118 protein-coding genes and 1 tRNA gene (2 of these 119 cut by a window edge) are annotated in these 111,897 nt (G+C 59.9%); 76 read left to right on the plus strand and 43 right to left on the minus strand.

Annotated elements, in window-relative coordinates; genetic code table 11:
• A protein-coding gene (locus I6E73_RS08395) for a COX15/CtaA family protein (RefSeq protein ID WP_307784258.1) crosses the window boundary here: on the minus strand, positions 1-347 show its start. It extends 529 nt beyond the left edge of the window; 347 of the gene's 876 nt are visible here — the first part of the coding sequence; the start codon lies at positions 345-347; the stop codon falls past the left edge of the window.
• A gap of 305 nt (positions 348-652) precedes the next feature.
• Between I6E73_RS08395 and sufB the strand changes: the two genes are divergently transcribed.
• From sufB to I6E73_RS08420, 5 genes are read left to right on the plus strand one after another with little or no spacing between them, the layout of a single operon-like run.
• On the plus strand, positions 653-2,071 hold the full coding sequence (gene sufB / locus I6E73_RS08400; RefSeq protein WP_197105638.1) for a Fe-S cluster assembly protein SufB: 1,419 nt from the start codon (positions 653-655) through the stop codon (positions 2,069-2,071).
• A complete protein-coding gene (gene sufD / locus I6E73_RS08405; RefSeq protein ID WP_197124544.1) occupies positions 2,072-3,259 on the plus strand; it encodes a Fe-S cluster assembly protein SufD in 1,188 nt (395 codons plus the stop codon).
• On the plus strand, positions 3,256-3,591 hold the full coding sequence (locus tag I6E73_RS08410; RefSeq protein WP_197124546.1) for a non-heme iron oxygenase ferredoxin subunit: 336 nt from the start codon (positions 3,256-3,258) through the stop codon (positions 3,589-3,591). Before sufD ends, I6E73_RS08410 begins: the two co-directional genes overlap by 4 nt.
• A gap of 35 nt (positions 3,592-3,626) precedes the next feature.
• The gene (sufC, locus tag I6E73_RS08415) at positions 3,627-4,391 is read left to right on the plus strand and encodes a Fe-S cluster assembly ATPase SufC (protein WP_197124548.1); all 765 of its coding nucleotides are present in this window, start codon (positions 3,627-3,629) and stop codon (positions 4,389-4,391) included.
• 4 nt (positions 4,392-4,395) lie between these two features.
• A complete protein-coding gene (locus I6E73_RS08420) occupies positions 4,396-4,725 on the plus strand; it encodes a metal-sulfur cluster assembly factor (RefSeq protein WP_100388990.1) in 330 nt (109 codons plus the stop codon).
• A gap of 35 nt (positions 4,726-4,760) precedes the next feature.
• Here I6E73_RS08420 and I6E73_RS08425 read toward each other — a convergent pair whose 3' ends face one another.
• A complete protein-coding gene (locus tag I6E73_RS08425) occupies positions 4,761-5,381 on the minus strand; it encodes a biotin transporter BioY (protein WP_197124550.1) in 621 nt (206 codons plus the stop codon).
• Between the two features lie 121 nt (positions 5,382-5,502).
• Between I6E73_RS08425 and I6E73_RS08430 the strand changes: the two genes are divergently transcribed.
• A complete protein-coding gene (locus I6E73_RS08430; protein ID WP_197105633.1) occupies positions 5,503-7,101 on the plus strand; it encodes an ABC-F family ATP-binding cassette domain-containing protein in 1,599 nt (532 codons plus the stop codon).
• 65 nt (positions 7,102-7,166) lie between these two features.
• Here I6E73_RS08430 and I6E73_RS08435 read toward each other — a convergent pair whose 3' ends face one another.
• Positions 7,167-8,003 (minus strand): SURF1 family protein, encoded by an 837-nt coding sequence (locus I6E73_RS08435; RefSeq protein WP_197124551.1) that lies wholly within the window; start codon positions 8,001-8,003, stop codon positions 7,167-7,169.
• Positions 8,004-8,238: 235 nt separating this feature from the next.
• Entirely contained in the window at positions 8,239-8,538 is a 300-nt protein-coding gene (locus I6E73_RS08440; RefSeq protein WP_197124553.1) for a DUF3099 domain-containing protein, read from the minus strand.
• Positions 8,539-8,610: 72 nt separating this feature from the next.
• Here I6E73_RS08440 and I6E73_RS08445 point away from each other — a divergent pair, with 72 nt between their 5' ends.
• The gene (locus tag I6E73_RS08445) at positions 8,611-9,333 is read left to right on the plus strand and encodes a beta-ketoacyl-ACP reductase (RefSeq protein WP_197105630.1); all 723 of its coding nucleotides are present in this window, start codon (positions 8,611-8,613) and stop codon (positions 9,331-9,333) included.
• A 21-nt stretch (positions 9,334-9,354) separates the two neighbouring features.
• On the opposite strand, the gene serB is transcribed toward I6E73_RS08445, so the two are convergent.
• Positions 9,355-9,993, minus strand: a complete 639-nt coding sequence (gene serB, locus I6E73_RS08450) for a phosphoserine phosphatase SerB (RefSeq protein ID WP_197124555.1) — start codon at positions 9,991-9,993, stop codon at positions 9,355-9,357.
• Between the two features lie 130 nt (positions 9,994-10,123).
• Between serB and I6E73_RS08455 the strand changes: the two genes are divergently transcribed.
• Together I6E73_RS08455 and I6E73_RS08460 are read left to right on the plus strand one after the other, a co-directional pair.
• Positions 10,124-10,906, plus strand: coding sequence for an ABC transporter ATP-binding protein (locus I6E73_RS08455; protein WP_197105628.1), 783 nt, complete (start codon positions 10,124-10,126; stop codon positions 10,904-10,906).
• A 75-nt stretch (positions 10,907-10,981) separates the two neighbouring features.
• A complete protein-coding gene (locus I6E73_RS08460; RefSeq protein ID WP_197105627.1) occupies positions 10,982-11,233 on the plus strand; it encodes a type B 50S ribosomal protein L31 in 252 nt (83 codons plus the stop codon).
• 177 nt (positions 11,234-11,410) lie between these two features.
• Here I6E73_RS08460 and I6E73_RS08465 read toward each other — a convergent pair whose 3' ends face one another.
• Positions 11,411-12,109 (minus strand): exonuclease domain-containing protein, encoded by a 699-nt coding sequence (locus I6E73_RS08465; RefSeq protein WP_197125216.1) that lies wholly within the window; start codon positions 12,107-12,109, stop codon positions 11,411-11,413.
• A 130-nt stretch (positions 12,110-12,239) separates the two neighbouring features.
• Between I6E73_RS08465 and I6E73_RS08470 the strand changes: the two genes are divergently transcribed.
• A complete protein-coding gene (locus I6E73_RS08470; protein ID WP_197124557.1) occupies positions 12,240-13,151 on the plus strand; it encodes an alpha/beta fold hydrolase in 912 nt (303 codons plus the stop codon).
• Complete coding sequence (locus I6E73_RS08475; protein ID WP_197124559.1) at positions 13,148-14,233, plus strand: glycosyltransferase family 1 protein; 1,086 nt, start codon at positions 13,148-13,150, stop codon at positions 14,231-14,233. The genes I6E73_RS08470 and I6E73_RS08475 overlap by 4 nt, the downstream gene beginning before the upstream one ends.
• Before the next feature lie 7 nt (positions 14,234-14,240).
• On the opposite strand, the gene I6E73_RS08480 is transcribed toward I6E73_RS08475, so the two are convergent.
• Together I6E73_RS08480 and I6E73_RS08485 are read right to left on the minus strand one after the other, a co-directional pair.
• The gene (locus I6E73_RS08480) at positions 14,241-14,870 is read right to left on the minus strand and encodes a histidine phosphatase family protein (protein WP_197105623.1); all 630 of its coding nucleotides are present in this window, start codon (positions 14,868-14,870) and stop codon (positions 14,241-14,243) included.
• A 55-nt stretch (positions 14,871-14,925) separates the two neighbouring features.
• Positions 14,926-15,756 (minus strand): Sir2 family NAD-dependent protein deacetylase, encoded by an 831-nt coding sequence (locus tag I6E73_RS08485; protein WP_197124560.1) that lies wholly within the window; start codon positions 15,754-15,756, stop codon positions 14,926-14,928.
• A 52-nt stretch (positions 15,757-15,808) separates the two neighbouring features.
• Between I6E73_RS08485 and I6E73_RS08490 the strand changes: the two genes are divergently transcribed.
• From I6E73_RS08490 to I6E73_RS08500, 3 genes are all read left to right on the plus strand, one after another.
• Positions 15,809-16,642: an RNA methyltransferase gene (locus I6E73_RS08490; RefSeq protein ID WP_231600599.1), complete on the plus strand. Its 834-nt coding sequence runs from the start codon at positions 15,809-15,811 to the stop codon at positions 16,640-16,642.
• Positions 16,643-16,676: 34 nt separating this feature from the next.
• Positions 16,677-17,903 (plus strand): D-alanyl-D-alanine carboxypeptidase, encoded by a 1,227-nt coding sequence (locus I6E73_RS08495; protein WP_307784259.1) that lies wholly within the window; start codon positions 16,677-16,679, stop codon positions 17,901-17,903.
• Positions 17,904-18,013: 110 nt separating this feature from the next.
• Entirely contained in the window at positions 18,014-19,120 is a 1,107-nt protein-coding gene (locus I6E73_RS08500; protein ID WP_197105620.1) for an acyl-CoA desaturase, read from the plus strand.
• Positions 19,121-19,278: 158 nt separating this feature from the next.
• Here the strand turns inward: I6E73_RS08500 and I6E73_RS08505 are convergent, their stop codons facing one another.
• Entirely contained in the window at positions 19,279-20,040 is a 762-nt protein-coding gene (locus I6E73_RS08505; protein WP_197124562.1) for an SGNH/GDSL hydrolase family protein, read from the minus strand.
• A gap of 154 nt (positions 20,041-20,194) precedes the next feature.
• On the opposite strand from I6E73_RS08505, the gene I6E73_RS08510 reads away from it, so the two are divergent.
• From I6E73_RS08510 to I6E73_RS08520, 3 genes are all read left to right on the plus strand, one after another.
• Complete coding sequence (locus I6E73_RS08510) at positions 20,195-20,458, plus strand: GlsB/YeaQ/YmgE family stress response membrane protein (protein ID WP_197105618.1); 264 nt, start codon at positions 20,195-20,197, stop codon at positions 20,456-20,458.
• 125 nt (positions 20,459-20,583) lie between these two features.
• Positions 20,584-21,831: a DNA polymerase IV gene (gene dinB / locus I6E73_RS08515; protein ID WP_197109948.1), complete on the plus strand. Its 1,248-nt coding sequence runs from the start codon at positions 20,584-20,586 to the stop codon at positions 21,829-21,831.
• A gap of 84 nt (positions 21,832-21,915) precedes the next feature.
• On the plus strand, positions 21,916-23,682 hold the full coding sequence (locus I6E73_RS08520) for a DEAD/DEAH box helicase (RefSeq protein WP_197124564.1): 1,767 nt from the start codon (positions 21,916-21,918) through the stop codon (positions 23,680-23,682).
• Positions 23,683-23,844: 162 nt separating this feature from the next.
• Here I6E73_RS08520 and I6E73_RS08525 read toward each other — a convergent pair whose 3' ends face one another.
• The 4 genes from I6E73_RS08525 to I6E73_RS08540 form a co-directional block, all read right to left on the minus strand.
• Positions 23,845-24,048 carry a cold-shock protein gene (locus I6E73_RS08525; protein ID WP_100389010.1) on the minus strand — a complete coding sequence of 68 codons (204 nt, stop codon included), beginning with the start codon at positions 24,046-24,048 and terminating at the stop codon, positions 23,845-23,847.
• Positions 24,049-24,203: 155 nt separating this feature from the next.
• Complete coding sequence (locus I6E73_RS08530; RefSeq protein WP_197124566.1) at positions 24,204-27,650, minus strand: error-prone DNA polymerase; 3,447 nt, start codon at positions 27,648-27,650, stop codon at positions 24,204-24,206.
• Positions 27,650-29,239: a DNA polymerase Y family protein gene (locus I6E73_RS08535; RefSeq protein WP_197124568.1), complete on the minus strand. Its 1,590-nt coding sequence runs from the start codon at positions 29,237-29,239 to the stop codon at positions 27,650-27,652. Before I6E73_RS08535 ends, I6E73_RS08530 begins: the two co-directional genes overlap by 1 nt.
• Complete coding sequence (locus tag I6E73_RS08540; protein WP_231600600.1) at positions 29,236-30,021, minus strand: hypothetical protein; 786 nt, start codon at positions 30,019-30,021, stop codon at positions 29,236-29,238. Before I6E73_RS08540 ends, I6E73_RS08535 begins: the two co-directional genes overlap by 4 nt.
• Before the next feature lie 78 nt (positions 30,022-30,099).
• Between I6E73_RS08540 and I6E73_RS08545 the strand changes: the two genes are divergently transcribed.
• The 3 genes from I6E73_RS08545 (at position 30,100) to I6E73_RS08555 (ending at position 32,817) form a co-directional block, all read left to right on the plus strand.
• Complete coding sequence (locus tag I6E73_RS08545) at positions 30,100-31,110, plus strand: ATP-binding cassette domain-containing protein (RefSeq protein ID WP_197124580.1); 1,011 nt, start codon at positions 30,100-30,102, stop codon at positions 31,108-31,110.
• The gene (locus tag I6E73_RS08550) at positions 31,107-31,952 is read left to right on the plus strand and encodes an ABC transporter permease (protein WP_197109952.1); all 846 of its coding nucleotides are present in this window, start codon (positions 31,107-31,109) and stop codon (positions 31,950-31,952) included. Before I6E73_RS08545 ends, I6E73_RS08550 begins: the two co-directional genes overlap by 4 nt.
• Before the next feature lie 151 nt (positions 31,953-32,103).
• Positions 32,104-32,817, plus strand: coding sequence for a GDSL-type esterase/lipase family protein (locus I6E73_RS08555; RefSeq protein ID WP_197105610.1), 714 nt, complete (start codon positions 32,104-32,106; stop codon positions 32,815-32,817).
• Between the two features lie 18 nt (positions 32,818-32,835).
• On the opposite strand, the gene I6E73_RS08560 is transcribed toward I6E73_RS08555, so the two are convergent.
• A complete protein-coding gene (locus I6E73_RS08560) occupies positions 32,836-33,561 on the minus strand; it encodes a LysR family transcriptional regulator substrate-binding protein (protein ID WP_197109953.1) in 726 nt (241 codons plus the stop codon).
• Positions 33,562-33,598: 37 nt separating this feature from the next.
• On the opposite strand from I6E73_RS08560, the gene I6E73_RS08565 reads away from it, so the two are divergent.
• The 5 genes from I6E73_RS08565 (at position 33,599) to I6E73_RS08585 (ending at position 38,744) form a co-directional block, all read left to right on the plus strand.
• On the plus strand, positions 33,599-33,961 hold the full coding sequence (locus tag I6E73_RS08565; RefSeq protein ID WP_197107118.1) for a DUF5997 family protein: 363 nt from the start codon (positions 33,599-33,601) through the stop codon (positions 33,959-33,961).
• A 122-nt stretch (positions 33,962-34,083) separates the two neighbouring features.
• Complete coding sequence (locus tag I6E73_RS08570) at positions 34,084-35,247, plus strand: GAF domain-containing protein (protein ID WP_231600601.1); 1,164 nt, start codon at positions 34,084-34,086, stop codon at positions 35,245-35,247.
• A 51-nt stretch (positions 35,248-35,298) separates the two neighbouring features.
• Positions 35,299-36,048 carry a DarT ssDNA thymidine ADP-ribosyltransferase family protein gene (locus I6E73_RS08575; protein WP_231599698.1) on the plus strand — a complete coding sequence of 250 codons (750 nt, stop codon included), beginning with the start codon at positions 35,299-35,301 and terminating at the stop codon, positions 36,046-36,048.
• A 21-nt stretch (positions 36,049-36,069) separates the two neighbouring features.
• The gene (locus tag I6E73_RS08580; protein WP_197124582.1) at positions 36,070-37,389 is read left to right on the plus strand and encodes a GNAT family N-acetyltransferase; all 1,320 of its coding nucleotides are present in this window, start codon (positions 36,070-36,072) and stop codon (positions 37,387-37,389) included.
• A 56-nt stretch (positions 37,390-37,445) separates the two neighbouring features.
• Positions 37,446-38,744, plus strand: coding sequence for a M18 family aminopeptidase (locus tag I6E73_RS08585; protein ID WP_197124584.1), 1,299 nt, complete (start codon positions 37,446-37,448; stop codon positions 38,742-38,744).
• A 91-nt stretch (positions 38,745-38,835) separates the two neighbouring features.
• On the opposite strand, the gene I6E73_RS08590 is transcribed toward I6E73_RS08585, so the two are convergent.
• Positions 38,836-39,357, minus strand: coding sequence for an RNase H family protein (locus tag I6E73_RS08590; protein WP_197124587.1), 522 nt, complete (start codon positions 39,355-39,357; stop codon positions 38,836-38,838).
• Between the two features lie 126 nt (positions 39,358-39,483).
• Here I6E73_RS08590 and I6E73_RS08595 point away from each other — a divergent pair, with 126 nt between their 5' ends.
• On the plus strand, positions 39,484-40,257 hold the full coding sequence (locus tag I6E73_RS08595) for an ABC transporter ATP-binding protein (protein WP_197124589.1): 774 nt from the start codon (positions 39,484-39,486) through the stop codon (positions 40,255-40,257).
• Complete coding sequence (locus I6E73_RS08600) at positions 40,239-41,810, plus strand: transporter (protein WP_197124591.1); 1,572 nt, start codon at positions 40,239-40,241, stop codon at positions 41,808-41,810. The genes I6E73_RS08595 and I6E73_RS08600 overlap by 19 nt, the downstream gene beginning before the upstream one ends.
• A gap of 82 nt (positions 41,811-41,892) precedes the next feature.
• Here I6E73_RS08600 and I6E73_RS08605 read toward each other — a convergent pair whose 3' ends face one another.
• Both I6E73_RS08605 and I6E73_RS08610 read right to left on the minus strand, forming a co-directional pair.
• Positions 41,893-42,177: a GNAT family N-acetyltransferase gene (locus I6E73_RS08605; RefSeq protein WP_197124593.1), complete on the minus strand. Its 285-nt coding sequence runs from the start codon at positions 42,175-42,177 to the stop codon at positions 41,893-41,895.
• A gap of 11 nt (positions 42,178-42,188) precedes the next feature.
• Positions 42,189-42,674 carry a glutathione peroxidase gene (locus I6E73_RS08610; RefSeq protein WP_307784261.1) on the minus strand — a complete coding sequence of 162 codons (486 nt, stop codon included), beginning with the start codon at positions 42,672-42,674 and terminating at the stop codon, positions 42,189-42,191.
• A 122-nt stretch (positions 42,675-42,796) separates the two neighbouring features.
• Between I6E73_RS08610 and I6E73_RS08615 the strand changes: the two genes are divergently transcribed.
• The 3 genes from I6E73_RS08615 to I6E73_RS08625 all read left to right on the plus strand — a co-directional run bounded on the left by I6E73_RS08615 (position 42,797) and on the right by I6E73_RS08625 (position 45,859).
• On the plus strand, positions 42,797-43,735 hold the full coding sequence (locus tag I6E73_RS08615) for a DnaJ domain-containing protein (RefSeq protein WP_197124601.1): 939 nt from the start codon (positions 42,797-42,799) through the stop codon (positions 43,733-43,735).
• A gap of 100 nt (positions 43,736-43,835) precedes the next feature.
• Positions 43,836-45,104, plus strand: a complete 1,269-nt coding sequence (locus I6E73_RS08620; protein ID WP_197124603.1) for an APC family permease — start codon at positions 43,836-43,838, stop codon at positions 45,102-45,104.
• A 38-nt stretch (positions 45,105-45,142) separates the two neighbouring features.
• Positions 45,143-45,859 carry an endonuclease/exonuclease/phosphatase family protein gene (locus I6E73_RS08625; protein ID WP_197107114.1) on the plus strand — a complete coding sequence of 239 codons (717 nt, stop codon included), beginning with the start codon at positions 45,143-45,145 and terminating at the stop codon, positions 45,857-45,859.
• 128 nt (positions 45,860-45,987) lie between these two features.
• Here the strand turns inward: I6E73_RS08625 and I6E73_RS08630 are convergent, their stop codons facing one another.
• The 3 genes from I6E73_RS08630 to I6E73_RS08640 all read right to left on the minus strand — a co-directional run bounded on the left by I6E73_RS08630 (position 45,988) and on the right by I6E73_RS08640 (position 50,029).
• Positions 45,988-47,451 (minus strand): SulP family inorganic anion transporter, encoded by a 1,464-nt coding sequence (locus I6E73_RS08630; RefSeq protein WP_197124605.1) that lies wholly within the window; start codon positions 47,449-47,451, stop codon positions 45,988-45,990.
• A 273-nt stretch (positions 47,452-47,724) separates the two neighbouring features.
• Positions 47,725-49,425 (minus strand): AarF/ABC1/UbiB kinase family protein, encoded by a 1,701-nt coding sequence (locus I6E73_RS08635; RefSeq protein ID WP_197124608.1) that lies wholly within the window; start codon positions 49,423-49,425, stop codon positions 47,725-47,727.
• Between the two features lie 37 nt (positions 49,426-49,462).
• Complete coding sequence (locus I6E73_RS08640) at positions 49,463-50,029, minus strand: PadR family transcriptional regulator (protein ID WP_197105598.1); 567 nt, start codon at positions 50,027-50,029, stop codon at positions 49,463-49,465.
• Positions 50,030-50,203: 174 nt separating this feature from the next.
• Between I6E73_RS08640 and I6E73_RS08645 the strand changes: the two genes are divergently transcribed.
• Positions 50,204-51,964, plus strand: coding sequence for a pyruvate dehydrogenase (locus tag I6E73_RS08645; RefSeq protein ID WP_197124610.1), 1,761 nt, complete (start codon positions 50,204-50,206; stop codon positions 51,962-51,964).
• A gap of 144 nt (positions 51,965-52,108) precedes the next feature.
• On the opposite strand, the gene I6E73_RS08650 is transcribed toward I6E73_RS08645, so the two are convergent.
• Positions 52,109-52,192 (minus strand) — tRNA-Leu (locus I6E73_RS08650).
• A gap of 152 nt (positions 52,193-52,344) precedes the next feature.
• Between I6E73_RS08650 and I6E73_RS08655 the strand changes: the two genes are divergently transcribed.
• Together I6E73_RS08655 and I6E73_RS08660 are read left to right on the plus strand one after the other, a co-directional pair.
• Positions 52,345-53,676 (plus strand): M20/M25/M40 family metallo-hydrolase, encoded by a 1,332-nt coding sequence (locus tag I6E73_RS08655; RefSeq protein ID WP_197105596.1) that lies wholly within the window; start codon positions 52,345-52,347, stop codon positions 53,674-53,676.
• A 24-nt stretch (positions 53,677-53,700) separates the two neighbouring features.
• Positions 53,701-54,552: an undecaprenyl-diphosphate phosphatase gene (locus I6E73_RS08660; RefSeq protein ID WP_197124612.1), complete on the plus strand. Its 852-nt coding sequence runs from the start codon at positions 53,701-53,703 to the stop codon at positions 54,550-54,552.
• Between the two features lie 76 nt (positions 54,553-54,628).
• Here I6E73_RS08660 and I6E73_RS08665 read toward each other — a convergent pair whose 3' ends face one another.
• Complete coding sequence (locus tag I6E73_RS08665) at positions 54,629-55,564, minus strand: proteasome assembly chaperone family protein (protein ID WP_197105594.1); 936 nt, start codon at positions 55,562-55,564, stop codon at positions 54,629-54,631.
• A 64-nt stretch (positions 55,565-55,628) separates the two neighbouring features.
• Here I6E73_RS08665 and I6E73_RS08670 point away from each other — a divergent pair, with 64 nt between their 5' ends.
• The 12 genes from I6E73_RS08670 to I6E73_RS08725 all read left to right on the plus strand — a co-directional run bounded on the left by I6E73_RS08670 (position 55,629) and on the right by I6E73_RS08725 (position 66,888).
• Positions 55,629-56,300, plus strand: a complete 672-nt coding sequence (locus I6E73_RS08670) for an HAD family phosphatase (RefSeq protein WP_307784263.1) — start codon at positions 55,629-55,631, stop codon at positions 56,298-56,300.
• The gene (locus I6E73_RS08675) at positions 56,297-57,283 is read left to right on the plus strand and encodes a tRNA (adenine-N1)-methyltransferase (RefSeq protein ID WP_197105593.1); all 987 of its coding nucleotides are present in this window, start codon (positions 56,297-56,299) and stop codon (positions 57,281-57,283) included. Before I6E73_RS08670 ends, I6E73_RS08675 begins: the two co-directional genes overlap by 4 nt.
• A 10-nt stretch (positions 57,284-57,293) precedes the next feature.
• A complete protein-coding gene (locus tag I6E73_RS08680) occupies positions 57,294-58,295 on the plus strand; it encodes an FKBP-type peptidyl-prolyl cis-trans isomerase (protein WP_231600602.1) in 1,002 nt (333 codons plus the stop codon).
• A gap of 47 nt (positions 58,296-58,342) precedes the next feature.
• Positions 58,343-59,326 (plus strand): YafY family protein, encoded by a 984-nt coding sequence (locus I6E73_RS08685; RefSeq protein WP_197109964.1) that lies wholly within the window; start codon positions 58,343-58,345, stop codon positions 59,324-59,326.
• Entirely contained in the window at positions 59,319-60,302 is a 984-nt protein-coding gene (locus I6E73_RS08690) for a YafY family protein (protein ID WP_197105591.1), read from the plus strand. The genes I6E73_RS08685 and I6E73_RS08690 overlap by 8 nt, the downstream gene beginning before the upstream one ends.
• Before the next feature lie 8 nt (positions 60,303-60,310).
• Positions 60,311-60,658, plus strand: coding sequence for a hypothetical protein (locus tag I6E73_RS08695; RefSeq protein WP_197124614.1), 348 nt, complete (start codon positions 60,311-60,313; stop codon positions 60,656-60,658).
• On the plus strand, positions 60,659-61,030 hold the full coding sequence (locus I6E73_RS08700; RefSeq protein WP_197124616.1) for a hypothetical protein: 372 nt from the start codon (positions 60,659-60,661) through the stop codon (positions 61,028-61,030).
• Positions 61,031-61,108: 78 nt separating this feature from the next.
• Positions 61,109-61,324, plus strand: coding sequence for a Sec-independent protein translocase subunit TatA (gene tatA / locus I6E73_RS08705; RefSeq protein ID WP_197105588.1), 216 nt, complete (start codon positions 61,109-61,111; stop codon positions 61,322-61,324).
• A gap of 50 nt (positions 61,325-61,374) precedes the next feature.
• Entirely contained in the window at positions 61,375-62,133 is a 759-nt protein-coding gene (gene tatC / locus I6E73_RS08710; protein WP_197105587.1) for a twin-arginine translocase subunit TatC, read from the plus strand.
• Positions 62,134-62,158: 25 nt separating this feature from the next.
• Positions 62,159-64,591, plus strand: a complete 2,433-nt coding sequence (locus I6E73_RS08715) for an RNA helicase (RefSeq protein ID WP_197124618.1) — start codon at positions 62,159-62,161, stop codon at positions 64,589-64,591.
• A 13-nt stretch (positions 64,592-64,604) separates the two neighbouring features.
• Positions 64,605-66,170: an apolipoprotein N-acyltransferase gene (gene lnt, locus I6E73_RS08720; protein WP_197124620.1), complete on the plus strand. Its 1,566-nt coding sequence runs from the start codon at positions 64,605-64,607 to the stop codon at positions 66,168-66,170.
• Positions 66,163-66,888, plus strand: a complete 726-nt coding sequence (locus I6E73_RS08725; RefSeq protein ID WP_197109967.1) for a polyprenol monophosphomannose synthase — start codon at positions 66,163-66,165, stop codon at positions 66,886-66,888. Before lnt ends, I6E73_RS08725 begins: the two co-directional genes overlap by 8 nt.
• On the opposite strand, the gene I6E73_RS08730 is transcribed toward I6E73_RS08725, so the two are convergent.
• From I6E73_RS08730 to I6E73_RS08745, 4 genes are all read right to left on the minus strand, one after another.
• Positions 66,889-67,254 (minus strand): RNA polymerase-binding protein RbpA, encoded by a 366-nt coding sequence (locus I6E73_RS08730; protein ID WP_197105583.1) that lies wholly within the window; start codon positions 67,252-67,254, stop codon positions 66,889-66,891.
• 144 nt (positions 67,255-67,398) lie between these two features.
• Positions 67,399-68,181 (minus strand): glycerophosphodiester phosphodiesterase family protein, encoded by a 783-nt coding sequence (locus tag I6E73_RS08735; RefSeq protein ID WP_197124623.1) that lies wholly within the window; start codon positions 68,179-68,181, stop codon positions 67,399-67,401.
• Positions 68,156-69,070 carry an SPFH domain-containing protein gene (locus I6E73_RS08740; RefSeq protein ID WP_197124625.1) on the minus strand — a complete coding sequence of 305 codons (915 nt, stop codon included), beginning with the start codon at positions 69,068-69,070 and terminating at the stop codon, positions 68,156-68,158. Before I6E73_RS08740 ends, I6E73_RS08735 begins: the two co-directional genes overlap by 26 nt.
• Entirely contained in the window at positions 69,067-69,591 is a 525-nt protein-coding gene (locus tag I6E73_RS08745) for an NfeD family protein (protein ID WP_231600605.1), read from the minus strand. Before I6E73_RS08745 ends, I6E73_RS08740 begins: the two co-directional genes overlap by 4 nt.
• A gap of 102 nt (positions 69,592-69,693) precedes the next feature.
• Here I6E73_RS08745 and I6E73_RS08750 point away from each other — a divergent pair, with 102 nt between their 5' ends.
• From I6E73_RS08750 to I6E73_RS08770, 5 genes are all read left to right on the plus strand, one after another.
• The gene (locus tag I6E73_RS08750) at positions 69,694-70,470 is read left to right on the plus strand and encodes an SDR family oxidoreductase (protein ID WP_197109969.1); all 777 of its coding nucleotides are present in this window, start codon (positions 69,694-69,696) and stop codon (positions 70,468-70,470) included.
• A gap of 10 nt (positions 70,471-70,480) precedes the next feature.
• Positions 70,481-70,936: an NUDIX hydrolase gene (locus tag I6E73_RS08755; protein WP_197124627.1), complete on the plus strand. Its 456-nt coding sequence runs from the start codon at positions 70,481-70,483 to the stop codon at positions 70,934-70,936.
• A complete protein-coding gene (locus I6E73_RS08760) occupies positions 70,933-71,418 on the plus strand; it encodes a heme-binding protein (RefSeq protein WP_197124629.1) in 486 nt (161 codons plus the stop codon). The genes I6E73_RS08755 and I6E73_RS08760 overlap by 4 nt, the downstream gene beginning before the upstream one ends.
• A gap of 158 nt (positions 71,419-71,576) precedes the next feature.
• Positions 71,577-72,056, plus strand: a complete 480-nt coding sequence (locus tag I6E73_RS08765) for a hypothetical protein (protein WP_197124631.1) — start codon at positions 71,577-71,579, stop codon at positions 72,054-72,056.
• A 122-nt stretch (positions 72,057-72,178) separates the two neighbouring features.
• The gene (locus I6E73_RS08770) at positions 72,179-72,316 is read left to right on the plus strand and encodes a hypothetical protein (protein WP_197124633.1); all 138 of its coding nucleotides are present in this window, start codon (positions 72,179-72,181) and stop codon (positions 72,314-72,316) included.
• 101 nt (positions 72,317-72,417) lie between these two features.
• Here I6E73_RS08770 and I6E73_RS08775 read toward each other — a convergent pair whose 3' ends face one another.
• On the minus strand, positions 72,418-73,200 hold the full coding sequence (locus I6E73_RS08775) for a glucose 1-dehydrogenase (RefSeq protein WP_197124635.1): 783 nt from the start codon (positions 73,198-73,200) through the stop codon (positions 72,418-72,420).
• A gap of 460 nt (positions 73,201-73,660) precedes the next feature.
• Between I6E73_RS08775 and I6E73_RS08780 the strand changes: the two genes are divergently transcribed.
• On the plus strand, positions 73,661-74,650 hold the full coding sequence (locus I6E73_RS08780) for a YHYH protein (RefSeq protein ID WP_197124637.1): 990 nt from the start codon (positions 73,661-73,663) through the stop codon (positions 74,648-74,650).
• 29 nt (positions 74,651-74,679) lie between these two features.
• On the opposite strand, the gene I6E73_RS08785 is transcribed toward I6E73_RS08780, so the two are convergent.
• Together I6E73_RS08785 and I6E73_RS08790 are read right to left on the minus strand one after the other, a co-directional pair.
• Positions 74,680-75,006 (minus strand): GntR family transcriptional regulator, encoded by a 327-nt coding sequence (locus I6E73_RS08785; protein ID WP_307784267.1) that lies wholly within the window; start codon positions 75,004-75,006, stop codon positions 74,680-74,682.
• Entirely contained in the window at positions 75,003-75,989 is a 987-nt protein-coding gene (locus tag I6E73_RS08790; RefSeq protein WP_197124639.1) for a hypothetical protein, read from the minus strand. Before I6E73_RS08790 ends, I6E73_RS08785 begins: the two co-directional genes overlap by 4 nt.
• 121 nt (positions 75,990-76,110) lie before the next feature.
• Here I6E73_RS08790 and I6E73_RS08795 point away from each other — a divergent pair, with 121 nt between their 5' ends.
• The 4 genes from I6E73_RS08795 (at position 76,111) to I6E73_RS08810 (ending at position 78,808) form a co-directional block, all read left to right on the plus strand.
• Complete coding sequence (locus I6E73_RS08795) at positions 76,111-77,010, plus strand: hypothetical protein (RefSeq protein WP_197124641.1); 900 nt, start codon at positions 76,111-76,113, stop codon at positions 77,008-77,010.
• Positions 77,007-77,306 (plus strand): transcriptional regulator, encoded by a 300-nt coding sequence (locus I6E73_RS08800; RefSeq protein ID WP_197124642.1) that lies wholly within the window; start codon positions 77,007-77,009, stop codon positions 77,304-77,306. The genes I6E73_RS08795 and I6E73_RS08800 overlap by 4 nt, the downstream gene beginning before the upstream one ends.
• Before the next feature lie 156 nt (positions 77,307-77,462).
• Complete coding sequence (locus I6E73_RS08805) at positions 77,463-78,152, plus strand: DUF3105 domain-containing protein (protein WP_197124644.1); 690 nt, start codon at positions 77,463-77,465, stop codon at positions 78,150-78,152.
• Complete coding sequence (locus I6E73_RS08810) at positions 78,149-78,808, plus strand: DUF305 domain-containing protein (RefSeq protein WP_197124646.1); 660 nt, start codon at positions 78,149-78,151, stop codon at positions 78,806-78,808. The genes I6E73_RS08805 and I6E73_RS08810 overlap by 4 nt, the downstream gene beginning before the upstream one ends.
• Positions 78,809-78,811: 3 nt before the next feature.
• Here the strand turns inward: I6E73_RS08810 and I6E73_RS08815 are convergent, their stop codons facing one another.
• Positions 78,812-80,443 carry a hypothetical protein gene (locus tag I6E73_RS08815; RefSeq protein ID WP_197124647.1) on the minus strand — a complete coding sequence of 544 codons (1,632 nt, stop codon included), beginning with the start codon at positions 80,441-80,443 and terminating at the stop codon, positions 78,812-78,814.
• 116 nt (positions 80,444-80,559) lie between these two features.
• The gene (locus I6E73_RS08820) at positions 80,560-81,468 is read right to left on the minus strand and encodes an ATP-binding cassette domain-containing protein (RefSeq protein ID WP_197124648.1); all 909 of its coding nucleotides are present in this window, start codon (positions 81,466-81,468) and stop codon (positions 80,560-80,562) included.
• A gap of 159 nt (positions 81,469-81,627) precedes the next feature.
• Here I6E73_RS08820 and I6E73_RS08825 point away from each other — a divergent pair, with 159 nt between their 5' ends.
• Positions 81,628-84,018, plus strand: a complete 2,391-nt coding sequence (locus I6E73_RS08825; RefSeq protein WP_197124649.1) for an excinuclease ABC subunit UvrA — start codon at positions 81,628-81,630, stop codon at positions 84,016-84,018.
• Positions 84,019-84,051: 33 nt separating this feature from the next.
• Here I6E73_RS08825 and I6E73_RS08830 read toward each other — a convergent pair whose 3' ends face one another.
• Positions 84,052-84,456, minus strand: coding sequence for a VOC family protein (locus I6E73_RS08830; RefSeq protein WP_197105561.1), 405 nt, complete (start codon positions 84,454-84,456; stop codon positions 84,052-84,054).
• A gap of 225 nt (positions 84,457-84,681) precedes the next feature.
• Here I6E73_RS08830 and I6E73_RS08835 point away from each other — a divergent pair, with 225 nt between their 5' ends.
• The 13 genes from I6E73_RS08835 (at position 84,682) to glpK (ending at position 95,495) form a co-directional block, all read left to right on the plus strand.
• On the plus strand, positions 84,682-85,083 hold the full coding sequence (locus tag I6E73_RS08835) for a DUF805 domain-containing protein (protein WP_197105560.1): 402 nt from the start codon (positions 84,682-84,684) through the stop codon (positions 85,081-85,083).
• Between the two features lie 53 nt (positions 85,084-85,136).
• A complete protein-coding gene (locus I6E73_RS08840) occupies positions 85,137-86,060 on the plus strand; it encodes a YHYH protein (protein ID WP_197124650.1) in 924 nt (307 codons plus the stop codon).
• Positions 86,057-86,698 carry a DUF305 domain-containing protein gene (locus I6E73_RS08845; protein ID WP_307784268.1) on the plus strand — a complete coding sequence of 214 codons (642 nt, stop codon included), beginning with the start codon at positions 86,057-86,059 and terminating at the stop codon, positions 86,696-86,698. Before I6E73_RS08840 ends, I6E73_RS08845 begins: the two co-directional genes overlap by 4 nt.
• A gap of 126 nt (positions 86,699-86,824) precedes the next feature.
• Entirely contained in the window at positions 86,825-87,442 is a 618-nt protein-coding gene (locus I6E73_RS08850) for a GAF and ANTAR domain-containing protein (protein ID WP_197124651.1), read from the plus strand.
• A 29-nt stretch (positions 87,443-87,471) separates the two neighbouring features.
• Positions 87,472-88,212: a GAF and ANTAR domain-containing protein gene (locus I6E73_RS08855; RefSeq protein WP_197124652.1), complete on the plus strand. Its 741-nt coding sequence runs from the start codon at positions 87,472-87,474 to the stop codon at positions 88,210-88,212.
• 107 nt (positions 88,213-88,319) lie between these two features.
• Entirely contained in the window at positions 88,320-89,516 is a 1,197-nt protein-coding gene (locus I6E73_RS08860) for an NAD(P)(+) transhydrogenase (Re/Si-specific) subunit alpha (protein WP_197124653.1), read from the plus strand.
• Positions 89,513-89,842: an NAD(P) transhydrogenase subunit alpha gene (locus tag I6E73_RS08865; RefSeq protein ID WP_197107109.1), complete on the plus strand. Its 330-nt coding sequence runs from the start codon at positions 89,513-89,515 to the stop codon at positions 89,840-89,842. Before I6E73_RS08860 ends, I6E73_RS08865 begins: the two co-directional genes overlap by 4 nt.
• The gene (locus I6E73_RS08870; protein ID WP_197124654.1) at positions 89,839-91,260 is read left to right on the plus strand and encodes an NAD(P)(+) transhydrogenase (Re/Si-specific) subunit beta; all 1,422 of its coding nucleotides are present in this window, start codon (positions 89,839-89,841) and stop codon (positions 91,258-91,260) included. Before I6E73_RS08865 ends, I6E73_RS08870 begins: the two co-directional genes overlap by 4 nt.
• Before the next feature lie 54 nt (positions 91,261-91,314).
• Positions 91,315-91,899: a DoxX family protein gene (locus I6E73_RS08875; RefSeq protein ID WP_231600608.1), complete on the plus strand. Its 585-nt coding sequence runs from the start codon at positions 91,315-91,317 to the stop codon at positions 91,897-91,899.
• A 58-nt stretch (positions 91,900-91,957) separates the two neighbouring features.
• Positions 91,958-93,031, plus strand: a complete 1,074-nt coding sequence (locus I6E73_RS08880) for a 2,3-butanediol dehydrogenase (protein WP_197124655.1) — start codon at positions 91,958-91,960, stop codon at positions 93,029-93,031.
• Positions 93,021-93,467: a pyridoxamine 5'-phosphate oxidase family protein gene (locus tag I6E73_RS08885; protein ID WP_197105552.1), complete on the plus strand. Its 447-nt coding sequence runs from the start codon at positions 93,021-93,023 to the stop codon at positions 93,465-93,467. The genes I6E73_RS08880 and I6E73_RS08885 overlap by 11 nt, the downstream gene beginning before the upstream one ends.
• Positions 93,468-93,591: 124 nt before the next feature.
• On the plus strand, positions 93,592-93,963 hold the full coding sequence (locus I6E73_RS08890; protein ID WP_197124656.1) for a YchJ family protein: 372 nt from the start codon (positions 93,592-93,594) through the stop codon (positions 93,961-93,963).
• Entirely contained in the window at positions 93,963-95,495 is a 1,533-nt protein-coding gene (glpK, locus tag I6E73_RS08895) for a glycerol kinase GlpK (protein ID WP_197105550.1), read from the plus strand. The genes I6E73_RS08890 and glpK overlap by 1 nt, the downstream gene beginning before the upstream one ends.
• A gap of 6 nt (positions 95,496-95,501) precedes the next feature.
• On the opposite strand, the gene trpD is transcribed toward glpK, so the two are convergent.
• Entirely contained in the window at positions 95,502-96,557 is a 1,056-nt protein-coding gene (gene trpD / locus I6E73_RS08900; RefSeq protein ID WP_197124657.1) for an anthranilate phosphoribosyltransferase, read from the minus strand.
• A 78-nt stretch (positions 96,558-96,635) separates the two neighbouring features.
• Between trpD and I6E73_RS08905 the strand changes: the two genes are divergently transcribed.
• From I6E73_RS08905 to I6E73_RS08925, 5 genes are read left to right on the plus strand one after another with little or no spacing between them, the layout of a single operon-like run.
• On the plus strand, positions 96,636-97,271 hold the full coding sequence (locus I6E73_RS08905) for a heme-copper oxidase subunit III (RefSeq protein ID WP_197124659.1): 636 nt from the start codon (positions 96,636-96,638) through the stop codon (positions 97,269-97,271).
• Positions 97,272-97,287: 16 nt separating this feature from the next.
• The gene (locus tag I6E73_RS08910; protein ID WP_197124661.1) at positions 97,288-98,100 is read left to right on the plus strand and encodes a c-type cytochrome; all 813 of its coding nucleotides are present in this window, start codon (positions 97,288-97,290) and stop codon (positions 98,098-98,100) included.
• A 39-nt stretch (positions 98,101-98,139) separates the two neighbouring features.
• Positions 98,140-99,216: a ubiquinol-cytochrome c reductase iron-sulfur subunit gene (locus tag I6E73_RS08915; RefSeq protein WP_197124663.1), complete on the plus strand. Its 1,077-nt coding sequence runs from the start codon at positions 98,140-98,142 to the stop codon at positions 99,214-99,216.
• On the plus strand, positions 99,213-100,829 hold the full coding sequence (locus I6E73_RS08920) for a ubiquinol-cytochrome c reductase cytochrome b subunit (RefSeq protein WP_197124665.1): 1,617 nt from the start codon (positions 99,213-99,215) through the stop codon (positions 100,827-100,829). Before I6E73_RS08915 ends, I6E73_RS08920 begins: the two co-directional genes overlap by 4 nt.
• On the plus strand, positions 100,816-101,112 hold the full coding sequence (locus tag I6E73_RS08925) for a hypothetical protein (protein ID WP_197124667.1): 297 nt from the start codon (positions 100,816-100,818) through the stop codon (positions 101,110-101,112). The genes I6E73_RS08920 and I6E73_RS08925 overlap by 14 nt, the downstream gene beginning before the upstream one ends.
• A 539-nt stretch (positions 101,113-101,651) precedes the next feature.
• Here the strand turns inward: I6E73_RS08925 and I6E73_RS08930 are convergent.
• The 6 genes from I6E73_RS08930 to I6E73_RS08955 all read right to left on the minus strand — a co-directional run bounded on the left by I6E73_RS08930 (position 101,652) and on the right by I6E73_RS08955 (position 106,969).
• Positions 101,652-102,110 carry a GNAT family N-acetyltransferase gene (locus tag I6E73_RS08930; RefSeq protein ID WP_231600610.1) on the minus strand — a complete coding sequence of 153 codons (459 nt, stop codon included), beginning with the start codon at positions 102,108-102,110 and terminating at the stop codon, positions 101,652-101,654.
• Complete coding sequence (locus tag I6E73_RS08935; protein WP_197124669.1) at positions 102,079-102,501, minus strand: cytochrome c oxidase subunit 4; 423 nt, start codon at positions 102,499-102,501, stop codon at positions 102,079-102,081. Before I6E73_RS08935 ends, I6E73_RS08930 begins: the two co-directional genes overlap by 32 nt.
• 3 nt (positions 102,502-102,504) lie before the next feature.
• Positions 102,505-104,184, minus strand: coding sequence for a cytochrome c oxidase subunit I (gene ctaD / locus I6E73_RS08940; RefSeq protein WP_197105541.1), 1,680 nt, complete (start codon positions 104,182-104,184; stop codon positions 102,505-102,507).
• A 5-nt stretch (positions 104,185-104,189) separates the two neighbouring features.
• Positions 104,190-105,068, minus strand: a complete 879-nt coding sequence (gene coxB, locus I6E73_RS08945) for a cytochrome c oxidase subunit II (RefSeq protein ID WP_197105540.1) — start codon at positions 105,066-105,068, stop codon at positions 104,190-104,192.
• A gap of 116 nt (positions 105,069-105,184) precedes the next feature.
• On the minus strand, positions 105,185-105,541 hold the full coding sequence (locus tag I6E73_RS08950; RefSeq protein WP_197124671.1) for an iron-sulfur cluster assembly accessory protein: 357 nt from the start codon (positions 105,539-105,541) through the stop codon (positions 105,185-105,187).
• Positions 105,542-105,550: 9 nt separating this feature from the next.
• The gene (locus I6E73_RS08955; RefSeq protein ID WP_197124673.1) at positions 105,551-106,969 is read right to left on the minus strand and encodes a dipeptidase; all 1,419 of its coding nucleotides are present in this window, start codon (positions 106,967-106,969) and stop codon (positions 105,551-105,553) included.
• A gap of 38 nt (positions 106,970-107,007) precedes the next feature.
• On the opposite strand from I6E73_RS08955, the gene I6E73_RS08960 reads away from it, so the two are divergent.
• Positions 107,008-107,589, plus strand: coding sequence for a DUF3043 domain-containing protein (locus tag I6E73_RS08960; protein ID WP_197105537.1), 582 nt, complete (start codon positions 107,008-107,010; stop codon positions 107,587-107,589).
• 32 nt (positions 107,590-107,621) lie between these two features.
• Here I6E73_RS08960 and I6E73_RS08965 read toward each other — a convergent pair whose 3' ends face one another.
• Genes I6E73_RS08965 through hisD form a run of 3 tightly spaced genes read right to left on the minus strand, consistent with a single transcriptional unit; the run spans position 107,622 to position 110,505 of the window.
• Positions 107,622-108,656, minus strand: a complete 1,035-nt coding sequence (locus tag I6E73_RS08965) for a quinone-dependent dihydroorotate dehydrogenase (protein WP_197124675.1) — start codon at positions 108,654-108,656, stop codon at positions 107,622-107,624.
• A 56-nt stretch (positions 108,657-108,712) separates the two neighbouring features.
• Positions 108,713-109,171, minus strand: a complete 459-nt coding sequence (nrdR, locus tag I6E73_RS08970) for a transcriptional regulator NrdR (protein ID WP_197124677.1) — start codon at positions 109,169-109,171, stop codon at positions 108,713-108,715.
• Positions 109,172-109,191: 20 nt separating this feature from the next.
• Positions 109,192-110,505, minus strand: a complete 1,314-nt coding sequence (gene hisD / locus I6E73_RS08975; protein ID WP_197105534.1) for a histidinol dehydrogenase — start codon at positions 110,503-110,505, stop codon at positions 109,192-109,194.
• A 67-nt stretch (positions 110,506-110,572) separates the two neighbouring features.
• On the opposite strand from hisD, the gene I6E73_RS08980 reads away from it, so the two are divergent.
• Positions 110,573-111,088, plus strand: coding sequence for a flavin reductase family protein (locus I6E73_RS08980; RefSeq protein ID WP_197105533.1), 516 nt, complete (start codon positions 110,573-110,575; stop codon positions 111,086-111,088).
• A 16-nt stretch (positions 111,089-111,104) separates the two neighbouring features.
• Here the strand turns inward: I6E73_RS08980 and dnaE are convergent, their stop codons facing one another.
• Positions 111,105-111,897 carry the 3' end of a DNA polymerase III subunit alpha gene (gene dnaE / locus I6E73_RS08985; RefSeq protein WP_197125244.1) on the minus strand. Its footprint extends 2,726 nt past the window's final position, so the window shows 793 of its 3,519 coding nt (coding positions 2,727-3,519); the start codon falls outside the window, past its right edge; the stop codon is at positions 111,105-111,107.

A 111,897-nucleotide genomic window follows, 5' to 3' on the forward strand; every position in this document is an offset into this window, starting at 1 on the left:
TAGTGGACGCCTACGATGCTGGGGTCGAGCTGAACGCGCACGGAAAGCCCACCGATGAGTCCCTGGAGAACGGTGCCGCCGAGGATCAGAAGAGCGAGCGACATCAGGTCGCGACGTTCACGGCGGATTCGCAGGACCATAAGAACCATCAGGATGGCGACGAACCCCACGATGATCGATAGCAGTCGATTGCCGAATTCGATAGCGCCGTGCAGCCCCATCTCCGGGGTTGCCACGAGAGATGCGTCGGTGCACAGCGGCCAAGTAGGGCAACCGAGGCCAGAACCAGTCAATCGAACGGCCCCGCCCGTCGCCACAATCAGTATTTGGATGACTAGCGTCGCCACTGCAAAAATTCTCACTCGAGCGTCTACAGATTGGGGCAATCGTGCGATGACGGCGTTCACGGCCGTACCTCCTGTTATTTCGGGCTTCTGCCTGTAGAATGGATTGCGTTCAGGAACACAGCCCACGCCGGGAAGTCAATGTTGACAGCGAGAGAATCTTTCGCTCGTCCTGTTTCAGTCTAAGTTCGCCCGCGCAGTGTTGTGACACAGCGCATGCGGCCCCACTAAATATTCCCGGCAAAGTGCTGTGCGAAGGAATGCCAACGCAGCCACCTTGGTTGATAGGGGCAGGAAAAGAGGTACCAATGTCCGACGTGCTGATCGATCGTCCGGAACTCAATGGCATGGGCCAGTATGAGTTTGGCTGGGCTGACTCCGACGTTGCGGGAGCCTCTGCGCGACGGGGCATCAACGAAGAGGTCGTTCGCGACATCTCTACGCTTAAAAACGAGCCTGAATCTATGCTCAAATTGCGGCTCAAGGGCCTTGAGCTCTTCGGTCGCAAACCGATGCCGAAGTGGGGCGCCGACTTGTCGGGCATCGACTTCGACAACATCAAATACTTTGTGCGCTCCACTGAAAAGCAGGCGCAGACGTGGGAGGACCTCCCCGCAGATATTCGCGATACTTACGAGAAGCTGGGTATTCCGGAGGCAGAGCGCAACCGTCTGGTTTCGGGAGTTGCTGCACAGTATGAGTCCGAGGTTGTTTTCCACTCGATCAACGCCGAGCTTGAAGCCAAGGGCGTCATCTTCATGGACACTGACACGGCGCTGCGCGAGCACCCCGAGTTCTTTGACGAGTACTTCGGCACGGTAATCCCCGCCGGCGACAACAAGTTCGCTGCGCTGAACACCGCCGTGTGGTCGGGTGGTTCCTTCGTTTACGTGCCCAAGGGCGTCCACGTTGAGATCCCGCTTCAGGCCTACTTCCGTATCAACACGGAGAACATGGGCCAGTTCGAGCGCACGCTGATCATCGCTGATGAAGGTTCGTACGTTCACTATATTGAGGGCTGCACGGCTCCGATCTACAAGTCGGACTCGCTTCACTCGGCCGTCGTTGAGATCATCGTGAAGAAGGACGCTCGCGTTCGTTACACGACGATTCAAAACTGGTCAAACAACGTGTACAACCTCGTCACCAAGCGCGCTATCGCTCACGAAGGCGCAACCATGGAGTGGATCGATGGCAACATCGGTTCCAAGGTCACGATGAAGTACCCATCGATCTACCTGGTGGGGGAGCACGCCAAGGGCGAAACCCTTTCGGTTGCCTTCGCCGGCCCCGGTCAGCACCAAGACGCCGGAGCCAAAATGATCCACATGGCGCCGTACACGACCTCCTCGATCGTCTCGAAGTCTGTGGCGCGTGGTGGCGGTCGTGCCGGTTATCGCGGTGAAGTCCGCGTTGACGAAAAGGCTCATCACTCGGCAAACACCGTTCGCTGCGATGCCCTATTGGTCGACACTATTTCGCGCTCCGATACCTATCCGTCGATTGACATCCGAGTGGATGACGTTCAGCTTGGCCACGAAGCAACCGTTTCGAAAGTCAGCGCCGAACAGCTCTTCTATCTCCAGTCGCGCGGCATGGAAGAAGATGAGGCGATGGCGATGATCGTGCGTGGCTTCATCGAACCCATCGCGCGCGAACTGCCCATGGAGTACGCCTTCGAACTCAATAAGCTCATTGAACTGAGCATGGAAGGATCCGTCGGCTAAATGACCGTCGTTACACCAGAACAGCACGGACTCACGGCTCACAGCGACGGTGGATGGGACGCAAGCGAAAAAGGCTTCGTTCCCGTTCAGACTCGCTCAGCACGCCCTCAGTCTTTCGAACACACCGATTTCGCTCCCGTCAACGGGCTAGAAGCGGAGTGGAAGCTCACGCCAGTGAAGCTCATCAAACCGCTCCTTGACGACGCACTTGACGGCGCTCCCTACGCGATCGACACCGAGGCCCCTGAGGGCATCAGTGTCGAGTGGGTAGCGCGTGACGACTCGCGCATTGCTTCGGCAGGCGCGCCAGAAGAGCGTGCCTCCGCCAATGCGTGGACCAACTTCGAGCAGGCCCTCGCCATCACCATTACGGGCGAAGAGCACTCAACCGTGCGAATCTCTCGCGCAGAGTTGGGCAGCACTGCACGCGCCGGCCACATCGTGATTACCGCGCGCCCACACAGCAACGGCACCGTCATTGTGGAGTCCACTGGCTCCGCACTTCTCAGCGAGAACGTTGAGGTCGTTGTTGAAGAAGGCGCAACGCTGAACTTTGTCAGTGTTCAGGACTGGGCAGACGACGCCATCCATCTCGCGAGTCATTTCGTACAGGTCGGACGCTCAGCCACGCTCAAGCACACGATCGTGTCGCTTGGTGGCAAGGTCGTTCGCGTCAACCCGTCGGTGCACTTGTCAGGCGAAGGCGCCGACGGCGAACTCTACGGTCTCTATTTTGCGGATGCGGGACAGCATCTAGAACAGCGTGTATACCTTCACCATGAAGCGGCCCAGACTCGCGGCCGCGTCAGCTACAAGGGTGCACTTCAGGGCACTGGAGCACGCACCGTGTGGGTCGGAGACGTCCTCATCGGCCCTCACGCTGCCGGCACCGATAGCTACGAACAGAACCGCAACCTCGTTTTGACCGAGGGAACGCGCGCCGACTCGATCCCGAACCTTGAGATTGAGACTGGCGACATCCAGGGTGCCGGCCACGCTAGCGCAACCGGCCGTTTCGACGATGAGCAGTTGTTCTACCTGCAGGCTCGCGGTATCTCCGAGTCAGAAGCACGACGTCTGGTAGTGATCGGCTTCCTCTCTGAGATCGTTCAGAAGGTCGGCGATGAGCAGCTCGAAGCCCGCCTTCACACCGCCATTGAGGCGGAGCTGGAAGGAACCATCTCGTGACCGCTCAGCGCGTGTGTGGCGTCGACGAACTCGAACCCAACAAGGCCTACCGCGTAGAGCTTGAGGGCACACCAATCTGTGTCGTAAAAGACTCTGCCGGCAAGGTCCATGCCATTGGCGATACGTGCACTCACGGCGACATTTCGCTTGCGGAAGGTTTCGTCGAAGACGGAGCCATCGAGTGCTGGGCCCACGGCTCACTCTTTTCGCTCGACACCGGTAAGCCGTTGAGCTTGCCCGCCTATGAACCTGTACCGGTCTTTGTAGTGAAGATCGACGACGACGGAGGGGTCCACATCGACCCCGAGGACACCGTCGCCATCGAGAGCTAATAGCTCTCCATACGAGACCATTAAGGAAAGAAATAATGTCAGTACTGTCAGTCAAAGACCTGCACGTCAGCGTCGAAACCGAGCAGGGCACGAAGCAGATCCTCAAGGGCGTCAATCTTGAGATCAAGCAGGGCGAAACTCACGCCATCATGGGTCCTAACGGTTCGGGCAAGTCCACGCTTGCCTACACAATTGCGGGTCACCCCAAGTACCACGTCGAAAGCGGTTCCATCACGCTCGATGGTGTTGAGGTGCTCGACATGAGCATCGACGAGCGCGCTCGCGCGGGTCTCTTCCTCGCGATGCAGTACCCGGTTGAGATTCCCGGTGTCAAGGTCGCTGACTTCTTGCGCACGGCGAAGACCGCTCTTGCTGGCGAAGCTCCGGCGCTTCGCCCGTGGATCAAGGAAGTCAACGGTGCGATGAAGGCACTGCGTATGGACAAGGCGTTCTCCGACCGTAATGTCAACGAAGGCTTCTCCGGTGGCGAGAAGAAGCGCAACGAAATCCTCCAGCTTGAACTGCTCAAGCCAGGCTTCGCGATTCTCGACGAGACAGACTCCGGCCTTGACGTCGACGCCCTCAAGATTGTGTCCGAGGGTGTCAACCGCGCGCAGGAAGCAACAGGTCTCGGGCTGCTGCTGATCACTCACTACACGCGCATTCTTCGGTACATCAAGCCCGACTTCGTTCACGTCTTTGTTGATGGTCGTGTTGCTGAACAGGGCGGACCCGAGCTTGCAGATCGCCTTGAAAACGAAGGTTATGATCGATTTTTGACCGACACGAGCGTAGCGTAGGCGTATGTCTACTGTTTTGGCGCCCGCCCTTTTCGACGAGGTTGAAGAGGCTCTCAAAGATGTTGTAGACCCTGAGCTTGGGGTCAACATTGTTGACCTCGGACTCATCTACGACCTCAGCTGGGATCCCGAGAACAACGCACTGATCATCAGCATGACGCTTACGTCCGCGGGTTGCCCGTTGACCGACGTTATCGAAGAGCAGATTGCGCAGTCGCTCGACAATGTCGTAGAGGCATTTCGGATCAACTGGGTCTGGATGCCCCCGTGGGGTCCAGAGAAGATTACTGACGATGGTCGCGACATGATGCGGGCTCTCGGCTTCTCGATCTAACGTAGGTTTCTGCGCCTCGCAGATCCCGGAGCTTGTTAGTTGGGCTCTGCAGCACGGTCATCGTGCTGCAGGGCTTTTCTCCACGCGTAGGAGAGCACCGTCGCAGCGAGGATCACTTTGATTGCTGCGCCAACCAGAAACGGTGTGATGCCGACATCGAAGAGGTCCAGCACGGTGTACTCGCGGCCTAGACCGGTCAACGCCCGTGCCAATCCCAGCAGTCCCATTGCGTAAATGGCCGCCGTTCCCAGAGTTGCGGCTGCTGTTGTCTTCCAGAACGTTCGATCCCAGCGCCGCTCGGCAAGCGCGCCCATCAGCCAGGCGCCAACGATGTAACCAATGATGTAGCCGCCTCCGGTGCCCGTCAGTACGTCAAGCCCTCCGCCAGCGTCACTAAAAACCGGGAGCCCCAGCGCGCCAAGCACGGCGTAGAGCACCATCGCCAGGGCTGCCCGAGTTGCCCCCAATGAGAGTCCTACGATCATGACGGCGAGTGTCTGACCGGTAATCGGAACTGGGTACAGAGGAATCACGAACTGCGCAGCCAGCGCAGTGAGCCCCGCTCCAGCCACAACGTAGATGACGCTCGCCGCCCAATTCGGCCCGAAGATGAGATCAACAATAGTTGGCTTGAACAATCGAGTAGCGATGCTCACGATGGCAGCCTCTTGCCTCTCTAATCTCCGAACTGCACTGCGCAGTGGATGGTAGGAAGTAGACTAGTTGGTTGGTGCTGTCGCCCACTAACCCCAACCCCCAAGATTTGGACGTTTTGCCGTGCTTGCTGTGCATGATCTCGAGTTGCGCGTTGGCGCACGCATGCTGATGCAGGGCGTCAACTTCCGTGTCGATCGCGGAGACAAAATTGGGCTGGTTGGCCGCAACGGCGCTGGCAAGACCACGCTCACTAAGACGCTCGCCGGGGAACTCGAATCCACAGGCGGCAAGATTGAGCGCACCGGCGAGATCGGATATCTCCCACAAGACCCCCGTTCCGGAAATCCGGAAGACCTCGCCCGCACCCGTATTCTTGATGCTCGCGGCCTCGGCAGCATCGTATTGAAGATGCGCCAGGCGCAGGACGAGATGGGCAGCAGCGATGCAGCGGTGAGCACCGCTGCGATGGATCGTTACGGCAAGCTCGACGATCAGTTCATGGCCTTGGGCGGATATGCCGCCGAGGCTGAGGCGGCGTCCATCGCGAGCAATCTGAGCCTTCCCGACCGCATTCTCGACCAGCAGCTCTCGACGCTCTCGGGCGGTCAACGCCGCCGCATCGAACTTGCTCGAATCTTGTTCTCGGGCGCAGACACTATGCTCCTCGATGAACCCACAAACCACCTCGACGCCGACTCTGTTGTCTGGCTGCGCGAGTTTCTCAAGAATTTCAGCGGCGGTCTGATCGTGATTAGCCACGATGTTGAGCTTGTCGAAGACACTGTCAACAAGGTCTTCTACCTTGACGCGAACCGCCAGCTGATCGATCAGTACAACATGGGTTGGAAGCACTACTTGCGCCAGCGCCAGTCGGATGAGGAACGCCGCAAGAAGGAACGTGCCAACGCCGAGAAGAAGGCATCGACCCTTCAGGCTCAAGCTGCTCGCTTCGGGGCCAAGGCCTCCAAGGCGGCGTCTGCTCACCAGATGGTTGCTCGCGCCGAGAAACTGCTTGCCGGTCTCGACGATGTTCGGACCGCTGATCGCGTTGCCGCTCTGCGCTTCCCCGATCCTGCTCCCTGTGGTCGTACGCCGCTCATGGGCCACAACCTCAGCAAGAGCTATGGCTCGCTCGAAATCTTTGCGTCCGTCGACCTTGCGATCGATCGCGGTTCGAAGGTAGTCATCCTCGGCTTCAACGGTGCAGGAAAGACAACCCTGCTTCGGATGCTGGCCGGCGTCGACGAGCCAGACACCGGTGAAGTCGAAGCTGGTCACGGCCTGCGCATTGGCTACTACGCTCAAGAGCACGAAACCATTGACGTCAAGCGCTCTGTTCTCGAAAACATGGTGTCGTCGTCGCCGAACATCACTGAGATGGAAGCGCGTCGAGTTCTCGGCTCCTTCCTGTTCAGTGGGGATGACGCCACGAAGCAAGCCGGCGTGCTGTCTGGTGGAGAGAAGACCCGTCTCGCTCTCGCAATGATCGTCGTCAGTGGTGCCAACGTGCTCCTCCTCGATGAGCCCACTAACAACCTTGACCCGGCGAGCCGTGAAGAGATTCTCGGTGCTCTTGCGAGCTACACGGGCGCTGTTGTACTTGTAAGCCACGACGAGGGCGCTGTCGAAGCCTTGAATCCTGAGCGCGTTCTGATCTTGCCTGACGGCATCGAGGACCACTGGAACAAGGATTACGCCGACCTCATCAGCCTCGCCTAGCTAGGGGACCGCGGCGGCGACGCCGCACGCTGAGTTCTTTCGCGAGCAGAAGCGTCGGGTGCTGTTTAGGCGTCGAGGATCGCGTCTTCGATTTCCGCATCAGTAGGACCGCGTTTCACTGCCTTGTCGCGACGCTTCTTAGCGCGCTCCCGTTCAGCGGGATCCTGTTCGTTGACGAGACGATACTCCTGACGAACAGCCCAGGCGAGCCCAATGAAAGCAAGCACGCCAAAAGCGACCCACTGGAAGGCGTAGGAGAGATGCGCGCCCTCATCGAGGAGAGGTTTCGGGTAGGCCAGTGGCATATCGGCCACCGCGGGAGACTCAGACGCCAACAGGCCGTACCCGCCGACATAGGTTGGTTCACCCACTAGTTCCGCAACGGTCGGCAAGTGAATGGTCGCGATCTGCCCCTCGGGCGCTGAGCGGTTGTAGACCGTTGGTTCGCTCGGCTTGAGTCGGAGAACAAGATCAACCTGTCCTGTGGGGGCAGCGGGCACAAAATCGGGTTCGTCTTGGCTGTTTCCCGACGGAACCCATCCGCGGTCGACAGCAATAATTTCGCCGCTGACGAGCTTGAAAGGTACGAGCACTTCGAATCCCGGCTGGCCACCATACGGTCGCCCGCGCACAAGAAGTTGTTCAGCAATCAGGTATTCCCCAGTGACTGCCACCGACATCCACTTGTTGTCGACATCGAACTCATCGAGCTCGGGCATCACGCTCGCGAGATCCTGGGGCGTTGCGTCCCAGTTGTCACTGACGCGCGCAACTTCAGCGGCCGCTTCCTCCCGCCGGTCAAACTGCCAGTGTGAGAGAAAAACGCAGCCGATAGCGAAGGCGATGACCAAGGCTAGGTACCCAAACCACCGGCGAGAAAAAGCAAAGCGCCACCGATTCATGCGCCGCTCCCATCAGGAACCACAGAAACGGCCTCAGCGAGATCGCTCACTACGACAGGAAAATTGCGGGTTGTTAGATATTCACTGAGGTAGGCGACGTGGTCATTGCACGCAAGCCACACCTTCACCCGATCCAAGCCGTGGATGCGCGGATTTCGCCAGTTAACATTCCACTGCGCGGGCGCTGTGCACCCTGCGCGCGAACACTGTTGTGTGCTCGGGCCGCTCTCACCGATCACCGAGCGGCCTCATCCGTTCCTTGTGCGCTGAAGGAGTCACCTGAGGTCAACGCGAATTGGCCTGGCGTAGTGACAGTGTCTCCACGCCGGGAACCGACGTTGGCCATCACAACGGCAACGTACGGGAGAACGACAGCGCCAAGCACGGGCAGCACAAGCCACCACCCCCGCACGAAGACGCACAGCAGGACGCACACGATGCGGATCCCCATAGCTATGGAGTAGTTGATGACACGGCGACGCCGTTCATCATCGGGCCGCTCAGGGAGCGACGTGATCGACTCAGGAGTGTTCATGGGCTTTCTTAGGTTGCCGAGGTGACTGCACCCTAAGCCTACGCCGCTGCTGGCGACTATATGCTGGGAACCATGAGCACCACAGCAACTGAATCACGAATCGTTCTCGTCACCGGTGGCAACCGCGGTATTGGCCGAGCAATTGCCGAAGAGTTTGTGGCTCAGGGCTACCGCGTGGCCGTCACCGCCCGCTCGGGCACGGGCCCAGAGGGCACTCTGACGGTGACCGCAGACGTCACGGATGCCGCAAGCATCGATGCTGCCTTCAGCGAGGTTGAGTCCAAGCTCGGCCCCGTCGAGATCGTTGTAGCGAATGCCGGAATCACCCGCGACATGCTGCTCATGCGCATGAGTGATGACGACTTCACCGATGTCATCGACACCAACCTCTCTGGAGCTTTCCGCGTCGTGAAGCGTGCGTCCAAAGGCATGATGAAGGCCCGCTTTGGCCGCGTCATCCTCGTCTCGAGTGTTGTCGGCCTGCTCGGCTCTGCCGGCCAGGTCAACTATTCCGCCTCCAAGAGCGGACTAATTGGACTCGCTCGGTCTCTCACCCGTGAGCTCGGCAGCCGGGGGATCACCGCCAACGTTGTTGCTCCCGGCTTTATCGAGACCGACATGACCGCGGCGTTGCCTGCCGAACAACAGGATGCCTACCTCAAGCAGATTCCCGCGAACCGTTTTGCACAGGCCGCTGAAGTCGCAAAGGCGATCACGTGGCTTGCCAGCGACGATGCCGGCTACATCTCAGGCGCGGTCATCCCCGTCGATGGCGGACTAGGAATGGGCCACTAGCGAGATTTCTTTCTCGAGTCTCTAGCCACGGAGGCCCAATAGCGGTAGGACCGCGCTGAGGTCGCGCGTGTCAATGTGCACGTCAGCATTCGCTCGCACAATCGGCTTAGCCGTGATGCCGATGGAAAGAGCGGCAGCGGCCATCATCAATAGATCGTTGGCGCCGTCACCGACCGCAATGGTGCGAGACAGGGGAGTGTCGGAGTCGGCCGCCCACTCTCGCAGCGAGTCTGCTTTGGCCTGAGCGTCGATCACGGGGCCGAGGACAGCGCCCGTGACCAGACCGTTCTTCACTTCGAGGCGGTTAGCGCGGGCGTAGTCCAGACCGAGACGCGCGGCAAGAGGATCAAGAAGCTCATGGAAACCGCCAGAAACTGCTGCAACACGGCCGCCGGCCGCTTTGACGCCAGCTATGAGCTCCTCAGCGCCGTTCGTGACGCGGATGTCGCGAGCACACTCGGCAATCACTGACTCGGGCAGCCCAGCCAGGGTCGCTACTCGCGCTCGAAGGCTCTCTTCGAAGTCAAGTTCCCCGTTCATCGCCCGCGTAGTGATCTCTGTCACCTCTGGCTCGGACCCTGCCCGCGCAGCGAGTAACTCGATTACTTCGTTCTCGATTAACGTGGAGTCGACGTCAAAAACTACGAGAAATTGTGCCAAGGCGAGGACCCTTCAATCGACGGTTCATGTCGTGGGTTTCGAGAACCGCACGACTTCACTCGTCAGACTATCGGGATCGCCCTCGTTGCCTCGCCCATGGGAGCCAGCAAAGCAATAGGATGAACACATCATGGCTAGCGTTCTCACCTTCTCCGACGTCACCGTCACTCGTAGTGGCAACACGATCCTCGACTCTGTTTCTTGGAGTGTAGAAGCTTCCGATCGGTGGGTGATTCTCGGTCCCAACGGGGCAGGCAAGACCACGCTGTTGCAGTTGGCCGCCGCTCAGATTCATCCAAGTTCGGGAGAGGTCACGGTGCTCGACAGCACTCTTGGCGCCTCCGACGTATTTGATGTGCGTCCGCGCATTGGTTTCGCCTCGACCGCTCTTGCCCGCCGCGTTCCCGGCAACGAGAGTGTTCTCGATGTTGTCTTGACCGCGGCATACTCGGTGACGGGTCGCTGGAACGAGCAGTACGAGAATGTCGACGTGCGTCGTGCACGTCGCGTGCTCGCCGAGTGGAGTCTCTCGCACTTGGAAGAACGTCGCTTCGGCGATCTGAGCGATGGCGAACAGAAGCGGGTGCAGATTGCACGCTCCGTGATGACCGACCCAGAACTGCTCTTGCTCGATGAGCCGGCAGCAAGCCTCGACCTCGGCTCGCGTGAAGAACTAGTTCAACTCCTGAGCGGTTACGCTCAGGCAGATACCGCGCCAGCAATCGTGATGGTGACGCACCACGTGGAAGAGATTCCGCGAGGATTTACCCACGCGCTGGTTTTGTCCAAGGGTTCCGTGCACAGCGCGGGTAAGATCGATGACGTTGTTACGTCAGAGAACTTGAGTGCCGCTTTCGGTCTCGAACTCATCATCACAAAAGACTCCGGCCGCTACACCGCGCGTGCTGCCTAATCCTCTGATAGGCTTGTGTGTCGGTCCGCGTGACCGCCTACGTCTTTTATTTATTCAAGAACCCAGGGAAATCCAATGAAGTCCGAGACCCACCCCACATACATGCCCATCGTCTTTCGCGACCTCGCGTCTGGCTCCACGTTCCTCACTCGTTCAACTGTGACGAGCGAGAAGACGATCGAGTGGGAAGACGGAAACACCTACCCGGTCATCGACGTCGAAATCTCCTCCGAGTCGCACCCGTTCTACACGGGTAAGCAGCGCATCATGGACTCCGCAGGACGCGTTGAGAAGTTCAAGAACCGTTACAAGGGCTTCGGCAACTAGTAACACCCAGTTTTTTCCTGAAGGCGATCGGTTATCCGGTCGCCTTCAGTCGTTAACGGCACGACCTCATTCGTGCACCGTCACCGTGCGGCAGCAACTGCAGCTGCAACTGCAACCACAGAAAATGCGCAACGTTCCACGGAATGTTGCGCATTGCTGAATAAGGCTGGGGGAGCGCTACTGCGGGAACGAGCGTATTGGCCACTCCAGGTTCGCCACGAAGCTCTCGTCGCCCTTGGACCTGCGGATGAACTCCTGAAAGCTTGCCGACTGCTCGGCGTACCAGCGCTGTTGCAGCGCGTGCAATTCGCCAAATGGAATGCTGAGCTGCTCCGTGTACTTCAGGAGCAAGGCCTGAGCAACGCGGGCGGCAGCGATCGCATCGGCGCCTGCGTCGTGGGCATCGTCCAAAGTGACACCGTACAGCGCCGAGGTCGCTTCGAGAGTGCGCTTGCCCCGGCGGTAACGATCAACGCCTTTGTCGATAACCAAGGGATCGATGACGATATACGGCTCCGCAAGGCCCTCGATTGAATGCCGGCGACATTCGCGATCAAGCAGCGAGAGGTCGTATGGCGCGTTATAGACGACCAAGGGAATGCCCTGTGCGCACGTGTCTTTCAACGTGTTCACAATCTCAGCGACGACAGTGGCCGCGTCTCGACCCTCAGCTCGTGCTCGTTCAGTAGTAATTCCGTGAATCGCGGCAGCGCCATCCGGAATCTCAATGCCCGGGTCGGCGAGCCAATCCCACCGAGACGTCACCACGCCCACCTCATCGACGAGGGCGATACAGGCGGAGACGATGCGACTGGTCTCCACGTCGACGCCAGTGGTTTCAAGATCGAAGGTGGCTAGGGTGCCGGAGTTGCTCATGAACTCAGCGTAAGGCGAGACACTGACACCGGGAACTCGGCTCGCGGAGTTCCCGGTGTCGAACTCGCCGGGCAACGCATTCGAAGCCAGGATGTCAGCAACCACCGGCACACTGCATAAGATTGTTCGAATGAGACCAGCATCGCCGTACGGAGCACTGCTCGACGCCACCCCGGCGAGGCACTCCGTTGTTGAAGTGCTCGGCTCATCAACGCACTACTGGGAGTACGGCCCGAAAGATGCCGACACCGTTCTGGTTCTGGTGCATGGTTTTCGGGGCGACCACCACGGCCTCGAGGCAGTCTGTGCTCACATTCGCGGCATCCGCATCATCAGTCCCGACATTCCGGGTTTCGGTGCGTCCGAGCCGCTCAGCGGTCGGGCACACGACATCGAGGGGTATGCGCTCTGGCTTCAGAGCTTCGTCGAAGGACTCGACCTCAACGGGAGCGCCATTATTCTCGGGCATTCCTTCGGATCGATTGTGGTCTCTGCCGCACTTGCCCGTGGCCTTGTCACGCCACGGCTCATTCTCGTCAATCCCATCGCAGCGCCGGCACTCTCGGGGCCCAACGGCGTGCTCAGCAAGATAACGCTCTGGTTTTATCAACTTGCGCGTGCTCTGCCGCACGCGATCGGCGCGCCGATGCTCAGCAACTGGATCGTCGTGCGCGTGATGAGTCTTGCCATGGTGAAGACTCACGACCCAGAACTTCGACGCTGGGTCCATCGCCAGCACCACGCGCACTTCAGCAGTTATGCCAATCGCGACAGCCTGCTTGAAGCATTCGAGGCATCCATCGGATCGGATGTCAGCATGTTTGCCTCGGAGATCACCGTTCCCACGCTCTTGATCGGGGCTCGCAATGACCCCATCAGTCCCGTTCCTGCTCAGGAGCGACTGCACACGCTCTTCGCTGACTCACAGCTCGAAATTTTCGACAACGTTGGCCACCTCATCCACTACGAACGGCCGCGCGAAGCCGCCGAACTGATCGTTAGGTTCCTGAATGCGGGAACAGTTGCGGAGCCAACCTCATGAAAATCATTTTTGATTGCCGCTACACGCGCATCGGCCGCCACGACGGCATCAGCCGCTATGGGGCGCGCCTCGTCGAGGAATTGAGCAAGCTGCACCCCGTGACGATGTTGGTTTCCGACAAGCGCCAACTTGAGCTGCTGCCTGACTTGCCCTGGGAACTGGCGTCATCACCCACGGGCATCCTAGAACCGCTCGTTGCCCTGCAGGTCAATAAGCTGAAGCCGGATGTCGTGTTCACCCCCATGCAGACGATGGGCCCGTTCGGTCGCAACTACACTCTCGTCACGACAGTGCACGACCTCATCTACTACAAGCACCCCACTCCGCCTCACAACCTGCCGTGGGCAGTGCGTGTGATGTGGCGTGCGTATCATCTGACCTGGGCTTTTCAACGGGCACTTTTGAACAGAGCAGATGCCCATGTCTCCGATTCCCAGACGACACGTGACCAGATGCTGGAGCATAACCTCACGCGCAACCCCATTGCCGTCGTGACTCTTGGCACCGATAGTCCAGCCGAATACGTTCCCCGGGTGGCACCGACGACTCGCGAACTCGTCTACATGGGCTCCTATATGCCGTACAAGAACGTGGGGCTGATTGCTCGTGCACTCCACGATCTGCCCGGCTACACCCTGCACCTGATGAGCCGCGTAGACGAGACGACGAAGGCAGAGTTGACGGCACTCGCGCCGGAGTCGAGCCTCATCTTCCACAACGGAGCAAGCGACGAGGTCTACTCGGAGACACTCTCGCGGGCGACCGCTCTTGTGACAGCATCTCGCGATGAAGGCTTTGGCCTTCCACAGGTTGAGGCGATGGTTCTTGGTACGCCGGTGGTCGTCAGCGATACGGCGATCTTCCGCGAAGTTTCAGGCCCCGCCGGCGGATTCTTCAACCCAGACAAACCTTCAGAACTAGCACGGGAAGTCAAAGCCCTTGAGGATCCCGCTACCTGGCAAGCGCGTTCAACCGCCGCTCGGCAACGTTCTGCAGAGTTCACCTGGCAAAAGGGTGCCGCAACGCTTTACGAAGTCCTTCAGGATGCCGTAGCTGCCCGCGAGGCGAAAAAGAACGGTTAGAGAGAAGCTACCCGTCACCTTCGCGTCGAGCTAGGGCGTTCTGTGCTGCGAAGTCGTCGCCGCCCTGGCGTTCTGATTCCTCTTCGATGGGGTCATCGAAATCGATGAGTGTCAGTGTGCCTTCGTCGTGGCGGAAGCTATGCACTGAGCCGTTGGCGATTCGTCCGTGGGGGTGCCCCGGAGCGACCGTGGCGAGCACCGTCGCGATGACTCCGCCGTGAGCTACCACGATGATTGACTCGCCGTGATGGTGCTCGGCCAAGCGAACGAGAGCGGGAACAACACGCTTCGCTACATCCTCGCGTGGCTCTCGGCCAGGAACTTCAACGTCGGTCGGATAACGGGCATCGATTTCACTATCGGTGCAGCCTTCGGCAACTCCATAGTTGCGTTCGACAATCGCGGCTACGGGTTGGGGAGCAGGAAGCCCGACGATGCCCGCAATAATCTCTGCGGTTTCCATCGCCCGTGAGAGCGGACTCGCGAAGATACCGTCCCACTGACGGCGAGCAAGAAGTTGCCCAGTTGTGCGTGCCTGCTCGCGACCCGTGTCGTTGAGAGGAATGTCGGTACTGCCCTGAATGCGACGCTCGAGATTCCAGTCGGTCTCTCCATGGCGCACGAGATAAATGAACACAACGCTCCGTTCACAACACAATGACCAGCGCAGAATACTCGGGCGATCTGCGCTGCTAGGCAGCTAAGCGCTCCACAAGTTCGCCAAGAACTGCGGAAGCGCCACCATCGATCTTAACGTCGGCGCGCTTATCGGCTTTGGTCGCTCCACGATTGATGATGACAAGGGGGATCTTCTTGCGCATAGCTCGCTCAACAAGGCGGATGCCGGAATTGACGACGAGAGATGACCCCGCGACGATCATGGCATCCGACTGGTCCACGAGCGAGGCACCCAGCTGGAATTTTCGCGTGGGAACGAACTCGCCAAAGAACACGACATCCGGCTTCAGAACCCCGCCGCAGACGGTGCACTCGGGGATCACGAAGTCGTCAACGTTGTGCACGTCAGCATCGCCGTCTGGATTAAGCGTGTGGGAGTCATCTTCTTCGAGCCACGGGTTCAGTTCAGAGATGCGGGCCGCTAGGGGAGTGCGGGCAAAATACTGTCCGCATCGCAAGCACCGAGCACGATCGATGCTGCCATGCACATCAACAACACGGTTGGAGCCAGCGCGTAAGTGCAAACCATCGACGTTCTGAGTCACGATGCCGTTGCTGATCCCTCGGCGTTCAAACTCGGCAAGGGCATCGTGGCCCTCATTCGGCGTCGAAGAAGCAAAACGTTTCCAGCCAAGGTGGCTACCAGCCCAATAGCGTTTGCGAAAATCAGGCGAGCTCTGAAACTGTTGAAAAGTCATCGGATTGCGCACTGCGGCGCCTTCACCGCGATAATCGGGTATGCCCGAATCGGTGCTAATACCAGCGCCGGTGAGTACGCTAATGACCTTGCCCTGAAGCAGCTCTGCAGCACGATCGATTTCGTTGCTGATCGGGAGTGTGTTCACTCTCCAAGCGTAAGCACTTCGGGCTCATCCACTGCCATTTCAGATTCACCTGATGGCGAAACCGCACAGTTGGGAACACACCGTGAACGTCATCCGGGTCACCGATCTCACCGATCCCCGCCTTAGCGACTTCGCCAACCTCACGGATGTTGCTCTGCGTCGCCGCACAGAACCGGCTGGCGGTCTCTACATTGCCGAGTCGTCCAAAGTGATTGCGCGTGCACTTCGGGCCGGTCATGTGCCACGCGCGGTACTCGTTCTCGAACAGTGGCTCGACGACGTGGCCGAGTTGCTCGGAGATTCTCCGGTTCCGGTGTACGTGGGGGAGTCGCAGCTGCTTGAACAGCTCACGGGCTTCAACCTGCACCGCGGCGCCCTGGCATCCATTCACCGTCCTGCCCTTCCCAGCGTTGCCGATCTGGTGGCGGATGCGCGCCGCATCGTCATTCTGGAGGACATCGTTGATCACACCAACGTCGGCGCAATTTTCCGCTCTGCCGCTGCGCTTGGGGCAGACGCGGTGCTCATTACGCCACGGTGCGCCGATCCGCTTTACCGGCGGAGCGTGCGGGTCAGCATGGGAACGGTTCTTCAAGTGCCATGGACTCGCCTCCAGAACTGGCCTGCTGACGCGGCCGATCTCAAGGCCGCGGGCTTTCATCTCGCAGCGCTCGCCCTCAACGATGACTCGGTCGACCTTGACACTTTCGCCGCTGACGCCCCAGAGAAGGTTGCGCTGATCTTGGGGACAGAGGGCGACGGTCTTTCTCTGAGCACGATCGAAGCGGCCGATACCGTCGTCAAGATTCCCATGATGCACGGCGTCGATTCGCTCAATGTCGCCGCCGCCAGCGCAGTGGGTATGTACATGCTTCGAGCACGCTAACCACCGCCATAGCTTCACCTGTTAGCGTTATCCGGTGCCGCTGACTCAACGCCAAATTTTCCGTCGTCGTCGTATTGTCGTATTTTCTGTTGTTGGCGCCGTTCTGGTGACAGCGTTCTATCTGCCGCTGACGCTTCTCGCGCCGCTCGACGAGGTTTCGGCCCACGTTCTCCCCCTTGATGCACCGGTGCCAACGGAGCCCGAACTCACCCTTCCCAGCTATGGCGCCTCGGCGATCGGTGCCCTCGACCGCCCCGGCGTGCTCGCGCAAGCGGGCAGCACTGATGCGGTTCCTATCGCATCCATCACGAAAATTATTACCTCTCTTGTAGTGCTCGACGCTAAACCACTTGAGGTGGATGAAGCGGGCCCGACCATTACGTTCGGGCCAACCGACCTCGAGTACTACTACGAACAGCTCGCGCTATACGGGTCTGTTTCACCGGTCTATGACGGCCAGCAGCTGTCTCAACGCGACGTCATGACTGTTGTTTTGCTCCCCTCAGCCAATAACTATGCTCAATCACTCGCGCACTGGGCATTCGGCTCTGAGGAAGCGTTCGTCGCCGCGGCGACAACCTGGCTGGCTGACAATGGCCTCGAGAACACGACGCTTACAGAAGCATCCGGAATTCAGGAGACGAATCGAAGCACGGCGGGCGACCTCACTGAAATCGCGCGCTTGGCGATCGAGAATCCGGTCATCGCGCAGATCGTCTCGACCTCATCCGCAGACATTCCGGGTATAGGTGCAGTTCACAACAGCAACCAACTCCTCGGCATCGACGGCGTCGACGGGATTAAGACGGGAACTCTCGACGCGGGGTGGTCCTGCCTTCTGTTCTCCGCAGACGTGACCGTTGGTGATGAAGTCATCACTCTGGTTGGCGCGGTCGTCGGCGGGCCAAACCACCCCACGATCAATGCGGCGATTCGCGAGCTCATTGCGGATGCCACTGCCGGGTTCTCCGAAGTTGAAGTTGCGACAGATGGGGAAGAGTTCGCGGACTATGACACGCCGTGGGGCGATGAGTCTGCTGCAATCGCTGCGTCGACCGTCACTGCGGTGGTGTGGGGCGACGATGAGATCTCCGTAACAGTGGAAGCTGCCCCTGTTCGCCTTGCTGAGGCCGGGGAAAACGCGGGCACGCTTCACGTGCAGGTCGGCACGGAAACCTTCGAGATCCCACTGGTGTTTAGCAACGAAATCGATGATCCGGGGGTCTGGTGGAGACTCACAAACCCACAAAGCTTGTTTTAGTTATGGAATAAACACGGCACTCACAGGAGGTCGCGATAAGGTGGAGTGCATCTGGAGCACTTGCTCGATTGACAAATGGCTGGGAAGTCATTCAAAACATCTGAGGTCACGTGAGTAGTTCTCTCTCAGCCGATCCCACACGAATCATCAAGACTGGGCCCCGCGGAGTCGGTAGCCCGATGAGCGAATTCGCATCATTGTTGCGCACCGTTCGCGAAGCAGGTCTGTTGCGTCGCAACAGACGCTTCTACATCATCACTTTTGCCGTGATTACCGTCGCTATGGCAGCCGCTTGGGTTGGTTTCGCGATGCTTGCCGGCACGTGGTACATCTTGTTGATCGCCGCGGCGATGGGCATCATTTTTACGCAATACGCATTTTTGACACACGAACTGGCGCATCGCCAAGTTTTTCAGTCCAGCAAGCTCAATGACACTCTGGGGCGGCTTATGTCCGACCTCGTCGTGGGTATTAGCTACGCCTGGTGGATGAACAAGCACTCGCGTCACCACGCGAACCCCAACACGGTCGATAAAGACCCTGATATCGAGACTGACTTCATTATTTTCCAGAAGGAAAAGACTGTCGGCCTCAAGGGTATGACTAAGTTCATGGCTAAGCGCCAGGGCTACCTGTTCTTCCCAGCGCTCTTGCTTGAGGGCTTCAACCTTCATTCACACGCTTTCCAAGAGGTCTTCAACTTCAAGAAGAAGGTCGACAAGCGCTGGCTCGAGATCAGCCTCTTGCTCGTGCGCAACATCGGTTACCTTGCCGTCGTGTTCAGCTTCCTTCCGCTCGGCATGGCATTTGCCTTCTTGGGCGTTCAAATGGGAATCTTCGGGCTTTACATGGGCGCATCGTTCGCTCCCAACCACAAGGGAATGCCGATCTTGCCCAAGGGGTCGAAGGTTGACTTCCTGCGTCGTCAAGTTCTGACGAGCCGCAACATCCGTAGTGGTGTGTTCATGAACCACTTCATGGGTGGACTCAACTTCCAGATCGAGCACCACCTTTTCCCCACGATGCCGCGTCCGCATTTGCCTCTCGCCGCTGAAATGGTTAAGGAGTACTGCAAGACCAAGGACATCAAGTACACCGAGGTCGGGCTCGTCACGTCGTACGGCATAGTGATTCGCCACCTCAACGAAGTCGGCCTGAGCGCCGACGGTGATCCCTTCGACTGCCCCGCAGCCGGTCGCACCGGTTACACCGGGTAGCCCGCTAAGAAACATAAGAAAAGAGGGCCCCTGCCGCATTGGCAGGGGCCCTCTTTTCGTCTCCATCCGCTCACTAGCGGTGCGCTGACCACCGTGGGTACTGTGGCGCGCGTTGCTGCCCTCACGGGCCTCCTAGGGCCCGTGAGGGGCTCTTACGTTTAGAAACCCGGTCGTTTCGCTGTGACGTTGTCGCCCGACGATTGGTGACGGATCCGACGCAATACCCACGGCACGAGGTGTTCACGAGCCCAGCCGATGTCTTCGACGCGCGCTTCGCGCCAGAGACGCGGAGGAAGCGGCTCTGGCCGGAAAGGCTCAAGTTCGTTGGCAACATTGAGGGAGTCGAGCACCATGCGAGCGACCGTGTGATGGCCAACGGGGGAGAAATGGAGGCGATCCGGCGACCACATACGCGGGTCCGCGAGTTCGCGCAGCGCCCACATGTCCGCGACGACGGCGTCGTGGCGTTGGGCTACAGCGCGAATGTTTTCGTTGTAGATGGCAACTTTGCCGCGCATGCGATTGAGGACGGGAGTCATCCCGATATCAGGGCCGGTAAAAAGCACGACTGTAGCGCCATCCCGGCGAAGCTGCTCAACGAGAGTATCTACGCGCTGAGCGACCTCATCGGCATCCGAGCCTGGGCGGATGATGTCATTGCCGCCAGCAGAGACGGTGATGAGGTCAGGCTTGAGCTCCATCGCCGGCTCGAGCTGTTCAGCGGCAACCTGATTGAGTAGCCGACCGCGAATCGCCAAGTTGGCATACGCGAAGTCTGGTTTGTGGGCGCCGAGCACTTCCGCAACGCGGTCAGCCCACCCACGGTTACCGCCGGGGGAGTTGGCTTCGGGGTCGCCGATGCCCTCCGTAAAGGAATCTCCGATGGCAACATATCTGCTCCACGGGTGTTGTTCTTGCATACGTCTAGCCTGTCTCAAAATCTGCCTGTGCGCTACCCGGGTGGTTCCTGTGAACAGCCTGTATTGCTTTGACCCCCGGATAGGGCACGTGGTTATCTCTTCTCTGTTGGTTTTCATACCGAAGACCACTTAACAACCGTTTGGAGAACACACAATGGGAATCATCGGCTGGATCGTACTGGGACTCATCGCCGGAGCTATCGCTAAGGCAATCTTGCCCGGACGCCAGGGCGGCGGTTGGCTCGCAACACTCCTTCTGGGTGTCGTTGGAGCACTCGTCGGAGGATTCGTGGGAGGCGCCATCTTTGGCATTGGCCTCGAAGAGTTCTTCTCCATCGAAACGTGGCTCGTAGCCATCGGCGGCTCAGTGCTCGTGCTCTTCCTCTATGGACTGATCACGCGCGGCTCACGTCGCTAAACACTCTTGGGTAAAAGGGGCGGTGCACTTCGGTGCACCGCCCCTTTTCTGTGGTTGCCGCGATTCTCCAGCGAAGGTGTCCGAGCCTTGTCCTCACCGTCAGAGGCACCTGCGACAATGGCGCTATGGGTAAGCAAGACGGTCGCACGCGCCATGTAACCGCGCCGGGAGTTGACGACAGCACTGCCACCATCCTGCACGTCGACATGGACGCGTTTTTCGCCTCCGTCGAGCTGCTCGATCACCCCGAGCTCATCGGCAAGCCCGTCATTGTGGGGCACAACTCAGTTCGCTCAGTGGTCACTGCTGCGACCTACGAAGCTCGCAAGTACGGCGTCAATTCTGCGATGCCCATGGCCCTTGCCCTGCGCCGGTGCCCGAATGCAATCGTCCTAGAGCCACATTTCGAGCGCTATCAACATTTCTCTTCCGTCGTCTTCGATATCTGCGACCAGCTCACGCCCAAGGTGGAACGTCTGGGCATCGACGAAGCATTCCTGGATGTCGCGGGCGCACGTGCCATCTACGGCTCACCCATCGAGGTAGCCACACTGCTGCGCCGGCGGGTATTTGCAGAGACCGGCCTCGTCTGTTCGGTAGGGGCCGCCGCATCGAAGTACGTGGCGAAGGTCGCGTCGGGGTTGTCTAAGCCCGATGGACTGCTGGTTATTCCTGCCGACCAGACGATCGAATTCTTGCATCCGCTGCCCATCACCGCCCTGTGGGGCGTCGGCGGCAAGACTGCCGAGTCGCTGCAGCAGCGTGGTTTCAGCACAATCGCAGACATCGCCCATGCAGACCGAGAAACTCTGACGCGCGCGGTCGGTGAAGCTGGCGCAGTGAAGCTCCACAACCTCGCCTGGGGCAACGATCCCCGCAGCGTTGTTGAGCGTGCCGCAGAGAAGAGCATCGGGCACGAGACGACCTTTGAGTACAACGTGTTAGATGCCGATGAGATCCGCCGAGAATTGCTCCGGCTCTCCGGGAAGGTTGCCGCGCGGTTGCGAGGCGCTGGAATGGAGGCGAGCACCGTGGTGTTGAAGCTTCGGTTCGAAGACTTCAGCACAATCACCCGGTCGAAGAAATTGCCCGACCCCACCGATCTCGGCCGCACCATTTACGAGACCGTGAGAGACGTGTATGCCGACTTCGCTCGCGAGGGTCGCCCCGTGCGTCTCGTCGGCGTCCGCGGCGAACAACTCGTTGAGCCCGGTGGAGGCCAGCTCAGCCTGTGGGACACCACCGACGGGTGGCGCGACGCCGAAGAGGCCATGGAAGCGGCATCTGCTCGCTTCGGAACTGGTGCCATTGGACCAGCGCGTCTTCTGGGCTCGCAACGTTCAGAACGGCCGCGCCTAGGTCAACGCGACTAATCGCTCGCGCTTTTCACGCCCCGAGGCCCGAAACACTCCGAACACGAACTCGGTTGTCAGTAGAGAACGGTAAAGTCTTATCAAGTGAGCACTCCATTGCCTGGCCCCACCGTGGGCACCTTCGCGGCGGAACACCTCTCACCGTCGTACCCCGAGCGCGCCGCCCGAGGCACCGCATCCAAATTGCGAGCGTGGCAGGCAGAAGCCCTCGATCTCTATTTTGAGAAAGAGCCCCGCGACTTTCTTGCCGCCGCAACTCCGGGTGCAGGAAAGACCACATTCGCACTCCGCCTGGCCGTTGAACTCTTCGCCAGACGGGAAATCGATCGTGTGACCGTCGTGGCGCCGACCGATCACCTCAAACGCCAATGGGCCGACGCCGCCAACCGCGTCGGAATCCGCCTCAATCCCTCGTTCTCCAATGGAGACGCGTGGGGTGGTCGCCGTTTTCACGGTGTCGCCGTCACCTATGCCCAAGTCGCCATGAAGGCGTCGCTGCATCAGGAAATCACAGACTCGGCCCGCACCCTCGTGATTCTCGATGAAGTGCATCACGGCGGAGACGCCCTCAGCTGGGGCGATGCCATCCGTGAATCGTTTGGCCGTGCCACCCGGCGGCTCTCGCTCACCGGCACCCCGTTCCGCAGCGACACCGCCCCGATTCCCTTCGTGACCTATGCGCCCAATCATGAGGGCATCCGCACCTCGGTCACTGATTACAACTACGGTTACGGTCGCGCGCTCGAAGACGGTGTTGTTCGTCCGGTCATCTTCATGGCCTACGCCGGCAAAATGCGCTGGCGTACCCGCATGGGCGACGAGATGGAAGCCCGCCTCGGCGAAGGCGATACCAAAGACGTCACCGCGCAGGCGTGGCGCACAGCTCTTGACCCCAAGGGCGAGTGGATGCCGGCGGTGCTGCGGGCAGCAGATCGTCGCCTCAGCGAAGTGCGGCATTCGGTCCCCGATGCCGGAGGGCTCGTCATTGCGACCGACCAGCTCACCGCTCGCGCCTACGCCACACTCATCAAGGACATCACGGGGGAGTCCGCCACGATCGTGCTCTCCGACGAGAAAGAGTCATCGTCGCGCATCGAGAAGTTTGCCGAAAGCGATAGTCGCTGGATGGTGGCCGTGCGCATGGTGTCTGAAGGTGTCGACGTTCCGCGACTTGCCGTCGGCGTGTATGCGACCTCGGCATCTACCCCGTTGTATTTCGCTCAAGCTGTTGGTCGTTTTGTGCGCACCCGTCGCCGCGGTGAGACAGCATCCATCTTTTTACCGAGCGTTCCGAACCTGATGAATCTCGCCGGCAAGCTCGAGAAAGAGCGCGACCACGCTCTCGATCGCAAAGAGTCGCCCGATGACCTGCTCGATGACAGCCTTCTCGATGCAGAGAACCGTGAAGAGAAGACGAGCGATGAACTCGCCGACGAGTTCACCTGGGAGGCCATTGAGTCCGAAGCAAACTTTGACCGGGTGCTCTTCGACGGCGCCGAGTTTGGTTTTGCCGCCGAACCGGGCAGCGACGAAGAGCTCGACTTCATTGGGCTTCCCGGCATTTTGGAGCCGGAGCAAGTGCGCGAACTTTTGCTGCAGCGCCAGAAGCGCCAGTCGAAACGCGCCGAGAGTCGCCCCAAGGAAGAACAGCCGCCGCCCCTGTACCGCACGCTCAAAGAGCAGCGAACCCTATTGAACAACCTCGTGGGCCGCAGAGCGAAGCTTTCTAACGAACCGCACGGATTGATCCACGCGGAACTCCGTCGCGTCTGTGGCGGTCCTGCGGTTGCTCAGGCGACGGTGACGCAATTGCAGACCCGCATTGATTACCTGCGTAAGGGCATGCACTAGTCACTAGCAGCGAGGCCTCACAGGTGTCGCGTTGTGCGTTTCGCCGGGCGAGACGCGAAGACCGCCGGGTGCTGCGCGTGTGGTTAGTCGTGCATCCGTCTGTTAACAAGAAAACGCCCCCGGTATAGGACCGGGGGCGTTCTCATTACTGAACTATCAAGATCAGAGGGGGCGGATGTTCTCCGCCTGGGGACCCTTGGGTCCCTGTGTGATGTCAAACTCAACCTTTTGGTTCTCGTCGAGCGACTTGTAGCCATTTGTTGCGATGGCCGAGTAGTGGGCGAACACATCAGGACTTCCGTCCTCGGGGGCGATGAAGCCAAAGCCCTTTTCTGCGTTGAACCACTTGACGGTACCTAGTGCCATTTAAAACTCCTCCAGGAGCGTTCCTCAGGCCCCGACAGTCGAGGCCTCATTCATGCCTTTGTCTAGAACATGAACGATGGCCTAAGGCTATATCAGGAAAGCCCTGCATGTGTCATCTATTTCGAAAAAGTCACATAACGGTAATGAAGTCGTCATCAGTGGAAATCTCGTGATCGGGTGTGGGGGAGCCCCGAAAGCGGTTCAAAACGGTCTGCGACAACATTAATCACACCGTCAACGGAGCGTTCAAGAACGCCACGAACGATGAGCGCTGCGCTGTCACGAGCCACTCGACGGTAGCGCCCCCAGACTCCAACACTGCAAATAACATTGATCAGGCCGGTCTCATCTTCGATGTTCATGAACGTGATTCCGCTGGCCGTTGCGGGACGTTGGCGATGAGTGACAACACCGCCAATTTCGATACGACGCCCGGATTCAGCGGTCATCAGGTCGGTTGCGCTCAGGATTCCTCGCGCGCTCAGGGCCGACCTCAGATGGGCAACCGGATGGCTTGCCGGCGAAATCCCCGTAGACCAGAGGTCGGCCATCAGATCATCCACCGGGCTCGACATCGAAAAAAGTGGCGGCTGAACGGTGACCATGCTGTGGGGAAGATACTCCTCGCGATCCTGTGCCGCGCTACCCGCATTCCACATTGCTTCACGACGAGTGAGCTCGAGAGAGTCGAAAGCTCCCGCCGCTGCCAAGGCCTCCAATTGTTTCGTCGTGAGACCAACCCGCCGCACCAGATCATTCATCGACACAAACTCGCCGGACTCCCGTGCGGCCACAATTTTCTCCGCAATCGCCGTTCCGACACCCTTTACTTCGTCAAATCCCAGACGGACCGCAAATGCTCCGTCACGGCGGTGGTCGTCGGTATCGAAGGGCGCTGAACGGTCGAATGGTCCAACGGGAGGTTGTTCTGCATCGAGGCAGCGGTCGCTTCCTGTCGCCTCGACCCCGTCACCCAACGCTTCCAATCCGGCAAAAACACCCGAGCGCTGGAGGTCAGGGCCCAACACGACCACACCGTGACGGCGGGCATCCGCCACCAAAGATTGCGGCGAATAGAAACCCATTGGTTGCGCCCGCAGCAGAGCAGCCAAGAACGCAGCGGGGTAGTGGAGCCGCACCCAGGCACTCGCGTACACGAGAAGCCCAAAGCTCAAAGCGTGGCTCTCGGCAAAGCCAAACCCGGCAAAGGCCTGGATGCTTTCGTAGATACGGTCGGCATCCGCGTCGATGATGCCGTTGCTTGCCATTCCCGCATAGAGCTTGGTGCGCAGCTTGTCGATGCGTTCAATCCCACGTTTCGACCCCATTGCCCGCCGGAGCAGATCGGCATCGTCAGCCGAGCATCCGCCAACTGCGACCGCAATTTGCATCAGCTGCTCTTGAAAAATCGGAACGCCAAGAGTGCGTTCGAGCGGCTCTTTCAAGTTGGGGTGCAGGTAGGTGATCGGTTCGGCGCCCATCTTGCGACGAACATAGGGATGCACAGCACCACCCTGAATCGGGCCGGGGCGCACGAGCGCAATCTCGACAACAAGATGGTAAAACTCGCGCGGTTGAAGACGCGGCAGCAGCCCCATCTGAGCGCGGCTCTCGACCTGGAAGACACCAATGGCATCCGCTCGACACAGTTGGTCGTAAACGCCCTGCTCTTCAGCGGGGATAGTCGCAAGATCCCATCGTTCGCCCAGCGCCTCGTCAACGAGATCGAAACTGTATTGCATCGCCGACAGGATGCCGAGACCCAGCAGGTCGAACTTGACCAGCCCCATCCACGCACAGTCGTCTTTGTCCCACTGCACCACGGTGCGTTTATCTTTGCGCGCGTGCTCAATCGGCACGACCTCGCCGACCGGCCGCTGCGTGAGCACCATGCCGCCCGAGTGGATGCCGAGGTGCCGGGGAAACTTCATCACCTGCTGGGCAAGCTCCAACACCGAATCGGGGATGTCATGGTCAACTCCCGAAACGTCGGAGCCCCAGCGCTCCATCTGCTTCGACCACGCATCTTGCTGCCCTGGGCTGTGCCCGAGGGCTTTCGCCATATCGCGCACCGCAAACCGGGGACGGTACTGAATCACGTTCGCGACCTGCGCCGCATTCTCGCGCCCATACCGTTCGAACACGTACTGGATCACTTCTTCACGACGCTCGGAGTCGAAGTCGACATCGATGTCTGGTTCCTCTTCTCGCATCGCTGAAATGAAGCGCTCGAACGGGAGCTTGTAGCGCAAAGGATCAACCGCCGTGATCTTGAGCAGATAACAGACCACAGAGCTGGCGGCCGAACCGCGCCCCTGGCACAGGATGCCGCGCCCGCGCGCAAAGGCGACAATGTCGTGCACGATCAGAAAATAGCCGGCGAAGTTTTTCTCTTCGATGACATCAAGTTCCCGCTGAATGCGTGCCCGGTTAGCTTCCGACAATTCAATAGAGCGGTCTTTTACTCCGGCCCACGTCAACTCGCGCAACCAGCTCGCGGGCGTGTGCCCTTCGGGCACTTCCTGGTCGGGAAGTGCCGGCTTCGCCTGCCGAAGTTCGAATGCTGCCTCGTCTGCGATCTCCACTGTCGTCGCTACTGCTCCGGGATAACGTGCAAAAAGAGCAGCCATCTCAGCTCCCGACCTCAGATGGGCTGTGCCTGCAGCCGGAAGCCAGCCATCCATTTCGTCGAGACTGCGACGAGCCCGCACTGCCGAGATTGCCGAGTGCAAGTGATGCTGGCGAGGAGTCGCGTAGTGAGCGTTTGACGTTGCAACGACCCTCAAGCCGCGTTCGGCCGCGAGCACGACAAGAGCATCGTTGAGAGCGGAGTCGAGCGGGTAACCGTGGTCGAAGAGTTCAACGATCACCGCCGCCGGCCCGAATAGCTCACTCAGCCGATCAAGCTCCGCTCCTGCCGCGAGCATGGATGCCGTCGTAGGAGCGCCATTACCCTCGGGGCCGCTGAGCGCACGACGAACCGCTCCCTTGCGACATCCCGTGAGCACAAACCAATGCCCGGATGCCAGCTCGGCGAGTTCGTCGAGATCATAGCGAGGTCGCCCCTTTTCGCCGCCGGCCAATTGAGCTCGCGTAATGGCCAAGGCAAGACGGTGGTAGCCCTCTTCTTTTCGGGCAAGCACGAGAAGATGATCGCCTTCGGGATCAGCTACACCGTTTTGGGGCCCGCTGAGCCCGAGCGAGAGCTCGGCGCCAAACAGAGTGCGCAACCCCAATTCAGCGGCAGCCTCGGCCATGCGCACAATTCCATAGAGCCCATCGTGGTCGGTGAGAGCCAGAGCACTCAGCCCTAGCCGCGCTGCTTCTTCTGCGAGCTTCTCGGGCATACTCGCGCCATCGAGAAAGCTGAAACTTGAGTGGGCATGCAACTCTGCATACGGCACGGTGGTGGCGTCCGGGCTCGCCGCGGCTGCCTCGTCGGTGGTCGGCGGCGCGCTGGGAGCGATGTAGGGAGCGCGTTTGCTGGAGACCAGCGACATAGCGCGACCATCACCGGCTTCACCAATCGGCGTGACGGTGCCAAAACCGGACAGCGTGCGTTCAAGCTGCCGCCACGGTATGGGTGGATTAGACCATGCCATCAGTCATACCTCGCTTCAGCCCACCAACCGCCGTCATCGAGCACAAGCAGCCACGCACAGCCGGTGTCGTCAACAGCTTGAAAACGCCACGAACGACCAGGAGAATCAGCCTCCCACCAGCGCTCAGCGAGCGGCCACGGCCCCGCCCACGCCGTGAGGGTGCGGGAACGCGAATCGCTGGTGGCAAATTGGGCGGGCGGTGCAGCAACGTGGCCACGCTCATCCACCGACACGGTGGTGCCATCTTCGGCAAACACGTGCACGGCATGACGGGTGGAGAAGACTGTTCCCGGCAGTGGAGCAGGTAAGACGCCGGGCCACGGTCGTTGTGGTGATCGTTCGGTGACGCTGCGGTCGCCCCACGCGGTGAGCCGTTGACGCGATTGCAGAGTGCGCCCACCCTCAATCGTGGGCACAAGAACACCACCGTGACCGAGCATGCTCTGCACTCGAGAAAGTCCGTGATGGATGCGCGGCTCTAGCCCCGACCCCCACAGCCCCGTCTCATGATTGCCGATCTCATCCACTGTTTCGGGCACGATGCGCACCCGGCTAATGCCCGAGCTGAGCCCGGCTTCGATGAGATTGGACCCTTGCACTTGCCAGCGCACACGGTCAACAACATCGCTGGCGCTGAACGACCGCGGATGCAACCACACCCGCTCGGCGACCTCACCCGACTCTGAATCAAGTTCGATTCGAATCGCGGTCGCCACCAGTCGAGCCCGGACAAGGCCCGCTACAAAATCGTCGGCGCGACTGCGAATACCGAAGGCGACCTGATCTACGCGATCAAGGGCAGGTTCAAAGTCGATCACGACGTCAAGGTCGAGTGGGGGAGTACGTGCGATAAAAGCCTGCGGATCCCGGCCGCTGGCAAGAGCGTGCAGTCGACCGCCGAGTTCCCCAAAACGAGAGCGAACGTCGAAGCGATCGAGGTTCGCAAACTCACCCAGTGTTGAGATGCCGAGTTTCATCAACAGCGTCACGATGGGTGGCTCTTCTAATACCGCAATCGGGAGTGGCGCCAAAAATTCGGCAGAGCCGCCAGCGGGCACCAAACGCACTCGCCCTCCTCGCGAACGCGGGTCTGCGGTAATGGTGCTGCGCGCAGCGTGAACCGCAGTAAAAAGGGCGTCAGCGATGCCTACCCGTGCATCGGATACCGCAATCTCATTTACCCGATCGACAACAGTCAACGCCGCGGCTTTCTCTCCGCCGTAATACTGGGCAGCACCCCGCACGCGAACGGCACACATGCCTGGTCGCAACACCTGCACTCCCGGAATCAGCTCTTCGACCCCGGCAAGCACTGGTTCGAACGCTCGACTGTCGAGAGCCGGATCGTAGGGGCGGTCGATGATTCCCGGAAACCGCGACTGGGCTTCTCGCAGCCGCAACCCGCGAGTGATGCCCTCGGCGCGAGCAGATGCTGCCGCCGCAAAGACAAGCCCATTCTCGATGAGGACGAGCGGGGCATCCGCTGGCAACTTCTCCTGTTGTCGCGCAGCAACCACGGGCCAATCCGGAGCCCAGAGGACCAGAACTCGGGGGAGTGGCTCAGGCAACGCCCCAGACCCGGCATTCATGCCGAGACCTGCTGCGGCAAAAGCGTCAGCGGCGCAGGAGCCATCTCCGGCGCACCATAAGCACGAATTTGTTCCGAAGCATCAGGTAGCCAGATGCGTGCGCTGCGTGGTCGCCCCGCATTCTTGCTCGTCACCGTGACCGTCACTTCACGCGCAGCCAAATGCCCATGACCGTTGCCAATACCGTGCCACTGGCTCTCGCCCAATGACACCATCGCCTCACTCTGCGGCCACGACCCCACCATGAGCAGCGTTGATTTGCGTTGCCTGAGCCGCGAAGCCAACCTGGCCACCGCAGAATCGGATGCCCGTGCCGGCGGGCGCGCGACGACGACCTCCACAACGTCAGCAATCGCTGCTGTCACCGCCAGCCACTGGTCACCCGGATGCGGCACCAGTACGAGTCGTTCAAGATCGACCCCGAATCGTTGAGCAGCTTCGATCCCGAACTCGGGAATCCCCACGACAGCACACCACGACCCTGCTGCGGAGGGAGCGGCTAAGAGTGTCATGATGAGCATCGCCGAACTATCGACCGAGTAGACGCTGCCCCGCTGCAAACCGCCGCCAGGTAGTAACGACGCAATAGCGGGATGCGTGGGAATGAGCGTTGAGCTCAGCGTGCGGGACTGCATCTGGCTGATGCGGGACTGCAATTCAGCGACGCGTTCCGCCGCCGTGAGTGTGCTCCCGACACGGGCTTCTCGCCCAGCCGAAAACTCTTCAGCGGTCGCTGAAGTGGCGGAGACGGATACAGGGGACACCTGTTCATATTCGAACATATGTTCGAGTCTGTCAATTGCGTACGACATCCATCGGCGTGTCTTTGCGATGTCGCCGGCATGTTCTAGCGTTACCCCGTGAGTTATATCGAAGCAGTAGATCTCAAGAAGACGTATACGCCTAAGGGCGCAGCCCCGGTGCATGCCCTCGACGGCCTCAACTTGGAGGTTCCTCAGGGCACGGTAACGGCTCTGCTTGGTCCGAATGGTGCGGGCAAGACGACCACCGTGAAAGTGCTGACGACACTCATCCGCCCCGATTCAGGTTCAGCGACCATCGACGGTGTCGATGTCATCGCTTCCCCCGAGCGCATCCGCCCCATGATTGGCGTCTCCGGCCAATATGCCGCCGTCGATGAGAACCTCACTGGCTTCGAGAATCTCGACATGGTCGGCCGGCTTTACCACCTCGGCGCTAAGCAATCTCGCGAGCGAGCACGCGAACTTATTAACCTCTTCGACCTCACCGAAGCCCAAAACCGTCCCGTCAAAGGGTTCTCCGGCGGCATGCGTCGCCGCATTGACCTCGCCGGTGCCCTTGTTATGCGCCCACCGGTCCTCTTTCTCGACGAGCCAACCACCGGTCTCGACCCGCGCAGCCGCATTGGCATGTGGGACGTCATTACAACGCTCGTGGGGGAGGGCACCACTGTGCTCCTCACCACCCAATACCTTGAAGAAGCAGACCAACTCGCCGACAGCATTTCTGTCATCGACGACGGCAAGGTCATTGCCCAGGGCACCTCAGATGAGCTCAAAGCATCCATCGGCGGTCAGCGAGTTGAAGTGAGCCTCGTGTCGCGGGATGACGCGACCGCCGCCCACGAGATCCTCACTCGTTTCGGCAGCACCGAACCTGCCGTGAGTCTCGACGGCCGCGGCCTGACCGTCAACGCGGAAGATGCTCCCGCCGCGCTGCAGTTGATTCTCACGGAGTTCGCGAGCCGCGGCATCCAGCTCTACGACGCAGGAATGCGTCGCCCCACTCTCGACGATGTGTTCCTCAAGCTCACCGGACACACGGCAAGCGCCGACGAAACCGACGCTGATACGACGGATGCAGCACCAGCACAGAAGGCACAGAAATGACCGCCACAGCACCCACGACAGCACCGAGCCCGACCGCCACGTCATCGGTCATGAACTGGCTGAATGACGGGTGGATCACCACCCGTCGCAACCTCATCAAGATCAAGCGTGTGCCCGACATTCTGGTCTTCACCACGTTGCAACCCATTATGTTCGTGCTGCTCTTCACCTACGTCTACGCCGGCGTGATCGATATTCCCGGCAGCACGTACACCGAGTTCATCATGGCCGGCATCTTCGCTCAGACAGTGGTGTTCGGGTCAACCTATTCGGGGTCGGCGATGGCCCAGGACCTCAAAGACGGCATCATCGATCGCTTCCGCACTTTGCCCATGAGTCCCTCCGCGGTATTGGTCGGTCGAACCAACGGTGACCTTCTCATCAACTCGATATCGATGATCGTCATGATGGCCACGGGTTTGATTGTCGGATGGCGCATCAACTCGAGCCCGTTCGAAGCGATCGCTGCGATCGCACTGCTCTTGCTCTTTGCTTACGCGCTCTCGTGGGTGATGGCGTTTATCGGAATGAGCGTGCGCAGTCCCGAGGTCATCAACAACGTCTCGTTCTTGGTGCTCTTTCCGCTGACCTTCATCTCCAACGCCTTTGTTCCCGCCGAGACCCTCCCGGGACCGCTACGCACATTCGCTGAGTTAAACCCTGTCTCAGCTCTCGTTCAGGCAGCCCGCGAGTTGTTCGGAAACACCCCGGCCGGGGCGGTGCAGTCCGATGTGTGGTCACAACAGCACCCCGTCCTTACGGTGCTGATTGGCATCGTCGTGATGCTCGCAATTTTCGTTCCGCTCGCGATCCGCAAGTTCGCGAGCATCAGCACGCGCTAAGCGTGAGAGCGCGACCACTCCTTGAAGAATCTAGGCAGTGGACTCCAACGGTGCTAAGGTGCGGATACTTAGAGACGCCCCACCCACCGGGGTAATTGCGCCACGATAAACCTCCGGGCGCACTCCGACACCGCCCGAAACGGAGTTCGAGATGTTCGCCACCCTTGGACACGTCGTCATGAAACTCTTCATGCTCGCCTGGGTCCACACATCTCCTCATTCGTGGCGCGGACTCCCCAAACCGGAGGCTGGCCCACCCGTCCTCGCCGACGGACCCCACGTCCAGAAGGTTCTGCTGTGCGGCTCCGGAATCGTTGTGGGATACGGGGTTGCGTCTCACGAACTTGCCCTCGGGGGATCGCTCGCTCGCTCGCTCGCCGCTCTGACGGGTCAGGGCATCGAGGTTGCGACCGTCACGAGTGCTCGGCTGACAACACGCGAGGCGCAAGCAAAGGTCGCAGTAAGCGACCTCACCGACGTGAAAGCGGTCGTCTTGTCCTTCGGCGTCTTCGAGTCACTCACTTTCACCCCGGCCCGCACATGGGGACGCGACATGGCACGGCTCGTCGATTTTCTACTAGAGAACTCCACACCCGATGTCGGAGTCTTCATTTTGGGATGCGTGCCGCCCAAGATGTCACGCTTTCCCGATAGCTATCAACGCCGCATCCACCTGATGACCGAGCGCTACAACACAGAAATTGAGCGGTTGGTGGCACACCGCGAGCATGCCCACTATGTGCACTTCTCGCCACCCATCGAAGACCCCGAGGCAATCGACGGCCGTCAAAGTTATCGGGCGTGGGCCGACGCCATGGCCCCCGATGTCGCAGAATTCATTCTGAGCGGCTCGGTCAGCGAATAGTCGTTGGACCTTGTGCGGTTAGCCCTTGCGCGGTTGGGGACGGAAGCTCTTTGCGCGCGCGGGGCGCTTCGACGCACCCTTACCGTTGTGGGTGCGTCCCGATGATCGAGCTCCGGTGCCCTTTTTATTTCCACTTCCCGACTTCTGAGCCGCTCGGCTCGGGGGAGCGTCCTCGGCAGCATCGTTGGCGGTTCCGGTCCCGCGCGAGCTGCGCGCCGTGCGACCACGCACGATGCCGATGAACTCTTCCACGAGCGGGTCGACTGAACCATCGCGCCAGACCACGGCAACCTGCCACTCGGGGCCGTCGTCGAGCATTCGGGCAACAACGTCTTTTCGTGTCAACGCTCGAGCAACTGCTTGGGGCAGAACAGCAACCCCCACGTTGGCAGCGACGAGCTCGACCGCATCGCGCCAGTCGCCACGAATAACGTTCTCGGCTTCCAGCTCAGCGAGAGCAAGCGAATCAAGCGCTTCGATGGCATGCCCCTTGGGAACAACAACGACGGCGCGCTCCGTATAGAGCGGAATAGCGGCGAGCGGCCGATCACTGTTCTCAGCACGGTCCACCGGAAGGCGCAGCAATGCGACGTCAGCTGTGCCCGCCCGCAGCATGTCGAGCGCAGCCTCTTGTTCTGCTGCGACAAGATCGAGAGTCGTCTCTGGCAGGCGTTCATTCCAGACGCGAGCCCACTTACCGGGAGTCGCTCCGAGCACAAATGCGACCGTGAATGGTGAAGACATGTCTTCAGGTTAGTCTTGGGGGGTGCCAGTCCAGACCATGAAGCCCGCAACCGTCGCCAAAAAGCTGGGGATTTACCTCCCCGCCGCTCCGGAAGAGTTCCGCGATTCCGAGATCAGTCGCGAACAGTTCGCAGAATTGCTCGCCACTCCGCCCGAGTGGCTCACGCAGTTGCGTGCAGAAGGACCGCACCCACGGCAGGTTGTCGCCCAAAAGCTCGGCGTTTCCACGTCGGGGCTCGCCCGCGCCGGAGCACCCGACGTCATGACTTCGGATGAAATCAAGGCACTTCTCGTCGAAATGCCTGCGTGGCTCGTCGAGGAGCGCGCAGTTCACGCCGCCGTCAACAATGAGAACGCGCGAATCAAGACAGAGCGCGCCGCCAAAGCAGAACGCAAATAATTTCAGTTTTCCTCATTCTCGCTGGTTCTGAATAGTTTTCAGCTCTATACTCGTTACCTTGAGGGTGCCCGTGTCTGGGCGTTCGGGTGGGGAATTGATTGCTACGTAGCTATGCTGCGCTATTGGCGTGGCCAATAGTCAAACTGTGGCTTGCGGTGAAGCCACAACGGTGGCGCGCGCTCACTCTTCCCGCTGATGACCCCCGCGTCGAAGCGATTGGGCCCGATCCTGACCGCGTACTCCTTCTCGGTCCTGGAAAGTCATCGGGCTATGGCGTGCACACGCATCAACTCGGACTCGGCGGTCATCTCGCTCGAGAACTGTCATCCCTGACCCAGCGCGGCTGCAGCGTCGACATTGTCTCCGACCCCTCGATGTCTGCCGCTGATACCGGTGTCGTCATCCGATGGGCAAACCTTGAACGATTTGACGCCCTTGTGCTCACGCTCGGCGGGGGAGATGCCCTGCGTTTCCGATCCCTTTTCGCTTGGCGAAGGGATGTCACTGACCTGTTGAACACGATCGAAGAGTGCGGCGGCGGCGCAATGCATACGTTCATCGTTGGCGTAGCTCCGCTCGATGACTTCGTGTCGCTTCCCGCACCGTTGCTGCGCATCGTTAACCACAACGTCGCCAATCTCAACGCGATTAGTCAGCAGTTGTGCTCTACTCGCCCGAGCGCGACCTTCGTTCCCGCCACGGCATCTGCGGGAAACACTCGGGTGTCGCTCGATAGCCCCACCTACGAGCACTGGGCCCGCGCACTTGCGCCCGCCGTTGCGCGTTCTCTCACTGCCGTGGCTGTGCCTCCCACTGAACGCCCCGGTTCGGTTGTCACTCCGCCACCATTCGAGAGTTCAGTACTCACCCGCAAGACGGTGTCGACATCGTTGGCAACAATCATGAATTCGGCGCGCGAGCTCTTCGGCACCGCCGGCGCCGCCATCACCTTCCATGATCAAGACGCCCACTGGTTCACGTCGATATCGGGCGTTGGCTCGATGCATCGTGATGAAGCTGGCGCGTTCTGCAGCGCAGCGTTCACGGATCGTGGTCTTGTCGTTTTGGAAGACACCCTGAACGATGAACGGTTTGCCGATCATCCGTGGGTCATCGAAGGCCCGCGCATCAGGTTTTATGCTGGCTACCCGGTAGCAGCCCCCAACGGCGACATCGTGGGGGCCGTGTGTATCTTCGATACGGGGCCGCGCCGCTTCGATCCCAGCCACGAAACATTGCTGCGCGAGCTCGCTCATCGTGCAGAGACGGCGATACGCAGTCGATAATTGCCGTACCTTGGATACGGAGGTCATTTCTGAACTCCGAGAAAGGCTCCAATGTCTGGCACTGAGTGCATCCACGGCTTCGAAAACGGTCTCTGCGATTCCTGCTTTCCGAAGGCTGTCCCTGTCAAGCCGGTAACGCGTGCCACGACCTCTTCTCGCACCAAGCGAGTTCCCGGAACTCCTCGCGCGTCGAGCGCGAAGGTCCCGTCGCTGTCGGACCAGCGTGTGTATCACGTCACGCACATCAGCAACTTGGAGAGCATCCTTCGGGAGGGTCAGCTCGTCGCGGCCGCCTCAATTGAGGATGCAATCCTCGACATCAGTTCGCCCCTCACTCGCGAGCTCCGCGGCGCAGCATCGCTCAGCACCGGCGAGCCTGTTGACCGCTACGTTCCGTTCAGCTTGGTCCCGGAATCCGCCGCGTGGCGCGAGCTCCGTGCCGGCGCCTCAGAACCGCGCTGGTCAGATGCCGCTCGCACTGCAACTCCCACAGATTTCGTGTTCTTGGTCAGCACTGTTCGCGCTCTCGGCGAGGATGCCGTTCTGGCAGATGGCGACGCCGCAGCAAGCTTGACGCGCTTCGCAACTGATGAAAAGGCCATCACCCGGATGCTCGGCAACCTGCGTGCCGATGAGCTCACCGACGACGCTGAAGTTCTCATTCATGGCTCCTTCGCTTTCGACGATGTGCAACTCGTCGGAGTTGCCAGTGACAAGGCTCGCGAGCGTGTGAAGTCGCTTCTTGATGGCGCCTCGTTTAAGACGAAGGTGGCGGTTTATCCGCCATGGTTCATTCTGTAAAGTTCGCGGTACCGTTGGTACATGGCCAACGACTTTTCGCACCACCCTGTTGATCCCACGTCGGCTGCTGCCCTCGCTGCAAGCGGATTGCGTTACGACCTAGTCGATACGTCTAATCGGGCTGCGTTCGAGGCGTGGTTTCAAGCCGATTCCCGTGGATTTCACGGCCCGGCGATGTCGAAAGAACAGGTCGATTCAAGTTTTGCCGGCGTAACGTATCGCCGCACGATCGGTGTTTGGGATGACCGCTTGGTCGCCCCGGAGGTTCCGGTCGCAACCACCAGTTCGTGGACCGAGCAGTTGACGGTTCCTGGCGGTACGAGCATTGCTGCGTGGGCTATCAGCTCGGTCACGGTGTCGCCGACGCATCGTCGTCGCGGAATCGCTCGTTCGCTTCTCGAAGGCGAACTGCGCTCGGCCGCTGCGATGGGTCTGCCGATGGCGATGCTCACCGTGTCGGAGTCGACGATCTATGGCCGCTTCGGATTCGGTCAAGCCGTCTTCGCTGCTGATCTCACGATCGATACGACTCGGGCTTCGCTCGTGGCTCACGAGCGCCGTGGCACTCTGCAGCACGTGGCACCCTCCGTCTTCGTCAGCGAAGCGCCTGCGGTGTTTGAACGTGTCCGTCTGGCCACTCCGGGACAAATCGCCGTGTGGCCGCTGCGCTGGGAGCAGATCGCCGGCACTTCGCCCGGCGATGAGGAATACACGAAGAACACCCGTGTGGTGCGATTCGACGACGAGAGCGGAACGCCCCGAGGCTTCGTGGTGTATCGCGTGAAGGGCGGCGGAGCCGACTTCACCCACCACAAGCTCACGGTCGATTATTTGCTGGCTGAGACTCCGGAGGCCTATGAGGCGCTGTGGCGCTTTGTGTTGGAGGTCGACCTGGTGCGTGAGGTGAAAGCAGAACTTCGCTCTATCGATGAACCGTTGCTGTGGCTGCTGTCCGACATGCGTGCCGCCCGAGTGTCCCCAATTGACCACTTGTGGTTGCGCATCCTCGATGTGCCCGCCTCGCTCAACGCTCGCACGTACTCGGCGTCCGCCCAGCTCGGATTCGATGTCAGCGATGACCTCGGCTTCGCGCACGGCCGCTTTGTGCTCTCGACAGATGACGCCGGGATGCCGCAGGTGCGTCAGGTAGACGATCTTCCCTCCGATATTGCCTCGGTGTCCCTCTCGGTCAATGAACTCAGCTCGCTGTATCTCGGCGGAGTCACGGCATCAGCGCTGGTTGCTGCCGGCCGCGTTCATGAGCTGACTGAGGGTGCTGCGGCGGTGGTGGAGCGTGTGTTCCACGCACCGACGACGCCGTGGTTGAGCATCTGGTTCTAGCCGTCACTCGTGCGCTGCTGGGCGTTGCTCACGGCGAACAGTGCGAGAATGAGTCCATGACTGCTGCCCTGAATCATGTCCACGATCTTGCCTCTTTTGTCTCCGCATCACCGTCGTCTTTTCACGCCGTAGCGGAGGCTGCGCGCCGCTTGCGTGACGCCGGTTTCAGCGAATTGCACGAGGCTGATGACTGGAATGGCGCGCGCACTCGCAAGGCAGCGAAGTACTTCGTGATCCGCGACGGTGCGATTGCGGCATGGATTCAGCCGACGAAGGCTACCGGCACGACGCCGTTCCGCATCCTCGGCGCCCACACTGATTCACCAAGCTTCAAGCTCAAGCCAAAGCCCACCACAGGCTCGGAGGGGATTCTTCAGGCCGGAGTTGAGATCTATGGTGGCCCGCTGCTTAACTCGTGGCTTGACCGCGAGCTTGAGTTTGCTGGCCGGGTTACGTTCCGCGATGGCAGCACTGAGCTTGTACGCACCGGTCCGTTGCTGCGTTTTCCGCAGCTCGCCATTCACCTCGATCGTGGCGTCAATGACAAGCTCACGCTCAAGCGCCAAGCTCACATGAACCCCATGTTCGGTTTGGGCGAGCGCGACGACGCCGACGTGCTCGGTCATCTCGCCTCAATCCTGTCGTCGAAGGCAAAGAATCGTTCTGCCGAGGACATCGACGGCTACGACATTGTGGTTGCGGACACCGCGGCTCCCGCCGTCTTTGGTCTCGATGGTGCGCTCTTCGCCTCCGGTCGTCTCGACAACCTGTCGTCAGTGCACGCCGGTCTCGTCGCTCTGCTCGGTCTCGACACCAAACTCGATCACATTCCGCTGTTCGTCGCGTTTGACCATGAAGAAATTGGTTCGGCATCACGCTCAGGTGCTGGCGGGCCGTTCCTCGCCGACCTCATTGCCCGCATCAGTGCTGGTTTGGGCGGTTCCGAAACGGATCGGATGCGTGCCGTCGCTGACTCCTGGTGCCTGTCGTCGGATGCCGGCCACGCCGCGCACCCGAACTACCCCGAGCGTCACGATCCCGCCAACCGTCCGCGTCTTGGTGGGGGACCGCTGCTCAAGATCAACGCGAACCAGCGCTACGCCACCGATGCGCTCGGCGCTGCGGAGTGGGCTCGCGCGTGCCGTCAGGCTGGCGTTGAGTACCAAGAGTTCGTGTCGAACAACGACATGCCCTGTGGCTCCACCATCGGGCCCATTACGGCAACCCGGTTGGGCATCCGAACGATTGATGTGGGGCTGCCGTTGCTCTCGATGCATTCAGCACGCGAATTGTGCGGCGTTGCTGACCCGCTGGCGCTCAGTTCAGCGATCGCCGCGTTCTTCTCGCCTGAGTAAGGCGAGCGCTCGGCGCCCCAAGCCCGGCTGTACCGACAGCGCGCTCATGCGGTACCGCCGCTGATCGCCACGCTGTCACAGCCGCGACGGATTAGAACAGGGGAGCGATCTCGTCGGTTGCGCCGGGCAAGCTAGCGTCACTCGCGGTGGCTCCGGGGTAACCGGGGCCTGCGGGGCACACTGAGCGACGCTGGAACGCTTCGGCAGCACCGCGCGCTCTGACATCCGCAGCCTCGTTGAGCGGATGCCCTACGTGCCCTCGGACCCATTCGAAGCGGTAGCGGCGGCCGGTGATGGCGTCGTCAATCTGCTTGATGAGGTCGACGTTCATAACGGGCTTGCCATCACCTTTGCGCCAGCCCTTTTTCTTCCAGCCGGGCATCCATTTGGTGATCGAGTTGATGACGTACTGGCTGTCACACAAGATCAGCAGATCATCGTCAACATGCGCCGTTGCCCGGAACAACTGCAGCACCGCCATGAGCTCACCCTGGTTGTTGGTGGCGTGATCCCAGCCGCCAGCTGCCCAGGTGTTGTCGTCGACGTACCACGCCCATCCGGCTGGCCCGGGGTTGCCGAGCGCCGATCCGTCAGCAGCAGCAGTAATCGTCATAACAACCTTTCGAAGAACTCGCGGAGTGAGAGAACTGCCGCGTCCTATCGACTCTAGTAGCTGGTTATCACCACAGATTGTGCGGCACACACCTCTCTGAGGACGAATCGGTTTTAGGGTAGTACCGTGCCCGAAAACCCCACTCTCGTTCCTGCGCTTGAAATCAGCGGACTTACCAAACGTTTTGGTGAGAAACTCGCCGTCAACGCTGTAGACCTCACGGTTCCCCGTGGATCTTTTTTCGGCCTCGTTGGTCCCAACGGTGCTGGCAAGACCACGACGCTCTCGATGGCCACGGGCCTTCTCCGGCCCGATGCCGGCACTGTTTCCGTGCACGGTCTTGATGTGTGGAGCAATCTGGTCAAGGCAAAGAGGCGCATCGGCGTGCTGAGCGATGGTGTTCGGCTCTTTGACCGCTTGACAGGCCTTCAACTCGTGACCTACGCGGGCCTCTTGAGCGGGATGGACCGTGCCGTCGTCGCCGAACGCGCTGCTGATCTTCTCGAGTTGTTCGACCTCGATGCCGTGAGTGGCACTCTCGTCGTCGATTACTCCGCCGGCATGACGAAAAAGATAGCGCTCGCCTGTGCTCTGATTCACGCCCCGCAGTTGCTGGTGCTCGATGAGCCGTTTGAATCCGTTGATCCGGTGTCTGGCGCCAATATCCGTGACATCCTCCACGGGTTCGTTGAGTCCGGCGGCACCGTCATCGTGTCCAGCCACGCCATGGATCTCGTTCAGCGCATGTGCGACCATGTTGCCGTAATCGCCGATGGTCGAGTGCTGGCATCCGGAACCACGGATGAAGTACGCGGCTCATCCACCCTCGAGGACCGCTTTGTGGAACTCGTCGGCGGGCGCCGTCACGGAAAGGGCCCCGAGTGGTTGCGCATCTCGTAAGGCTGCGCTTCAGGCTCCTTGCCAATTCGCTCACTCGTAGTCCGTGGCAGGCGGTTGCCGTGGTGCTCGGCACTGTCTACGGCATGTTCATGCTGTTCCTCGTGGTCGTGGGCCTCCTCTTCCTCAGTACGGCCCCCGAAAGCCTCGGGCGCACCGTCAGCGTTGTTGGCGGTGCCATTCTGGTGCTGGGATGGACCTTCCTACCGCTGCTGAGTTCGGGCATCGACGAAACGGTAGACCCGGCACGGCTCGCAACCTTCCCCATTCCCATCAACACGTTGCTGCTGGCCCTCGCCGTGAGCGGAGTTCTTGGGGTCCCCGGAATCATCACCACTCTGGCCGCGCTTGCAACGAGTCTGGTGTGGTGGCAAACGCCACTCATCGCGATCGTCGCTCTGCTCTGTGCGGCAATCGGTGCCCTCACGAGCGTCGTAGGGTCACGGATGCTCGCTGCCCTCACTGTGCGCATCTCGTCGGGGCGTCGAGCTCGTGAAGCAAAGACAGTGCTCGTGTTGATTCCGCTCTTGCTGCTCGGCCCGGCGGTGCTCGCGCTATCCACACTGTTTCGTGAGCTTCGAACCGTGCTTCCGATCATCGCCGACGTGGTGGCCTGGACGCCGTTCGGGGCTATTTGGGCTGTTCCTGGTGATCTGGCTCTCGGGCGGCCGGGCGCAGCAGCTCTGCACGCCCTCATCGGCATCGGCACGCTCATCGCAGCGACCGCGGTGTGGCGCTGGGCACTGGATCGCGCGCTCGAGCGCCCGGCGACCTCCACATCCCACAGCAGCGCTCAACGCGGACTCGGCTGGTTCGCTGTTTTCTCCGGCACTCCCACGGGCGCCGTGGCAGCTCGGGCACTCACCTATTGGGCGCGCGACCCGCGCTACGCACAGTCGCTCATCAGCGTGCCGCTCGTGCCCGCGATCGTATTCTTCTATAGCGGAGCAAGCGGCGATTTGAGCGGTCTGCTCTTCGTCGGCCCCATCGTCGCGGTGCTTCTGGGCATGTCGATCTACACGGATGTGTCGTACGACAACACCGCTTTCAGCCTCCACTTGCAGTCCGGGGTGAGCGGCCGCGCCGATCGATGGGGAAGGGTGATCGCCGTGAGCGTCTTTGCCGTCCCTACGACGATCATCCTCACGGTTGCGAGCGTCTGGGTCAGTGATAGCTGGGAGAGACTGGCCGGGATGCTCGGCATCTCCCTTGGCCTCTTCATCACCGGTCTGGCACTGTCGTCGCTTGTTTCCGGGCGATTCGCGTTCGCTGTGCCAGCTCCCGGAGACAATCCATTCAAGTCCCGCCCCGGCGGGGGATTCACCCTCATGCTCTCGATGTTTGCATCGTGGACCGCATTGGCGCTCTTGGCTCTTCCCGAAATGGTGCTCGCCATTATCGGCTTCGCAACGTTCAACCAGTCACTCGGCTGGGTCTCTCTTGCCGTCGCACTCGTGCTGGGAAGCACGCTGCTGATCATTGGGGTGCGCTGGGGCGGAAAGCTGCTCGATGACAACGGGCCAGAGATGCTGGTGCAACTTCAACGCCAGAAGTAGCAGACCGTCGCTCTGAGCGTCAACACCTCACAACGGCCGGCACCTCACCCGCGTCGGCACCTCACAAGAATTGCCGAGCAGGCTAACGCGTGAGCAGCTCCGCCCGCTGAGGGTTAGCTTCGAACCAATCGGAAACGTACCAGCACATGGGCAGCACGCGCAGCACCGAATTCACTTCGACATCATCAACCGCAAACTTCACAAGCTGGGCCGCGTAACCCTTGCCGCGGTGAGCGGGCTGGGTATACGTGTGGTTGAAAGAGATAGACGATCCGTTAGTGCGATAGTCCGCAACGGCAACTAGCACGCCATCAACTTTCATGATGTACCGCGCAGCATCTTCCTCATGCACAAACTCTGTAGCCATAACTCTCTACCCTAGGCCGGAAGTGCCTCTTCGATGGCACCAACGATGGCCGGGTCATCCGGAACCACCGTCGGGCGAAAACGAGTGACGTCATCACCTGGCGTCACGAGGAACTTTTCGAAGTTCCACGCGACTCGACCAGCTTTGCCTGAACCATCCGCCGTCTTCTTGAGCTCGGCGTACAACGGGTGGGCTGACTTGCCGTTGAGCTTGACCTTCTCAAACATGGGGAACGTGACGCCCCAGGTCGTGGAGCAGTATTCCGCAATCGCTTCTTCCGTGCTCAGTTCCTGCAAGAACTGATTACTGGGGAAGCCCAAGACAGTGAAACCGCGATCACCATACGTCTTCTGCAGTTGCTCCAACTGCTCGTACTGGGGCGAAAGGCCACACCGTGATGCCACATTGACGATGAGCACCACCTTGTCTTGATAATCCGCCAGCGTCGTCTGGTTGCCGTCAATAGTGGTGAGGGGAATGTTTCTCAGTTCGGTCACGTTTCAAAACTACGCCCGCAGTCTGTACGCGCGCCGACGACATTCCGAATGTTGCCAGCGAGGGTCGGTAGCATGGGAGTTTCCCCACTTCCGCATTCGTGCGGTTCACCGAAAGTGAGTTCATGCCCGATAGCCCCCTGTCAGCAAGCGCGTACGAGGTGCTTGGTGTTGAGGCGTCGGCATCGGAGTCTGAACTGAAGAAGGCATTTCGGCGGGCGCTCCGGGAGACTCATCCCGATACTGGGGGAGACCCCACACGGTTCGCAGCCGTTCAGGATGCGTGGGAACGTGTCGGAACGCCCGAGAAGCGACGTCACTACGACGCCGGGGCAGGCTCACACGCTCGCTCCGCCTCCGGTAGTTCTTCGTCATTCTCGTCACGCGGGTCAGCGCCACCGCGGGAGGATTCCCGACCCCGCGCTCGAACCCACGGTCACCCTGGAGGATGGCGCCGAGAACGATTCCTCGCCAGTATGCGGGAATGGGCGGGCCGCGGTGTCTCGCTCGACAACCCTTACGACCCAGCGCTAGTTCGGAGCGCTCCGCGCGAAATTCGCCGAACCCTCGCCGACGCCCTCGCCGAAGAAGCAACCGCCCGCACCGTGAGTGCTCTCGGCATTGGGTTCACCATTTGGCACGACGTCTCCACCGGCCCCCCTGAGCGCAAAATCGATCACGTGGTACTTGGTCCGACAGGCCTCTACGCGATGCTCTCAGAAGACTTTGGTGGGCCCGTGAAGGTGCGCCGCGGCGAACTCATTGGGCCTGACGTTCAGCCCGAGAAGCCCATGCACGAACTTGCCTCGCGCGCCAAAAGTCTTAGTCGGCAGCTGAAAGTCAATTTCACCTGCTTCGTCATCGTCGTGCCAGACGATGCGCTCGCCCAGCCCCAAGAATCACTCGGCACCGTCAAAGGTCAACCTGCCGTTGCTGTGCGTCAGAGCGTTCTGGCGCATCTGCTGCGCACAGGCCCAGAGTCGAGCCACGGGCGCCAGCTGGGCGGCAACGAACTCTTTGATGTTCGCACTCGACTCTCGAACGGCATCCGCTTCGTCGAATAGCGAGGTGCCGGTCGCTGTTTCACGCGGCGACACTGAGCGTTCATCTGCGAGAAACGCTTGGTGCAGCTGACGGTGTTGATCGCGGGAGTAGGGTGAACCCGTGAACACCAACGCCACGCTTGCTCGGCGATTGACCACAACTGATGCGACGGTCATCGGTGTGGGATCAATGATCGGTGCCGGAGTCTTTGCGGCGTTTGTTCCCGCGGCTCAGGCAGCAGGCGCCGGACTTCTAATCGGCCTAGGCATCGCAGCGATAGTCGCGTGGTGCAACGCGGCAGCAAGCGCCCAGCTGGCTGCGGTGTATCCGGTCGCGGGTGGCACCTATGTCTACGGTCGAGAGCGTTTGGGCCCCTGGTGGGGCTATTTCGCGGGGTGGTCCTTTATCGTCGGCAAGACGGCCAGCTGTGCCGCCATGGCTCTCGTTTTCGCGGCGTACGTAGCGCCGGACGGATGGGAAAAGCCCGTCGCTGTGCTTGGCGTGGTGGCTCTCACGATCGTGAACCTTCTCGGGGTCACACGCACTGCAGCAGCCACAAAGGTGATCGTCGTCTTCGTACTCGTAGTGCTTGTCGGTGTGTTGATAACCGTTGCGGCGTCGCCCCTCGTGGAACCCGAACCGATCTCTCTCTCGGGGCCCATCGATGCGTACGGCGTGCTTCAATCAGCCGGCATTCTCTTCTTTGCATTCGCTGGCTACGCTCGGATCGCGACACTCGGCGAAGAAGTGTCCAATCCACACCGCGCCATCCCTCAGGCGATCATGATGGCTTTGGCCATCACGGCCGGGCTCTATCTGGTGCTTGCAATCACGATGTTGTCAGTCCTCGGCCCTGAAACCCTCGCTGCCTCTCAAGCGCCGATTGCTGACCTACTTGTCGCCGCTGGCTGGGGTTGGGCCACGGGCCTGATCTCGCTTACCGCTGGCGTAGCTGCGTTGGGCGCACTGCTGGCATTGATGGCGGGGATTGGTCGCACCGCCCTCGCAATGGCTCGAAACTCTGACCTACCGCGCTGGCTAAATGCCGTGCATCCTCGTTTCAGGGTTCCTCACCGCGCAGAATTGGTGCTCTCCGGGGTTGTAATCGCCGTCGTGCTTGTGTCGGACCTTCGCGGCGCAATCGCGTTTTCGTCCTTCGGCGTTCTGCTGTATTACTTTGTTGCCAACATCGCAGCCTTTACTCAACCTGCGACGCAACGCCGCATTCCCCGAGTCATCAATGTCATTGGGGCACTCGCGTGCCTCGTTCTCGTCGTCACGGTTCCGGTAGTGGGACTCGCGGTTGGAGCAGTAGTCCTTATGATGGGGATTCCTGTACGTTTGCTCTCCAATCGCCAATCTCGCAAACTTTCTGACCATGACGCATAGGCTGGTTCTCTCTTAAGAAAGAGGTAAATAGGTTCGTGATTCGCGTAATTAGCTACAACCTTCGCAAGCACAAGGCCGCCATCGAACTTGATGCGCTCGCCCAGACTCCTGATCTCGATGTTCTCTGTCTTCAAGAAGTCATTTCGTCTCAATTGCCCGACGAAATTGGGGGATTGCACTTGGCAGATTCGACCAAGAACAATCGGCTTGGCCTTGCCGTCTACTACCGCCGTGACCGCTACGAGCATCGCGCTAGCCAGTCGTTCGAGCTAAAAAAGTCTCTGCATGACCGCATTTTCACCCCGACCACTGAGCGCTTGGTCGGCACCCATCTTGTCGATCGCGCCACTGATGAGGACATGATCGTCGCATCGTTCCACGCGGCACCGCTCACCGCACTCAATTCGCTTCGCCGCAACCAAATCAAGGCCGCGCACGAGATGCTTCACACCCTCGGGTCAGGTTCGCCTATCTTGATGGTCGGGGATTACAACTACCCTCTCTTCAAAGATGGCCTGACGCAGCGCGTCAAACAGACCGGGTATGACCTTTCGTTGAGCGATCGCACCACGTACACGAACTACAAGTTCTTCCGCGGGCACTTCGACTTCGTCACATCGCAGGGGTTCTCGATCGAGGGCGTCGAGACACTTGCGCGAGGGGTATCCGACCACTTGCCCATCTTGGTGACGGCCTCGTACGGCACTGAGAGCACGCATAAGTCAACAATGTCGGCTGAGCCGCTCGCGAGCTAACTCTCCACTCTGTGAGTCACACAACGAGGGCCCATTACGCGATTGCGTAGTGGGCCCTCGTTGTGTGTCGCGAACGTTGTTTGTCGCGAACGTTCTGTGCTGCGAACGGTGCCGTCAGCGGACTGTGACTAGCCTTCGCCGCCGAGATTTCCGGCAAGACGCTCGTGCATGTACTGGCTGGCTTCGTTCATGCCGACGAGAACGACGCGCTTTTCTAGACGCTCGTATTTCGTCGTGATCGCGTCTAGCGCCGCAACCGTCGATGCGTCCCAAATGTGGGAGTTCGACATGTCGATGATGATGCGGTCCGGGTCATCGGTGTATTCGAACTGTGTTGTGAGGTCATTGCTCGAAGCGAAGAACAGCTCTCCGTTGACACGGTAGTAGGCGGTCGGCACAGCCTCGTCATCGGGCAGCGTGCGCTCAACTGTCGCGAAGTGCGCAACGCGGCGTGCAAAGGCAACCATCGCGACGATCACTCCGACTAGCACACCAATTGCAAGGTTTTCGGTTGCTACTACGACGGCAACGGTTGCGACCATCACGGTCGTTTCGCTCTTCGGCATGCGCTTGAGCGTCGACCAGCGGATGCTGTGCCAGTTGAACGTCGAGATTGAGACGATGATCATGACTGCGACCAGCGCGGCCATCGGGATGATCGCGACGACGTCGCCCAAAACCACCACCAGGATGAGCAAAAAGATTCCGGCGAGGAAGGTCGAGATGCGGGTGCGCGCTCCCGATGCCTTCACGTTGATCATGGTCTGGCCGATCATTGCGCAGCCGCCCATGCCACCGAAGAGACCGGAGAGCACGTTGGCAACGCCCTGGCCCCACGCCTCGCGAGTCTTACGCGAGTGGGTGTCGGTGATGTCGTCGACCAGCTTGGCGGTGAGGAGCGATTCGAGCAGTCCCACGAGAGCCATCGCGATCGCGAACGGTCCGATGATCTGGAGAGTCTCCAGGGTCAGCGGCACGTTGGGAATGAAGAGCTCCGGGAGGCTACGGGGAAGTTCCCCCTGGTCGCCAACGGTGGGGACTGCAATGGCCATCGTGACTGTGATGACGGTCAGGAGCACGATAGCGACGAGGGGTGCCGGAATCACCTTTGTGAGTCGTGGCATCAGCACCATGATGATCAACCCCGCTCCGACGAGGGGGTACACCATCCACGGCACGTGAATGAGGTGTTCAAGCTGAGCCATGAAAATCAGGATCGCGAGCGAGTTCACGAAGCCAAGCATTACGCTGCGCGGGATGAAGCGCATGAGCTTGGCAACACCAATCACGCCGAGGAAGACTTGCAGCAGACCGCCGAGGATGACCGTCGCGATGAGGTAATCCATGCCGTATTCACGCGCGACTGGGGCGATCACGAGAGCAATCGCTCCGGTAGCCGCAGTAATCATTGCGGGGCGGCCGCCAAGGAAGGCGATGGAGACAGCCATCACGAAGGAGGAAAAGAGCCCAACTCGTGGGTCGACTCCGGCGATGATCGAGAACGAGATTGCTTCAGGGATCAGGGCGAGAGCAACGACCAACCCGGCCAAAACCTCTCTAGTGAGGATGCGTGGCGTGCGCAGTGCCGTCATTACTGACGGATCTGCACGGTACCGGTTTGACTTGGGTGCTTGAGCAATGGCGATGAGATTCTCCTACGGACAGTGCTGCGCGGTCGCGCGGCGGGAAAAAGAGTGAGGAGCCTGAGTGCGTGATTCGCACGACTCATTGCCGGCGACAATGCTGACAAGAGACCAGAGATGATCCGATCAGACGAGAGCGGACGACAGTAGGTGTGTCTGAGTCCTCGTCCACGATAGCCGATCGCGCAGATTCATGGGTGACTCCCAGCCTGCGCGACGCCGTTAGAACAGTCGGGTGCGCGTAAAGACGCCAGCGAAGAGCGCATGGGTCAGAGGAAGCGCCGAGCTAATCATCAGCACCAGGCCGAACGTCGGATCGGTGGCGCGCAGCAGAATGCCACCGATGAGAAGCGCCGTGAAAAGAACAGAAGAGAGCACACGACGAACTAGCTGTTCAATGGCGCGAAGGCGCTTATCGGCGCTTGGCGTCTCGACGGCGAGTTGGCCACGCTGCATGAGGGTCGCAACGCTCTCGAGTTGCTGCGGGAGGCGCAGAATGAGGCCAGCGGATGACAGAGCTTGTTTCGCGAGCTCCTTCACTGTTCCGCCGCCTTCGTTTCGGGCAAGGCGTGCGGCGAACGGCTCAATCGCGGTCCACACGTTGTATCCGGGGTTGAGGTCGCTGGCGACGCCAGACGTCACCGACACTGCACGGATGATGAGCAGAAAATTTTCGGGTAATTGAAACGGCATGGTGCGTACGACTTCGCTGAATTCGTTGCCAAACGCACGAAACTCTTGGGGATCGACCTGTTGAAGTTCGCTAAAGCCCATTCCGCCGAAGCGGTCGAACAGTTCTCCCATGGCGCGTTCGAGAGGCGCGCTTTCAGCGGTGCGCAAGAGGATTCCCATGTCCCGCACGCTCGCGACCAGCCCGGGGGCATCTCTCGCGGCTGCGGCAATGATGAGGCGTTGAAGACCGCGACTGAGGTTCTCGGGGACTTCGCCCATCATCCCGAAGTCGATAAACGTCAATGTCCATGCCGGGGTGGACACGTCGGCGCGGGCAGGATCTGCCGGCGTCACGAAGATGTTTCCCGGATGCGGGTCGGCATGGAAGAAGCGATGAATGAAGAGTTGTTCAAACATTGCGCGCGACAACTCGTCGGCAACTTCGGCAGGATCAATTCCAGCCGCGATAAGCCGTGCATGATCGTTGATCTTGATGGCGGTCGCGTCGGCGAGGGTCAGAATTCGGCGAGTCGACCGCTCCCAGACCACATCGGGAGCGCCAATGCGGGGGTCGTCAGCGAAGTTCTCCGCAAAGCGTTCCGCGTTGCTGCCCTCATTGAGGTAGTCAATCTCTCGCAAGCTAATAACGGCGAACTCTTCGAGCAGAGCGGGCAGATCGACGCGCCGAGATACAAAGCGAACGCGACTGAGCCATCGGGCAACCCGGCGAAGGGCTGCGAGGTCGACGGTGATGATGTCGGCGATACCTGGTCGCTGCACCTTGACTACGACACCGGAGAAACCGACATCCATCGCGTCGCTGGGAGTGAGGCGTGCTCGGTGCACTTGACCGAAGGATGCCGCGGCCACGGGCGTTGCATCGAAGTAGTCGTAGGCACGTTCGAGAGGAATGCCGAGTTCTCGTTCGACACTCTCGCGGATGAGTGTGAAATCGACCGCAGGAACTTCATCCTGCAGTCCCTCAAGTTCGCGCGTGATCTCGCCCGGAAGCACGTCGAGGCGCGACGACATGAATTGCCCGACTTTGATCATGAGCCCGCCGAGGTCGACCGCGAGGCTGTGAAAACTCCGAGCGATATGGGCTGCACGCGCAAGACGGCGTCGGGCAGCAATCCGTTCGAGCCCGAAGCGTGGCAGAACGAGTTCGAACCACCACTCGAGGACCATGTACCGGGCAGCAAAGCGCAGGATACGACGATAGCGAGCGCGCAGCTGTCGAGTGTCGGTCATCAATTCTCCCTAGTGCCGACGATGGCGGCTTGTCCGCTCAGTCTTGGGCGAGGATTGCGTAAAGCTTACGGCGCGCATCATCGATAACACTGATGGCTTCTTCCACCTGTTCGGGGTTTCCGGTGCGCATCAGCGGCACAACTGCTTCCGCCAGTTTCGCGGCGGCGTGGGGGAGCGCGGTGGGGCGTGAGGAGTCCTTCGCCTCAGAGTTCTCCCACGGAGCCGGGCGACCAGCCTGAGCTTCGCCGTGGCCCTTCTCAGTGAGCGTGTAGGTCTTCTTGCCGTCGGCTTCGTGCGCTTCGATCAGCCCTTCGTCCGCGAGCAACTGAAGGGTGGGATACACGGAGCCGGGGCTCGGCTTCCACGCTCCATTACTGCGCTTGTCGATTTCTCGAATGATCTGGTAGCCATGCATTGACTCCTCCGCCAGCAGGGAGAGGATGGCGACGCGAACGTCTCCGCGTCCCATGCGGGGCACTACGCGACGTTCGAACTCAGAGCGCACGTTGTCGAGCGCGTCCCAGAGTCCTTTGCCGGCGTGGTCAAATGCGTCTGCGAACGGACGGCGAGAATCTCGGCCGCCGGTTCCGAATGAGTTGTTCATGCTGATCCTCCAGTCGGTGGATGCGGGGCACGAGCGGCCTCGCCGATACTCAACGATACATCGTTAACATTCGCTCTCCACAAAGCTCAGCGAACCCGCAGCATTCTCGTCGATGGCAGCGGCGACCGAGTCAGTTCGCTGTGTTCGTGCAGGTGGAAGGAGTTAACTGGGCGCATGGCAGCTACCGTCTCAGATCAGCTCATCGGCCAACTACAACACGCAGGGGTCACCCGCATCTACGGAATCGCGGGTGACAGCCTCAACCCCATCGTCGACGCGGTGAGACGCACCGGCGGGTCCGCCAAAGGGGGCATCGATTGGATTCACGTCCGCAACGAGGAGGCCGCAGCATTCGCGGCCAGCGCCGAAGCACAACTGACCGGACAGCTCGCGGTCTGCGCCGGCAGCTGCGGGCCAGGCAACCTGCACCTCATCAATGGCCTCTTCGATGCGCACCGCAGTGGTGCGCCGGTGCTGGCAATAGCCAGCCAGATTCCCTCGACTGAAATCGGCAGCGAATACTTCCAAGAGACTCATCCTGATCGTCTCTTCGTCGAGTGCTCGAACTACCGCGAACTCATCTCAACGGCCGCACAAGCTCCCCGAGTTGTGAATTCCGCACTTCGCCATTCGATTAGTCTCGGCGGAGTTTCCGTCATCACGCTTCCCGGAGACATCGCCGGCCTCGACGCTGTCGGCAGCGCGCCACAGCTGGCTCGCCCGGGTATTCCGGTCTTGGCCCCTGCGGCTACCGATGTGGCGTCTCTCGCTGAGGCCATCAATTCATCAGAACGGATCGCGATCTTCGCGGGAGCCGGAGTGGCGGGCGCGCACGATGAGGTCGTAGCGTTCGCAGATCTGCTTGCCGCTCCGGTCGGCCACACCCTCCGGGGCAAAGAATGGATCCAGTACGACAACCCGTTCGATGTCGGGATGACCGGAATGTTGGGTTACGGCGCAGCGCACGATGGCATCCACGATGCCGATCTCCTCATCCTGCTCGGCACCGACTTTCCCTACGAACAGTTCTTGCCAGATGGCTCACACGAACGAATCGCTCAAATCGACACGAAGGCAGAGCATTTAGGGCGACGCACCAACGTCGACATCCCTGTTCACGGCGACGTGGCAGCCACTATCTCCGCCGTGACACCGTTGATCACGAACCGCCCCAACCGGAGCTTTCTGGAGAAGACCCTCAAACGTCATCACCGTCTGTTGAATAGCGTGGTTGACGCCTATGCCAAGAATGTCGACAAGAAGATTCCGATTCATCCTGAGTTCGCCGCGTCGCTGCTCGACGATCTCGCCAGCGACGACGCGATCTTCACGGCCGACACGGGCATGTGCAATGTATGGCAGGCCCGCTACATCAACCCCAACGGCCAGCGCCGACTCATCGGCTCGTTCCTGCACGGTTCCATGGCGAACGCTCTGCCCCAGGCCATTGGCGCTCAAATGAGCCACCCTGACCGGCAGGTGATCGCAATGTGCGGTGACGGGGGACTCTCAATGTTGATGGGCGAATTGATTACCGTCGCCTCGCACAAACTGCCGGTAAAGATCGTCGTCTTCAACAACTCAACCCTGGGCATGGTCAAGGTCGAGATGCTTGTTGACGGGTTTCCCGACTTCGGCGTGGATGTTCCGTCCGTTGACTTTGCGGCGGTAGCGAATGCTCTCGGAATCTTTGGCCAGCGAGTAGAAAAGCCCACCGACATCCACTCGGCACTTGAAGCGGCGCTCGCCCACGACGGGCCAGCGCTCGTCGATCTCGTTACCGATCCGCTTGCGCTGTCTCTTCCGCCCACCATCACCGGAGAAATGGCCCGTGGATTCGCACTTGCGATGTCGAAAGTTGTCATGAATGGGGGAGCGGGCGAGGCTGTGAAGCTCGCGAAAAGCAACATTCGGTTGCTCCCGGGCGCCCTGTAACCCGGCCATATCAGGCGCCTGCGGAAGCTCCCACGAGTTTCTGCAGGCGCGCATTCTGGCCCGGGGGATCCGTCAGGGCAAAAAAATAGCTCGGACCCATAATCATGGATCCGAGCTATTTCGATGTCTTACGACACCTCGCTGTGCGCGAAGGGGGACTTGAACCCCCACGCCCTTTCGGGCACTAGCACCTCAAGCTAGCGCGTCTACCAATTCCGCCATCCGCGCGCATCTGCGGCGCTACAAGAGCACCGCCGAGATAAGAGAATAGCATCCTTTTTGAGCACCAGATGACGCCATGAATAACCACCAGCGAGAGTCCTGTTTCGGGTATGCCGTGGCGTGCAGATATTTACTGGCGAGACGGCTAGCGTGGGCATATGACTTCTGAGCCAGAACTCGAGCGCACAGCACGCATTGCGCAAGATCTCATCCGTTTTGATACTTCCAACTATGGGGAGGGTCGATCGAATGGCGAGACTGATGCAGCCGAATATTTGGGTGCGTTGCTCGAGGAGATGGGCCTCACCACTCAATACTTCGATGCTGCCACCGGCCGCACGACGGTCATTGCCAAGGTGGAAGGCAGCTACGACACGGAGTCTTCTGCGCCGCACGCGAAAGAGCGTCCCGCACTGATTCTTCATGGCCACACGGATGTCGTGCCGGCGGATCCCAAGAACTGGTCAGTAGATCCGTTCGGAGGAATCATCCGCGACGGCCTCCTGTGGGGCCGCGGCGCTGTGGACATGAAGAACATGGATGCCATGATCATCACGGCGCTCGGCGACATTCTGGGAGCCGGCAAGCGCCCCGCTCGCGACCTCACCATCGCCTTCTTCGCTGACGAAGAAAACGGCGGCGAATACGGTTCGCACTTCATGGTCAAGAAGCACCCCGAAATTTTTGCGGGAGCAACCGAAGCCATCAGTGAGGTCGGTGGCTACTCGGTGGATCTCCAGGGCCAACGCGCTTACCTTCTGCAGACGGGCGAGAAGGCTCTTATGTGGATCAAGCTCACCGCTCGGGGCATGGCCGCTCACGGCTCGCGTGTTATCAGCGACAACGCTGTCACGAAGCTCGCGGAAGCTATCGCGATCCTTGGCCGCCAAGAGTGGCCAGTGCATCTCACTGACACTACGAAGCTGCTCATCTCTGAGCTCTCGCGCATTCTCGACATCGATCCAGAAGAGGTCGGTCCCGATCAGTTGATTCTGGCTACCGGTACCGCTTCCGGGTTCCTGCAGGCGACGTTGCGCACCACAAGCAACCCGACGCTGCTGAAGGCCGGCTACAAGCACAACGTTATTCCAGACGTCGCAGAAGCACTCGTCGACATCCGCACCCTTCCCGGCGAAGAGGATGCGGTGCTCGCGCAAGTGCGTGCACTCTTGCCCGATGAGATCGAGATCGAGATGATGCACCGCGACATCGGCCTCGAAACAAGTTTCGATGGGCCCCTCGTCGATGCGATGGTCGCAAGCCTCGGAGTCTTCGATCCCGGTGCCCCTGTTTTGCCGTACCTCATGTCGGGTGGCACGGACAACAAAGCGCTCAAGCTTCTCGACATCACCGGCTATGGTTTTGCTCCGTTGCAGTTGCCGCCCGAGATCGACTTCCCGGGGATGTTCCACGGCGTTGACGAACGTGTGCCGTTGGACGCATTAGTCTTTGGCAGGCAGGTCTTGGGAGACCTGCTTCTCAAGTACTAGTTCTTACCTAAACGGGAGCGTTCCATGGGGTTCATTGAGGCCATAATTCTCGGGCTTGTTCAGGGCCTCACGGAGTTTCTTCCGATCTCTTCGAGCGCCCATTTGCGCATCATGGGCGAGTTTTTGCCCTCCGCGAGCGACCCGGGTGCCACATTCACGGCAATCACCCAGTTGGGCACTGAGCTCGCCGTCATCCTCTTTTTCCGCAAAGATATCGCTCGCATTCTGAGTCGCTGGTTTCAGCAATTCCGAAAGCCTCATGGTTCCCACGGCGAGAAGATCGATCGGAATCATCCGGATGTACGGCTCGGCTGGCTTGTCATCATCGGCACTATTCCCATTGTGCTCGTGGGCTATTTCGCTCAGGAGTACATCCGTTCGACGTTCCGTTCGCTGTGGTTGGTTGCCACAGTCCTGATCGTGTTCGGCATCATCTTGGGAATCGCTGATTACCTCGGCAAGCGCACGCGCGCTCTGGAAGACATGAGCTACGGCCATGGCATCACGATCGGCCTTGCCCAGATGCTCGCCTTGGTACCGGGTGTCTCACGGTCAGGGTCGACGATGACAGCGGGCCTCGCTCTCGGCTACACGCGCCCCGCTGCAGCACGCTTTGGCTTCTTACTGGCGATCCCTGCCGTCTTCGGCAGCGGACTCTATGAGCTCGTGCACAGCTTTGGCGAGCCCAACCAAGTATTTACCTATACAGAAACGGCCGTCGCCACGGTGATTGCATTTTTCGTGGGCTACGTCGTGATCGCAGCGCTTATGCGCTACATCGAAAAGCGTTCGTTCCTGCCGTTTGTCATCTACCGCGTGGTCTTGGGCGTGACGCTGTACGTGCTGCTATCGCTCAACGTGATTCAGCCGGTCTAGCCGCACTAGAGCTTCGGACCGGGCTCGTCACGTTGCCCTGGCCGTTTTCGCGGTCAGAGCACCGAACAGAGCGCGATTAGTCCTTGCCGCGCCACGGCTCGTCGCCGGCGGCCCCCGGATCGGGCTTGTCATCGCCGCTTCGCAAGTATTTCTCGAACTCTTGAGCAATTGCTTCGCCGCTGGCCGAAGGAGAGTCGACCGTGTCGCGAGCACGTTCGAGCTGCTCGATGTACGACGACATGTCATCGTCTTCACCGGCGAGGGCGTCAATGCCTGTTTCCCAGTCGGTCGCTTCAGTCACGAGATCGCCGCGGGGGATCACAACATCCACAATTTCTTCGAGCTTGTCGATGAGAGCGAGGGTCGCTTTCGGCGATGGTGCGTTGTGCACATAGTGCGGAACGGATGCCCAGATCGACATCGTCGTAATGCCGCTAGCTTCTGCGGCCTGGCCGAGTACCGACAGGATGCCAACGGGGCCTTCGTAACTGCTGCGCTCGATGTCCAATGCGGTACGAACGGCGGAATTTTCGCTCGACGTGAAGACTGAAATGGGGCGAGTGTGGGGCACATCGGCCAGCATCGCTCCGAGGAACACGATCGAAGAGATGCCGTTGTCGACCACGGTCTCGAGGATGTCGCGAGTGAATGCTTTCCAGGAGCGCGAGGGTTCTGTGCCGAGCAAGAGATAAATGTTCGACTGATTGTTGGCGCTCAACTGCAGTTCTGCATCAGCGGCGATACTCTCAGGGCGCTCAGCGTTGGGGCGAGACGGGCCGTACATCGTGACCGACGGCCACGTCATGACGCGGTTGCCGTCGTCGTCGTGGGAGAGCACTGGACGGTTGAACTGGTAGTCGAAATATTCTTCGGGATCGACTTCTGAGATGGGATACACGTCGAGTTGCTCTTTGAGCGATCGCACTGCGCCGCTCGCTGCTTCACCGGCGTCGTTCCACCCCTCGAAGGCGACGACGAGGAGTCGTCCGTTCGCAAATGGGGTGTTAGTCACTGGTCTCCTTGTGGTGCGTGGCAGGAATGTTGTTCAGTCAAGGATAGAACTACGATGGTCCGTTGTGACTCACTCCACTCCGGCGGCCGTCTTGTGGGACATGGACGGCACCCTCATCAACTCCGAACCGTACTGGATTTCTGCGGAAACCACGCTTATCGAATCGTTTGGCGGCGCTTGGACGCATGACGATGCCATGGCCTGTGTGGGCAAAGGACTTTTCGAATCCGCTCGAGTCATGCAGACGAAGGGCGTCACTCTCGACGCCGTCACGATCGTTGACCGTCTCACCGACAGTGTGATGGCGCAACTCAAAGAATCCGGCATCCCGTGGCGACCGGGAGCTCGCGAACTATTGCAAGAACTGCGCACTGCTGGTGTTCCCACCGCAGTCGTCACCATGTCAGTCGGTCGCATGGCTCATCACGTTGTCGAGAACCTGGGCTTCCACGGCTTTGACGCCGTCATCTCCGGGGACGACGTCGAAAACGCTAAACCCCATCCTGAGGCCTACCTCGCGGGCGCGGCGGCACTCGGTGTCGAAATCACCGACTGCGTTGCCATCGAAGATTCCCCTCCCGGCGCCACCTCGGCGTTCGCCTCGGGTGCCACTGTCATCGGTGTTCCCTTCATGGTGGACATCCCCGAAGACAAAACCCACGCACTCTGGCCAACTCTTGACGGCCGCACCCTGAACCATCTCTCCGAACTGCACACAAAGGTGACCACGCGATGAGCGACGTATTCCGACGACAGAGCGGCCCCTTCCGTGAAGGGGACCGCGTACAACTCACCGGGCCCAAAGGGCGCCTCAACACGGTGACTCTCGAAGCTGGGGGATCGTTCCACACTCACCGTGGCGTGCTCAGCCACGACGTCATCATCGGTCAGCCGGATGCCAGCGTTGTAACGAGCACCAATGACATCGAATACTTGGCGATGCGCCCACTGCTCACCGATTTCGTCATGTCGATGCCGCGCGGTGCCGCAATCATTTATCCGAAGGATGCCGCCCAGATCATCGGCCAAGCCGACATCTTCCCTGGCGCCCACGTTGTAGAAGCCGGTGTCGGTTCAGGTGCGCTCTCCCTATGGCTGCTGCGCGCCATTGGCGCGAGCGGACAGTTGAACTCCTTCGAGCGTCGTGAAGAGTTTTCTGAGATCGCTCAATCGAACGTCGAGACCTTCTTAGGCGCGAAACCCACGAACTGGACGGTCACGGTTGGCGACCTGCAGGAGCAATTGCCGGCATCCGTTGAGCCAGGTTCTGTTGACCGAATCGTGCTGGACATGCTCGCGCCCTGGGAGTGCATCGAGGAGTGCGCCGATGCGCTCACTCCCGGCGGAGTGTTGCTCTGTTACATCGCCACGGTTACCCAGTTGTCTCGTGTTGCGGAGGCGATCCGCGCTACTGGCCTCTTTACGGAGCCCGATTCCAACGAAACGATGGTGCGCGGTTGGCACGTTGAAGGACTCGCCGTTCGCCCAGATCACCGCATGGTCGCCCACACTGGTTTTCTCATGACGGCCCGTCGTCTCGCGCCAGGATCAGTACTGCCCGAGCTCAAGCGTCGCGCCTCAAAGACTGACTTCAAGGACGAGGATGTCGAAGTCTGGACGCCCGGAGCACTCGGCGAACGAAACGCCAGCGCCAAACGTCTCCGCAAGACGGCGCGCGAAGCGAAGGCCGCGGCTGAGGCCGGGGCTTCTGACCGGTAGAGTGTTGGCGATGTCTGTGACGATGAAAAGAGTGTTTGTGCGCAAGCTTGCAGTGGTGGCCCTCAGTGCCGGAGTTGTTGTCTCGTTGGCCGGTTGTGCCAATGGTCCGTTGAGCTTCGCGGACTGCGCTCCGGTTTATTCTTCTGGCTCCAATTCCGCGCTCGTGAGTGCTTCTGGCGCTCTCAGCACCGACCCCGAGGCCGAGTTCCCGACTCCGCTTATTTCAACGGATGTCGAGAGCGAGCTCGCTATTGAGGGCGACGGCGATAAGGTCGGCGCTGGTGACATCACGACCCTTCAAATCACGATTTACAGCGGCGAGACCGGCGAACAGCTCATCTCGACCGGACACGACACCGCGGGATTGCGTGTGGCTGTCACCGAGGGTGCACCGCACTTTGGTGACATTGCTCAGTGTGCGACTGTCGGTTCGCGCATTGTGACCACGGGCACGGCAGGCGACATTCTCGGCACAGAGAACATCGCTCAGAACCAGCTTCCGCTCGCCGACGACGACACCATCGTGATGGTGAGCGACGTCGAAAATCGTTATCCCGGCAAGGCAGATGGAGCCAACAAGCTCGCTCCTGCAGGATTCCCCTCCGTTGTGCTGGCTCCGAATGGTCAGCCCGGTTTCACGTTCCCGTCCGGCGATGTGCCGAGTGACCTCATGTTCACGGCGCTGAAGGTAGGCTCTGGCGCGCCTCTCGAAGAGGGCGACGCAGCAGTAATGCACGTGAGCGGAATCGAGTGGGGTGCTGAAAGCACGTTCACCAATAGCTGGGCAGAATCTGGCGTTCCCGGAACCTTCCTCCTAGCGGGCACAGAGACCGCCGATTCGAGCCTCCCTCCCGGACTCACCGAAGCCCTCATCGGCCAGACTGTTGGCTCGCAGGTGCTCATCGTGTTGCCCGCGGATGTCGGCTTCGCCGCTGATGCCTTGCCGACTGGCGTCACGAGCGGCGCCACCCTCGTCTTCGTATTCGACATCCTCGGAATTCAAGAGCAGTAACCGCAACCCACGACACGGCCGGGTGTCAGAGACATAGGATTTGACTCGTGCCAACACCGAAAGTTCCCAACGAAGAACGGCTCTTTAGCCTCGTTTTGGCGTTGCTTTCCACCGAAAATGGGCTCACAAAGAGTGAGATCCTGTCGACGGTGCAGGGCTATCGCCAACGCTTCGTACACTCGGGGGATAACGCGAACCTTGAGCGCCAGTTTGAGCGCGATAAGGACGACATTCGCGAACTGGGGGTTCCGCTCGAAACGATCGAGCCTCCCGAGCAGGCTGGTAATAACCAGAATCTTCGCTACCGCATCCCTCGCGTCGACTACGAACTTCCCGAGGACATCAAGTTTTCGGCGGAGGAGTCCACGCTTCTCGGTCTCGCCGCGATGGTGTGGCGTGAGGGTTCTCTCTCTGAGGGTTCACGCCGTGCCATGGTGAAACTCCGATCGCTCGGCATCGAGACGGCGGAGCCGGTCCTCAGCTACGCGCCACAATTGCGGGTGCGCGATGCATCTTTCGAACCGCTCCGCGAAGCGATGGATCGGCGCGTGCTTGTCAGCTTCGAGTATTTGAAGCCGGGGGAGCAGTCATCGACTACTCGGCTCGTAGCGCCACTCGCGCTCGTGCAACATCAGGGCCGCTGGCACCTGTATGCCAAAGACCCGAAGACGGAACAGTTCAAGACGTTCCTCTTGCGACGCATCGTCAGCGACATCCAGCGCAGTAAAAAGACATTCGACTACGTAACGGATGACGCCGCTGCTCAGGCCTTGTCTGGGCTTGAGCAGGTCTGGCAGTCCAACGTCGCTGTGCTGCGGGTGGAACCCGGCACCGACGCCGCTACTCGTCTGGGCAAACGTCGCGGAGCGGTGTTGCAGCCGGATTGCATGCTTGAGGTCAACTTCACTGACGTCAACATCATGGCCGACGAACTGGCCAGTTTTGGGCCCGAGGTTGTTGCAGTGTCTCCGCCCCATTTGCGGTCCGCCGTTATTGAACGACTCACGAGAACGGTGGCAGACCATGGCTAAAAAAATTCCGCCGCTGCGCGCTCAAGACAAGCTGGTCTTTTTGCTCGCGCTCGTGCCTTATCTCATGGACCGTGACCGCGTCAGTGTCGCAGAAACAGCTCTTCACTTTGGCGTGCCCGAGCAGAACATTCGCGACGCAGTACGACTCATCGCGGTTTCAGGAATCCCTGGCGATACCGCTACCTATCAGGCAGGCGATCTCTTCGATATTGCCTGGGACGACTTCGAAGATAACGACCAGATCGTGTTGACGCACCTGGTCGCTATCGATGACACGCCACGTTTCTCCGCTCGAGAAGCGTCTGCGCTCATCGCGGGCTTGCAGTACCTCTCGAGCCTGCCCGAGCATGCTGATCGCGAAGCTATCGCAACCCTCACCTCGAAGCTATCACGGGGAGCATCCGCGCAACCAACGGCCGTCGCGGTGGAGTCGAGCGCGCTCGACGAGACGCTTGCCCTCATCCGTGAGTCCGTAGCAGCGGGTACCCAAATTGAGTTTGACTATCGCAACTCGCGCGGCGAGTCCGAGCGGCGCCGGATTGACCCGCTCCGGGTTGAATCAGTGGATGCGGACTGGTACGTGCGTGGCTGGTGCCATTCACGGGAGGATGTGCGCACCTTCCGTCTCGACCGCATCTCCAAACCGGCGATGACAACCGAGGCGATTACGCACACTGCTGGCGATGTGAACTTGCCGGAAACGCTCTTCGATACTTCTGCCGAAGACATTGAGGTCACCGTCGAGGTGGCCCGGAGCGCCATCGGCCTGCTGGGGGACTACGTGCCCGAAGATGCTGTTCTGGTACCCGCGGGGGATCGCGTGCGCACGGTGGTTCGTGTTCCCCACTTTCACGGTCTCAAGCGACTCATCGCTGGCCTCCCCGGCGTCGTAACCGTCGTGGCGCCCGACGAGGCCCGACGTGCGGTAGCGGGCTGGGCCCAGGCTGGGTCCGACCTCTACGCGGAACAGCGATAGGTGCCGCGATGATTGCATGGTGGGGCTGGCTGCTCATCTGGGTGGGGCTCGTACTCATCTTGGTCGCGATGCTGGGCGTCGTTGCGTGGATCTTGTTCCGTAAGGCAATGGTTCTGATGAAGGATCTTTCGGATGTCGTCGAGAAGACGTCGATTCTGGATGTCGAGTCGGAGAAACTCAGCAAGCCACAAGTGGCAATTCTTACCGAGATGGTGGAGATTCGCGATCGCCATGAAGCGCTCAAGCGCCAGCGCGCTGAAGTCAAGCTCGCTAGGCACGAACGCCGCATTGCTCGCGCTAAGACAATCACTAAGCGCGACGCTTCTCAGATGCGGTGGCCCAAGGAGTGGTCGTAGGTGGGCTGGGTCTTTGCTGCTGGCCTGATTCTCATCGCTCTGCTCTGGTTCGCAACGTGGTTGCGACGCCGGACTATCCGGGCGTATTTGCTCACGGCCGGCGCGCAGACAGCGGGCATCAGTAGCGAGTATCGTCGCCGACGGCGAGCTCCCCGCATTGCGGTGCGCTACACCGACAGCGCGGGAATCGAGCGAGTAGTCGTGAAGTCGTTGGTGAGCGCGGGCGATGCGCAATTGCTCGCGAAACCCGCGGTGGTGCTTTACCACCCCAAGCATCGCAGCCGTTCTGATTACGTTCTTCTCGGCTTTGGGCGACAGCCTCAACGGTGGTTTCCTGTTGAGTTCGCACCGCGCGAATCATCAGCCCGATAACTGTTCATTGTTCGGCGCATCACGGCGAATCTAGGTATGATTGGCCAACGCAGCCTTCGATTTTTAAGGAAGTTCTCCATGCTCGGCAATCTCAGCGGTTGGCACCTCGTTATTCTCTTGGTCGTCATCCTCTTGCTCTTCGGTGCACCGAAACTTCCTGGGCTTGCGCGCAGTCTCGGCCAGTCAATGCGCATCTTCCGCAGCGAGGTCAAGACGATGAAAGACGAGAACAGTTCCGATTCCCCAGCCGACACTTCGGCGGATTCGAACAGCGACACTCCTCCTAAGTCCTAGCCCCTATGGCAGTTCGCGCCGAGAGGTGGCGTTCCAAGAGTGAAGAACGGATGTCACTCGGCGCGCACCTCGTAGAGCTCAAGAAGCGGTTGTTCATTTCCGCGATTGCGATCATTGTGACCGCTATCGCAGGTTTTATCTTTGCGAATTTCTTTATCGACGCCTTGCGCGCACCGATTACCAACATCGCTGACGCAACCGGCCGCGGTGCCGCTCTCAACTATGACGCGGTAACTCAAGCATTCGATATCCGTATGCAGATCGCGTTCACGGTGGCGATCGTCGCCGCAAGCCCGGTGTGGCTGTACCAAGTCTGGGCGTTTTTGGTTCCCGGCCTTGTGCGCAAAGAAAAGCAATATGCAATTGGCTTTTTAGCAACCGCGATTCCCCTGTTTCTCGCAGGGTGTGCCGCCGGCTGGTATGTAATGCCGAACATCATCACGCTCATGTTGGGCTTCGCGGGTGACCAAGATCTCTCCAATCTGAACGCAAAGTACTACTACGACTTCATCGTGAAGCTGCTGCTCTCGGTTGGGATCGCTTTCGTATTGCCCGTTTTTGTGGTGCTTCTCAACTTGGTGGGGGTGCTGTCGGCGAATGCAATTCTCAAGGGGTGGCGCGTCGCCATTTTGACGATCTGCATCTTCACCGCAATCGCTACGCCTGCCGCCGACGTCATTTCAATGTTCCTGCTCGCCATTCCGATGATCATTCTCTACTTCATCGCAGCACTGATTGCGTGGCTTCATGATCGACGTGCGGCCAAGAAAGCTGCCGCCGTTGACGCCGAGTTGCGAGCAGAAGGCTAAGCAATCACCGTTTAGGCTGTAGTCAATGACTGAACTGTCTCCCGCCGAACGGTACGCCGCGGCAAAGAAGCGTCGGGGATACCCCGTTCTTGAAGCCTTTCGCGCCAGCCAGCGCTTCGATCTCGATGAGTTTCAGATCTCAGCCTGCCAAGTTGTCGAAGACGACAAGAGTGTCCTCGTCGCGGCACCGACTGGAGCCGGCAAGACGATCATCGCTGAGTTCGCTATCTACCGAGCCATGCAACTCGATGGGCCGAAGGTGTTTTACACCGCGCCGATGAAAGCGCTGAGCAATCAGAAATTTCAGGAGCTCGTCGCCGAGTACGGTCCCGAGAACGTAGGGCTGCTCACCGGTGACACAAACGTCAATGCCAGCGCGCGCATTGTGGTCATGACCACCGAAGTGCTGCGCAACATGCTCTACGCCAAGTCTGACCTGTTGAAGAACCTCAGCACAGTCGTGATGGATGAGGTGCACTTCCTGGGCGATCGCTTCCGCGGCGCCGTGTGGGAAGAAGTGATCATCCATTTGCCTGAGGACGTTCACATGGTCTCGCTGAGCGCGACTGTGTCGAACGCTGAGGAGTTTGGTGACTGGCTGCAGGCCGTTCGGGGCGATACCGAAGTAATCGTCTCAGAAGACCGCCCAGTGCCTCTGGAGCAGCATGTGCTCGTGGGCACGAAGCTCATTGACCTGTTCGACTCGTCAGGCTTGGCCGCAACGAACCGCGTGAATCCAGAACTCGCGCAGATGGCGCGCTTCGGTGGTCGAAGCCAGAGTGTCGGCAATCGCAGAAAGAGTAGTCGCCATGACTCTCGTGGCGGTCGCCCGGCACGTTCTCGCATGGATCGCGCCGATGTCGTCGCAATGCTTTCGTCAAAGAATCTTGTGCCAGCCATTTTCTTCATTTTCAGTCGCATGGGCTGTGATCAGGCGGTGAATCAAGTTTTGCGTGCCGGTGTTCGCCTAACGACGTCCGAGGAGCGTGACGAGATCCGCGAGATCGTCGAGTCTCGCTGCCGCACGCTTCTCGATGAAGATCTGGCTGTTCTCGGCTATTGGGATTGGCTCAGCGGCCTCGAGCGGGGCGTTGCTGCCCATCACGCTGGCCTTCTTCCCGCGTTCAAAGAGGTCGTGGAGGAGCTTTTCCAAAAGAAGCTTGTCAAGGCTGTTTTTGCGACAGAGACGCTCGCGCTCGGCATCAATATGCCGGCCCGCACCGTTGTGCTCGAAAAGCTTGAAAAGTTCAATGGTGAGGCGCGCGTTCCGATTACCCCAGGGGAGTACACCCAGCTCACTGGTCGTGCCGGCCGACGCGGCATCGACATCGAGGGTCACTCGGTTATCCAGTGGGTGGACGGGCTCGACCCGCAGGCGGTAGCATCCCTCGCGTCACGCCGCACCTACCCGTTGAACTCGAGCTTCAAGCCGACATACAACATGGCTGTGAACCTCATCGAGCTGTTCGGTCGGGAGCACACTCGCGAGATTCTGGAATCGAGCTTCGCGCAATTCCAAGCCGACCGCGCTGTTGTTGATTTGGCTCGCAAGGTTCGTTCGCAGAAGAACTCGCTCGACGGCTATGCAAAGTCCATGGAGTGCCACTTGGGCGACTTTGGCGAGTACTCCCGCATCCGTCGTGAACTCAATGATCTTGAAAAGAAGTCGCAGCCCAAGAACGATGCGGGTCACCGCGCCGAGCGTGAACGGCGTCAGCGCAAGCTCGCCGATCTGCGTCGCCAAATGCGCAAACATGAGTGCCATGCCTGTCCGGAGCGCGAATCTCACGCACGCTGGGCCGAACGCTGGTGGCGCCTGAAGCGCGAGACAGATCAGCTGACTCGCCAGATTCAGAACCGCACAGGAGCGGTTGCCAAGATCTTCGACCGCGTCACCGATGTGTTGACCAAGCTCGGTTACATCGAGCCGGGAGCCAACGGTGAGATGACGATCAACTCCTACGGCCGCACGCTGCGACGCATCTATGGAGAACGCGACCTCCTCGTTGCCGAATCACTGCGACACGGGTTCTGGAACGAGCTCGACGCTTCCTCTTTGGCCGCTATGGCTACGACGCTGGTGTACGAGCCCCGTCGCGACGAAGGTGACCTCAGCGATCGTTACCTCCCGCGTGGTGCCTTCCGTGAGGCCTTCGACAAGACGACCACGCTGTGGGCAGAGCTCGACGATCTCGAGCGTGATAACCGTCTGCCCGGAAGCCAACCACTCGCGGCTGGGCTCGCGCTCGCTATGTACCGCTGGGCGAATGGAGCCAACCTTGACTCCGTGCTCGATCTCGCGGATATGGCTGCGGGTGACTTTGTGCGCGTCACCAAACAGACCATCGACCTTCTTGACCAGCTCTCGGTCGTCGCTGATGGCAACGTCGGCCCGACCGCGCGCAAGGCGCTCGACGGCATCCGTCGCGGAATCGTCGCCTACAGTTCTGTCGCTTAGGCTCGAACGCGTGATGCCCGATAAACCCGTTGCTGTGCTGCCCTTCTGGGCTGCGATTGTGGTTGCACTGGCATCCGGCCCCATTTTGGATGCAGGGTTCCCAGACAAGAGCGTCTGGCCGATGACCTTTGTCGGCATCGCGCTCGTGCTCATCGCCCTTCGCGGGCGGAGCTCCCGTGGGGCATTTCTCGTCGGTTTTCTTGGCGGAATGGCGTTCTATTTGACGCACATTTCCTGGGCATCTCTCTTTTTGGGCCCTGTGCCGATGCTGGCACTGTCGTTTCTTGAGTCGCTGTTCGTCGCGCTCGGCGGGCTCGCAATCACCCTGGCCTATCGCTGGTTGCCGCGCGCTTTTGGAGCGGGCTGGGGAGCAACGCTGGGCCTCGCCGTTGTGGTTTCAGGCCTCTGGACAGCGCGCGAAGCGTGGATGAGCGTCTGGCCCTATGGCGGCTTCTCCTGGGGCCGCGTTGCTCTATCTCAGTCGGAGAGCCCGCTTGCAGCCCTCTTCCCGTGGCTCGGCGTCTCGGGCGTCAGCTTCGTAATGGTTCTTGTTGTCGCGCTTTCGCTTGCCGCCGCCGAATACACCTGGCGTCACTACCGCGAACTTCCCTTGGACGAACGCGCCCAGCACCTCTCGAGGGCGCTACGCACCGCCTTCGTACCGGTAACGGTCGTCACTCTGCTGCTGAACGCACCCTCGTGGCACGCGACCCTCGACGGAACACTCCGCGTCGGCGCAGTCCAAGGAAATGGAAAAGCCGCCTATTTCGACGAGCGCGACCGCGGTGACCTACTTCAGGCGCAACTCACCGCCACCGAGCCGCTCTACGGCCAGGATCTCGATCTCGTGGTGTGGCCCGAGGGCGGCACCGATCTCTCACCGCTGAGCAATAGTTACGCGGCAGCAGCCTTCGATTACGTCGTCGATAACGCCAATGCACCGCTGATTTCCGGCGACATCACCGAGCGTGACGGAAACATCTATAACAGTCAGTTGTTGTGGATGCCGGGGGAGGGCGTCGTCGATATTTACGACAAACGCCATCCCGTTCCCTTTGGCGAGTATGTCCCCAACCGCGAGATCTGGGAGCAGTTTGCGCCCGACCTCATCGGGCTCATTGGGCGCGACTATTCAATCGGCAGCACCGATATGGTCTTCGATGTGAACGGTGTGACCCTCGGCGTCAACATCTGTTTCGACATCGTCGACGACCAGATCCTTACAGAGTCCGTCGAAGAGGGCGCTCAGCTCATCATCGCGTCCTCCAACAACGCGGATTTCGGCCGCACCGATGAGAGCGCCCAACAGCTGGCAATGGCCCGCATTCGCGCGCTCGAACTCGGCCGCAGTGTCGTCAATATCTCGACCGTCGGTTTGAGCGCCATCATCGCCCCCGACGGAACCACAATAGCTGAAGTGCCGTGGTACACGGCGGCCACCATGGTCGAAGACGTGCCGCTCTCCACCAGCATCACTCCGGCCGTTGTCTGGGGTCGCGAGCTCGAGTGGCTCGTGTCAGGAATAGGGCTCGGCGCACTCATCGTCGCAGCAGTGGCCGGTCGGAGAAAAAATGCCTAACGTCGTCGTGGTCGTCCCGACCTATAACGAGATCGAGAACATTTCCGCGATCGTTGGTCGGCTCCGGCAAGCAGTGCCACGAGCCCACGTGCTCGTGGTCGATGATTCCAGCCCCGATGGCACGGGGGAGCGCGCCGAAGAGCTCGCCGCCGCCGATCCGGGCATCACTGTGCTGCACCGCGCCAAGAAAGAGGGACTCGGCAAGGCCTACCTCGCCGGCTTTGCGCTGGCCCTTGAGCGCGGTTATGACTACATCGCGGAGATAGACGCCGATGGTTCCCATGATCCGTCAGATCTTCCGGCGATGATTGCTCTCGCCAAAGCAGGCAACGATCTTGTCATCGGTTCCCGCTGGGTGCCCGGCGGTTCCGTCAAGAACTGGCCATGGTTTCGGCACACCATTTCGCAAACGGGGAACGCCTATGCCCGCACGGTGCTGCACTCCGACATCCGGGACATCACTGCAGGGTTCAGAGTGTTTCGCGCGAGTGCGCTGCGAGAGTTAGGCCTCGACGGAGTCTCGTCGCAGGGCTACTGCTTTCAAGTAGAAATGGCCTGGAACTTGGAACGTGCGGGCTACCGAGTGGCGGAGCATCCGATCACGTTCGTTGAGCGCTCAACAGGCCGATCAAAAATGCATGCAGGAATTGTTGCAGAAGCACTGCTCAGGGTCACCGGCTGGGGAATAGCGGCGACCCTGAATGCAGCACGTCGTTAGTTAGGCGCCGATCTTCTGCTGGCCGCGACGGGCCCGCAAGAAGTCGAGACGCTCTTGGAGAAGTTCTTCCAATTCGGGGCGGGTGCGACGTTCGAGAAGCATGTCCCAGTGGCTACGGGGAACCTTCACGTCGACCTCATCAAGTTCTACCAGCTCGCCGTTGTCATCGAGGAGTGTTCCTTCGTGACCCGTCTTGGCGTCAAGCCACTGCTGGGGAACTTCGGCGTCAGACGAGAACATCACTTCAAACGTGGTGCCGTCGGCCGCCTTGTATACGCTCTTTTTCCGCGGGGAAAACTCGACACCCTCTTCGCTCTGTAAGCTCTGGGTACCAAGTCTCATGCCGCGCAAGCTGCGATCTGCCATCGTGTGGCCTCCTTCAATTCGCGGTTTCTACAAGTAATAAACCCTCTTGCTGAACGTATGCTTCCAAGGGCGCACTGTTCACAGCGACTTGTCAGCATTTGCCAACATTTTCGCTGCCCAGAAGTGGAGTGTGCGCCGCCTTGATCAGGCGCGCGATTTCACAACTTCGAGGGCGAGGTCTGCTCGATCGGTGACGATTCCATCGACACCGAGGTCGAGCAGGTGACGCATTCGCTGCGGTTCATTGATAGTCCAGACGTGCATCTCGAGTCCGAGAGTGTGCACGCGGTCGATCATCCGCTGAGTGGTCACACGCAACCCTAGTGCCTTCTCGGGTACTTGGATGGCAACCAGTCCACTGAGCGCGCGGCGAACGGCGGGCGAAATTCCGGTCTTGGCGCTCAGCAGCGCCAAGATGAACCGTCGAGCGGATGCCGAACTTGCCACTCCTGGCAATTGTTCGACTGTGGCGGCACGGCGGGCCTCATCGAATGAGGTCACGAGCACTCGATCGATCGCGTGCATCTCGCGGATCGCGCGCGCGGTCGGCAGCACCGCGCCTTTGTTTTTGACGTCGACATTGAAGCGAGTCTCGGGAAAGGCATCGAGCGCCTCTCCCAACGAGCAGAAGCCTTGACCTTCGCCCAGATCAATTCGCCGCAACTCTGTCATCGTGAGCTGATCGACCATGATGTTCCGGCCGGCGACGCGAGTGAGACTCGGGTCGTGAGCGACCACCGCTACACCGTCGAGGCTGACGTGAACATCCGTCTCGATGTAGTGCGCACCCACCGCGACAGCTTTCGCGAACGCGAGGAGCGTGTTCTCGGGTGCTTCCACCGCAAGCCCCCGGTGCGCGAGCACTCGGGGGCGAGCGGGGGAGAGGAACGACGAGTTGGCGCTAACGCGCGACTGGTCCTTTGCCACTAAAGAATCCTTCACCAATGCCCTTGAGCGCTTCCGTCAGTTCAGACGGGATAATCCACATCTTGTTGGAATCACCTTCTGCAATCTTAGGCAGCGTCTGGAGGTACTGGTACGCCAGCAGCTTCGGGTCGGGGTCGCCCTCATGAATCGCGGCGAAGACTGTCTTAATCGCAGCAGCTTCACCATCAGCACGCAGCACAGCAGCTTTCGCTTCACCCTCCGCCTCAAGGATCGCTGCCTGGCGCGAACCCTCCGCTTCGAGAATCGCGGCCTGCTTGGTGCCCTCGGCGGTCAAGATCTGCGCCCGGCGGTCACGCTCGGCACGCATCTGCTTTTCCATCGAATCTTGGATTGAGAGGGGCGGGTCAATGGCCTTGAGCTCGACGCGTCCCACGCGAATGCCCCACTTGCCGGTCGCTTCGTCGAGGACCACGCGCAGTTGCGAATTGATGTTGTCGCGGCTCGTGAGGGCCTGTTCGAGGTTGAGGCCACCGACAACGTTTCGCAGCGTCGTGGTCGTCAACTGTTCAACGGCCCCGAGATAGTTGCCGATCTCGTAGGTCGCGGCACGGGCATCCGTTACTTGGAAGAAGACGACAGTGTCGATAGAGACGACGAGGTTGTCTTCGGTGATAACCGGCTGCGGCGGGAACGAGACGACCTGTTCACGCAAGTCGATGAGGGGCAGCATCCGGTCGATAAAAGGAACAAGGATATTGAGGCCGGGCAGCAAGGTCTTGCGGTACTTGCCGAGGCGTTCGACGACTCCGGCACGCGCCTGCGGAACAATGCGGATTGCACGGAACAACGTGACGATCACGAAGATCGCCAGAACGACGAGCAGAATAATCACAAAGATCTGGCCTACGAAGCCAGCGGGATCAGTCACTTTTCTTCCTTTCTCGGCGATTTTGTGGTCGCACGAGGTTGAGTGGAGCCGAGTTTGGCAGATTCAAGAATGACGACGGCCATGGCACCTTCGATGGCCGTGACCGAAATTCGCTTGCCGACGGGAACCGCCGACGGTGGCGAGCTGTCTCCGATGCGGGCAGTCCAGGTTTCGCCATTGTCGAGTTTGACCTCGCCAATGCCATTGGCGAAGGGGCCTGTTACGCGACCGCCGAGATCATAGAGAGCGTCGACGTTGCTCTTTGCAGGGTCGGCTCCCTTTTCAAGATTCATCAGCAAAACCGGCCTGATGGTGAAGATGAGAAGGCCAGAGATCGCTGCGGCGAGAGCGATCTGGATGTACCACGGCCAGCCAAGAAGGTTGGAGCCGAGCCCACCGATGAGAGTGCCCGCGGAGATCATGAGGAATGTGAATTCGAGAGTCATGACTTCGATCACGATGAACAACACGACGAGGGCAAGCCAGAGAATCCAGAGGTACTGAGTCAGATCAATAAGCATTGTTCCGGCGCCCTTCATCGTTGCGCAGTTCGACAAATCTTCAGTCCCGACGCTAGCACTTACCTCACTGCACAGCACGGCATTGACCGCTAAAGTCGTAGGGTGAACAGCGATAATTCGAATCCTCTGGCAGCCCACTCGCTCGATGGCGCTCGCGCGCTCATCACTGGTTCTTCGCGGGGGATTGGCGCCGATACGGCCGCCTACTTCGCCGAAGCGGGCGCCCGCGTTGCCGTGAACTACCGCAACAAAGAGGCTCGCGCCCTCAAGCTTGTCGCTCAGCTCAACGAGACTGACGGTTCGGCGATTGCCATTGGCGCCGACCTCACTGACCCCGAGACTGTTTCTGCCCTGTTCGAGACGGTGAAGACTGAGTTCGGCGGGCTCGAGATTCTGGTGCTCAATGCCTCCGGCGGCATGGAGGGTGGCATGGCTGAGGACTACGCCATGCAGCTCAACCGCGACGCTCAAGTCAATTTCTTGAAGACCATGATGCCGCTGCTGCACGAAGGTTCACGCGTTGTCTTCGTCACTAGCCACCAGGCGCACTTCATCCGCACCGTTGAGACGATGCCCGAATACGTTCCGGTCGCGCTCAGCAAGCGAGCCGGCGAGGATGCCCTACGCGAATTGATCCCTGAGCTTGAGGCTAAGGGCATCGGCTTTGTCGTCGTCTCGGGCGACATGATAGAGGGAACGATCACCGCGACGCTGCTGCAGCGCGCCAACCCTGGAGCGATCGAGGCTCGCAAAGAGGCTGCTGGCCGCCTGTACAACGTGAGCGAGTTCGCCGCCGAGGTTGCTTCTGCTGCCGTTGAGCCTGTGCCCGAGAACAACACTCGCTACGTCGGCGACGTCTCAGACTTTCTGAACAAGTAGCGACCCGCGGATGCCGGTGAACCGAACTACCAGCCGTGTGCTGTTGTTCGACCGCGAGCAGCGCTTCTTGCTTTTTCTGACGAAAGCGCCGGATACAAGCGGTGTCGCGCGCTGGCTGACGCCGGGTGGCGGCGTGGACCCGGGGGAGTCACACCACCAAGCGGCACTACGCGAACTTGAAGAAGAAACCGGACTTGTTATCGAGGATCTCGGTGCTCCCGTGTGGGCGCACGACTTCGTGGTGGAGTGGGATGCCGCTGATCATGACACCGGTCACGCCGAGTTCTACCTCGCTCACACGGATGCCTTCGAGCCGTCGCAAGAACAATGGACAGCCGACGAACGCGTCGACGTGTTGGCGCACCGATGGTGGACCATCGATGAGTTGGCCGCCACATCCGATCGTTATGAGCCCGCCGAGCTTGTCGGCGTCATTCGAACGCACCTTCAGGAGATGAACCGATGAGTCGTCCACTACCGCACTACTCGGTGCCCGATGTCGAGTACTTGAATGAAATTGAGTTCGACACCATCACCAATGATGATGCTGTCGCGCTGGGGCTGATTGCCGTACAGGTAATTCAGGAATGGGATCTCAATCTCGCAGTTGAAATCGTTCTCCACGGTGACGTTGTCTTCAAGGCGAAGCTGAAGTCGACAAACGCAGACAACGACCCCTGGCTGGCGGGAAAAGCTGCAGTTGTGAACCATTTCGGCGAAGCGTCGCTCGTGGTCAAGCTGCGCCACCTCGCTGCCGGTACGCCGTTTGATGAACGAACGGATGTCGACCACGACAGGTACAAGGCTCACGGTGGATCGATTCCGCTGTGGGTCGACGGCGCCATCATCGGCACAATGACCATGTCGGGGGAGCCGGACGCTATCGATCACGAAGCCGCTGCTGAGGCGCTGGCGAGGTTCGTCAGCAGCCGTAATCCGAGTTTTTAGTGTGGTGCTGCAGTGAGCACGGGTAGAACTTCACGTCCCCAAACCGGAGCTTAGTTGACAGACTCTCATGTTTTTTGATAGCCTGTCTATGCGGCTCAAGCGTGAGCCTTCGACGCCAGCGCGAGGTGCAATCACGAGTGATTAAGCGGGGGAGCGCCATGAGCGCGGTACGCAGCGGGCTGTACATTGTTGCTGCTGCGGCCGTTATGGCGATGCTGACCGGGTGCACCGGCGCCTCAGAGGCAGACGTCGAAGTGAGAGTTCACGCGCCGGACCGCACAAACACGGCCAGTGATTCCGTTATGTCAGAAACTCCAGAATTGATGGCGTTCGACACCGGGGGCGAAGTTGTCCTAGCGACGAGCACTAATGCCGGCGGCTCTATCGATGTGTCGCCATTCGCCCCCACAACAGGACGAATCGCAGTGTATTCAGATTGTGTTGGTCTTGGCCGCATGACAGCTTCGCTCGGTGACGTCGCACAGCCTTCTCACGACTGTCGCGAAAATTCAGATGACGCAGTCCACCTGGACGAGATGGACATCGATCCCAGCGGCAGCTATTCAATCGCAGTGACGACCGACAACCAGCAGCCCTGGACTGTGACGGTCGTTGCGTTGCCGCCGTTGCAGCCCTGACCCCTGCCGCCCCTCTCCGGGACGTATTCAGTATCCGATAATGCACATTATGTCAGCTTAGAGAGATTTCAACACTCTCCAACGTTCAGCCGACCGGCTGGCAACGAACAAAGGATTCCGGAATGGATTTCGTTTTCACCGTCGTCGCCGTCGTCCTTCTGTTTTATGTGCTGCACCGAGTCGTTCGCAGCGCCGTGCGTGATGGCATCCTCTTGGCTGACGAGGAACGCCAGTCAGTCGATCACCAGAAACCTGAATAAATCTCTATCAAGATCTTGGTTCGAGAACAAAGAAAGGGAGCAGGCAGCCCGATCGGCCGCCCACTCCCCTGCGCCCTCGTCAGATAACGACGAGAGGTGACCTAGTACTTGTAGGACTGCCCGCCATCGATCGGCAGAACGGTTGCGTTGACGTAGCTGGCGTCATCGCTCAGCAGGAATGCCACAACGGCCGCGATCTCAGGTGCTTCGCCAAAGCGCTTGGTCGGGTTTCCCTGAATGAACTGCTCGGCAGCGCCACGGGGGTTTTCGGCATCAAGCTGCTTCATCGAGTTTTCGACCATCGGCGTCCAGATGGCGCCTGGTGCGATCGCGTTGATTCGGATGCCGTACTCAGCATATTCAATACCCGAGTTGCGAGTGAGACCCACGACGCCATGCTTGGCTGCTGCATAGCCGGACTGGTTTCCGATCCCGCGGATGCCGCCAACGCTCGCCGTGTTCACGACCATGCCGGAACCCTGCTCGCGCATGATCTTGAGAACCTTCTCGAGGCCCAAGAACACACCGCGCAGGTTAATGGCGACGACCTTGTCGAACTCTTCTGCGGAGAAATTTTCAGTGAGATTCTGCTTGCCTTCGATGCCGGCGTTATTGAAGAAGCCATCGATGCGACCGAAGCGTTCTACGGTCTCCGCGACGTAACGATCAACATCCGACTCTTTGGACACATCAGCAACGACGGTGAGAACTTCGGCGTCGGGCGCGGTCTCAGCGATCGCGGTGACGGAGTCGGCCAAGCCGCTTTCGGATACATCGACGAGAGCGAGTTTGGCGCCCTCCCCCGCTAGTCGCACTGCGGCCGCCCGGCCGAGGCCTGACCCTCCGCCGGTGATGAGAACTACGCGGTCTGTGAAGCGATTCATGAGTAACCTTTCGAGTGGTTGTCTGAGCCACCGCCACGCTGAGCGACGCTAGTTGGGCAAACTTTTCCGCACGATGCACCACTCGGGCTCGGTAGGTCGTGGCGGTGGATCGCACTTGTATATAAGTTTGACCATAGAACGCGCGTCTGGACGTCGCCTCAATGTTGAATGCACGAAAGAGGCGCCGCCCAGTGGTGACGCCTCTCCCCATTCAGAAGCTGTTAGTCGAGTACCAGCTCACGACGGTGGATCAAGACCAGCGCCAGACCTGAGAGCATGAGCATGAGCGTCAACTGGATAGCCAGCGCCATTGACGAGCCGGTGAACGCGAATCGACGCGAAAGTGCGCAATCAATAGCCCCGACGGGCGTCCCATGAAGCCGTCATAGAACTATCCGCTAGTATCAGCGGCGCTCGCGATCACCACCCGCGCGGCCAGATTCTTCTAGGGGCATGTGCCATGATCACTCGCTCGATAACCTCACGCACAGCACTCGCTTTGTCGCTGGGGGGAATTCTCATCCTCTCCGCGTGTGCGTCAGGCGCTGCCGACGACACGGCGACCGCTACCGCGACGCCGAGTATCGAGCCGAGCGCTGCAGCGTCTGCGATCGACATCCCGGATGCCTGGTCTGGCGTCATCGACGCCACTGCCATTCCGCTCGGAGACGACCGCACCTCCACCTCCCCCGCTGTCGACTATCTGTACTCCTGCAAGACCGACTTCAGCGGGCGCGGACCCGTGAACGGCGGACCGTGGATCGACTACGACGCTGGCACGTGGGATGCCACGACAAAGGACACCGTCGAGGGCGCCGTCTCGTGGCCACAGGCCTATTACGAGGAACAGGTCGGCCACGACACTCGCACCATCCTGACTGCCAATGTGCCGACCGAGCAAATGACCGGCACGTTCCCCATCGCCGATACCGACCCGGCAAAAGAATTCGACCGCAACCCCAACGAGATTGACGAGAAGCTTGTTGAGCTCACTCTTAGCGTCGCTCCCACCGTTGCCGCCGAGCCAAGCTGTGTTGCGATGGGGGCCGTTGGAGTGCTCAAAAATGGCGTCTACCTCTATAACGCGGTGGATGCCTCGGGCGGGGATGCGGTCGCCCACGAAACCCAAGACCTGTGTGACGGGCATCCGGATGGCGGCGATTATTACCATTACCACGGTGTGCCGTCGTGTCTCTTGAATGCCGCCCCTGAGACCGGATCGACCCTCGTCGGCTACGCCCTTGACGGTTTCGGCATCTACATCGAGCGCGACTCGAACGGCAATCTCCCCGCCAACGCTGACCTCGACGAATGCCACGGCCGCACCAGCACGGTGCTTTTCGACGGTGTTGAGCAGGAGATGTACCACTACAGCGCCACGATTGAGTTTCCGTTTACGGTCGGATGCTACGTCGGCGACCCTGCACCCGTGCCGTCACACGAGCACTGAGCATCGGCCGCGTACGCTGCCGAAGTTCCTCAGGAACTCCAAGCGCTGCGGATGGCGGTGACCACATCCTCTTCGCGAACTTCATGCCCCTTCGCCTCGAAGACCAGTTCACGGATGCGTGACACGATCGCCCCCGGCAACACGGCTGCGCCTTCTAAAACGCGGGTGCCAGCACCCGTGCGCGAGTAGACGAGCCCGTCAGCTTCGAGCATCTTGTATGCCTTGGCAGCAGTTCCGTTGGCGACCCCGAGATCGCTCGCAACCTGTCGCACCGTGGGGAGCCGCTCGCCGCTGCCGACCTGACCCGACACGATCATCCCGCGGAATTGCTCGTAGATTTCGTTGGCGTCGGTCACGAGCGCACCAACTCCGGAGAAGACACACGCGACCGCTTGCCGTGAATTGCTGCCACGAGCATGAGCAGCGCGAGGGCCTGCAGCAGCGCACCGGTCACGGCGATCGCCGGGGCAAAGGACGCATACCCCAAGGACACGAGGTAGTCGTCGGAATCTAGGGTGGTGATCACGTTGGAGAACATCGCTGTTTGACCGATGAGGAGAAGAGCGCCGCCCAGCGGAAGCAATACTGCGGCGATGAAAAGTCGAAGCAGTACAGAAGATGCGCGCGTGCGCTCGCGAGTTTCCGCATCGACGGACGCCGGGCTCGCGAACGGGCGAACCGAGATGGTGCGCAAAACCCACCAGAGCTGCACTGCAAGTACCACAGCGAGGATTACGACGGGCACTGAATAAGCCCAGCCGTAGAAAGTGCTGGCTCCGTACTCATCCCAGGCAGCATCGGTGACGCCGACGGGTCGCGGCCCGCTGACCAGCGTGTGCAGCCCCAATCTGTCGGTGATCGAGTGCACTCCTGCAAATAGCGAGACGCTCACGAGCGCGCCGAGAGCGCTTGCCGCGCTTGCGAGCTCTTTACGACTGGCGAAACTAGCCCACCCACGCGGCTTCAATGACAACACCGGCGTCTCGACCGTCACGGACTTTCGTGCAACCCGCACCAAGACTACGGCCAGCACCACGACGGCGACGATCAACGGCAGCGGATAGCGCCACCACGCGTACGCCCACGGCTGGGGGCTGAAATCGACATTCAAGTTCGGCAACAGGTAACGCTGCGCCAAGTCGAGTAGCGGAAAGAACTGGACCGCGAGATGCACGATCAATACCGCGGCTGAACCTGTGACTGCGACTGAACGCATGAACGCACTGCGTCCTGGCACGACAGTTTCGGCGGTTCGCCCTCGCCTCGCGAAAAGGAAGATGACGATAGCGATTGTCGCCAGGATGAGTGGAGACTGTAAGACGAGCAGTAGGTACGACATTGACGGCTCCTTTAATTTGTGTCATCTGAATGATACAAGATTGAAGTGATCGATTGTCAACACTTCAACGCTAGATCTTCCGTCATACTTGCGAAAAAATCACATACGTTACACTTTCCAGATGGAAAGTGATTCCGCGGACTCCCCCGCCGCCCCAGATTCCGCCCCACAAACCACGCGGGTTGAAGCCTCTCGCCAACTCCAACAGCAACAAGAAGTGCGCGATTCGGTGAACCAGCGAGGGCCGTCCCGTGGCTTCGCTTGGTTCAGCCTCTGGAGCGCTCTGATGGCAGCGAGCTATATCGGCGTGTTTCTTTTCGCATTTTCCGTGAGCATCGGCACAGCCGGCGACAGCAACCCCGACAAGTTCTCGCAGACATCGCTACTCCTCGTACCAATACTGGCCTTCACCACGATGACCACGGGCACCCGTGAACGGTTCGGCATCCGAAGAGCACTACCGCGAGCAGTATGGATTCCCTTGGCCCTCGCGATCATCGCGATGACCTTTCTGTCGGGTCTGTCGGTGTTCGACGTGCCCTACTCCCCGTGGCTCATCGCACTCGTCGTTCTCGCCGTCTTCGTTCCTCTGGCCGCACCTGCCATAGCTCAACTGATCCGGGTGCCACGTTCACGCACCCCGGCGGGCCGCAGCCACGAACCGCTCAGCACACCCGTGCGCTGGAACACAGGGATCATGGGAGCGGTAGCGGGCTTGCTTATCTCATTCGGCACCGTTCCGATCGTCTCAGCACTGGTGATGATCGCGGCGCTCGCGGGCATCGCGTTCACGTACGTGCTGAACGAATCTGCGTGGGTCTTGCCCCGCGTCGGTTTCGAATGGGGCTGGATACAGTGGACTGCCTTCGGCATCACCACGAGCACGCTCTTTGCATTTGCGATACTCGCTCCGCTGGCACAGTCCCCATCCCTCGCGGCAACGATAGCTGCCGGAATCGCGGTCTTTCTCGTCATGCTTGCGGCTTCCGCGCTGCCTGCGCACCGAGACGCACGTTCATGAAACAGCATCCACGTCACCAGCTCAATGATGCGTTTCTTACTCCGATACGGCTCTCGCTGATGGCCGCGCTCGGCCCTAGGAACGAGATCGACTTCGCGACCCTGAAAGCGTTGCTCGAAGTCGAGGACTCGGCTCTCAGCAAAGCGATCAGCTATCTTGCGGATGCCTGCTACGTAAAAGTGATCAAGGGAACGGTCGGCAATCGTCCACGCACGTGGGTCACCTCGACGGCATCCGGGTATCGCGCGTATCAGCAGCACCTGCTGGCATTGCGAGCGATCACAGAGCAGGGCTAGCCGCGCAGAAGTTAACCGCATCTTCGCCAAGAACTAGGGACTCGGCTGCCGATATTCGGGAGTGCGCTCCCTAGGAGGGCTTTCACAAATTCGACCGAATAGGCTCGGACTGCACATCTGTTCCCTGCCCACGCACTCGACGACAGGACCACCTGAATGCCACCCCGCGACTCGCAATCCTCCCCAAACGCATCATCCGGCGAAGACCTCACGGTGAAGCAGCAGCGCGATGCGCGCCGGGCCACAAAAGTCGCCGCGCTAAAAAAGAAACAAGCCGCCGAGAAGCGTCACCGTGTCATCGGTATCGTCATCAGCAGCGTCGCCGCGGTAGGCGTCCTAGCGTTGGTCATCGTAATGGTGGTGGCGAACGGAACTCCGCGAACTAGCCCCGAAGCCATCGAGATCGACGGCGTGCAGAATTATCCGAATCTGGTCGCCGGTCATGTTGAGGGCACCGTCGATTACGAGCAAAGCCCGCCGGTGGGCGGTGAGCACGCATCCGTGTGGCTGAATTGCGGTGTGTACACCGAGCCAGTGCCGAACGAAAACGCCGTGCACGCTCTTGAGCATGGTGCCGTGTGGGTGACGTACGACCCGGAGCAAATCTCGGGTGACGAACTGGAAGCGTTGCAGGATGCAGTTCCGTCGACCTATTCAGTGCTCTCGCCCTTCGAGGGCCTTCAGGCACCCATCGTGATTTCTGCGTGGGGAAACCAGGTTGAACTTGACGGGGCAGATGATCCCCGTATGCAGGACTTCGTTGACAAGTTCTGGCAGGGCGGCGAAGCACCTGAAATTGGGGCTTCGTGCTCCGGCGGAATCGACGGCGGCGGACGCATCGCATGACCGACGGCGACGGCGGTTCGCCACGTCACCCCTGGCTCCGCTTAAGCGCCATGGCGATCGCAGCGCTGCTGCTGGTTGGAGTCGGCGTTCTCGCTGGGCAAAAGTTGTTGCCCGCTGAATCCTCGGATCCCTTGACGACGAGCGCCGAAGCCGGTTTCGCGCGCGACATGCAGACGCACCATCTGCAGGCTGTCGACATGGCGATGATCATTCTGGAAAAGAGCGAGAATCAAACCATACGCACCTTGGCCTATGACATTGCGACGGCGCAGGGCCAGCAAGCGGGACAAATGTTCGCGTGGCTCATCATGTGGAATTTGCCGCAAGCCTCGAGCGAACCTGCGATGACGTGGATGCTGGATGACGGCGAACACGACTCTCACGGTACCTCGGATTCCGACTCCTCGACCGCGATGACAATGCCCGGCCTCGCGACGTACGACCAGATGGAAGCTCTTAGAACGAGCACCACCGACGCTGACGCCATGTTTCTTGAGCTCATGATTGCCCACCACGCGGGCGGTGTCGACATGGCCGAGGGTCTTCTCGAGCGGTCGACGAACGATGTAGTGACGTCGTTGGCCGCGGGAATGGTTGCCGCGCAAATGAGTGAGATCAACTACATGAACGAGTTGCTCGCAGGTCTTGAAGGATAGAACTCAGACTCCACGGCGACGAAACAGCACCCACGCGATCGCTAGGCTTCCGGCAGCCCACAGAAACAGCGCCACCATGCTCGCGCCGGGTGGAAGCTGCAAAATATTTCCATACTGAAACCACGGCTGGAAGGTATTCGGGCCCAGCGTTTCCGCTGCGTCGCGCCCCGACGGGAATACTCGACCAATGTTAGTCAGCCAGACAAGCGGGGTGTCGACGGTTATGCGTTCCATTTGGCTCGTCAGCGTCGACACGACGACGAAGATCGTCGCCAAGGCGAAAAGTGCACCGGAGGCCGAACGCGCGATCATACCGACACCGCATCCGAGTGCCGCGACTAGCCCGAGCGCAATCGTCCCTTTGGCGATAGAGATCCATACGATGCTCGCTGACAAAGTGGCGGGGAAACCTTGGTCCTGCTGGATGGGCGTCGCCACTATCGCAGCCAGCAGTAACGCGATTGCCCCTACAGCCATCGCTGAGGTGACCGCGATCCCGGTTTTCGCCGCCAACATCCAACCGCGTAGCGGTACCGCAGCTAGCGCCGGGCGAATGTTGCCTGTAGCAAAATCTGAGGTTGCGATAGTCGCGCCAAAGGCTGCGATGAAGAATTGGCTCAGAGCCAGCCCACCAGCTATTGCTGTCATCTGCTCGTCAAAGGTCTGCGACGTTAGGTCCCACGCCGTAATTGGCGACACAAGGATGTCAGCTGGGATTCTTGCTAGTGCCCAGCGCCACGCCAAGAAAACCATCGCCCCCGCACTCAACGCCAGCAGCCATCGCGAGGACGGCAAGGTAAATGCCTTCAGCGCTTCTGATCGGACTACTCCGGCAAAGCTCAATCCGCGGGCGGCGCCCGCAGCGCCTACCGTTGACCGCGATGCGCGCGACGCGCGGACTTTTCGCGAGACTTCGAGGTGCACCGACCGTCGGACGAATATGGCGATTGCAACGACGAGGAGAAGCGCTGCTCCAGACACAAGTACTACGAAGCCCGTGAACGGCTCCAGTTCCGAAGCGAGCGTCCCCTCTAATGCGAAGGGCTCTGCCGGTGCTCGCGTAGTGAGCGCTTGAAGCGCGCTGGCCGGGAGCAGCTCCGCGAGCCGAGGCACCCAGGATCCTCCGAGATAGAAGAGCGTGCTCGGCATCAACAAGATGATCCCCACGAAAAAAATTGCGGCCGACACTGCTGATCGCGCAAGCGCACCGAATGCAACGCCGAGAACCGCGAAACATGCAGCGCCCGCGACGACGCTGATCAACAACTCCGCCGAGCGATCGAGGCCGGGCACTGTATAACCACGCGATGTCAGCGTGATGGATGCCATCCAGCCGGCGACAGCCGTCCCCGCAGCCGTAGAAATAGCGGAGAGGCCAATGCTCGGAACGGTCTTCGCCACGATCAGCATCACTCGGGATGGCACTGCCGCCAATGATGCTGCCAACGAGTCGTCCGTGTACTCCGAGGTTATGGCGATGAGACCGAGCGTCGCCGACAGAACTGCCAGCGGAAGCGCACCCACTGAGATCGATTCGAAAAGTATCGAGGTGCCATCGGTGTTCAGATCAGTTCCGACAATCAGCGGCACGAACAGCACGCGCACCGTTGCCAGCACAATTGGCAGGAGGAACATCAGCACCACGATGAACCGCGGTGGACGAAGAGACCAGAGCTTGAGTGACTCCGAACGAACAACACCCCAGGCCCGAGTGAGCCTCTTAGTCTCGACTCCGCGTGCAACCGCGGAACTCACTTCTCCGATCCCTGCCGGTATTCGACACTCGAATCGGTGAGCTGACGATATGTCTCTTCGAGGGATTCCACCTGAGTGCGAAGCTCAATCAGCGGAATACTCAATCGAGCCGCCAGCAAGCCGACTTCTTCGGCGGTCGAACCCTGAATGACCAGTGCGTCGCGCTCCTCAACCACCCGCGCCCCGGACGCGGCGAGAGGCACGATCAATTCGCGCGCGTGAGGGCTCCGCACAACTACGCGTTCAACGCCCTGGAGGCGCGCAAGCTCTGGCAGCGGAGAATCAGCGAGCACCTTCCCGCGCCCGACGATCACCACGTGGTCGGCGGTCAGCGCGACCTCACTAATCAAATGCGAGGAAAGCAGCACTGTGCGCCCCTCCGCCGCAAAGTCGCGCACCAGCTCCCGAAACCACATCACGCCATCGGGATCTAAGCCGTTCACCGGCTCATCGAACACGAACACCTCGGGATCGCCGAGCATTGAAGCCGCGATGCCAAGGCGCTGGCGCATCCCCAGCGAATACCCTCCAATGCGACGAGAGGCCACACCGCTGAGCCCAACTTCTTCGAGCACGAATTCGACTCGCTCGTTAGATATCCCATGAGTGAGGGCAAGCGCCCGCAGGTGATCGAAGCCGGAGCGCCCCGGATGCGCGTTGCGAGCATCCAAGAGTGCGCCCACCTGAAACAGCGGATTCTTTATCTTCCGATAAGGTTCGCCACTGACGAGAGCTTCCCCTGAATCCGCCGCTTCGAGGCCGAGCAGTATGCGCATCGTCGTGGTCTTGCCCGAGCCGTTAGGCCCCAGAAATCCTGTCACACGTCCAGACGCAGCCGTGAAACTGAGGTCATCGACCGCGAGCTTGTCGCCGAAACGTTTCGAGAGGTGACGAAACTCGATCAAGCGCGGCCCCTATCGTGACGGATCATCACCTTAGAATCCCATAGCGGGAAGCTGAGAACTAGGGTCTCTCCACAATTGCCCGTACTGTCGCAATAATGGTCACAAGCATCCGCGAACCCGCAGAGCCGCGACATCCGCACCGCTAGGGAGGCACCCACGATGGCCAGTACAAGCAACCCCAGCTCCCCCGGTTCTCACGCGGCCGATAGCCACGACGTCATTCGGGTGCGAGGCGCTCGCGAGAACAACCTCGCTGACGTCAGTGTCGAGATCCCGAAACGTCGCCTCACGGTATTCACTGGCGTATCGGGCTCAGGCAAGAGTTCGCTCGTGTTCGGTACAATCGCTGCCGAGTCGCAGCGCATGATCAACGAGACGTACAGCGCATTCTTGCAAGGCTTCATGCCCTCGCTCGCCCGCCCCGATGTCGATGTGCTTGAGGGGCTCACAACGGCGATCATCGTTGACCAGGAGCGCATGGGCTCGAACGCCCGCTCCACCGTCGGCACCGCGACTGATGCAAACGCCATGCTGCGTATCGTCTTCAGCCGCCTCGGCGATCCCCATGTCGGCTCGCCACAAGCCTTCTCCTTCAACGTTGCCTCTATTTCGGGCGCAGGCGCTGTCACTTTTGAGAAGGCTGGCGTCACGACGAAAGAGCGTCGCGAGTTCAGCATCACCGGCGGCATGTGCCCGACGTGCGAAGGTCGCGGCAGCGTTAACGACATCGACCTCACGCAGCTCTACGACGACAGTAAGTCGCTCGCCGAGGGCGCGTTGACCATCCCCAACTACACCGCCGATGGCTGGATGGTGCGCATCTTCACCGAGTCAGGCTTCCTCGATCCCGACAAGCCCATCAAGAAGTACACCAAGACTGAGTTGCACGACTTTCTCTACAAAGAGCCGGTCAAGGTCAAGATGCAGTCGATCAACATGACCTATGAAGGGTTGATCCCCAAGATTCAAAAGTCGATGCTGTCGAAAGACCGCGAAGCGATGCAGCCCCACATCCGGGCTTTTGTCGATCGCGCGGTCACGTTCACGGCCTGCGCCGATTGCGGCGGCACTCGACTCAACGAGGGTGCCCGAGCATCCACAATCGCTGGAATCAATATTGCGGATGCCTGTGCCATGCAGATCAGCGACCTGGCCGAGTGGGTGCGCGGGCTGAACGAACCATCCGTCGCCCCGCTGCTCGAAGCGCTGCAGCAGACGCTCGACTCGTTTGTGGAGATCGGCCTCGGCTATCTCTCCCTCGACCGCCCCGCCGGAACCCTCTCCGGCGGCGAAGCGCAACGCACCAAGATGATTCGCCACCTCAGTTCGTCGCTCACTGACATCACCTACGTTTTTGATGAGCCAACCATCGGTCTCCACCCGCACGATATTCAGCGGATGAACGAGCTCCTGTTTCGCCTGCGCGACAAGGGAAACACCGTGCTCGTGGTTGAGCACAAGCCAGAAACGATCTCGATTGCCGACCACATTATCGACCTTGGCCCTGGTGCCGGCACCGAGGGCGGCCAGATTTGCTTCGAGGGCAGTTTCGACGAGCTGCGCCAGAGCGACACCGTCACCGGCCACCACATTGACGACCGAGTCTCGGCCAAAAACGAAGTGCGCTCCCCCACCGGCATCATGGAGATTCGCGGCGCCGACTCCCACAATCTTAAGAACGTGGATGTCGACATCCCGCTGGGCACCCTCGTCGTCGTGACGGGCGTTGCCGGTTCGGGCAAGAGCTCATTGATTCACGGATCGGTGGTGCCCCGCGACGGCGTTGTGTCCGTCGATCAGGTCGCAATCAAGGGATCACGCCGCAGCAACCCCGCCACGTACACCGGGATGCTCGAGCCCATTCGCAAAGCATTCGCCAAGGCCAATGGCGTCAAGCCCGCCCTGTTTAGCGCCAACTCCGAAGGCGCCTGCCCCAATTGCAACGGCGCCGGCGTCATCTACACCTACCTCGGCGTCATGGCCACCGTCTCGACCCCGTGCGAGGTCTGCGAAGGAAAGCGCTTCATGGCTTCCGTGCTGGAGTACACGCTCGGCGGACACGACATCAGTGAAGTGCTCGGGATGTCTGTCGCCGAGGCCGAAGCTTTCTTCGGCGAAGGCGAGGCACGCACTCCCGCGGCCCACGCCATCCTCGACCGGCTAGTTGATGTCGGGCTGGGCTACCTGCGCCTCGGGCAACCACTGCCCACGCTCTCGGGCGGAGAACGTCAACGTCTCAAGCTCGCCACCCAAATGGCTGACAAGGGCGACATTTATGTTTTGGATGAACCGACCACTGGCCTGCACTTGGCCGATGTTGAGCGGCTCCTCGGCCTGCTCGACCGCCTCGTCGATTCGGGAAAGTCCGTGACTGTCGTCGAGCACCATCAGGCGGTCATGGCCCATGCAGACTGGATCATCGATCTCGGTCCTGGTGCCGGAAACGATGGCGGATCGATCGTTTTCGAAGGCACTCCGGCAGATCTCGTCGCCGCCAAGTCAACCCTTACGGGCGAACACCTCGCGGCGTATGTGGGCGATGGCGGGTAAGACAAACCGCGCACTACACACTCCTGTTGCGGTCTACCAGCTATAGATTCGCGGAATGATCGCGTGGCGCGCCGACTCATCGGGTCCAGGAAACACCACGAAGATGGGCAAATGGTCAGGGTCTCGGCCCTCGAGGACCTCAATCCCATCGAGCTGTTCACGACGGACGTGGCTCGACTCTCGACGCATCGCATCTTCACACTGTTGCAATTCTTCCAGGGTGTCGGCACTCCAAATGAGGTACTGGATACCCACTGAGCCGAGTACGCGACTCGGCTGCGCATGCTTACCGCGAAGGTAGAGCTCATAGTTCTCAGGGCCAACCAACAGCGCTGCCGACTCATCAAGAATTGAGCATGTGAGCCCGAGGAGATCGCAATAGAACGCGACCGATCGATCAAGATCTGAAACAAATGCGACGGCGGATGAGAGACGCACGATAGCTCCTCACTGAACGATGGTGAGCTTCGCCGATTGGCGCGCTCACTCTGGCGGTGAGTAGTGGCACCAGCAGTTCGCTCGCTATTCAAGGTACGCTCACGATGCCCGAGCAGCGAGGCTCTTCACCGTTTCCTCAGGCGGCGTTCAGATTCGATGCCGCCCGAGACGCTGTCGACGCCGAAGCCGTACGCTTAGTGCACGCCACCTAGCTGGGGAGAGATCGTGACATTTTTTGAGTCCATCGCCACCGTATTCCGCAAGTACGCGGACTTTACCGGGGTCGCAAGCCGCCCCGAGTACTGGTGGTTCGCGCTCTTCTCCTTCATCACGTCGGGAATCGCTGCTTCGCTTGACCCGAGCAGTGGCAACGATTTTGGTCACATGGGAGCAAACTTCGGGCTTTCAGTGGGTCTGAGCGCCGCCTGGTCGCTCGCTCTCCTCGTTCCTCAACTCGCCGTCACCGTTCGCCGTTTGCGCGACACTGGCCGCAATTGGACGAACATTTTCTGGATACTGGTTCCGATCGCCGGTGCGATCGTTCTGATCGTTTTCCTGACTCAGCCGAGCGTTACGCAGCAGAGCGTTGCCGGGCAAGTTCCCCCGCAGGTCGCAGAGACTTCATAAGGAATCCATAGACTTCTGGGCCAACATGGCTCTCCTCACGATCAGGAGAAACCATGAATCGACTTGTCACAACCGTGGCCACTGCAAGTGTTCTGCTGCTAGCGCTTGCCGCCTGCACTACTGCTTCAGTAGAACCCGCCGAAACCGCCGAAGCAACCCCAGAATCGACCGAGACGGCTACAGCCTCGACAGCCACCTTTGCGGCATCCACGGGTGATTGCGACGCCATGGCTGCGACACTCCGTGATGTCGAAAGTGCGAACTCTGAGCTCGTGGACCCCGAGCTCACCGCTGTCTGTGATGGCGACACCCTCACCATCAGCAGCAACAGCATCCCCGACTATCTCTACATCGCGACGACACCGGGCTCGCCCAAGGTGTCCGAACTCACTATGACGATCCCCGTCACCCCCACGGAAGCTGACGAACCCGGCTCCGTGCCGTACCTCGGTGCTCTCGGAGTTGCCGTCAATGGAGTTCCCATCTACGGGCCGACCGAAGGCACCGGTGGAGACGTTCAATCCCTAGAAGGCGCGCTCTCGGAATGCGGTAGCCACAGCGGCCCCACTGACTTCCACATCCACTGGTTTGGTTACGCCGATGGGGTCGACTGCCTCTACGACGCTGACGAAGTTGAAACCGGTGAATCACTCGTCGTTGGATGGGCTGCCGACGGCTACCCCATCATGTCCGGAGTCGTGTGCTCAGATGACGACTGCAGCGAGGTTGTTCAGCTCACGAGCAGTTGGCAACTCACCGACGAATCTCAATTCGCCACTGACACTTGGGCGGCCCACAGCTACGTTGAAGGCTCCGGTGACCTCGATGAGTGCAACGGACGCGTCGATAGCGACGGCCAGTACCGTTACTACTCCACCACCACGTTCCCTTACTTCCTCGGCTGCTACTACGGCGATGTGGCAGATGACGCTTTGAGCGGCAACAACGCCGCAGCTCCCGGTGGCGGCCCTGCGTGATCCCCGCGACTGAACGCGCGACAAACGCCGTAAATCCGGCCCGCCGTAACTTTCTCGCGTTCGGGTTACTCGCCCTCACCGGCACAGCGCTCGCCGCCTGCACAACCGCCGCCGCTGACGACGACGACGACACCAGCGCAGCTGAAGAAACGCCTAACGACACCGATATCGGTTTCTTCACGGACATGGCTCTACACCACGAACAAGCCCTCGCCATGTGCCAACGCGTGCTCGGTCGCGACAACGGCGACTCTGTGCAGTCGCTCGCCGCCGACATCCTTCAGAATCAATCGTTCGAACGGGGCGTCATGCACACGTGGCTCACGGTGTGGGGCGAGAGCACTGCGCCACCAGAGACGGTGATGGCTTGGATGGGAATGGAGATGCCCGCAGCCGAGATGACGGGTCTCGCCACTGACGAACAGATGAGCTCCCTCTCGACCACAACCGGGATGGACCAAGGGCGACTCTTCTTGAACCTCATGCGCGCGCACCACGTCGGCGGTGTCCACATGGCGGCCTATGCGAACGAGCACGCCGCGGTGAGCACAGTGCGGGCAACAGCCGAGCGGATGGATGTCATCCAAACCTATGAGATTGGGATCATCGACCAGCTGCTCTCGACCACCTACCTCTAACGGGCCGCTCTTATTCAGAGTGATAGCCTCGATTGAGATACCCCCTCAGCCAAGGCCATCATGCTTTCGAATCCAAAAATAGCCGGAACACAAGCGTCCGCTGATGACTGCCTGTGTTCACCTTTCGTGACTGCGCTTGACGTTTCGGGCGCCGCTATCTCGGTCATCGGCGAACACGGTAACCAATCGACGGTGTGTGTGAGCGGCCGCCTCGCTGGCCGACTGGATGCTCTCCAGTTCGAACTCGGCGAGGGTCCAGGCCTGCAAGCACTCACTACCCGATCCCCTGTTCTCTGTTCCGACCTCGCTCACGTCTCCGACTCGGCCTGGCCCGTGTTTCTGGGTGCCGCACGGGAGCTCGGCGTTGGCGCTATTTTTAGTTTCCCGATGATGCTGGGCACCGCGGTAGTCGGAGTGGTCGATTTGATCACCACGACACCTCGACCCGTTGACGCCGAGTTCATCTCGAGGGCCCAAGCGCTGACCCGTGATGTGGCGCTCACTGCCGTCGAACGAGCACTCTCGGCCGCGCAACAACACAGCTCGCCCGAGTCTGATCAATCACCGGCGCTGCGACGCGAAGTCCACCAGGCGACAGGCATCATCATTTCGCAGCTGGCGCTCTCGGCACCGGATGCGTTTGCCCGACTACAGGCCCACGCATTCTCGACTGGGCGCTCCATCGACGATGTAGCACGTGACATAGTTACGCGCGTGCTTGAGTTCGATCCCCTCACCGAATAACCACCTCCCCCGCAGGAAAGAAGCTTCAGATGGATGGAACAACCCGCGAGGCCCAGATCAGCGCCGCATTCGTCACTGTTGCGGAAACGCTCACTGTCGACCATGACCTGGTCGACGTGCTTCACACGTTTGTCGAGCGTTGCGCAGAGATCGTTCGGATGGATGCTGGCGGGCTCGTTCTGGTTAACGACGCTGGTGAACTTCAACTCATGACATCCACGAACGAAGCGGCCGTCATGCTCGAGAGTATGCAACTTGAGGCAGCCGAAGGACCATGCCTCGATTGTTTCCGCACCGGAAATGCGGTGGCGATCGACAATATTTCAGCGTCCGAGGCGTCGACCGAATTTCGTGCCGCCGCCGTTGCCCAAGGCTTCAACTCGCTGTTGTCGATCCCCATGAAGGTCCAAGGCGCAGTTATCGGCACCATGAACCTCTTTCGTGCAACGACCGAAGCCGTCAGCTCTCGAGACGCTGCGGTAGCTCAAGCGCTCGCGGACGTCGCGACGATCGGCATAACCCACGAACGCGCACTCCAGCACGCTCACCTCGTCGAGGAACAGTTGCACAACGCTCTCAACAGCAGAATTGCCATCGAACAGGCGAAGGGCGTCGTCGCAAACGGCTTGTCCCTCAGCATGGACGATGCCTTCGCACTCCTGCGCAAGTATTCCCGCGACTGCAACCGAACGATTCGGACAACCTCCGAAATGGTCAGTCGGCGCGAGATTACGGTGCAGCAGATTGTCGAAGCCGCAACCAAGAGATAGTGCTCTCAGCATTTCTTCAGAATCCGGTCACAAGCCCGGGTGTACGCTTTAAGTAGTTGCTCCAGACCTTGGCAACGGAATTTGTTCCGTTTCGACCAAGGATGGCAATGTCCAACTCAGACAACAGCCTCACCATCGGGGTTCTCTCCGAACAAAACTCTCGCGAGCATCGGGTCGCTCTCGATCCAACCGCGACCAAACACCTCGTTCACGCGGGCTTCACAGTGCTCGTCGAAGCGGGGTGCGGATCCGGGGCGAGCTTTACCGATGAAAACTACGTCGCCGCCGGAGCCACCCTCACTACCTCGTCTCAGATAATCGCTACGTGCGATGTACTCGCTTCTCTCTCGCTTCCCTCGTCGGATGTTACTGACGGTCTCACCGCGGGGCGGACCGTTATCGGCCTTCTCGACCCGCTGAACAATCTCAGCCGAGTGTCAGCGCTTGCTGGCCAGGGAATCACTCTCGTAGCGCTCGAGCTTCTCCCCCGAACGCTCAGCCGTGCCCAATCGATGGATGCTCTGAGTTCGCAGTCAAGCGCTGCGGGCTACCGCGCGGCTATCGTGGCCGCCGAAAAATTCGGACGCTACCTCCCGATGATGATCACGGCATCCGGCACTGCAACTCCGGCGAAGGCGATCGTTATTGGCACCGGCGTCGCCGGACTCCAAGCAATCGCCACGGTGAAGCGACTTGGTGCTGTCGTTACGGGCTACGACGTGCGGGACGCATCCCGCACCGAGGTCGAGTCGCTCGGAGCTAAATTTCTCACGTCCTCGGTAGCTGCTGGTGCCGGAGAGGGCGGCTATGCCCGACCGATGACTGCGGCTGAGCAAGTCGTCCAGCAGAAAGAACTTGCGGATGCCCTCGTGAGCTTTGACATCATCATTACGACCGCAAAGGTGCCGGGTCGCACTCCCCCGCTGCTGGTCTCGCAAGACACTCTCGCCGCGCTGAAGCCGGGCACGGTGTGCGTCGACCTTGGCGCCAGCGACAAGGGCGGCAACGTATTCGGCTCGAGTGATGGTGAATCCTCAACGACCGTAAATGGCGTCGTAGTCGTCGGCGCCGGCAACCTTGCCGCCGACCTTCCTGCCTCGTCGTCTCTGATGTACGGCCGAAACGTCGCTGCTGTTCTCGAAGCGCTCGCCCCTGAAGGCGCAATCGCGATAGATCCCAGCGACGAAGTCCACAGTGCCATCGTCGTTTCCCATGCAGGAGATGTCACGAGTGCCACCGTGCGTACAGCCCTCAATCTTGAGCCGCTCGGCTCCACCGAACCTCTGAAAGCTCAGGCCAACTGATGGAAACCCTCTACAGCAATCTCGCCATCTTCGTTCTCGCGCTTCTCGTGGGTGTTGAAGTGATCGGCAAGATTCCCTCGACCCTGCACACCCCGATGATGTCGGGATCAAATGCCATCCACGGGGTCGTGATCGCTGGTGCCGTTGTCACGGCATCGCTCGCTGACTCCCCTACCGGCTACATCCTGACCTTCATTGCGGGTGCCTTCGCGGCCGCGAACGTCTTCGGAGGCTATGTCGTTACTGACCGGATTCTGAAAATGTTCACGAGGCCGACGCCTCCCAAGACCGCTGAAACCAGCAGCACCACGGAGGACGCATCATGACCGGCTTCGAGTTTCTCGTCGGAATTCTCTACTTACTCTCGGCGTCGCTCTTCGTCGTCGGCCTTCACATGATGCGGGCACCCGCGACCGCCCGAAACGGTAACCGCATCTCTGCTGTCGGTATGATTATTGCCGTCCTAGCGACGATTGTGCTTGCCCTCGTTGTCGATGGCGGCGAATGGATTGCGTGGGTTGCCCTGACCGCAGGCGTGCTGGTCGGTGCAGTGTTCGGGGTCTATCGTGCTCGCACCGTAAAGATGACCGATGTCCCTCAGCTCGTAAGCGTGTTCAACGCCGTCGGAGGCAGCGCGGCTGCCGCAATTGCCTTCGCCGCGTTCATTCTCGCGACGAGTGCCGATCCCTTGGAATTGACGGTCTCTATCCCCGTCGTGCTCGATGTCCTCATCGGCTCAATTACCTTCTCCGGCTCGCTCATCGCGGCCGGAAAGCTGCAGGGCATCATCCCCGGCAATCCCGTCACGTTCCCCGGTTCCCGTCTGCTCAACGCGCTGGTTGCAGCGATCGCGCTCGGTGCGAGTGTTGCGGCAGTGATGCTTCCCCACAACACGCTGTTGCTCTTGGTGGTGCTCGTGACCGCGCTCATCCTCGGCATTCTCATGGTGTTGGCGATTGGTGGCGCCGATGCTCCCGTCGTCGTTTCACTCCTCAACGCCCTGACCGGCCTCGCCGTGGCCATGGCTGGCTTTGCGATCGACAATCAGGCGCTCATCATCGCGGGTGCTTTGGTCGGCGCAGCGGGTACCATCCTGACGCTGCAAATGGCGCAAGCGATGAATCGCTCCGTGCTCTCGATCATCGTCGGCGGCTTCGGCACCGGCGACACTACGGCGACAGCAGGACCCGCGGATGAGGATCTCACCAATGTGCGGAGCCTCACCTCCGATGATGTCGCCATTCAGCTCGCCTATGCGCAACACGTGCTGATCGTGCCCGGCTACGGACTCGCCGCCGCCCAAGCCCAACACGAAGTCGCGGAGCTTGCCGCGTTGCTCATGGCCCACAACATCGACGTCAAGTACGCGATTCACCCGGTTGCCGGCCGTATGCCAGGCCACATGAATGTGCTGCTGGCCGAAGCCAACGTGCCTTACGAACAAATGCTCCAGCTCGACGAGGCAAATGCAGCATTCGATAACTGCGATGTTGCTCTTGTAATCGGCGCCAACGACGTCTGCAACCCGGATGCTCGAAAGCCGGGTGATGCCGTCTCCGGGATGCCCATTCTCGACGCCGACCATGCCAAAGCCGTTGTCGTTATCAAGCGGTCAATGCGGCCTGGCTATGCCGGCATCACGAACCCGCTGTTCACCGATCCCAAGACGGGAATGCTCTTTGCGGACGCTAAAAAGGCACTCAAGGACATCACCGTCGCTGTCAAAGAATACGTCTCGGCCTAAACCGAGCAGAAGCCGCCTGGTTTCGCTATCACCCATCCCTGAAGGAGCACGACGATGACTACACGCCCAGCCACCGCCCCCACTAGCTCGCTCCACGAGACGCCGAAGGCGGTGGCACTCGAGAGCGATCTCGTAATCTCCGTCACCGGTCGTCGCGTTCTGGCAGCGTTGCGCCTTGCCACAGGATTCCTCTTCCTGTGGGCGTTCCTCGATAAGACCTTCGGGCTCGGTTTTTCTACCCCGGCCGAACGAGCATGGATCAACGGCGGCGGCCCGAGTCAGGGTTTCTTGACCGGTGACGCGGTTGTCGGCCCTCTAAAACCGGCGTTTGCCGCAATCGCGAGCCCCGCCTCCGACATTCTTTTTATGCTCGGGATGATCGGAATCGGTGTCGCAGTGATGCTGGGCATAGGCCTACGCATCAGTGCCGTCGCCGGAACCATCATGATGCTCCTGATGTATCTGGCGGAGTGGCCGTTCGCCGCGAACGCCGGCTCCACTAACCCGCTGGTGGATTACCACATCATCTACGCCCTCGCACTCATCACCATCGCTGTTCTGTCAGCCGGGGATACCTGGGGCGTTGGCCGGGCGTGGAAGCGCCTCAGCATTGTGCAGAAAATGCCGTGGCTCGTTTAGCAATTCGACCTTGCAACTGACAACCAACCCTTAATCGCTCAGGAGAAAGAAGAAAACCATGAAGGCAGCACGTTTCCACGGACGCAAAGACATCCGTATCGATGACATTCCGGAACCAGAGCTTCGGCCCGGCGCAGTCGCTATTGATGTCGCGTGGTGCGGCATCTGCGGCACTGACCTTCACGAATATCTCGAAGGCCCGATCTTCATCCCAGCAGCGGGGCATCCGCACCCACTGACTCACGAAGAAGTTCCCGTGACTATGGGTCACGAATTCTCGGGAACAATAACTGCTCTTGGCGAAGGGGTCACCGACCTCACGGTCGGAGAGAACGTTGTCGTGGAGCCGTACTTTGTGTGCGGCGAGTGCGCCCCCTGTCGCGCCGGCAACTACAACCTCTGCACAAAAATGGGCTTCATCGGGCTGGCTGGTGGGGGCGGTGGCTTGAGTGAAAAGATCGTCGTCGAACGTCGCTGGGTTCACCCGATCGGTGACATCCCCCTCGATCAGGCCGCGCTCATCGAACCCCTTGCTGTCGGCCATCACGCGTTCGTGCGCAGTGGCGCTAAAGCCGGAGATGTCGCGTTCATCGGTGGCGGTGGCCCTATCGGTCTTCTGCTCGCCGCCGTGCTCTCCGCCGAGGGAATCACCGTCATCATGTCTGAGCCAGGCACAGCGCGCCGCGAAATGGCGACCTCGACGGGGGTCGCCGATCACGTCATCGACCCCAGCGTCGAGGATGCCGTAGCCAGAGTCATGGAATTGACCAACGGAGTCGGCGCCGACGTCGCATTCGAGTGCTCGAGCATCAACGCCGTACTCGATCAGCTTTTTGATGCGGTAAAGCCGACTGGCGTAATTGTGAACGTCTCCATCTGGGGTCACCCTGCGCAACTCAATATGCAAAAGCTCGTACTCAAAGAGATTGACCTGCGCGGCACGATTGCCTACGCCCACGACCACCCTGCAACCATCAAGCTCGTTCAGGATGGCAAGGTCAATCTTGAACCGTTCATCACCGGTCGGATTCATCTCGACAAGCTCATCGACGAGGGCTTCATGACCCTTATCGATCACAAGGAGACCGCCGTGAAAATCATTGTTCGTCCGGAGGTCAGCAATGTCTCATGACATGACGGAGGCCGGCTGGTCTCCACAGGGACCGGTCGTCGAGTTGTCCGATCAGGCAAGTCTGGATCTGCTTGCCAGCAAGAGCTTCGGTCATCTCGCTCTGAGCAATGATGGGCGGCCGGATATCTTCCCGGTCAACTACTACTGCGACAAGAAGACGATCCTGTTTCGCACTGCGTCAGGCTCAAAACTTCACGAGCTCACCGAGAACATGCATGTGGCTTTTGAAGTCGATGTGAAGACTCCCGACGACGTGTGGAGCGTCGTAGTCAGAGGTCTGGCAACGGTTCTTGACGATGCCTCTCAGGTGACTGCTCAGGCGCTGAAGACCCTCCCCGATTGGGTTCCCATCGAGTCATTTGTCTACATCCTGATCGAACCAGAATCTATCCGCGGCCGCCTCTTCGAACGCCGCCTTCCGATAGGACACAGCTAACGCTCAGCACTACAACGATGGTCGGCCGCTTCTCTGAGCGACCGACCATTGTTGCGTCCCGGCGAAACCCGGTTGAGCCGCCGCGAGAGAAGCGCACTGCACGGCAACTAGTTACGCTGGGGGGATGAACGCATGCCCGTGCCAATCGTCCGAAACCTACGACGATTGTTGCGGCCGCTTCCATCGCGGTGAGGCACTGGCCCCCACCGCTGAACGGCTGATGCGTTCGCGCTATAGCGCCTACGTGCGTGGCGAAACCGATTACCTCCTGAAGACCTGGCATTCGTCTACCCGCCCGACAACGCTTGAGCTTGATCCGGATGTGCGCTGGTACCGTCTCGATATCGTCGCGCGCACGGGCGGCAGCCTGTTCGACACGGCGGGTACTGTCGAGTTTCGGGCCCACTATCGCTTCGATGGCGGAGCCGACCAGCAACATGAGAACAGCAGATTTGTGCGCGAAAATTGCGCCTGGCTTTACGTTGATGCCGTCTAATGAGTGAGAACCAAGGAGAACCGGTGAACTACATACTCTCGATCGATCAGGGCACCACCAGCACCCGTGCGATCATCTTTGATCACGATGGCAAGCCGGTCACCTCTGGCCAGCTTGAGCATGACCAGATTTTCCCGAAAGCGGGCTGGGTCGAGCACGATGCGGCCCAAATTTGGAACAACACTCGAGAAGTAATTGGTCAGGCACTCTCCAAAGCGAACGTCACGCGCCACAGCATTGCCGCTGTCGGCATCACTAATCAGCGCGAAACTGCCATCATCTGGGACCGCGCGACCGGCAAGCCCGTGTACAACGCCATCGTCTGGCAAGACACGCGCACCCAGGCGATCATCGATCGCATTGCGGACGGCGACACCAACAAGTTCAAAAAGATCACCGGGCTCCCCCTCGCCACCTATTTTTCGGCATCCAAAATTGTGTGGATGCTCGAGAACGTCGACGGAGTTCGTGAGCGTGCCGAGGCGGGCGAGCTTGCCTTCGGAACCCCCGACACCTGGCTGCTGTGGAATCTCACCGGCGGGCCTGACGGCGGAGTTCACGCCACCGACGTCACTAATGCGAGCCGCACGCTGCTCATGGATCTCGAAACCCGCACGTGGAGCGAAGATATTCTCGCGGAACTGGACATTCCTGCGTCGCTCATGCCCGACATCCGCAGTTCTTCCGAGGTCTACGGCACCGTTTCCACGTCGAGTTTGCTGCGCGAGGTGCCCGTTGCGGGCATTTTGGGCGACCAGCAGGCCGCGACGTTCGGGCAGGCTGCGTTCGATGCCGGCGAATCGAAAAACACTTACGGCACAGGCAACTTTCTGCTGACCAACACGGGCACTGACATCGTGCATTCCGAAAACGGCCTCATCACGACGCTCGCCTATCAGCTCGGCGACGATGCACCCCGCTACGCCATCGAAGGCTCGATTGCCGTGACGGGTTCACTCATTCAGTGGCTGCGCGACAATCTCGGCATCATTTCTCGGTCTGAAGAGGTTGAGACCCTCGCCGCCTCAGTCGACGACAATGGTGGCGTCTACTTTGTGCCAGCCTTCTCTGGCCTTTTTGCGCCTCATTGGCGTCCGGATGCCCGGGGAGCGATTCTCGGACTCACTCGTTTCGCCAACAAGGGCCACATAGCTCGCGCCGCGCTCGAAGCCACTGCGTTCCAGACCAGCGACGTCATCGAAGCCGCCAATGCGGATGCCGATGTTGCGATGACAGAGTTGCGGGTAGATGGTGGCATGGTCGCCAATTCCGCGCTCATGCAATTCCAAGCGGACATCCTCAACATGCCGGTCATCCGACCTGAGGTCGCAGAGACGACAGCATTGGGCGCTGCCTACGCTGCGGGCCTTGCGGTCGACTATTGGAGTGGCCTCGATGAGCTGCGCGATCGCTGGAGCGAGGGCGAACGGTGGGAACCGACCATGGACGATGCCGAACGTGAGCGCCTCATCCGCAATTGGAAGAAGGCCATCACGAAGACTCTGGATTGGGTCAACGAAGACACCGACTAGACGGTTCTAGCGGTTGGTGGCAGCGACCCACTCGTCGAGCTTGCTCGCGGCAAGTCCTGAATCAACGACGTGTTCGGCGCGCTCAAGTTGTTCTTTCAAGCGTGCCAGCAGCGGACGCTGACTCTGCTCTGGATCCTTCGCCAGCTCGAACGAGGCGAAGCCTGCCGCGGCGTTCAGCAACACAACGTCGCGGGCCGGCGACTTTTCGCCAGCGAGAATCGAGCGGATGACCTGGGCGTTGTACTCGGGGTCCTTGCCCAGTAGCGCCTCGATCGGCGCCCGCGGGATACCCAACTCCAGCGGGTCAAGATCGTGTTCGGTAACGAAACCGCGCGACACTTCCCAGACGTGGCTGTGCCCCGTGGTGGTCAGTTTGTCGATCCCATCGTCACCGCGGTACACCAGCGCCGTCGCTCCGCGAGTCTGGAACACTCCGACAAGGAGACTGACACGTTCGCGGCTGCCGACACCGACCGCCGAGGCTTGCGGGCGGGCGGGGTTGCACAGTGGACCAAGAATGTTGAACAGCGTGGGGATTCCTAGCTCGCGCCGTGTCGGGCCGGCGTGCGCAAAACCAGGGTGGAACAGCGCAGCGTAAACGAACGTGATGCCGACCTCTTCTAGCACTTCGGCTACCCGCTCGGGCGTGAGATCCAGCTTGAGCCCCAGCGCGCTCAGAACATCGGATGCTCCACTCTTGCTGCTCGCGGCACGATTGCCGTGCTTAATCACGGGCACGTCCCCCGCTGCCGCGATGATCGAGGCAACGGATGAGATGTTCAGCACGGCGCCGTAGGGGTCGCCACCGGTACCGACGATGTCCAACGCCATGGGATTCACGGGCAGCGGCACGGCACTCGCCAAAGCAGCATCCCGAAAACCAACAATCTCGTCGACTGTCTCACCCTTGATCCTCAAAGCGATCAACATCGCTGCTAATTGAGCGGATGTTGCTTCTCCGTTCATAACGGATTTCATCGCCCACTCAGCTTGGCTGATTGACAAATCAGTGCCGGAAACAAGGGTTGTAAGGATTTCTGGCCAAGTTGGGGATGCAGACATGAGTGAAATCCTACCGATCCTGAGCCGACAGGCCGGAGATTGAAAAACTTACGCCCAGTTATCAGCCATAATAGATACGTGACCACAGCTGCCCTCAACCGCTCTCTTGGAGCCCAGTCTGTCCAGCGACCGAACACTGTTGCGGTCGGTACCATCGTTTGGCTTGGTAGCGAGGTGATGTTCTTCGCCGGCCTTTTCGCCATCTACTTCACTCTGAAGTCGACGTCCCCCGAATTGTGGGCGGAGCAAACTGCCAAGCTCAATGTGCCATTTGCGACCCTGATCACGATCATCCTCGTGCTCTCATCGGTCACGTGCCAGTTTGGCGTCTTCGCCGCTGAGCGCATGCAAGTGCGTCGCACAGGCAAGCTCTTCGACATGCGCAAGTGGGGCATGACGGAATGGTTCTTCCTTACCTACTCCATGGGTGCTGTCTTCGTAACCGGTCAGGTCTTCGAGTACGCCACGCTGGTTTCTGAACACGTGAGCCTCTCGAGCGACTCCTACGGCTCGGCGTTCTACATCACCACCGGGTTCCACGGACTTCACGTCGCCGGTGGCCTCATCGCCTTCTTGCTGGTTCTCGGTCGCGGATTCGCAGTCAAGAACTTCGGACACAAAGAGGCAACAAGCGCAATTGTTGTTTCCTACTACTGGCACTTTGTCGACGTAGTGTGGATCGGCCTCTTCCTCATCATCTACGTGCTCAAATAAGAACGGAATAGACGTAATGGCCACCAAGGCAGCTCGCGCGTCACGCAGGTCACAACCTGTCGGTCGACGCCATCCTCTTGCGACTGTAGCCCTCCTGCTCGTTGGTTTACTGGGAACGGGCGGCGCATACGCGCTGTTCACCTCGAGTGCAACGGCAGAGACCAGCGCATCCGCCGAAGCACTTGTTGAAGAAGGCGGAAAGCTTTTCGCCGCTAACTGTGCAACGTGTCACGGTCTGGACCTCGAAGGCACCACCCAAGCCCCTACGCTGATCGGCGTTGGCGCTGCAGCGACCGACTTCCAAGTGGGTACTGGCCGCATGCCACTAGCCATTTCGGGCCCGCAAGCAGAACAGAAGCCCGTTCAGTTCACTGAAGAGCAGATTCAGGCTCTCGCGGTCTATGTTGCTTCCCAAGGCCCCGGCCCAGCGATTCCCGCTGACATGTACCTCACCGGGGAAGGCTATGACGTCTCCAACGGTGCCGAACTGTTCCGCATCAACTGCGCAATGTGCCACAACGTTGCCGGTGCTGGTGGCGCGCTTACCGAGGGCAAGTTCGCTCCAGCGCTCGCTGACGTGACTGCCAAGCACGCCTACGAGGCAATGCTGACGGGCCCGCAGAACATGCCCGTGTTCAACGACACGAATCTCACGCCTGAAGAAAAGGCCGACATCATCACGTACCTCAAGTACCTCGATGAGACGCCCTCTGTTGGTGGATTCACGCTTGGATCACTTGGCCCCGTTTCTGAGGGTCTGTTCATCTGGATCTTCGGCCTTGGCGCGATCGTGGCAATCACGGTCTGGCTCACGGCTAAATCAAACTAGTTAGCGACCGCTGTACAGCGGACGGTTGAAGGGATAAGAATGGCAGACGACCACGGCGATACCGCCGGCAGCACCGCTGCGGGTAAGGACGTCGAGCAGCACGGGGCTCCTGCGCACAGCGCAGGTACCGCCGTCGTCGCAACCGACGAGGTACCCAACCCGGGGTTCCCCCCGCATCGCCCACGCGTAACGGATCTCGACCCCAAGGTTGACAAGCAACAGGAACGCCGCGTTTCGACGATGTTCCTCCTCTCCATTGTGGGAAGTGTGCTTGCTGTTGTCGCTTACTTCGTGTTCCCGATTGAGCCCGGAAACATGCAGTCGGTGCGTAACAACACCCTGTTCCTGGGTCTCGGCATCACGCTGGGTCTACTCGGCATCGGCATCGGTGCCGTTCACTGGTCCAAGGCACTTATGCAGGGTCACGACCTTGTGGAGCAGCGCCACGGAACTCGAGGCAGCGAAGAAACTCGCGCCAAGGCCGTCGAGGTATTCACTCTCGGCAACGAAGACTCCGGGTTTGGCCGTCGCACACTGTTGCGTCGCTCGCTCATCGGTGCCCTCGTTGTCACCCCGCTTCCCGCAATCGTGTTGTTCCGTGATCTCGCTCCGGCCGACAACCCGGTCACGCTTCTCAAGCACACCTTCTGGGAAGAAGGCATGCGGTTGACGCGCGACCCAAGCGGAACCCCCATCAAAGCATCGGACCTCACCATTGGTTCAGCCTTCCAAGTCATCCCTGAAGGCCTCAACGACTCTGAGCACCGCATCGAGGAGAAGGCGAAAGCCTCAGTTCTCCTCGTGCGCCTCAAGCCAGAAGATCTTGAGGTATCGGAGGGTCGCGAAGACTGGAACTACGACGGCATCGTTGCTTACTCCAAGATTTGCACTCACGTTGGATGCCCGGTTGCACTTTACGAACAGCAAACGCACCACCTGCTGTGCCCGTGCCACCAATCACAGTTCGACATCAAGCGCGAAGCAGCCGTTATCTTCGGCCCAGCGAAGCGTCCACTTCCGCAATTGCCGATCACGGTCGACTCAGAGGGCTACCTCATCGCTAAGAGCGACTTCACTGAGCCCATCGGTCCAAGCTTCTGGGAGCGCAAGCTATGACAACCACCCCCGCCCAGGACGTACAGCCCAAGACTCGCGGACAGCGTTTCACGGGAGCTGCTGCCAACTACATTGACGAGCGCACCAGCATCTCTGGCCTCGTCAAAGAGGTAGGTCGCAAGATCTTCCCCGACCACTGGTCGTTCATGCTCGGAGAGGTTGCTCTCTACAGCTTCATCGTCATTCTTTTGTCGGGAACGTTCCTCACGTTCTTCTTCGAAGCCTCGATGGTTGAAGTCCACTACGAAGGCTCCTACGCGCCGCTCAAGGGCATCGAAATGTCGGCCGCTATGGCATCGACGCTCGATATCTCCTTCGACATCCGCGGCGGACTCCTGATGCGCCAGATCCACCACTGGGCAGCTCTGCTGTTCGTGGCATCCATCGGTCTGCACATGCTCCGCGTGTACTTCACCGGTGCATTCCGCAAGCCCCGTGAGATCAACTGGTTCATCGGCTTCGTACTCTTCGTACTCGCGATGGCCGAGGGCTTCACCGGCTACTCGCTCCCCGATGACCTGCTCTCCGGTAACGGTCTGCGCATCATCGATGGAATGGTCAAGGGAATTCCGGTCATCGGTACGTGGATCTCTTACCTGCTGTTTGGTGGAGAGTTCCCCGGCGTCGACATCGTCAGTCGCTTGTACATCCTGCACATCATGCTGCTGCCGGCGATCATCATCGCTGCAATCGGTATTCACATGCTGCTGCTCGTGATCAACAAGCACACCCAGTTCGCTGGCCCCGGTCGCACCAACGACAACGTCGTCGGTTCGCCCGTCATGCCTGGCTTCGCTGCGAAGGCTGGTGGATTCTTCTTCATCATCTTCGGCGTCATCACGCTGATCGCATCCACGTTCTCGATCAACCCCGTGTGGGTCTACGGCCCCTACGACCCCTCCCCTGTTTCGGCAGGTACCCAACCTGACTGGTACATCGGATTCGCCGACGGCGCTCTCCGACTCGTTCCGCCAGGGTGGGAAACCGAGTGGTTCGGCTTCACGTGGTCGTTCAACATCATCGCGCCGCTGGTGATTCTGGGACTCTTCATCGCCATTGTGGCCTTCTACCCCTTCATCGAGGCGTGGGTTACTGGCGACAAGCGTGAGCACCACATCGCTGACCGTCCCCGTAACGCTCCGACCCGTACCGCTATCGGTGCAGCCGGCGTCACGTTCTACGCAGTCCTCTGGGCCGCCGCGAGCTCTGACCTCATAGCAACTCACTTCAAGTTATCTATCGAAGGCGTTATCCACTCCTGCCAGGCTCTCCTTATCTTCGGGCCGATCATTGCGTACTTCCTCACGAAGCGTGTGTGCATCGGGCTCCAGAAGAAGGACCGCGAGATCGCTCTTCACGGTTACGAGTCGGGTCGTATTGTGCGCCTGCCGCACGGTGAATACATTGAGGTGCACGAGCAGCTCGACGACTACGAACTGTGGAAGCTCGTCAGCTACGACGACTACAAGCCGCTCATGGTGCGTCCGGATGCTCAAGGCCGCATCACCGTCGGACAGAAGTTCCGTGCGTCAGTGTCTCGCTGGTTCTTCGAAGACCGCATCGCGCCGGTCTCGCAGAAGGAAATCGAACAGTCCAAGGATGAGCACCACTAAAGCTGCTCCCCGCTACGACTGCTGTGGGCCTCGCCGAATTCATTTCGGCGGGGCCCACACTCGTTTATGCACTCGGATGCCGCGCCGGTTGCTCCCCCACCGCGGGCCGGCAGGAGTCCGCTCCACAGCACACGTCACCGTGCGCCGACTCGCTTACGCCATGGCCGGCGACGGCGGCTCAACGCTGCTCAGCCAGGCCGCCGGACTGCCGGAGTGCGGGACTGCTGCTCCACCCGTGCGGTTAGTAACTAGCCCGACGAACCGCTTCGGAGACGTCATCTGATTGTCCATGCGGTCAATCCGCGACGCGGTCAATCCTCGATGCGATTAGCCCGCGGCGCCAGAAACGCTCTGGCACCGAACGGACACCTCGGTAGCCGGGGCTGGGCTTCCCCTGTCGTCAGCGCGCGCGTGCCGCATCGCTCCCATACGCGCAGACGCAGAGTGCGGCACACAGGGAACTGGGCACGCCCTGGCACGGCACGGCACGGCACGGCACGGCACGGCCTGGCGCAACCCGACACGGTTCGACACAGCTGGCAGCATGGCATTGCATGGCCTCTCACGGCCTAGCACGGCCCGACCGGGGAGACGGCACGGCACCACGGGCCTCGGCGCAGCGCGGAAACAACCCTCTACAGCCCCTAGTTGCCTATTGACGTGGCATGGCTGGACGGCCGCGACGCCGATTCCACCGTCTCGTCGCCCCGTAAGCATCCTGAGCCCCAACACCCAACACCCAACAGTGATCCGGGCACAGAATTCCGCGGAAACAAAAGACGGCGCAGACGCAGTTGGGGACGCTGGAGTCCCGTGGAGTTACTAAAAGACGCGCTTGAGAAAGTCCGCCGTCGACATGTAGCCGATGCGCTCAAAGAAGTCTGCAGAGCCGCGGCTGGGCACCGTGAGCTGGCGCACGCCGCGCTCGAGACATACGGCCTCGACGGCTTCCACTAGTCGCGTACCGATTCCAGTGCTCTGAACAGTGCTATCGACGACAAGCTCCTGTAGTTGAGCGGAGCTGCCGTTAGTATGCAGCAGGTGCGCGATCGTCGCGAAAGCGTAGCCAACGACGGCACCTTCCGATTTCTCGGCAACGAGGAGGAGCGTTGTCGCCCGGTCATCGACTGCATGTACAAATGCAGAGTCAAATGCCGATCGATCCGGTGCGTACTCAGTTCCGAGTTGCTTGAGCAACTCGAAGACTGAGGCAGCGTCGTTCGCGGTGGCAGGGCGAATCTGCACCGCCTTAGCGGGCGAAGTATCCGCGGTAGTACTCATACGTCCACCCTACGAGGCTAACGACGAGGATACCTCCGCCGATGAATGCAATCCAGGCTCCAATGGCAACACCCAGGAACACGAGCGAAGCTGCGCCGGCGAGAACGATCGGCCACCAGCTCCACGGGCTGTAGTGCCCTTGCTCGGCGTCGCCATCTTCGATGTTGGCGTCGAGGCGATCCTCAGCGAGTTCGCCGCCCTGAGCTGCGTGCACCTTGCTCAAGTAGAAACCGATGAGAAGGAACAGCAGCCCGCTCAGCAGGAGGGCAATCGTGCCCACCCACTCGACGCGCTGATGGCTTGCGTCCAGTAGCGACCACACCGTGTACAGCCCTGAGAGGAGAAGGAAGAAGACGGTCAGAATCCAGTAGAGCTTGACGTTTGCATTCATCGGTTACTTCACCTTCTCGTCTGCGAGGTCGTAGACCGGTGCGTCAGGCGCATCCTTGCCTGGACCGATGCCAACAGGGATACCCGCTTCGGGGTGGTTGAGGTCGAATGCCGGAGATTCTGAACGAATTCGTGGGATCGACGTGAAGTTGTGTCGCGGAGGCGGGCAGCTCGTAGCCCACTCGAGCGAGCGTCCGTAGCCCCACGGGTCGTTGACAGTGACCTTAGGCGCCTTGCGCGTGGTCATGTACACGTTGAAGAGGAACGGAATCATCGACACTGCGAGGATGAACGCACCGATGGTTGACACTTGGTTCATCCACGTAACGCCATCTTCAGCAAGGTAGGTGCGGTAACGACGCGGAAGCGCGACTACACCGGCCCAGTGCTGGATGAGGAACGTCATGTGGAAGCCGATGAATAGCAACCAGAAGTGAATCTTGCCGAGACGCTCGTTGAGCATCTTGCCGGTCCACTTGGGCCACCAGAAGTAGAAACCGCTGAACATGGCGAACACGACGGTTCCAAATACGACGTAGTGGAAGTGAGCCACAACGAAGTACGTGTCAGAGACGTGGAAGTCGAGCGGCGGGCTAGCGAGGATAACACCGGTGAGTCCACCGAAAGTGAAGGTCACGAGGAAGCCAATAGCCCAGAGCATTGGCGTTTCAAACGTGATGGAGCCCCGCCACATTGTGCCAACCCAGTTGAAGATCTTCACCCCTGTAGGCACTGCGATAAGCATTGTCATCAGAGAGAAGAACGGGAGCAACACAGAGCCCGTGACGTACATGTGGTGAGCCCACACCGTTACGGACAGCGCAGCAATCGAGATTGTTGCGTAGACCAGAGTGGTGTATCCGAAGATCGGCTTGCGGCTGAAGACCGGGAATACTTCAGAGACGATTCCGAAGAACGGAAGCGCAATGATGTACACCTCGGGGTGGCCGAAGAACCAGAAGAGATGCTGCCACAACAGAACTCCACCATTGGCGGGGTCATAGATATGAGCGTCGAACACACGGTCAGCACCGAGACCAAACATGGCCGCGGCCAGAACGGGGAACGCCATGAGGATCAGCAGCGACGTCACGAGGGTGTTCCAGGTGAAGATCGGCATGCGGAACATCGTCATGCCGGGAGCGCGCATCGTGATGATTGTCGTGATGAAGTTCACGCCACCCAAGATGGTACCGAAACCGCTCATCGCGAGACCGAATACCCAGAGGTTTCCACCGATTCCCGGGGAGAACGTGGTGCTCGAAAGCGGTGCGTAGGCGAACCAACCGAAGGATGCCGCACCCTGCGGGGTGAGGAATCCAGCGACAGCAATCAGCGAACCGAAGCTGTAGAGCCAGTAGGCGAATGCGTTCAGTCGCGGGAAGGCAACGTCGGGAGCACCGATCTGAAGCGGCATGAGTACGTTCGCGAACCCAGCAAACAACGGGGTAGCAAACATCAGCAACATGATCGTGCCGTGCATGGTGAACAACTGGTTGTACTGCTCACCCGTTGCCACGATCGACAGTCCCGGCTCAAAGAGCTGGGCGCGGATGACAAGCGCCATCACCCCGCCGAGAAGGAAGTAGAAGAAAGAAGTGATCAGGTACATGTACCCGATTGTTTTGTGGTCGGTCGAGGTGATCCAGTTCACCAGGACGTTGCCCTTACGTTCGACGCTCATGAGCCCTATTCCTCGTCGCTGCTGCCGTTGCCGGGCAAGTTCTGGTTGACGTTGTAATCGAGACCGAGTTGACCCTCGAAGCCAGCAGCACGCTGGGCGTCAATGTAGTCCTCGTACTCAGCCTCGGAGACGACCTTCACAGTGAAGAGCATGAGCGAGTGGTATTCACCACACAGCTCAGCGCACTTGCCCTGATAGGTGCCTTCCTTGGTGGGGATGAAGTACATGTAGTTGGTCTTGCCTGGCAGCATGTCCTTCTTGTACAAGAAGTCCACGACCCAGAACGAGTGAGCGACGTCGCGCGCCTCAACCTTGATCTCGACCTTCTTGTCGACAGGGAGAACCAGTTGGGGCAACGAGTCAACGTTGATGGTGCCATCCGGGTTGAAGTCTGCTTGAACACCGGGGCTGTAGACGTTTTCGTCAATGTAGTTGAAGTCCCACGCCCAGCGCTTTCCAATGACCTCAATCTGAACATCCGGGTTGACTTCAACAGCTTCAATAGCCGCCTGGTCACGCGCGGTGAAGGCGAAGAAGCCCAGAACCAAGATGAGCGGTACAACCGTGTAGAAGATCTCAATCGGCATGTTGTAACGGAGCTGGACCGGAAGACCGGTCTGTCCGCGACGACGGCGGTACACAACCGCTGCCCAGATGATGAGGCCCCAGGTGATGACACCAACGACCAGCAGAACGATCCACGATGTGACCCAGAGGCCAATCACGCTACTCGTGTGGTTGGTGGTGTCTGGACTTCCTGGCAAATATCCCTGCAACTGGTCCTGAGTACAGCCGGTCAGGACCAACATCGTAACCAGAGCGAGTGGAATCGCTGCCAATCGAATTCGGCGGTTAGAGCGCACCTGTGACCTCTCGAAGAACACGGACTAATACCTTTCCAGTGTATATGCAGCGAGAGGGGGTAGTGATTACCGGCTCGCCCCGCACAAGCGAAAAGGTGCACCGAATCGGCGCACCTTCTCAAAAAATTGCTATGAAATTAGTGGAAACTGTCGCCACAGGCACAACTGCCCTCGGCGTTGGGGTTGTCAATAGTGAACCCCTGCTTCTCGATGGTGTCTTCAAAATCGATGCTCGCACCTTCGAGGTACGGAACACTCATTTTGTCGACGACTACCTCGACACCCTCACCGAAGTCACGACTCACGTCGCCGTCGAGGAAGCGCTCGTCGAAGTAGAGCTGATAGATGAGTCCCGAGCATCCGCCCGGCTGAACGGCAAGCCGAAGACGCAAGTCATCGCGCCCCTCTTGCGACATGAGGCTACGAACCTTGTTCGAGGCAGCCTCAGTCAGTGCAACACCGTGGGTGTCAGTTTCAACAGCGGAATCAGTCATGACGTAATTCTACGCCCGACGTTCCAACTTTGCGAGCAGCAGCGCCTCCGTGAGGATAGCCCGCTTGAAAACGCCAAGGTGAAGCGACTCGTTGGGGCTGTGCGCCCGTGACTCGGGATCTTCGACGCCAGTCACAAGAATCTGGGCTTCAGGGAAAACTTCAACAAGATCCGAAATGAACGGAATAGAGCCTCCAATCCCAGTCTCAAGCGGTTCGTTTCCCCACGCCTCGCGCATGGCTGACTTCACGACGTCTACAGCCCACCCGCTCGTATCGACGAGGAACGGGCTACCCGTGTCGACGTCGGAAATTTCGAGATGCGCACCGAACGGCGCATGGGATTCAAGATGGCTGCGAAGCGCTTCGAACGCGTCATCCGCATCCTGTCCAGGGGCAATTCGTGCACTGACTTTGACTGTTACGGTGGGCGCCAATGTGTTTGACGCGTTCTGGACGCTAGGCGCATCGATCCCGGTAACAGTGATTGCCGGCTTGTCCCACAGCCTGCTCAGCACGCTTCCCGAACCCACTGAGGTGACGCCCTCGAGCAACCCTGCCTCGTGACGAAGTTTTTCTTCACTGAACTCCGGAGTCTCGGATTCACGACTCGTCAACCCCTGAACAGCGACAGCACCGTTCTCGTCGTGCAGGGTCGCCAGCAGTTTGATGGTCGCAAGCATCGCATCCGGAACCGCTCCCCCGAACATTCCCGAGTGAGAGGCGTGCGCCAACGTGGACACCTTCAGCTTGAAGGTCACGTTGCCACGGAGGCCGACCGTGAGCGACGGTGTGTTCACATCCCAATTGTCCGAGTCGGCAACCACGATCACATCAGCCGCGAGCTTGTCGCGGTTCTCAACGATGAAGTTGGCGAATGATCGTGAACCGAACTCTTCTTCGCCCTCGAAGAAAGCAACAAGGCCGAGATCAAAGTCGGGCCCGACGGTGTCGACGAAAGCGCGGATCGCCGCAACATGCGCCATGATCCCCGCCTTGTCATCAGCCGCGCCGCGACCGTAGAGACGATCACCGCGCACTGTCGGCTCGAAGGGAGGTGAATCCCAATCGGCATCCTGACCGGGAGGCTGCACATCGTGGTGCGCATACAACAGAATGGTGGGCTTTCCGTTCTTCGCCTTGCGCGTGGCAAGCACCGCCGGATGCCCGAGTGTGTCGCCATGAATCGGGGCCTGAGCCAGCTCAACGGTGTCGAAAATTCCAATACCGTCGATCAACGCTCGCGCAGCTTCAGCACTGCGAGCGACCTGATGTGCATCGAAGCCATCCCACGACACCGAAGGGATTCGAACCAGAGTTGACAGCTCCGCAATCGTGGCCGGCAAAGCGCCGTCAACAGCCTCAGTAAGAGCAACGAGCAAAGGATCGGGAGTCGTCGACGCTGACGTCGGCTGCGGCGTGTGAGTCATACGAGTAATCTTAGATCGACACCAACGCAAGGAACCCCGTGGCAAAAACATCTTCGACCGAAAACACCCCCAATCCTGAGAACTCCGACGCGAACGACAGCGTCAGTTCCGGCAAAGGACGTCCCACCCCCACGCGCAAAGAACGTGAGGCCGCAAACCTTCGCCCGCTGGTCTCCAACGACCGCAAAGAAGCTAAGCGTACGGCTCGGGCCCAAATGCAGGTCGAACGCGAACGAGCTCGCGTGGGCATGGCGAACGGTGAAGAAAAATACCTGCCGATCCGCGACCGCGGTCCGCAGAAGCGTTTCGTGCGCGACTACGTTGACGCACGTTTCAACGTGGGCGAGTTGCTTGTCCCCGTGATGTTCGCCGTGATTATCCTCACGTTCATCAACGACCCCACGATTCAAGCCCTCGGCTTGCTCTTCCTGTGGGGCTTCTTCATCATCGCCGCAATCGACGCCGTTCTACTCGGATTGCGCTTGCGCAAACTGATCAACGCCAAATTTGGTGAGTCTCGCGCCGAGCGCGTGCGCTGGTACGCCGCGATGCGTTCGCTTCAGCTGCGCATCATGCGTTTGCCGAAGCCTCAGGTGAAGCGCGGCCAGTTCCCGAGCTAGTCACGACGCCGGCCGGTTCCTTAGGGAATCGGCTATGCAGCGTTCTCTGCGCGAAACAGTTTCGAGAGACCGCGATTGATTGAGCGCGCCCAGAACGGGCCGCGATAAATGAAGCCTGTGTAGCCCTGAACGAGCGTCGCTCCCTCGCGGAGACGCTCAGCGACATCCGCAGCCGTTTCGACGCCGCCCACTGAAATCACACAGAAATCGGCGGGAACAACGGCGCGAATTACGCGCAAAAGCTCGAGCGAGCGAGCAGCGACAGGCTTGCCCGACACTCCCCCGGCTCCGGCGGCCTCAACGACGTCGACAGGGGTCGCAAGGCCCTCTCGCGACAGCGTGGTGTTGGTGGCGATGATGCCGTCGAGTTCGTCGACCGCAAGCTGAGCAATGGCCCGAGCCTCGTCATCCGTGACATCGGGGGCAATCTTGACCAGCACGGGAGTCTGGCCAGCAGCCGACTTGACCGCAACCAACAGCGGCTTGAGCTTGTCGATCTCCTGAAGGCCACGTAGCCCCGGAGTATTGGGGGAACTGACGTTCACCACTAAGTAGTCTGCGAGCGGCGCGAGGGCACGAGTGCTCGAGAGGTAGTCTGCAACGGCATCCTCGACGGCAACAACACGCGACTTGCCGATGTTGATGCCGATGATCGGGCGCCCCGGGCGTTTACGAGCGCGCTCAATCACCATCGAGGCTTTGGACGCCCCCGCATTATTGAAGCCCATGCGGTTGATGACTCCGCGGTCGGCAACAAGCCGAAACAACCGCGGCTTGGGGTTGCCAGGCTGCGGTAACGCCGTAATCGTGCCGACTTCAACATGGCTGAAGCCCAATTGTCCGAGCCCGTGGATGCCGGAACCCGACTTATCGAAGCCTGCTGCGACACCGAACGGTGAATCAAAGGTCAGCCCCAGAGCTTTCACCTGAAGCGCAGGATCCACCGGACGCTGCAGTAGCGTGCCCACACCAATCACCGGAAGCACCTTGATCACCGAAAAGGCCAGCGAATGAGCAAACTCAGGGTCGAGTCGTTTGAGAACAGTGCGGAAAAAGAAGTCGTACATAGCTAACGGTGCTCTCAGCGATAGAAGGCGGGAAACAGCGAAACCGGATGGTTTAGTTAGGAGGCGGTGCCGTGATCCAACCGCAGTTGGCTAATAGCAGCATCGAAATCGTCGAGCGAGTCAAACGCCTGATAAACGCTCGCGAAACGCAAGTAGGCGACCTCGTCTAGATCGCGCAGCGGCGAAAGAATCGCTAGGCCGATCTCGTTGGCATCAATCTGAGCAGCGCCTGTCGCACGAATGGCCTCTTCAACCTTCTGCGCCAACACTGCGAGGTCAGTATCCGTGACCGGGCGCCCCTGGCACGCTTTGCGCACGCCGCTCACGATCTTCTCGCGGCTAAAGGACTCGACAACACCGTTGCGTTTGATGACGTTCAACGAAGCGGTCTCGGTGGTCGAGAAACGGCGACCGCACTCGGGGCACTGCCGGCGACGACGGATCGAAAGACCATCATCGCTGGTGCGCGAATCAACAACCCTGCTGTCAGGATGCCTACAAAAAGGGCAATACATAGTGCCTTAAGAGTACCCGCTTAGCGGTCGCGGAATCGTTCACTCACAGCCGAACCGTGGGCAGGAAGATCCTCAGCAGAACTCAACGCCACAATGTGCGGCTCCAGCTCGCGGAGAGCGTCGTGGCTGTAGCGAATGATCTGCTGCGGGCGAAGGAAGGTATACGCCCCGAGCCCGGAAGAGAAGCGAGATTGACCGCCTGTAGGAAGCACGTGATTGGAGCCAGCGAGGTAGTCCCCCAAGCTCACGGGTGACTGATCACCCAAGAAAATTGCTCCGGCGTTATCGATCATGTCGAGCACGGCACCAGACTCTTCCGTCTGAATCTCGAGGTGCTCCGGGCCATACGCATTGCTGAGCGCGGCAGCGGCTGCCATATCGCTCACGAGGACGATCGCTGATTGCTGGCCGTCGAGAGCGGCGCTCGCGCGAACGGAGTGTGGCGTCACGGCAAGCTGCTCGGCCAGGTGCGTGCGCACGGCATCCGCAAGTTCTTCTGAGTCTGTAACAAGCACGGCGGCCGCAAGTTCATCGTGCTCTGCTTGGCTCAGCAAGTCGGCAGCAACGAGGCGCGGATCAGCCGAACCATCAGCAATGATCAAAATCTCGGTAGGGCCGGCCTCGGAATCGATGCCAACCACACCACGAACGGCACGTTTCGCCGCCGCTACGTAGACATTTCCCGGACCAGTGATGATGTCAACAGGGTCGAGCCCCAACTCCTGAACGCCATAAGCAAACGCGCCAATCGCACCGGCACCGCCCATCGCGTAGACCTCATCGACGCCAAGAAGACCGGCAGCGCCGAGGATCGTCGGGTGAACAGCTCCCCCAAAGGCTCGTTGAGGCGGAGAAGCCAAGGCCACGGAAGAGACACCAGCGACCTGCGCCGGAACGACGTTCATGATCACACTCGACGGGTACACGGCCTTGCCGCCGGGAACGTAGAGACCGACGCGGTTGACAGGCTGCCAGCGCTGAATAATCTCGGCGCCGTCGCCCAACTGAGTCATCATCGCGGGCGGCACCTGCGCTTTGCTCGCCGTGCGCACTCGGTCGATAGCGAGTTCGAGAGCCTCGCGTACAGCAGGTTGGAGCGCCCGCGTGGCGCGAGTGATCTCATCCGCGTGAATTCGTACGCGCTCAGGAAGCACCCCATCGAGGCGCTCTGCTTGATCGAGCAACGCTTGCTCGCCGTGTTCGCGTACATCCTCAATCAGTTGGATGGCCGCGGCAGACGCAACAGACACGTCCATTTGGGCGCGAGGGATGACACGAGTGAGTTCCGCACGACTCAAAGCGGCGGACCGAAGATCAATAGTATTCAGCGACATAGCTCAACCATGCTAGTTCGTTATCTGCAAGGAATGCGCCTACTCCAATTAGGGTTGTAGCAAGCACATGGAAAATTCAGAAGTAGCAGACGGAATCGACGCCTTTAAGGGCGCCTTCAGACGACACGCGGCCGGTGTCGCGGTGATCACTTCGCTCGCGCCCGACGGCCATCCCGTCGGCTTCACCGCCACGTCTCTCGCCTCGCTTGCTGCCGTGCCACCGCTAGCCACCTTCAACATGGCTCAAGTCTCCAGTTCTTGGCCTGCCATCACCGTCGGCAACAGAGTTGCTATCCACATGCTCGGCCCGCGAAGCCGTCATCTGGCCGAGAAGATGGCGGCCGATCATGACCTGCGATTTGTGGGCGACCACTGGAGCCCAGGCGAACACGGCCTCCCGCTGCTTGAGGAAGCGACCGCGATCGCGATCGGACACATCATTGAAGTGCATCCCGTGCATAACAATGCGATTGTCGTCGTCGAAATCGACCACGGCACCCTTGGCACCGAAGACGAAGCATTGCTCTACCACGAACGCACTTATATGCGTCCCGTCGAGCTCACGGACGACGAGCAGCGCTAACGCGTTTCGTGCAGTCCTAGCCGAGGCAGCCCGGGCCAAGCAGCGACTTCAACTCTCCGTAGAGATCTGCCGAAACTTTCACCCGATACGGGAGCTCAAAGACCCGCGCAACATCGTCACGCACGAGGCGCAATCGCACCTCGATATTTCCGGAATGACGGATGAGGACCTCGCCAAGTCCCGAAACAACCTCGGTCGTGGCTCGCTGTTCTTTTAGCGTCAGTACGATCGGCCCAGAACCCAAACTCGCACCTAGATCGGGCGAGAACATGCTCACTGCGTGCAGGTTCATGCCATCGTCGCGAGCACTCGCGCGACCGCGAACCACGACGATGGAGTCATTGACCAGCCCGGGCGCAAACTCTTGATAGGTCTTGCCCAAGAACATGACGTCGATTTCGCCGCCGAAGTCTTCGACGGTGACGATTCCGTACTGGTTACCGCTATTGCGGGCTACCCGGTGTTGCACACTCGTCACCAACCCGGCGATCGAAACATGCTCGCCATCCGCGACCACGTCGCCCGAAAGCACCTCAGTGATGGTGAAGTCTTGATGCTTCGCCAGCTGGATCTCAAGACCCGATAGCGGGTGATCAGAAACATACAGGCCCAGCATTTCGCGCTCAAACGCGAGCTTGTCGCGCTTCGACCACTCCGGCCGCTCGGGAACGCCATCCTCGTCTTCGTTGAAATCGAAGATTCCGCCGAAGAGGTCTACTTGACCGTTGGCTTCATTTCGTTTGAGGCTGACGGCTGAATCGCACGCGTCTTCGTGAATCTCCAACAGGCCACGACGGGTCGCCCCGAGC

It is taken from the genome of Salinibacterium sp. SWN248, from assembly GCF_015864575.1.
Lineage (GTDB): Bacteria > Actinomycetota > Actinomycetes > Actinomycetales > Microbacteriaceae > Rhodoglobus.

Excerpts from the sequence above, each read along its gene's own strand:
- I6E73_RS08745 (WP_231600605.1), bottom strand. The coding sequence starts at position 69,591 with ATGCTTATTGATCTGACTCAGTACCTCTGGATTCTCTGGCTTGCCCTC.
- I6E73_RS08585 (WP_197124584.1), top strand. The coding sequence starts at position 37,446 with ATGACTGCTGCCCTGAATCATGTCCACGATCTTGCCTCTTTTGTCTCC.
- nrdR (WP_197124677.1), bottom strand. The coding sequence starts at position 109,171 with ATGTATTGCCCTTTTTGTAGGCATCCTGACAGCAGGGTTGTTGATTCG.
- I6E73_RS08760 (WP_197124629.1), top strand. The coding sequence starts at position 70,933 with ATGAGTCGTCCACTACCGCACTACTCGGTGCCCGATGTCGAGTACTTG.
- I6E73_RS08965 (WP_197124675.1), bottom strand. The coding sequence starts at position 108,656 with ATGTACGACTTCTTTTTCCGCACTGTTCTCAAACGACTCGACCCTGAG.
- I6E73_RS08910 (WP_197124661.1), top strand. The coding sequence starts at position 97,288 with ATGGCCACCAAGGCAGCTCGCGCGTCACGCAGGTCACAACCTGTCGGT.
- I6E73_RS08475 (WP_197124559.1), top strand. The coding sequence starts at position 13,148 with ATGAAAATCATTTTTGATTGCCGCTACACGCGCATCGGCCGCCACGAC.
- I6E73_RS08605 (WP_197124593.1), bottom strand. The coding sequence starts at position 42,177 with ATGGCTACAGAGTTTGTGCATGAGGAAGATGCTGCGCGGTACATCATG.
- I6E73_RS08655 (WP_197105596.1), top strand. The coding sequence starts at position 52,345 with ATGACTTCTGAGCCAGAACTCGAGCGCACAGCACGCATTGCGCAAGAT.
- I6E73_RS08810 (WP_197124646.1), top strand. The coding sequence starts at position 78,149 with ATGACCGACGGCGACGGCGGTTCGCCACGTCACCCCTGGCTCCGCTTA.
- sufB (WP_197105638.1), top strand. The coding sequence starts at position 653 with ATGTCCGACGTGCTGATCGATCGTCCGGAACTCAATGGCATGGGCCAG.
- sufD (WP_197124544.1), top strand. The coding sequence starts at position 2,072 with ATGACCGTCGTTACACCAGAACAGCACGGACTCACGGCTCACAGCGAC.
- I6E73_RS08980 (WP_197105533.1), top strand. The coding sequence starts at position 110,573 with ATGGAAAATTCAGAAGTAGCAGACGGAATCGACGCCTTTAAGGGCGCC.
- I6E73_RS08440 (WP_197124553.1), bottom strand. The coding sequence starts at position 8,538 with ATGAACACTCCTGAGTCGATCACGTCGCTCCCTGAGCGGCCCGATGAT.
- I6E73_RS08565 (WP_197107118.1), top strand. The coding sequence starts at position 33,599 with ATGAAGCCCGCAACCGTCGCCAAAAAGCTGGGGATTTACCTCCCCGCC.
- hisD (WP_197105534.1), bottom strand. The coding sequence starts at position 110,505 with ATGTCGCTGAATACTATTGATCTTCGGTCCGCCGCTTTGAGTCGTGCG.
- I6E73_RS08855 (WP_197124652.1), top strand. The coding sequence starts at position 87,472 with ATGGATGGAACAACCCGCGAGGCCCAGATCAGCGCCGCATTCGTCACT.
- I6E73_RS08860 (WP_197124653.1), top strand. The coding sequence starts at position 88,320 with ATGTCCAACTCAGACAACAGCCTCACCATCGGGGTTCTCTCCGAACAA.
- lnt (WP_197124620.1), top strand. The coding sequence starts at position 64,605 with ATGCCCGATAAACCCGTTGCTGTGCTGCCCTTCTGGGCTGCGATTGTG.
- I6E73_RS08775 (WP_197124635.1), bottom strand. The coding sequence starts at position 73,200 with ATGAATCGCTTCACAGACCGCGTAGTTCTCATCACCGGCGGAGGGTCA.
- I6E73_RS08920 (WP_197124665.1), top strand. The coding sequence starts at position 99,213 with ATGACAACCACCCCCGCCCAGGACGTACAGCCCAAGACTCGCGGACAG.
- tatC (WP_197105587.1), top strand. The coding sequence starts at position 61,375 with ATGTCACTCGGCGCGCACCTCGTAGAGCTCAAGAAGCGGTTGTTCATT.
- dinB (WP_197109948.1), top strand. The coding sequence starts at position 20,584 with ATGGGTAAGCAAGACGGTCGCACGCGCCATGTAACCGCGCCGGGAGTT.
- trpD (WP_197124657.1), bottom strand. The coding sequence starts at position 96,557 with ATGTCTGCATCCCCAACTTGGCCAGAAATCCTTACAACCCTTGTTTCC.
- I6E73_RS08925 (WP_197124667.1), top strand. The coding sequence starts at position 100,816 with ATGAGCACCACTAAAGCTGCTCCCCGCTACGACTGCTGTGGGCCTCGC.
- I6E73_RS08800 (WP_197124642.1), top strand. The coding sequence starts at position 77,007 with ATGAAACAGCATCCACGTCACCAGCTCAATGATGCGTTTCTTACTCCG.
- I6E73_RS08875 (WP_231600608.1), top strand. The coding sequence starts at position 91,315 with ATGACTACACGCCCAGCCACCGCCCCCACTAGCTCGCTCCACGAGACG.
- I6E73_RS08770 (WP_197124633.1), top strand. The coding sequence starts at position 72,179 with ATGGATTTCGTTTTCACCGTCGTCGCCGTCGTCCTTCTGTTTTATGTG.
- I6E73_RS08675 (WP_197105593.1), top strand. The coding sequence starts at position 56,297 with ATGAGCGACGTATTCCGACGACAGAGCGGCCCCTTCCGTGAAGGGGAC.
- I6E73_RS08755 (WP_197124627.1), top strand. The coding sequence starts at position 70,481 with ATGCCGGTGAACCGAACTACCAGCCGTGTGCTGTTGTTCGACCGCGAG.
- I6E73_RS08765 (WP_197124631.1), top strand. The coding sequence starts at position 71,577 with ATGAGCGCGGTACGCAGCGGGCTGTACATTGTTGCTGCTGCGGCCGTT.
- I6E73_RS08870 (WP_197124654.1), top strand. The coding sequence starts at position 89,839 with ATGACCGGCTTCGAGTTTCTCGTCGGAATTCTCTACTTACTCTCGGCG.
- I6E73_RS08465 (WP_197125216.1), bottom strand. The coding sequence starts at position 12,109 with ATGAGCAACTCCGGCACCCTAGCCACCTTCGATCTTGAAACCACTGGC.
- I6E73_RS08805 (WP_197124644.1), top strand. The coding sequence starts at position 77,463 with ATGCCACCCCGCGACTCGCAATCCTCCCCAAACGCATCATCCGGCGAA.
- I6E73_RS08420 (WP_100388990.1), top strand. The coding sequence starts at position 4,396 with ATGTCTACTGTTTTGGCGCCCGCCCTTTTCGACGAGGTTGAAGAGGCT.
- I6E73_RS08635 (WP_197124608.1), bottom strand. The coding sequence starts at position 49,425 with ATGACCGACACTCGACAGCTGCGCGCTCGCTATCGTCGTATCCTGCGC.
- I6E73_RS08950 (WP_197124671.1), bottom strand. The coding sequence starts at position 105,541 with ATGACTGATTCCGCTGTTGAAACTGACACCCACGGTGTTGCACTGACT.
- I6E73_RS08825 (WP_197124649.1), top strand. The coding sequence starts at position 81,628 with ATGGCCAGTACAAGCAACCCCAGCTCCCCCGGTTCTCACGCGGCCGAT.
- I6E73_RS08935 (WP_197124669.1), bottom strand. The coding sequence starts at position 102,501 with ATGAATGCAAACGTCAAGCTCTACTGGATTCTGACCGTCTTCTTCCTT.
- I6E73_RS08535 (WP_197124568.1), bottom strand. The coding sequence starts at position 29,239 with ATGAATGCCGGGTCTGGGGCGTTGCCTGAGCCACTCCCCCGAGTTCTG.
- I6E73_RS08880 (WP_197124655.1), top strand. The coding sequence starts at position 91,958 with ATGAAGGCAGCACGTTTCCACGGACGCAAAGACATCCGTATCGATGAC.
- sufC (WP_197124548.1), top strand. The coding sequence starts at position 3,627 with ATGTCAGTACTGTCAGTCAAAGACCTGCACGTCAGCGTCGAAACCGAG.
- I6E73_RS08490 (WP_231600599.1), top strand. The coding sequence starts at position 15,809 with ATGGCGAAACCGCACAGTTGGGAACACACCGTGAACGTCATCCGGGTC.
- I6E73_RS08530 (WP_197124566.1), bottom strand. The coding sequence starts at position 27,650 with ATGGCATGGTCTAATCCACCCATACCGTGGCGGCAGCTTGAACGCACG.
- I6E73_RS08575 (WP_231599698.1), top strand. The coding sequence starts at position 35,299 with ATGTCTGGCACTGAGTGCATCCACGGCTTCGAAAACGGTCTCTGCGAT.
- I6E73_RS08885 (WP_197105552.1), top strand. The coding sequence starts at position 93,021 with ATGTCTCATGACATGACGGAGGCCGGCTGGTCTCCACAGGGACCGGTC.
- I6E73_RS08540 (WP_231600600.1), bottom strand. The coding sequence starts at position 30,021 with ATGTTCGAATATGAACAGGTGTCCCCTGTATCCGTCTCCGCCACTTCA.
- I6E73_RS08590 (WP_197124587.1), bottom strand. The coding sequence starts at position 39,357 with ATGACGATTACTGCTGCTGCTGACGGATCGGCGCTCGGCAACCCCGGG.
- I6E73_RS08780 (WP_197124637.1), top strand. The coding sequence starts at position 73,661 with ATGATCACTCGCTCGATAACCTCACGCACAGCACTCGCTTTGTCGCTG.
- I6E73_RS08730 (WP_197105583.1), bottom strand. The coding sequence starts at position 67,254 with ATGGCAGATCGCAGCTTGCGCGGCATGAGACTTGGTACCCAGAGCTTA.
- I6E73_RS08690 (WP_197105591.1), top strand. The coding sequence starts at position 59,319 with ATGGCTAAAAAAATTCCGCCGCTGCGCGCTCAAGACAAGCTGGTCTTT.
- I6E73_RS08510 (WP_197105618.1), top strand. The coding sequence starts at position 20,195 with ATGGGAATCATCGGCTGGATCGTACTGGGACTCATCGCCGGAGCTATC.
- I6E73_RS08640 (WP_197105598.1), bottom strand. The coding sequence starts at position 50,029 with ATGAACAACTCATTCGGAACCGGCGGCCGAGATTCTCGCCGTCCGTTC.
- I6E73_RS08725 (WP_197109967.1), top strand. The coding sequence starts at position 66,163 with ATGCCTAACGTCGTCGTGGTCGTCCCGACCTATAACGAGATCGAGAAC.
- I6E73_RS08840 (WP_197124650.1), top strand. The coding sequence starts at position 85,137 with ATGAATCGACTTGTCACAACCGTGGCCACTGCAAGTGTTCTGCTGCTA.
- I6E73_RS08930 (WP_231600610.1), bottom strand. The coding sequence starts at position 102,110 with ATGAGTACTACCGCGGATACTTCGCCCGCTAAGGCGGTGCAGATTCGC.
- I6E73_RS08955 (WP_197124673.1), bottom strand. The coding sequence starts at position 106,969 with ATGACTCACACGCCGCAGCCGACGTCAGCGTCGACGACTCCCGATCCT.
- I6E73_RS08695 (WP_197124614.1), top strand. The coding sequence starts at position 60,311 with ATGATTGCATGGTGGGGCTGGCTGCTCATCTGGGTGGGGCTCGTACTC.
- I6E73_RS08550 (WP_197109952.1), top strand. The coding sequence starts at position 31,107 with ATGACCGCCACAGCACCCACGACAGCACCGAGCCCGACCGCCACGTCA.
- I6E73_RS08455 (WP_197105628.1), top strand. The coding sequence starts at position 10,124 with ATGGCTAGCGTTCTCACCTTCTCCGACGTCACCGTCACTCGTAGTGGC.
- I6E73_RS08645 (WP_197124610.1), top strand. The coding sequence starts at position 50,204 with ATGGCAGCTACCGTCTCAGATCAGCTCATCGGCCAACTACAACACGCA.
- I6E73_RS08630 (WP_197124605.1), bottom strand. The coding sequence starts at position 47,451 with ATGACGGCACTGCGCACGCCACGCATCCTCACTAGAGAGGTTTTGGCC.
- I6E73_RS08915 (WP_197124663.1), top strand. The coding sequence starts at position 98,140 with ATGGCAGACGACCACGGCGATACCGCCGGCAGCACCGCTGCGGGTAAG.
- tatA (WP_197105588.1), top strand. The coding sequence starts at position 61,109 with ATGCTCGGCAATCTCAGCGGTTGGCACCTCGTTATTCTCTTGGTCGTC.
- I6E73_RS08795 (WP_197124641.1), top strand. The coding sequence starts at position 76,111 with ATGGAAAGTGATTCCGCGGACTCCCCCGCCGCCCCAGATTCCGCCCCA.
- ctaD (WP_197105541.1), bottom strand. The coding sequence starts at position 104,184 with ATGAGCGTCGAACGTAAGGGCAACGTCCTGGTGAACTGGATCACCTCG.
- I6E73_RS08525 (WP_100389010.1), bottom strand. The coding sequence starts at position 24,048 with ATGGCACTAGGTACCGTCAAGTGGTTCAACGCAGAAAAGGGCTTTGGC.
- I6E73_RS08505 (WP_197124562.1), bottom strand. The coding sequence starts at position 20,040 with ATGCAAGAACAACACCCGTGGAGCAGATATGTTGCCATCGGAGATTCC.
- I6E73_RS08445 (WP_197105630.1), top strand. The coding sequence starts at position 8,611 with ATGAGCACCACAGCAACTGAATCACGAATCGTTCTCGTCACCGGTGGC.
- I6E73_RS08715 (WP_197124618.1), top strand. The coding sequence starts at position 62,159 with ATGACTGAACTGTCTCCCGCCGAACGGTACGCCGCGGCAAAGAAGCGT.
- I6E73_RS08615 (WP_197124601.1), top strand. The coding sequence starts at position 42,797 with ATGCCCGATAGCCCCCTGTCAGCAAGCGCGTACGAGGTGCTTGGTGTT.
- I6E73_RS08660 (WP_197124612.1), top strand. The coding sequence starts at position 53,701 with ATGGGGTTCATTGAGGCCATAATTCTCGGGCTTGTTCAGGGCCTCACG.
- I6E73_RS08470 (WP_197124557.1), top strand. The coding sequence starts at position 12,240 with ATGAGACCAGCATCGCCGTACGGAGCACTGCTCGACGCCACCCCGGCG.
- glpK (WP_197105550.1), top strand. The coding sequence starts at position 93,963 with ATGAGTGAGAACCAAGGAGAACCGGTGAACTACATACTCTCGATCGAT.
- I6E73_RS08580 (WP_197124582.1), top strand. The coding sequence starts at position 36,070 with ATGGCCAACGACTTTTCGCACCACCCTGTTGATCCCACGTCGGCTGCT.
- I6E73_RS08560 (WP_197109953.1), bottom strand. The coding sequence starts at position 33,561 with ATGTCTTCACCATTCACGGTCGCATTTGTGCTCGGAGCGACTCCCGGT.
- I6E73_RS08890 (WP_197124656.1), top strand. The coding sequence starts at position 93,592 with ATGAACGCATGCCCGTGCCAATCGTCCGAAACCTACGACGATTGTTGC.
- I6E73_RS08790 (WP_197124639.1), bottom strand. The coding sequence starts at position 75,989 with ATGTCGTACCTACTGCTCGTCTTACAGTCTCCACTCATCCTGGCGACA.
- I6E73_RS08435 (WP_197124551.1), bottom strand. The coding sequence starts at position 8,003 with ATGAATCGGTGGCGCTTTGCTTTTTCTCGCCGGTGGTTTGGGTACCTA.
- I6E73_RS08555 (WP_197105610.1), top strand. The coding sequence starts at position 32,104 with ATGTTCGCCACCCTTGGACACGTCGTCATGAAACTCTTCATGCTCGCC.
- I6E73_RS08460 (WP_197105627.1), top strand. The coding sequence starts at position 10,982 with ATGAAGTCCGAGACCCACCCCACATACATGCCCATCGTCTTTCGCGAC.
- I6E73_RS08815 (WP_197124647.1), bottom strand. The coding sequence starts at position 80,443 with ATGTTCCTCCTGCCAATTGTGCTGGCAACGGTGCGCGTGCTGTTCGTG.
- I6E73_RS08680 (WP_231600602.1), top strand. The coding sequence starts at position 57,294 with ATGTCTGTGACGATGAAAAGAGTGTTTGTGCGCAAGCTTGCAGTGGTG.